Source organism: Balneola sp. EhC07 (assembly GCF_001650905.1).
Lineage (GTDB): Bacteria > Bacteroidota > Rhodothermia > Balneolales > Balneolaceae > Balneola.
In genome coordinates this window covers 57672-173014 of the sequence record NZ_LXYG01000014.1, presented here as the reverse complement: position 1 = coordinate 173014, position 115343 = coordinate 57672, and the positions used below count along the sequence as shown (strand labels likewise).

95 protein-coding genes, 1 tRNA gene and 1 riboswitch (2 of these 97 cut by a window edge) are annotated in these 115343 nt (G+C 38.6%); of the genes, 54 read left to right on the top strand and 42 right to left on the bottom strand.

Features of this window, described 5'->3' with window-relative positions:
• From A8B79_RS06045 to A8B79_RS06030, 4 genes are all read right to left on the bottom strand, one after another.
• Positions 1 to 1018, bottom strand: partial view of a S41 family peptidase gene (locus A8B79_RS06045; protein WP_066219467.1) — the 5' end (the start) only. 2213 nt of this gene lie to the left of the window's left edge; the window shows 1018 of its 3231 coding nt (coding positions 1-1018); the start codon lies at positions 1016 to 1018; the stop codon falls past the left edge of the window.
• Positions 1019 to 1194: 176 nt separating this feature from the next.
• Entirely contained in the window at positions 1195 to 1821 is a 627-nt protein-coding gene (locus tag A8B79_RS06040) for a tetratricopeptide repeat protein (protein ID WP_066219464.1), read from the bottom strand.
• Between the two features lie 361 nt (positions 1822 to 2182).
• Positions 2183 to 3946, bottom strand: a complete 1764-nt coding sequence (locus A8B79_RS06035) for a sodium:solute symporter family protein (protein WP_066219463.1) — start codon at positions 3944 to 3946, stop codon at positions 2183 to 2185.
• Positions 3946 to 4212, bottom strand: coding sequence for a DUF4212 domain-containing protein (locus tag A8B79_RS06030; RefSeq protein ID WP_066219461.1), 267 nt, complete (start codon positions 4210 to 4212; stop codon positions 3946 to 3948). Before A8B79_RS06030 ends, A8B79_RS06035 begins: the two co-directional genes overlap by 1 nt.
• 179 nt (positions 4213 to 4391) lie before the next feature.
• Between A8B79_RS06030 and A8B79_RS06025 the strand changes: the two genes are divergently transcribed.
• Together A8B79_RS06025 and A8B79_RS06020 are read left to right on the top strand one after the other, a co-directional pair.
• Positions 4392 to 4805 (top strand): hypothetical protein, encoded by a 414-nt coding sequence (locus A8B79_RS06025; protein WP_082894080.1) that lies wholly within the window; start codon positions 4392 to 4394, stop codon positions 4803 to 4805.
• Between the two features lie 136 nt (positions 4806 to 4941).
• On the top strand, positions 4942 to 7146 hold the full coding sequence (locus tag A8B79_RS06020; protein ID WP_066219458.1) for a DUF5916 domain-containing protein: 2205 nt from the start codon (positions 4942 to 4944) through the stop codon (positions 7144 to 7146).
• A 104-nt stretch (positions 7147 to 7250) separates the two neighbouring features.
• On the opposite strand, the gene A8B79_RS06015 is transcribed toward A8B79_RS06020, so the two are convergent.
• From A8B79_RS06015 to A8B79_RS06005, 3 genes are all read right to left on the bottom strand, one after another.
• Positions 7251 to 10856, bottom strand: coding sequence for a vitamin B12-dependent ribonucleotide reductase (locus tag A8B79_RS06015; RefSeq protein WP_066219455.1), 3606 nt, complete (start codon positions 10854 to 10856; stop codon positions 7251 to 7253).
• A 495-nt stretch (positions 10857 to 11351) separates the two neighbouring features.
• Positions 11352 to 12398, bottom strand: a complete 1047-nt coding sequence (locus A8B79_RS06010) for a YncE family protein (protein WP_066219452.1) — start codon at positions 12396 to 12398, stop codon at positions 11352 to 11354.
• Positions 12398 to 14296, bottom strand: a complete 1899-nt coding sequence (locus A8B79_RS06005; protein ID WP_066219448.1) for a TonB-dependent receptor — start codon at positions 14294 to 14296, stop codon at positions 12398 to 12400. The genes A8B79_RS06010 and A8B79_RS06005 overlap by 1 nt, the downstream gene beginning before the upstream one ends.
• A 37-nt stretch (positions 14297 to 14333) precedes the next feature.
• Positions 14334 to 14552, bottom strand: a riboswitch (cobalamin riboswitch).
• 239 nt (positions 14553 to 14791) lie between these two features.
• Here A8B79_RS06005 and A8B79_RS06000 point away from each other — a divergent pair.
• The 14 genes from A8B79_RS06000 (at position 14792) to A8B79_RS05940 (ending at position 34153) form a co-directional block, all read left to right on the top strand.
• Entirely contained in the window at positions 14792 to 15526 is a 735-nt protein-coding gene (locus A8B79_RS06000) for a DUF3047 domain-containing protein (protein ID WP_066219443.1), read from the top strand.
• Between the two features lie 463 nt (positions 15527 to 15989).
• Positions 15990 to 17039 carry an efflux RND transporter periplasmic adaptor subunit gene (locus A8B79_RS05995; RefSeq protein WP_066219440.1) on the top strand — a complete coding sequence of 350 codons (1050 nt, stop codon included), beginning with the start codon at positions 15990 to 15992 and terminating at the stop codon, positions 17037 to 17039.
• A gap of 13 nt (positions 17040 to 17052) precedes the next feature.
• Entirely contained in the window at positions 17053 to 20361 is a 3309-nt protein-coding gene (locus tag A8B79_RS05990) for an efflux RND transporter permease subunit (protein WP_066219437.1), read from the top strand.
• A gap of 1 nt (position 20362) precedes the next feature.
• On the top strand, positions 20363 to 23395 hold the full coding sequence (locus tag A8B79_RS05985) for an efflux RND transporter permease subunit (RefSeq protein ID WP_066219432.1): 3033 nt from the start codon (positions 20363 to 20365) through the stop codon (positions 23393 to 23395).
• A gap of 718 nt (positions 23396 to 24113) precedes the next feature.
• Complete coding sequence (locus tag A8B79_RS05980; protein WP_066219429.1) at positions 24114 to 25172, top strand: PD40 domain-containing protein; 1059 nt, start codon at positions 24114 to 24116, stop codon at positions 25170 to 25172.
• 155 nt (positions 25173 to 25327) lie between these two features.
• Positions 25328 to 25612, top strand: a complete 285-nt coding sequence (locus A8B79_RS05975) for a type II toxin-antitoxin system Phd/YefM family antitoxin (protein ID WP_066219428.1) — start codon at positions 25328 to 25330, stop codon at positions 25610 to 25612.
• 92 nt (positions 25613 to 25704) lie between these two features.
• Complete coding sequence (locus A8B79_RS16375; protein ID WP_082894079.1) at positions 25705 to 25893, top strand: type II toxin-antitoxin system RelE/ParE family toxin; 189 nt, start codon at positions 25705 to 25707, stop codon at positions 25891 to 25893.
• Positions 25894 to 26359: 466 nt separating this feature from the next.
• Positions 26360 to 27184, top strand: coding sequence for a hypothetical protein (locus tag A8B79_RS05970; protein ID WP_066219425.1), 825 nt, complete (start codon positions 26360 to 26362; stop codon positions 27182 to 27184).
• A gap of 58 nt (positions 27185 to 27242) precedes the next feature.
• Complete coding sequence (locus tag A8B79_RS05965; RefSeq protein ID WP_066219420.1) at positions 27243 to 27587, top strand: hypothetical protein; 345 nt, start codon at positions 27243 to 27245, stop codon at positions 27585 to 27587.
• A 437-nt stretch (positions 27588 to 28024) separates the two neighbouring features.
• The gene (locus tag A8B79_RS05960; RefSeq protein WP_066219417.1) at positions 28025 to 29758 is read left to right on the top strand and encodes an Rne/Rng family ribonuclease; all 1734 of its coding nucleotides are present in this window, start codon (positions 28025 to 28027) and stop codon (positions 29756 to 29758) included.
• Between the two features lie 63 nt (positions 29759 to 29821).
• A complete protein-coding gene (gene hslV, locus A8B79_RS05955; RefSeq protein ID WP_066219414.1) occupies positions 29822 to 30370 on the top strand; it encodes an ATP-dependent protease subunit HslV in 549 nt (182 codons plus the stop codon).
• 3 nt (positions 30371 to 30373) lie between these two features.
• Positions 30374 to 31780, top strand: coding sequence for an ATP-dependent protease ATPase subunit HslU (gene hslU / locus A8B79_RS05950; RefSeq protein ID WP_082894089.1), 1407 nt, complete (start codon positions 30374 to 30376; stop codon positions 31778 to 31780).
• 91 nt (positions 31781 to 31871) lie between these two features.
• Positions 31872 to 33773 carry a S41 family peptidase gene (locus tag A8B79_RS05945; RefSeq protein ID WP_066219408.1) on the top strand — a complete coding sequence of 634 codons (1902 nt, stop codon included), beginning with the start codon at positions 31872 to 31874 and terminating at the stop codon, positions 33771 to 33773.
• 11 nt (positions 33774 to 33784) lie between these two features.
• Positions 33785 to 34153, top strand: coding sequence for a hypothetical protein (locus A8B79_RS05940; RefSeq protein ID WP_153038367.1), 369 nt, complete (start codon positions 33785 to 33787; stop codon positions 34151 to 34153).
• Positions 34154 to 34661: 508 nt separating this feature from the next.
• Here the strand turns inward: A8B79_RS05940 and A8B79_RS05935 are convergent.
• Together A8B79_RS05935 and dnaG are read right to left on the bottom strand one after the other, a co-directional pair.
• Complete coding sequence (locus tag A8B79_RS05935; protein ID WP_066219403.1) at positions 34662 to 36023, bottom strand: NAD-dependent succinate-semialdehyde dehydrogenase; 1362 nt, start codon at positions 36021 to 36023, stop codon at positions 34662 to 34664.
• Between the two features lie 76 nt (positions 36024 to 36099).
• Complete coding sequence (gene dnaG, locus A8B79_RS05930) at positions 36100 to 38118, bottom strand: DNA primase (RefSeq protein WP_066219401.1); 2019 nt, start codon at positions 38116 to 38118, stop codon at positions 36100 to 36102.
• 252 nt (positions 38119 to 38370) lie between these two features.
• Here dnaG and sucD point away from each other — a divergent pair, with 252 nt between their 5' ends.
• The 5 genes from sucD to A8B79_RS16020 all read left to right on the top strand — a co-directional run bounded on the left by sucD (position 38371) and on the right by A8B79_RS16020 (position 44292).
• Positions 38371 to 39246, top strand: a complete 876-nt coding sequence (gene sucD, locus A8B79_RS05925; RefSeq protein ID WP_066219398.1) for a succinate--CoA ligase subunit alpha — start codon at positions 38371 to 38373, stop codon at positions 39244 to 39246.
• 479 nt (positions 39247 to 39725) lie between these two features.
• Positions 39726 to 41213 carry a glycosyltransferase family 39 protein gene (locus A8B79_RS05920; protein WP_066219395.1) on the top strand — a complete coding sequence of 496 codons (1488 nt, stop codon included), beginning with the start codon at positions 39726 to 39728 and terminating at the stop codon, positions 41211 to 41213.
• Between the two features lie 242 nt (positions 41214 to 41455).
• On the top strand, positions 41456 to 42982 hold the full coding sequence (locus A8B79_RS05915; protein ID WP_066219392.1) for a M20/M25/M40 family metallo-hydrolase: 1527 nt from the start codon (positions 41456 to 41458) through the stop codon (positions 42980 to 42982).
• Positions 42983 to 43077: 95 nt separating this feature from the next.
• Positions 43078 to 43563 (top strand): VOC family protein, encoded by a 486-nt coding sequence (locus A8B79_RS05910; RefSeq protein WP_066219389.1) that lies wholly within the window; start codon positions 43078 to 43080, stop codon positions 43561 to 43563.
• Between the two features lie 465 nt (positions 43564 to 44028).
• Positions 44029 to 44292, top strand: coding sequence for a hypothetical protein (locus tag A8B79_RS16020; RefSeq protein WP_153038366.1), 264 nt, complete (start codon positions 44029 to 44031; stop codon positions 44290 to 44292).
• 223 nt (positions 44293 to 44515) lie between these two features.
• Here A8B79_RS16020 and A8B79_RS05905 read toward each other — a convergent pair whose 3' ends face one another.
• Together A8B79_RS05905 and A8B79_RS05900 are read right to left on the bottom strand one after the other, a co-directional pair.
• Positions 44516 to 44713: a PID-CTERM protein-sorting domain-containing protein gene (locus A8B79_RS05905; RefSeq protein WP_066219387.1), complete on the bottom strand. Its 198-nt coding sequence runs from the start codon at positions 44711 to 44713 to the stop codon at positions 44516 to 44518.
• A 42-nt stretch (positions 44714 to 44755) separates the two neighbouring features.
• Complete coding sequence (locus tag A8B79_RS05900; protein WP_066219384.1) at positions 44756 to 46198, bottom strand: T9SS type A sorting domain-containing protein; 1443 nt, start codon at positions 46196 to 46198, stop codon at positions 44756 to 44758.
• A 336-nt stretch (positions 46199 to 46534) separates the two neighbouring features.
• Here A8B79_RS05900 and A8B79_RS16015 point away from each other — a divergent pair, with 336 nt between their 5' ends.
• Positions 46535 to 46882, top strand: a complete 348-nt coding sequence (locus A8B79_RS16015) for a hypothetical protein (RefSeq protein ID WP_153038365.1) — start codon at positions 46535 to 46537, stop codon at positions 46880 to 46882.
• Between the two features lie 364 nt (positions 46883 to 47246).
• Here the strand turns inward: A8B79_RS16015 and A8B79_RS05895 are convergent, their stop codons facing one another.
• The 3 genes from A8B79_RS05895 to A8B79_RS05885 form a co-directional block, all read right to left on the bottom strand.
• The gene (locus A8B79_RS05895; RefSeq protein WP_066219382.1) at positions 47247 to 47444 is read right to left on the bottom strand and encodes a PID-CTERM protein-sorting domain-containing protein; all 198 of its coding nucleotides are present in this window, start codon (positions 47442 to 47444) and stop codon (positions 47247 to 47249) included.
• Positions 47445 to 47535: 91 nt separating this feature from the next.
• Positions 47536 to 50325, bottom strand: coding sequence for a lamin tail domain-containing protein (locus A8B79_RS05890; protein WP_082894077.1), 2790 nt, complete (start codon positions 50323 to 50325; stop codon positions 47536 to 47538).
• Positions 50326 to 51658: 1333 nt separating this feature from the next.
• The gene (locus tag A8B79_RS05885; protein WP_066219895.1) at positions 51659 to 52513 is read right to left on the bottom strand and encodes a 3-hydroxyacyl-CoA dehydrogenase family protein; all 855 of its coding nucleotides are present in this window, start codon (positions 52511 to 52513) and stop codon (positions 51659 to 51661) included.
• 405 nt (positions 52514 to 52918) lie between these two features.
• Here A8B79_RS05885 and tnpA point away from each other — a divergent pair, with 405 nt between their 5' ends.
• The 9 genes from tnpA to A8B79_RS05840 all read left to right on the top strand — a co-directional run bounded on the left by tnpA (position 52919) and on the right by A8B79_RS05840 (position 60842).
• Positions 52919 to 53299: an IS200/IS605 family transposase gene (gene tnpA / locus A8B79_RS05880; protein ID WP_066219377.1), complete on the top strand. Its 381-nt coding sequence runs from the start codon at positions 52919 to 52921 to the stop codon at positions 53297 to 53299.
• Positions 53300 to 54000: 701 nt separating this feature from the next.
• Entirely contained in the window at positions 54001 to 56478 is a 2478-nt protein-coding gene (locus tag A8B79_RS05875) for a penicillin acylase family protein (RefSeq protein WP_066219375.1), read from the top strand.
• A gap of 34 nt (positions 56479 to 56512) precedes the next feature.
• The gene (locus tag A8B79_RS05870) at positions 56513 to 57217 is read left to right on the top strand and encodes a hypothetical protein (protein ID WP_066219369.1); all 705 of its coding nucleotides are present in this window, start codon (positions 56513 to 56515) and stop codon (positions 57215 to 57217) included.
• A 2-nt stretch (positions 57218 to 57219) separates the two neighbouring features.
• A complete protein-coding gene (locus A8B79_RS05865) occupies positions 57220 to 57864 on the top strand; it encodes a hypothetical protein (protein ID WP_066219366.1) in 645 nt (214 codons plus the stop codon).
• Positions 57865 to 57990: 126 nt separating this feature from the next.
• Positions 57991 to 58167, top strand: coding sequence for a histone H1 (locus A8B79_RS05860; RefSeq protein WP_066219363.1), 177 nt, complete (start codon positions 57991 to 57993; stop codon positions 58165 to 58167).
• 76 nt (positions 58168 to 58243) lie between these two features.
• Positions 58244 to 58873: a hypothetical protein gene (locus tag A8B79_RS05855; RefSeq protein ID WP_066219361.1), complete on the top strand. Its 630-nt coding sequence runs from the start codon at positions 58244 to 58246 to the stop codon at positions 58871 to 58873.
• A 61-nt stretch (positions 58874 to 58934) separates the two neighbouring features.
• The gene (locus A8B79_RS05850) at positions 58935 to 59231 is read left to right on the top strand and encodes a hypothetical protein (RefSeq protein WP_066219358.1); all 297 of its coding nucleotides are present in this window, start codon (positions 58935 to 58937) and stop codon (positions 59229 to 59231) included.
• 98 nt (positions 59232 to 59329) lie between these two features.
• Positions 59330 to 60163: a serine hydrolase gene (locus A8B79_RS05845; RefSeq protein ID WP_235603594.1), complete on the top strand. Its 834-nt coding sequence runs from the start codon at positions 59330 to 59332 to the stop codon at positions 60161 to 60163.
• Positions 60153 to 60842, top strand: coding sequence for a M15 family metallopeptidase (locus tag A8B79_RS05840; protein ID WP_066219351.1), 690 nt, complete (start codon positions 60153 to 60155; stop codon positions 60840 to 60842). The genes A8B79_RS05845 and A8B79_RS05840 overlap by 11 nt, the downstream gene beginning before the upstream one ends.
• A 31-nt stretch (positions 60843 to 60873) precedes the next feature.
• Here the strand turns inward: A8B79_RS05840 and A8B79_RS05835 are convergent, their stop codons facing one another.
• From A8B79_RS05835 to A8B79_RS05825, 3 genes are all read right to left on the bottom strand, one after another.
• Entirely contained in the window at positions 60874 to 61389 is a 516-nt protein-coding gene (locus A8B79_RS05835) for a hypothetical protein (protein WP_066219347.1), read from the bottom strand.
• A gap of 10 nt (positions 61390 to 61399) precedes the next feature.
• Positions 61400 to 61882, bottom strand: a complete 483-nt coding sequence (locus A8B79_RS05830) for a nuclear transport factor 2 family protein (protein WP_066219345.1) — start codon at positions 61880 to 61882, stop codon at positions 61400 to 61402.
• Between the two features lie 80 nt (positions 61883 to 61962).
• Positions 61963 to 65367, bottom strand: a complete 3405-nt coding sequence (locus tag A8B79_RS05825; protein ID WP_066219343.1) for a PAS domain S-box protein — start codon at positions 65365 to 65367, stop codon at positions 61963 to 61965.
• Positions 65368 to 65557: 190 nt separating this feature from the next.
• Between A8B79_RS05825 and A8B79_RS05820 the strand changes: the two genes are divergently transcribed.
• Entirely contained in the window at positions 65558 to 66760 is a 1203-nt protein-coding gene (locus A8B79_RS05820; protein ID WP_066219340.1) for a C40 family peptidase, read from the top strand.
• A gap of 409 nt (positions 66761 to 67169) precedes the next feature.
• Here A8B79_RS05820 and A8B79_RS05815 read toward each other — a convergent pair whose 3' ends face one another.
• On the bottom strand, positions 67170 to 68354 hold the full coding sequence (locus A8B79_RS05815; protein WP_066219338.1) for a CynX/NimT family MFS transporter: 1185 nt from the start codon (positions 68352 to 68354) through the stop codon (positions 67170 to 67172).
• A gap of 239 nt (positions 68355 to 68593) precedes the next feature.
• Here A8B79_RS05815 and A8B79_RS05810 point away from each other — a divergent pair, with 239 nt between their 5' ends.
• A complete protein-coding gene (locus tag A8B79_RS05810; protein ID WP_066219335.1) occupies positions 68594 to 69538 on the top strand; it encodes an NADP-dependent oxidoreductase in 945 nt (314 codons plus the stop codon).
• Positions 69539 to 69608: 70 nt separating this feature from the next.
• Here the strand turns inward: A8B79_RS05810 and A8B79_RS05805 are convergent, their stop codons facing one another.
• Positions 69609 to 71102 carry a hypothetical protein gene (locus A8B79_RS05805; RefSeq protein ID WP_153038363.1) on the bottom strand — a complete coding sequence of 498 codons (1494 nt, stop codon included), beginning with the start codon at positions 71100 to 71102 and terminating at the stop codon, positions 69609 to 69611.
• Between the two features lie 511 nt (positions 71103 to 71613).
• On the opposite strand from A8B79_RS05805, the gene A8B79_RS05800 reads away from it, so the two are divergent.
• Complete coding sequence (locus tag A8B79_RS05800; protein WP_066219326.1) at positions 71614 to 72615, top strand: metal-dependent hydrolase; 1002 nt, start codon at positions 71614 to 71616, stop codon at positions 72613 to 72615.
• Between the two features lie 154 nt (positions 72616 to 72769).
• Here the strand turns inward: A8B79_RS05800 and A8B79_RS05795 are convergent, their stop codons facing one another.
• The 5 genes from A8B79_RS05795 to A8B79_RS05775 form a co-directional block, all read right to left on the bottom strand.
• A complete protein-coding gene (locus tag A8B79_RS05795) occupies positions 72770 to 73027 on the bottom strand; it encodes a GIY-YIG nuclease family protein (protein WP_201118487.1) in 258 nt (85 codons plus the stop codon).
• Positions 73028 to 73295: 268 nt separating this feature from the next.
• Positions 73296 to 74213, bottom strand: a complete 918-nt coding sequence (locus tag A8B79_RS05790; protein WP_066219889.1) for a hypothetical protein — start codon at positions 74211 to 74213, stop codon at positions 73296 to 73298.
• A gap of 188 nt (positions 74214 to 74401) precedes the next feature.
• Entirely contained in the window at positions 74402 to 74815 is a 414-nt protein-coding gene (locus A8B79_RS05785) for a DUF6567 family protein (RefSeq protein WP_066219323.1), read from the bottom strand.
• A 10-nt stretch (positions 74816 to 74825) separates the two neighbouring features.
• A complete protein-coding gene (locus tag A8B79_RS05780) occupies positions 74826 to 75701 on the bottom strand; it encodes an SDR family oxidoreductase (RefSeq protein WP_066219320.1) in 876 nt (291 codons plus the stop codon).
• Between the two features lie 188 nt (positions 75702 to 75889).
• Positions 75890 to 77695, bottom strand: coding sequence for a helix-turn-helix domain-containing protein (locus A8B79_RS05775; RefSeq protein ID WP_201118484.1), 1806 nt, complete (start codon positions 77693 to 77695; stop codon positions 75890 to 75892).
• A gap of 287 nt (positions 77696 to 77982) precedes the next feature.
• Between A8B79_RS05775 and A8B79_RS05770 the strand changes: the two genes are divergently transcribed.
• The 6 genes from A8B79_RS05770 (at position 77983) to A8B79_RS05750 (ending at position 82152) form a co-directional block, all read left to right on the top strand.
• A complete protein-coding gene (locus tag A8B79_RS05770; protein WP_066219318.1) occupies positions 77983 to 78630 on the top strand; it encodes a hypothetical protein in 648 nt (215 codons plus the stop codon).
• Positions 78631 to 78742: 112 nt separating this feature from the next.
• Positions 78743 to 78919, top strand: coding sequence for a hypothetical protein (locus tag A8B79_RS16215; protein ID WP_201118481.1), 177 nt, complete (start codon positions 78743 to 78745; stop codon positions 78917 to 78919).
• Between the two features lie 9 nt (positions 78920 to 78928).
• Positions 78929 to 79774 (top strand): alpha/beta fold hydrolase, encoded by an 846-nt coding sequence (locus tag A8B79_RS05765; RefSeq protein WP_066219316.1) that lies wholly within the window; start codon positions 78929 to 78931, stop codon positions 79772 to 79774.
• 151 nt (positions 79775 to 79925) lie between these two features.
• Positions 79926 to 80519 (top strand): hypothetical protein, encoded by a 594-nt coding sequence (locus A8B79_RS05760; RefSeq protein WP_066219314.1) that lies wholly within the window; start codon positions 79926 to 79928, stop codon positions 80517 to 80519.
• A 113-nt stretch (positions 80520 to 80632) separates the two neighbouring features.
• Positions 80633 to 81364 (top strand): CPBP family intramembrane glutamic endopeptidase, encoded by a 732-nt coding sequence (locus tag A8B79_RS05755; RefSeq protein WP_066219883.1) that lies wholly within the window; start codon positions 80633 to 80635, stop codon positions 81362 to 81364.
• A 113-nt stretch (positions 81365 to 81477) separates the two neighbouring features.
• A complete protein-coding gene (locus A8B79_RS05750; protein ID WP_066219311.1) occupies positions 81478 to 82152 on the top strand; it encodes a DUF4386 domain-containing protein in 675 nt (224 codons plus the stop codon).
• 190 nt (positions 82153 to 82342) lie between these two features.
• On the opposite strand, the gene A8B79_RS16135 is transcribed toward A8B79_RS05750, so the two are convergent.
• Positions 82343 to 82606: a hypothetical protein gene (locus A8B79_RS16135; RefSeq protein ID WP_161485144.1), complete on the bottom strand. Its 264-nt coding sequence runs from the start codon at positions 82604 to 82606 to the stop codon at positions 82343 to 82345.
• Between the two features lie 61 nt (positions 82607 to 82667).
• Between A8B79_RS16135 and A8B79_RS05745 the strand changes: the two genes are divergently transcribed.
• Positions 82668 to 83474: an adenylate/guanylate cyclase domain-containing protein gene (locus A8B79_RS05745; protein ID WP_161485143.1), complete on the top strand. Its 807-nt coding sequence runs from the start codon at positions 82668 to 82670 to the stop codon at positions 83472 to 83474.
• A gap of 705 nt (positions 83475 to 84179) precedes the next feature.
• On the opposite strand, the gene A8B79_RS05735 is transcribed toward A8B79_RS05745, so the two are convergent.
• The 5 genes from A8B79_RS05735 to A8B79_RS05715 all read right to left on the bottom strand — a co-directional run bounded on the left by A8B79_RS05735 (position 84180) and on the right by A8B79_RS05715 (position 89215).
• The gene (locus A8B79_RS05735) at positions 84180 to 84953 is read right to left on the bottom strand and encodes a DUF2268 domain-containing putative Zn-dependent protease (protein ID WP_066219301.1); all 774 of its coding nucleotides are present in this window, start codon (positions 84951 to 84953) and stop codon (positions 84180 to 84182) included.
• A complete protein-coding gene (locus A8B79_RS05730; protein ID WP_082894075.1) occupies positions 84950 to 85630 on the bottom strand; it encodes a DUF4386 domain-containing protein in 681 nt (226 codons plus the stop codon). The genes A8B79_RS05735 and A8B79_RS05730 overlap by 4 nt, the downstream gene beginning before the upstream one ends.
• Positions 85623 to 86597, bottom strand: coding sequence for an NAD(P)-dependent alcohol dehydrogenase (locus A8B79_RS05725; protein WP_066219296.1), 975 nt, complete (start codon positions 86595 to 86597; stop codon positions 85623 to 85625). The genes A8B79_RS05730 and A8B79_RS05725 overlap by 8 nt, the downstream gene beginning before the upstream one ends.
• 37 nt (positions 86598 to 86634) lie before the next feature.
• Positions 86635 to 87267 carry a CatB-related O-acetyltransferase gene (locus tag A8B79_RS05720; protein ID WP_066219291.1) on the bottom strand — a complete coding sequence of 211 codons (633 nt, stop codon included), beginning with the start codon at positions 87265 to 87267 and terminating at the stop codon, positions 86635 to 86637.
• A 193-nt stretch (positions 87268 to 87460) separates the two neighbouring features.
• Positions 87461 to 89215 carry a helix-turn-helix domain-containing protein gene (locus A8B79_RS05715; RefSeq protein ID WP_066219289.1) on the bottom strand — a complete coding sequence of 585 codons (1755 nt, stop codon included), beginning with the start codon at positions 89213 to 89215 and terminating at the stop codon, positions 87461 to 87463.
• A gap of 199 nt (positions 89216 to 89414) precedes the next feature.
• Here A8B79_RS05715 and A8B79_RS05710 point away from each other — a divergent pair, with 199 nt between their 5' ends.
• The 9 genes from A8B79_RS05710 to A8B79_RS05670 all read left to right on the top strand — a co-directional run bounded on the left by A8B79_RS05710 (position 89415) and on the right by A8B79_RS05670 (position 96312).
• Positions 89415 to 90551 (top strand): DJ-1/PfpI family protein, encoded by a 1137-nt coding sequence (locus tag A8B79_RS05710; RefSeq protein WP_161485142.1) that lies wholly within the window; start codon positions 89415 to 89417, stop codon positions 90549 to 90551.
• Positions 90552 to 90600: 49 nt separating this feature from the next.
• Complete coding sequence (locus A8B79_RS05705) at positions 90601 to 91929, top strand: amidohydrolase family protein (protein ID WP_066219281.1); 1329 nt, start codon at positions 90601 to 90603, stop codon at positions 91927 to 91929.
• 54 nt (positions 91930 to 91983) lie between these two features.
• Entirely contained in the window at positions 91984 to 92589 is a 606-nt protein-coding gene (locus A8B79_RS05700) for a hypothetical protein (RefSeq protein ID WP_153038362.1), read from the top strand.
• A 140-nt stretch (positions 92590 to 92729) separates the two neighbouring features.
• Positions 92730 to 93965, top strand: a complete 1236-nt coding sequence (locus A8B79_RS05695; protein WP_066219275.1) for a site-specific integrase — start codon at positions 92730 to 92732, stop codon at positions 93963 to 93965.
• A gap of 13 nt (positions 93966 to 93978) precedes the next feature.
• Positions 93979 to 94416: a hypothetical protein gene (locus A8B79_RS05690; RefSeq protein ID WP_066219272.1), complete on the top strand. Its 438-nt coding sequence runs from the start codon at positions 93979 to 93981 to the stop codon at positions 94414 to 94416.
• A gap of 94 nt (positions 94417 to 94510) precedes the next feature.
• On the top strand, positions 94511 to 94807 hold the full coding sequence (locus tag A8B79_RS05685) for a helix-turn-helix domain-containing protein (RefSeq protein ID WP_066219270.1): 297 nt from the start codon (positions 94511 to 94513) through the stop codon (positions 94805 to 94807).
• A 1-nt stretch (position 94808) separates the two neighbouring features.
• Positions 94809 to 95078, top strand: coding sequence for a hypothetical protein (locus tag A8B79_RS05680; protein WP_066219268.1), 270 nt, complete (start codon positions 94809 to 94811; stop codon positions 95076 to 95078).
• Positions 95078 to 95818, top strand: a complete 741-nt coding sequence (locus A8B79_RS05675; protein WP_066219265.1) for a hypothetical protein — start codon at positions 95078 to 95080, stop codon at positions 95816 to 95818. Before A8B79_RS05680 ends, A8B79_RS05675 begins: the two co-directional genes overlap by 1 nt.
• 5 nt (positions 95819 to 95823) lie before the next feature.
• The gene (locus tag A8B79_RS05670; protein ID WP_066219262.1) at positions 95824 to 96312 is read left to right on the top strand and encodes a hypothetical protein; all 489 of its coding nucleotides are present in this window, start codon (positions 95824 to 95826) and stop codon (positions 96310 to 96312) included.
• A 28-nt stretch (positions 96313 to 96340) separates the two neighbouring features.
• Here A8B79_RS05670 and A8B79_RS05665 read toward each other — a convergent pair whose 3' ends face one another.
• The 7 genes from A8B79_RS05665 to A8B79_RS05635 are packed head-to-tail and all read right to left on the bottom strand — an operon-like array spanning position 96341 to position 108055.
• Complete coding sequence (locus A8B79_RS05665) at positions 96341 to 97048, bottom strand: M48 family metallopeptidase (protein ID WP_066219259.1); 708 nt, start codon at positions 97046 to 97048, stop codon at positions 96341 to 96343.
• The gene (locus tag A8B79_RS05660; RefSeq protein WP_066219256.1) at positions 97038 to 100079 is read right to left on the bottom strand and encodes a type I restriction endonuclease subunit R; all 3042 of its coding nucleotides are present in this window, start codon (positions 100077 to 100079) and stop codon (positions 97038 to 97040) included. Before A8B79_RS05660 ends, A8B79_RS05665 begins: the two co-directional genes overlap by 11 nt.
• A 14-nt stretch (positions 100080 to 100093) precedes the next feature.
• On the bottom strand, positions 100094 to 100990 hold the full coding sequence (locus A8B79_RS05655; protein WP_066219253.1) for a hypothetical protein: 897 nt from the start codon (positions 100988 to 100990) through the stop codon (positions 100094 to 100096).
• A complete protein-coding gene (locus A8B79_RS05650) occupies positions 100987 to 102129 on the bottom strand; it encodes a restriction endonuclease subunit S (RefSeq protein ID WP_076782528.1) in 1143 nt (380 codons plus the stop codon). The genes A8B79_RS05655 and A8B79_RS05650 overlap by 4 nt, the downstream gene beginning before the upstream one ends.
• Before the next feature lie 5 nt (positions 102130 to 102134).
• Positions 102135 to 104549 (bottom strand): type I restriction-modification system subunit M, encoded by a 2415-nt coding sequence (locus tag A8B79_RS05645; RefSeq protein WP_066219251.1) that lies wholly within the window; start codon positions 104547 to 104549, stop codon positions 102135 to 102137.
• Between the two features lie 3 nt (positions 104550 to 104552).
• A complete protein-coding gene (locus A8B79_RS05640) occupies positions 104553 to 105482 on the bottom strand; it encodes a hypothetical protein (RefSeq protein ID WP_066219248.1) in 930 nt (309 codons plus the stop codon).
• On the bottom strand, positions 105479 to 108055 hold the full coding sequence (locus A8B79_RS05635; RefSeq protein WP_066219245.1) for an N-6 DNA methylase: 2577 nt from the start codon (positions 108053 to 108055) through the stop codon (positions 105479 to 105481). Before A8B79_RS05635 ends, A8B79_RS05640 begins: the two co-directional genes overlap by 4 nt.
• A gap of 72 nt (positions 108056 to 108127) precedes the next feature.
• Between A8B79_RS05635 and A8B79_RS05630 the strand changes: the two genes are divergently transcribed.
• Both A8B79_RS05630 and A8B79_RS05625 read left to right on the top strand, forming a co-directional pair.
• Entirely contained in the window at positions 108128 to 109198 is a 1071-nt protein-coding gene (locus A8B79_RS05630; RefSeq protein ID WP_066219242.1) for a helix-turn-helix transcriptional regulator, read from the top strand.
• 71 nt (positions 109199 to 109269) lie between these two features.
• Entirely contained in the window at positions 109270 to 110010 is a 741-nt protein-coding gene (locus A8B79_RS05625) for an SOS response-associated peptidase (protein ID WP_066219239.1), read from the top strand.
• On the opposite strand, the gene A8B79_RS05620 is transcribed toward A8B79_RS05625, so the two are convergent.
• Both A8B79_RS05620 and A8B79_RS05615 read right to left on the bottom strand, forming a co-directional pair.
• A complete protein-coding gene (locus tag A8B79_RS05620) occupies positions 110007 to 110510 on the bottom strand; it encodes a hypothetical protein (protein WP_066219236.1) in 504 nt (167 codons plus the stop codon). The genes A8B79_RS05625 and A8B79_RS05620 overlap by 4 nt on opposite strands.
• Positions 110511 to 110526: 16 nt before the next feature.
• A complete protein-coding gene (locus A8B79_RS05615) occupies positions 110527 to 111132 on the bottom strand; it encodes a hypothetical protein (protein WP_153038361.1) in 606 nt (201 codons plus the stop codon).
• A gap of 68 nt (positions 111133 to 111200) precedes the next feature.
• Here A8B79_RS05615 and A8B79_RS05610 point away from each other — a divergent pair, with 68 nt between their 5' ends.
• Together A8B79_RS05610 and A8B79_RS05600 are read left to right on the top strand one after the other, a co-directional pair.
• A complete protein-coding gene (locus A8B79_RS05610) occupies positions 111201 to 112541 on the top strand; it encodes a Y-family DNA polymerase (protein ID WP_066219229.1) in 1341 nt (446 codons plus the stop codon).
• 452 nt (positions 112542 to 112993) lie between these two features.
• Complete coding sequence (locus A8B79_RS05600; RefSeq protein ID WP_066219220.1) at positions 112994 to 113767, top strand: hypothetical protein; 774 nt, start codon at positions 112994 to 112996, stop codon at positions 113765 to 113767.
• 91 nt (positions 113768 to 113858) lie between these two features.
• Here the strand turns inward: A8B79_RS05600 and A8B79_RS05595 are convergent.
• The 3 genes from A8B79_RS05595 to A8B79_RS05585 form a co-directional block, all read right to left on the bottom strand.
• Positions 113859 to 113930 (bottom strand) — tRNA-Asn (locus A8B79_RS05595).
• A 67-nt stretch (positions 113931 to 113997) separates the two neighbouring features.
• Entirely contained in the window at positions 113998 to 114723 is a 726-nt protein-coding gene (truA, locus tag A8B79_RS05590) for a tRNA pseudouridine(38-40) synthase TruA (RefSeq protein ID WP_235603593.1), read from the bottom strand.
• A gap of 207 nt (positions 114724 to 114930) precedes the next feature.
• Positions 114931 to 115343 carry the 3' portion of a glucose-1-phosphate adenylyltransferase gene (locus A8B79_RS05585; protein ID WP_066219216.1) on the bottom strand. Its footprint extends 859 nt past the window's final position, so only the last 413 of its 1272 coding nucleotides appear in the window; its start codon lies off the right edge, out of view; its stop codon occupies positions 114931 to 114933.

The following is a 115343-nucleotide window of genomic DNA, read 5'->3' as shown; positions in this document are numbered from 1 at the left end:
TCACAAACACTTCTCCTCTGGCTACGAATGCAATTTCTTTTCCATTGGGATGAACTGCCATTTCCTGAACGCCACCGTTAATAGTGATGAATTTGTCAGAATTGCTCTTTTCCTGAGTTCTGATGTTCACTTTCACTTTCTTTGGCTGCTCTCCTTCTTTCATGGTATATAATTCGCCGTCATAACCGAATGAAAGCATTCCATTTCCCATACTTAAGAAACGAACCGGATGAAGATCAAAATTGGTCAACTGAGTATTTTGTAAAGGATTCGCCAACGAAAGTTTGTGAACATTAAAGCTCCCGCTTTCCTCACTAAGGTAATACAGCGACTTTTCATCTGTACTGTAAACCGGCTGACGATCTTCCCCTTCAAAACTGGTGATCATTTTGTGAGCTTTGCTCTTGGTATCGTAGGTCCAGATATCGCGCGTGATGGAAGAAGTGTGATGTTTTCTCCATTCGTTCTCTCCTCCCTTTTTATCATGATAGACCATTTGTGATCCATCTTTGTTTACCTGAACAAATTCAGCAGGAACGGTAAAGATCTGATCTACTCGTCCACCGGTTACAGGAACGGAATACAATTCAGGCTGAGATCCTGTCGGGTACTGACGATGTTCTTTGGTATCCATTCGAAGTGCGCCGAAAAAAATATTCTTTCCATCGGCAGAAAAAGTAAACGGTTTTTCATCATTGGAATGGAATGTCAATCTTTTAGCCGCTCCGCCTTGAGCGCTCATCGTGTAGATATCAAAATTTCCGTAACGATCGGAAGCGAATGCAATGGACTTTCCGTCTTTGCTCCAAACAGGCATATAATCATGAGCTTCATGGAAGGTAAGTTGAGTAGCATCTCCTCCGTTTGCTGCTACTGAATACAAATCACCTTTGTATGTAAAGACGATAGTAGAGCCATCCGGCGAAATAGTTTGGTAGCGAATCCATTGTGAATTGGTTTGTGCAAAAGTGATGCTTGAGAATAGTAATACAAAACAAGCGGACAGTATTGATTTCATTGATCCCGTATTAGTTTATAAAATGAAAATGCCTACGAATGTAGGTAAAAATTTTGAGTGGGGAGTGTAAGTAGTTTTGAAGCTAAATCTAAAAACCATCCCTCGGATCAAGCCGAGAACCGTCGGCTTGATCATCTCTCTTCGAATGGAGATTGACCCTGTTGAACTACAACTACTTATTCCTTTCGTAAAATCTCTTTTAGAAATTGTTCTTTTTCAAATTCGTAGAAAAAATACTCCATGTATAACACACTATTATCATCAGGATATTCTTCTTTCAGCTTTTCAAATTCTAGCAGAGCCTTCTCTTCATTCTCTACAAAAAAATAAATAAATGCTTTATTGACCTTACTATTTATTACATACTTTCCTTCTTCAATCCTTTCATCATAAGCATGTAACGCTTTTTGAAACCATGCCTGAGATTCCTGAACCTTCCCATTATATTCATATATATATCCAATGAATGTATAACCTTCAGCATAAAAAGGAATTAATTGAACTGCTTCTTTCATCAGTTTTAATGCTTCTTCTTCACGATTCAGAGTTAAAAGAATCTCAGTTTTATTTGAGTAGAATGCACTATTTTTTGGATCTATCTGTATAGCTCTACTTAACTCCTTTAATGATAATTCAAGAGAATCTTTATCATTTATCAAACCCAGGTTATAGTTATTAAATCTCTCGATAGCTTTTTCATTTAGTTCTAAAGCAACAGGATCTATAGCAAGTTTTATTTTTGAATCCGAAGCGGATTTCGTACAACTAACTAAAACAATTAATATGAAATAAAGGATTCTCATTTAGTGGTATACGCTCTTTAATAAACTCGTTAAATATAATTCCTATTTCTCATGAATCAATAGAATTACTTAAATCAAAAACCGACCTTAGAATTATTGACGGAAAAGTGAATAGATGTGTGAGCGTATCCGCAGGATGAATAAAACCTTCAGGTGAAGTTTTAGTAAATGTATCTAGCGAAAGAAGACCTTTGGATTTATTCAGCGAACGCAACTTGAACCCGTCAATAATTCTTAGTCTTGACCTTTTGTTACTTTTGGGTCAAGCCAAAAGTAAGTAAAAGACGTTGGTTTAAATTTTAAGATAAAAGTTAAATTAAAATCACCACAAAGATCCCGAAACGAGTTCGGGATGACGTGCTCACCTCGGATACCTAATCCCCTCCACCATTTCCTGTACGTCTTCCGGTGGATCGGGGTAAAATGACTTAACGCTTAGTGCAACGACCAGGTTGATCAACATCCCGAAGGTTCCGATTCCTTCAGGTGAAATTCCAAACCACCAGTTTTCAGGAATATTCAATTCAGGAAACGCGATCTTGAAAAAGATTATATACGCCAGCGTGAATATGAGTCCGGCAATCATTCCGGCAAGAGCTCCTTGCTTGTTCATCTTTTTGTAGAAAATTCCCAGAATAATAGCAGGGAAAAATGAAGCAGCCGCTAAACCGAAGGCAATAGCCACAACCTGGGCTACAAACCCGGGCGGATTAATTCCAAAATATCCGGCAACAACAACCGCTACAGCAGCTGCAATTCTTGCATATCGTAATTCAGCTTTATCAGAAATATCTTTGTTGAATTGCTTTTTGATCAGATCATGAGAAACCGAAGTTGAGATCACCAACAGTAATCCCGCTGCGGTGGAAAGTGCTGCTGCCAATCCACCGGCTGCAACCAGAGCGGCAACCCAAGCCGGTAAACCCGCAATCTCAGGATTTGCCAATACCATAATATCCCGATCTACATATAACTCGTTGTTGTTAGCCGTCACTTCATTAGAGATCATCACCTGATTGTTGGCTCCTCTTCTGATATCCAATCCGTCCCTAATAATATCAGGTGCTCCGACAATAGCAGCTCCGGGTGCATAATTAATAATTCCGTCTTCGTTCTTATCCACCCAATTTAACAGCGCCGTTTCTTCCCAAGTGCTGAACCATGGAGGCATTTCTTCATATGGTTGCTCGCTTACCGTTTCGATCAGATTTGTTCTTGCAAAAACGGCAATTGCAGGAGCGGTTGTGTACAGGATCGCTATAAAGATCAGTGCATATCCTACAGAAATTCTGGCATCTTTAACTTTGGGCACGGTAAAAAATCGAACGATCACATGTGGAAGTCCGGCAGTTCCTACCATCAACGCCACAGTTATAAAAAATACATCCTGCATACTTTTGGTACCGGATGTGTACTCAGCAAAACCTAATTCCGTGTGCAGCTGATCCAACTTGTCCAGTAAATACATTCCTGAACCATCCGTAACCGTAGAACCAAAACCAATCTGTGGTATCGGACTGCCGGTTAGTTGCATCGAAATGAAAAATGCCGGCACCATAAAGGCAAAGATCAACACGCAATACTGAGCGACTTGCGTGTAGGTAATTCCTTTCATTCCACCCAACACGGCGTAAAAGAAAACGATCGCCATTCCGATGATCACTCCCCAGAAAATATCTACTTCCAGGAATTTTGAGAATACAAGTCCAACGCCACGCATTTGTCCTGCTACATACGTGAATGAAACGATCAACGCACAAATTACAGCAACCGTTCTTGCGGTATTTGAGTAGTAACGATCACCAATAAAATCAGGGACTGTAAATTTCCCGAACTTTCTCAGATACGGAGCTAATAGTAAAGCCAGCAACACATAGCCGCCTGTCCATCCCATCAGATAAACGGTTCCATCGTATCCCATGAAAGAGATCAATCCCGCCATAGAAAGAAATGAAGCGGCCGACATCCAATCTGCTGCTGTTGCCATTCCATTTGTTAATGGATTAACAGCTCCTTCAGCTATATAAAATTCACTGGTTGATCCGGCACGGGACCAGATCGCAATTCCGATGTAAAGAGCAAAGGTTATTCCAACAAGAATATACGTCCATACTTGAACATCCATTATGCATCCTCCTCGTTTACACCGAATTTCATATCTAAACGATTCATAAGGTATACATAGATAAATATAAGCACCACAAACACATAGATAGATCCTTGTTGAGCAAACCAGAATCCCAGTTTGAATCCGCCCATTTTAAAATTATTGAGCCATGGTGCGAGTAAAATTCCGAACCCGTACGAAACGGTAAACCAAATACTTAATAATATGCTCAGGTACTGGAGATTCTTTTTCCAGTAGCCTTTCAGATCTTTTTCTTGTGTCATACAACCTTTTTGTTAGTTTCAGAGAGTATGCAGGTTTTAGATAAGCTATGCAATAATTCTTTTTGGTCGGTAAAAACCCATTTTCTGAACAGCAAAGCAAGTAGTTTGTCCTCTTATTGACAATTATATCCTCAAATTTGAATATTATCTGAGCTTACGGTCAATTAAAATTCAGATCTATGAAAAAGCTTTTATTCCTTTTAACAATGTTAAGTGCTGGTTCATTATCAGCTCAGGAAGTATCAATTTTTGATTTCATAAAAACGGTAGATAATAATAAAGAAGAATTGATCTATTATTATGAAAACAATTGGAAAATTCTACGTGATATAGCAAAAGAGAGGGATTTTATTGAATCATATGAACTTTTGATAACAGAAGCCGACTCAGTTGCTGATTTTGATATCATCCTCATCACCAGATATAAAAACGAAAAACAGTATCAACAAGGTGAAGAGCGATTCCAGCAAATCATAAAAGAGCGCAACAAAGAATATGGTGGTGTCAGATTGCTGAACGAATTAAAACCCGGAGAGTTCAGAAAGAACGTATTTCACAAGATAACCCGAACTAAGTTTTCATCATTAAAATAGCCTTACGGCAACTTGAATTGATACAAGTTGTAAACAGGGTTGTGCCAATTGATTTTTTTCTATATTTGCTTGAATAAATATCTCAGTCAGGTTTGGGGTATCAACAATAATATTCAGGACTTCTTAAATCAAAAAAATGATCAGATATAGAATATTCTTTAGCTCACTTTTATGTGTAATTTTGGGAACATCGGTTCTCTTCTCTCAACAAACTGCTAATCCCGAAAATGAGATAAGAGCAGTATTTATAAATGAAGCTCCTAAAATTGATGGAGATATCAATGACCTGGTTTGGAAAAGTATTTCCCCAATCACCAATTTTATACAAGTATGGCCAAGTGATGGCGAACCGGCCACTGAAGATTCTGAAGTTCGCATCGCTTATGACAGGGATAACCTTTATTTCGCTTTCAGATTCTACGACAAGAATCCTGAACTGATCAGAGCAAAAAATCTCGAACGTGGGGGTAGAAATGATCGGGATGATCACGCCTATATTGGCCTGGATACATTTGGAGACGGTAGGAATGCATATTTATTCGAAATGAATGCATTGGGAACTCAGGACGACGCTACAATTACAGACGAACGCCTCACTATCACCAGCTTCTCCTGGGATGCTGTATTTGTTAGTGAAACTATTATTGACGATCAGGGTTGGACATTAGAAGTTTCCATTCCCTTCAGACAACTGAGATTTCCGGATGATGATGAGCTAAATTTTGGAATCATGTTATCCCGAACTATAAACCGAAAGAACGAACGTGTTCTTTGGCCCAGAATTGGTTTGGAATATGGAAATTTCACATCTCTGGCTGCTGTTTCTCAGTATGGCAAACTTACCGGCATTAAAGATATAAACAGAGGTAAAAATTTAGAGATCAAGCCATATGTAATAGGTGGAGCTCAGGAAATTCGTCCCGATCTGGCTAATGAAGATACCAATGTTGAATATACTGAAGATATTGGAGTAGATATTAAATATGGAATTTCGTCGAATCTGACATTAGACCTTACTGTAAATACTGATTTTGCTCAAGTTGAATCAGATAATGTCCAGCTAAACCTCACTCGTTTTAACTTATTCTTCCCTGAAAAAAGAGAGTTCTTTTTAGAAAGATCCGGACTTTTTGAACATGGGAATTTACAGAGCACCCAAACTTACTTTTCAAGAAGAATTGGCTTGACCAATGAAATTCTCGCAGGTGCACGAATGACGGGGCAAATCGGCAAGACCTCAATTGGAGCGTTAAATATTGAGACAGGAAATAGCATGAAGGATTTTCTGGGTTCAAACTCAACGAATAATACTGTGATCCGTTTTAGAAACGACATATTTCCAAGAGCAACTGCCGGTGCTATATTTACAAATACACAGATCGGGAATGAATATAACAGAGCTTTAGGAATAGATACTCAGTACCGGTTTGGCAGTGCCAGTCTTTTCAATGCGTGGTTTACAAATGTTTGGGATGATCAGGAACTCTTTAATGATGCTGCCGGACATGCTTCAATTCGGTTGAGAAATGATCTGTATTCGGGACAATTATCTTACACTAATGTTGGTGTTAACTATAGACCTTCTCTTGGTTTTGTTCGCAGACGGAATATGAGACAATATGATGTAAGAGGAAGTTACAGCCCAACGATACCGAAGGTTGAAACACTGAACAGGATTATTATTAGCGGATTATATGATTATATAGAAGGTCAGGATGGTGTAAAACAATCTACAGAATTTGAATTTGGCGGCACGCTTGAATTTCAAAGAAGAGATCGTTTGTCAATGGAATTCAGTAGTCAATTCGAACGATTATTTGCTCCATTCTCCATTCGACCAAATACTACCATTCAGGCAGGAGATTATACCTTTAATCGTTTTCAAATAAACGGAGAAACAGATTCAAGCAGAAGATTATTTGCTAATGCAGGCATTGAATTCGGTGAATTTTTCAATGGTAACAGAACAGATATAAGTGGTGGATTTGGTTTGAGACAATCACAACACCTTACACTTGAAGGTCGAATCAATCATTCTATTATAGATCTGCCTGTAAATAACGGAGAATTTGAAGCTACAACAGTTTCGATGTCTATTTTGGGAGCGTTCAGCAGAAAACTCTTCACCAAAACATTGATACAGTACGATAACTTTTCACGGAATATTCAAGCTAATCTTCGTGTGGATTGGATCCATACTCCGGGAAGTGATCTGTTCTTTGTTTATAACACTTCTTACCACCTTACCGGTGATAATGAATTTCTATTTGATCCGAACAGAGATCTGATAATGAATAATGAGATCGCAATTGTTAAGCTAACTTATTTGATACTGCTTTAATAATCCCATAAAAAACCCCGACCCACATTCCGCAGGTCAGGGTTTATCCTGTTCTCCATGAAAGAAATTCTTAGTAAAGGGCGGATTGTCATCCGCCCCAACTTTTAACTACAACCTGAAGTTGAACCGCAGGTAATACATTTCATACACGTTCCGTTTCGAACCATCGTCATGCTACCGCATTCCGGACAAGCATCACCGGTATAACCCAATTGCTTAGCCTTTTCGTAATCAGTTTCGTAGCTGGATCCTGCTTTGGCTTTAGCCTGTGGTGCAACTGCATCCACTGTTTGTTTCTGCGGTTCTGCAACCGGAGCTTTTGCAACAGTTTTGGTGGTTTCCACTACTTCTCCGCCGGGCGTTGGACGAAGATCTCTGGTTGAGATCTCATCAGCAGGAACATGAGCTAAGTCTTCACGACCTAAGTAAGCAACCGCTAATTCACGGAAGATATAATCGATCACTGAAGTACTCATTTTCACATGAGGATTTCCGGTAACCATTCCGCTTGGCTCGAACTTGGTGAATACAAAAGCATCCACAAACTCTTCTAACGGCACTCCGTGTTGTAAACCAAGAGAGATCGAAATCGCAAAACAGTTCAGTAAACTTCTGAAAGCGGCTCCTTCACGGTGCATATCAATAAAGATCTCGCCAAGCTGACCATTTTCGTACTCACCGGTTCTCAGATAAACACTTTGTCCACCAATCTTAACCTTCTGAGTATAACCTTCACGACGGAATGGAAGTCTCTGGCGACGAGCTAGATATTTATGAATAATTCGCTCAGCAACTTCAACAACTTTGTCTTGTTCTGCTGTTGTTGATCCATCTACAGTATCCTCTTCTTCCTCTTCCAGTTCTTCAAATACATCAGCCAAACTGTTCAGCGGCTGACTTAATTTTGAACCGTCACGATAAAGCGCATTTGCTTTCAACATCATTTCCCATGAAAGCATATATGCATCTTTCATGTCTTCGATGGTAGCTTCGTTCGGAAGGTTGATGGTTTTTGAAATTGCTCCTGACAAGAACGGCTGAGCTGCTGCCATCATTCTGATGTGACCGCGAGCTGAAATAAATCTTGTTCCTGTTCTACCACATTTGTTTGCGCAATCGAACACAGCCAAGTGCTCATCTTTTAAATAAGGAGCTCCTTCCACTGTCATAGTACCACAAACATAATCATTAGCTTCAGTAATCTGCTCGCGACTGAATCCTAAGTGACGCAGCATATCAAAAGTAACATCACTTAATTGTTCTTCCGTAATTTCAAGAACATCTTTGCAGAAATCTTCACCGAGAGTCCACTGATTGAAAGCAAACTTTATATCAAAACTACTTGGCAGTGCTGCTTCAACAGCTTCCAGTTTTTCATCGGTAAATCCTTTCGCTTTTAGTGTCTCAGGATTCACATGTGGGCAACCATCTAAACTAGCTGCGCCTTTAGCGTAATCGATAATGGCTTTGGACTCTTTTGCAGAATAGCCCAATGTCTTTAAAGCTTTCGGTACACTTTGGTTGATGATCTTAAAATAACCACCACCGGCAAGTTTCTTGAATTTCACCAATGCGAAATCAGGCTCAACTCCGGTAGTATCACAATCCATAACCAGACCAATAGTTCCGGTTGGTGCAAGTACAGTTACCTGAGCATTTCTGTATCCGTTTTTCTCACCAAGTGCCACAGCGCGATCTGAGTTTTCTTTAGCTGCTTTTAGCAGGTAATCAGGACAGATCGTTGCATCGATTCCCATCGGCTTAACCGTTAATCCTTCATACTCTTTAGGATCAGCATTGTAAGCTGCTCGTCGGTGATTTCTCATCACACGAAGCATATGCTCTTTGTTTCTTTCGTAACCTTTAAAGGCACCTAATTCACCAGCCATTTCAGCACTGGTTTCATACGCTTTCATGTGCATTATCGAAGTGATGGCACCGGCTGTCGCTATTCCTTCATCACTGTCATAAGGAATTCCCTGAACCATTAAAGCGGCTCCGATATTTGCATATCCAAGACCTAATGTTCTGAATACGTATGACAGATCTGCAATTTCTTTAGATGGGAACTGAGCCATCAATACTGAGATCTCAAGCACGGTCGTCCAGATTCTTGAAGCATAGCTAATTGACTCAACATCAAATGTAGTGCATTCTTCATCTTTGAAATATTTCATCAGATTCAGAGAAGCCAAATTACACGCTGTGTTATCCAGAAACATGTACTCAGAGCAAGGATTACTTGCCTTTATCTCGCCATCTTCCGGACAAGTGTGCCATTCGTTGATGGTGTCATGATATTGTGTTCCAGGATCTGCAGAAGCCCAGGCTGCGTAAGCGATCTGATCCCAAAGATCATTTGCCTCAATCACTTTCATTGGTTCCGGCTCGCGACCTTCTTTCTTCGCTTTTGCTTTTTCAACTCTCCAGATAAGATTCCACTGTCCGTCGTCTTTAACCGCCTGCATAAATGCATTCGGAACACGAACGGAGTTATTGGAATTTTGTCCTGCTACAGTAGCATAAGCTTCTGAATTCCAGTCAGTGTCGTACGTATCAAACTTAATGTCTGTAACGCCCTGAGCTGCCAACTGAATTACACGTTCAATATAGTTCAGTGGAACCTGATCACGTTTTGCCTGACGAATTACTTTTCCAAGCTCTTTATTCTTCAGTGGATCACGACTCATTGCGCCGTTAAAAGTTCTGCCTTCGATCTCAACAGGAGTATGGCATAACTTGATAATATCTTTTAAATGCTTTTGCGTGATCTTTGAACCGGAAACCAGAGCCGCAACTTTTTGCTCTTCCTGAACTTTCCAGTTGATGTACTCTTCAATATCCGGATGGTCCAAATCAAGGGTAACCATTTTAGCAGCACGACGAGTTGTTCCACCGGACTTGATGGCTCCCGCTGCTCTGTCACCAATTTTCAGGAAGCTCATTAATCCTGAAGACTTTCCACCACCACTTAAAGGCTCATTGGCTCCTCGGATATTGGAGAAATTACTTCCTGTTCCTGATCCATACTTGAAAAGACGAGCTTCACGAACCCAAAGATCCATGATCCCTCCTTCATTTACCAAGTCATCATCTACACTCTGGATGAAACAAGCATGTGGCTGCGGATGCGTGTAGGAATCTTTTGATTTTGTAAGCTTGCCTGTCTTTGCATCCACATAATAATGCCCCTGCGCCGGACCGTTAATTCCATATGCCCAATTCAAACCTGTATTAAACCATTGCGGAGAATTCGGTGCCGCCATTTGGTTAGCAAGCATATAGCATAGCTCTTCATAAAACACTTTCGCGTCTTCCTCAGAGTCAAAATAATCATGCTTCCAACCCCAATAAGTCCAACAACCCGCCAGTCTGCTGAAAACCTGACGACTGTCCACTTCATGAGAAAACCTATCTTTTTCGTCCAGTTCTTTCAACGCTTTTGAATCAGCTTCTGATCTTTGCAACCATTTTGGGACTCCTTTCTCAGAAACTTTTTTAAGCTTGGCCGGTACTCCTGCTTTACGGAAATATTTTTGCGCTATAATATCTGTTGCAACCTGAGACCAACTGTCAGGAACCTGAACGTTAGACATATGGAAAACCTGTGAACCATCCGGGTTCTTGATTTCCGAAGTTCGGGATTCAAATTTCATTGAGTCGTATGGGGTCTTCCAATCCGCTTGAGTATAGAAGCGCGTAAATTTCATTTATTTCTCCGTTTTTTCGTTGCTAAAATCTTCTTCTTGTCTTCGGGCTGATAGAGCAGGTTAAACCTTTAAGCCAGGAGCCTATTCTCCTTTAGAAGTGAGATTTAATATAGATGTGAGGCTTGGAGTGAGCAAGTTAAATCTGAATTACTTTTCCACAAAAAGAAGCACTTATCCACATTAACAATTGCCAGATTAATCCTCTTAAAAAAAGCAGTGCTATTAATGATTTTTATTACCTGAAATTTGAAGATCGAATCTACGGTTAAATAAAAAAAGCTTCCTTTAAATACTATTAAAGAAAGCTTTTTACATAATATAGAAATGAAAGTTATCCACATTTATATTGTAAATAAACTAATTTTATATATTTTATTATTTATGATTAATTCATTTTAAGGAAAATTTTATTAAAAACTATTTATTAGATTTTTTAACCTAATATAGATAACAATTTAATCTTAATTTTTTTTACAATAGCTTAACTTGAATAGCCTATTCCGCTGAAAAATAAAATGCTCCCGGAATAATTCCTGTTGGAAAACTGTCCACCTTTACACCGTTAAGATCGTATTGAATTGCTAACCCGGACTGGGCAAAATTCTTGGCATCAGCACCCCAAATAAATTGACCTTCATCTGATGTGGAAAACCCTAATGCATAAAAATTCTTTTCTATAAATGCTGAATCTATAACTTCAAAATTATTCATATCAATACTCATTACATCACCATTCATTAGGTAAGCAACATCATCCAGATCATTGAGTACTAAATCGCCGGGATGTCCACCAACTTCAAAACTGGTTACTACTTCAGCTGTTGTACCATTGAGCACATAGATCATTCCGGGAGTGTCATCGTCAGGGTCGCTGAAGTCGCCGTAAGCTCCTGCACAAACTACCCATAACTGATCGTTGTCTTGCTTCAAAATACTTACAGGATTGTCACCCACTGTAATAGTTCCGGTAACTTCATCTGTTGCTGTATTTATTATGCTGAGTGTATTGCCATTACCAAATCCGCTATTTGCCACGTAAGCACGCTCGCCAACAACAGCTATTCCCTCAGGGTTTGATCCCACGGCAATGATGGAAGCCTCTTCATTGGTTACCAGATCGATCACGGAAACTGAATTCCCATAAAGATTTGTTACATACGCTTTGGTTTCACTTACCTGAACCAGTTCTCTGGGACTAGCTTCATTCGCGATTCTGATGGTTGCTATCTTTGTCAATGTTTCCTTATCCACCACTTCAATTTTGCTTGAATTATTAACAACCAGATATAAACGATCTCCAATTTCCGTAGCGCTGTAAAGTATATCTCCGATTGGTGAACCATTTTCATTTTCATATTGGTTTTGAGACGCTTCGCCTGTTACAGGATCATAAGCTGTGATACTTGCATTGGCTTGTCCAAAATTTCCTTCATTCAGAACAAATACTCCGTTCAAAGTTGTTCCTGAGCCAGAATCACTTTTATCACAAGCTGTGGTTAGGGATATTAATATTGCAGATGCAATTAGCAGTGGTCTTTTCATTAGTTACCGTTTTTATGTTTTATAGTTAGTGTTATTAAAAAATTTCTAAGGGGTTGCGGATACAGGCGCACTACTTCATACTGCTCATCCAGAATATTATTCACCTGCACACTAAGATCGAATTGTGTTTTCCTGATGGTTTTCGAATAATTAATTGATGCATCCAGCACGAAGTAGGAAGGCTCAGGATCTCGAATGTCGTTTTGTTCTGTGGAGTATCTTTCTGAAACCCAGTTGCCGTATAGTGATGTTCTCAAATCTCCTCTGCTTACTGAAAACGATCCCGAATATTTCCATTTCGGTACATATGGAAGTTGATCACCGACAGCCGCGTCGCCATCAAATCTGGCCTCATCAATTGTAGACCTTGTATAACTTGAAGATTGAGAATAGCTGAGTTTATAAGTTCCCACTTCAAATTCTTTGAAAGCAGTCCATTCTACGCCATAACTTAACAGTGACAGATAATTCTGAGCCCTGAAGAAAGTTCCGCCTCCGGGATTCCATTTAATCCCATTCGAAATATCCATTCTGAAAAAAGCAAGATTGTGATCTCCTACATTTTTCCACTGATCCGTTATTCCGATCCCGGCTTCTGTTAAAATTGCAGTTTCCGGCTTCAGGTCTTCATTACCACCTTCTGGCCAGTACAGATCATTAAAAGTAGGAGCTCTGAAATTTCTTGAAACCAGTGAATGAAAGTATATTTCATCTTCGATGATCTGATAGTTGATCCCAAGCGAAGGACTCACCGCTGCTCCAAAATCAGAATAGTGATCTACTCTAATAGTGGGAAAAATTCCCAGAGCCTTAGTTGGTGATATTTCAGCCATCAACTGCTCACTTAAAAGATTTCTGTATTTCTTCTCAGTGTAGTTATTGGTCTTTACTTCTGTAAAGTGTGCTGACGTTATATTTGTGAGCGACACCGCTGACGAAATGTAGATGGTTGCTGCCCACTCATTATTCCATTCTCTTCCCGTACTTATACTTTCAATATTCCTGTTCGGGTCAAAGTAGTCGAGTTCAGTTTGTGCCAGGTAGGATTTTATTCCGTGTTGCACATTCCCCGTTCTGAAATGAAATGAACTTACCCAACGGGATGCCGAATCATTTTGCCTGGAAGTTCCCGAACCGACAAATACATTTTCGGGAATTTCATGATCTGATTTCAGATACCAGAATTTTGACTGAAATCTCTTTCCTTCTTTGTTCCATCCGGCTTGCAGTTGAAACTGATCGTTATCAAAAGTCGCGTGCCTTCGATTTTCTTCCTGCTCCGTATTTCTGTCGTAATATCTGTAGTCGTTCTCATTTTCCTGAATTGACCCGCCTAAACCCAGCGTCCAGTTCCCGGCTTCAAATCCGATATTCCCGAATGTGATATAATTGGAGTTTGAACCTATTGATTGTCCAGCAGAAAATTCTCCGGAATTTATTGAAGAAGCCAATGATACTGATCCGCTGATACCACTTCCATAGGTTGAACTTCCTGAACCTGAACTGACTTCCACCGACGAAAATGCTCCTGACCTGATCAAGGAAAGATCGAGCACGCCTAGCATAGAATGATTAATCGGCATGCCTTCCCAAAGTACCCGGGTTTGTTCTCCTCCAAAACCTCTGAATGAAGCCAAAGAAACAGCTCCCGGAGCATTTGAACGAACAAAAATAGAAGAATATCGGCTTAGTGCTTCACCTAATGATTGTCCATTTGTATTTGCTAACTGAACGGAATCAATCAATACAGTATGACTTGGTTGCTTAATAACCGGAATTCTATAGCGGGTGGACGTAACCGTGATCTCTTTCATTTTCAGAGTATCAGAGACAACCTGTGCCGGTACATTCGCAGAAAGCCAAAGTGAAACAGCTATAAAAAGGGTTATAAACCTCATGTAATAATTCTTAGATCTTTTTTCCCGAAAGATGCTATGAAAAATTTACGTATTGGCAGGTCTCCTGGCTTTCCTTGTGCAGCGCCTTCCCGATCCTATTGATCAGTGGCAAAGGTGAGGCTGCGGTTCCGGCTATTGCCGAAAAGGATTACAGTTGCGGGAACAGCTTCCGATTTAGCTGAAGATTCAGAATCACGGAATTCCCTTTTAATTCAGAAACGAACTTGTTTCCAAAACCAACACCGTTGACTTTTAAATTACAAACAGATCAAATCACAAACAACCCCTTATATATGGAATATCCAATGTCCAATATCCAACACTCAATTTTGAACTTTGTTATTGGGTGTTGGGTATTGAACGTCTCTTTTTTACACATTTGTGATGTTGGGTGAACATTCCTTGTCTACCTTGGGTTTACGATAACAGAAAACTGATATGATGTTTAGTTCGTATTCAATAACAGATAAGAAACTTTAACCAATTACAGATCTAATGAGATCATTTATAGCAACTTTTTTCCTTGTAGCTTTTTTAAGCTCATTTACTGCCGCTCAGGATTCACTTGTAATTCCGATCACGAGTTTTAATCCTGCTGAATTTGATGAAGATGCAGATGGTAATAAGTGGCAGCGACTTACTCTTCCCAAAAAAGACTGGACCGAATATACCTTAGTAACAGATGGTGACATTCCTCACATTAAAGCAGTAAGTAATAATTCTGCTTCCGGTTGGAAGTATTTAATCGATATTGATCCCAAGGAATATCCAATCATCGAGTGGCAATGGAAAATCGATGGCGTATTAGAAAATGGAGATATGACAGAAAAAGACGGTGATGACTATCCTGCTAGGATCTATATCACTTATGAATACAGTAGAAAAGATCTTCCATTTGGTGAAAGAATCAAATACGGAACCATGAAAACGTTTACCAGCTTTGATATTCCGCTTCGTTCTATGAATTACGTTTGGGCAAATAAAGCAAAGATCGGCAGAGTTCAGGAAAACGTATTCACAAATTGGGTACATATGGTTGCTACTGAATCTGGCAATGATAAAGCAGGCACCTGGATTACTTCCACAGCTAATGTTTATGATTCTTATAAAGAAGCTTTTGAAGAAGAACCTAAAAACATTACCGGCGTTGCTATAATGACGGACTCTGACAACTCAAAAGGTTCGGCTACAGCGTATTACGGGAACATAGTTTTCAAAAAGAAGAAATAGGATTTGCTCTCCTAACTTTAAAACTGAACTTAACAAACGGGCGTGAACGCCCTCCTAGTTTAAATCTCTTCGATTTTGATCAAGACAACTTGAACAAGCAGATCCTTTAGGTTCTGCAATGTATGGTTTTACCGGTCTTCAATCGCTGCGGATTGAAATCCTGGCTGGTGTACCTGACCAAATCGACATCACCATTCAGCATCAAGTTCACCAGAGAGGACTTTAGTCCGAACGGTTATACAGGTTTTTAGCTATTAACATTTACACACCAATACGGGCGTAAACGCCCTCCTGGTTTAAACCTCTTCGACTTAGACCACGGCAATTTAAACAAATAGATCATTCAGCTTCTGCGGATTCCGTTCCAGATCAGCCAGAGACTCCACCCTTTTTTCTTTGCCTTGTAACATCTTTTTTTTTGAGTCGTCTAAGCGTTTGTAATCAATTCAAACGCTTTTTTATTATGAAAATTAAACAACTTGGCTATTTATCCGCAGTACTACTCCTTACACTTTCAGCTTGCGGAAACGAAGGAAACAATAATGATGAAAATGGTGACGACGAAGAAATCGTAGTTATCCCCGTAGAAGCAACTACCGTATCCCGTGGAGATATTTCTGCTTACTACTCAAATACAGCAACTTTAGAAGCCGAACAAGAAGCTTTAGTTGTTGCTAAGGTCAGAGGTATTATAAATCAGGTTTTAGTTGAAGAAGGCGACAGAGTTAAAGCCGGACAAGTAATCGCCAGGATTGAAGACGAACAGTACAGAATTGAAGCTGAACGGGCCAAATCTAATATGGACCGTCTGTACAACGACTTCAAAAGAAGTAAGGAATTGTACGACAAACAAGCCATTTCTGTCGAAGAATATCAAAACAAACAGTTTGAATATGAAGCTCAAAAATCAGCTTATGAACTTGCCAAACTGAATCAGGAACACACTTCCATCAAATCTCCAATTAGCGGTGTTATTTCTGAAAGGTTGATCAAAAAAGGAAATATGATCGGCACTGATCAAAACGTCTACAGAGTAACAGATTTCGATCCTTTACAAGCAATTCTATATGTACCTGAACACGAAATGGCTAAGATCAACAAAAACCAGCCTGCTGAAATTAAAGTAGATGCATTACCCGGACAGTCATTTAAAGCTCATGTTGAGAGAATAAGCCCGATCGTTGATCCAACAACAGGAACTTTCAAAGTGACCGTTATCATTGATGAAAAAAGCGAAAAACTAAAGCCCGGTATGTTTGGCAGAGTCAAAATTGTTTATGACACCAGACTCAGTACAAAAATGATCCCTAAAGTTGCAGTGATGTCAGAGGATGAAACTCAAACGGTATTCGTGGTCAGAGACTCACTCGCTTACAAAAAGATCATCAAAACAGGCTATGTAAACGGAAGCAATATCGAGATCCTGGAAGGACTTGAAGACGGAGAAGTTGTTGTAACTACCGGACAGGGAAGCCTGAAAGACAGCGCAAAAGTTAATGTAGTTCGCAGCTAAGAGGAACTCCGATATGAAACTCATAGATTTCTCCGTAAAGCGAAAAGTAACCATTTCGATGTTTACAGTGGCGATTCTGTTATTCGGGATTGTTTCACTTTCGCGCCTGAATGTAAACCTGCTTCCGGATCTCAGTTACCCAACTCTTACTGTTCGCACCGAGTTTGAAGGAGCCGCTCCCATTGAAGTTGAAAACCTTATCTCCAAACCAATTGAAGAAGCCGTTGGAGTTGTAAAAGGGGTTAAGCTGGTTCGTTCAATTTCCAGAGCGGGACAATCAGATGTTGTTCTCGAGTTCGCCTGGGGAACCAATATGGATATTGCCAATTTGGATGTAATCGCAAAACTGGATGCTATTCAACTTCCCCTGCAAGCCAAAAAGCCGGTAACGCTTCGTTTTGATCCAACTTTAGATCCTATCATCAGATATGCTTTGTATTATGATGACAGTGAAAAAGAAGATCCGGAAAGTACTGATGACAGAAAAGTTGATCTGGCTTCTTTTTTAGAGCCAGATGAAGACCTTAATGATCCGGAAGCGATCGCCAGATTAAAGCAACTCCGAATCATTTCCGATGAAATTCTGAAAAAGAATCTGGAATCCTCAGAAGGTGTAGCATCTGTAAAGATAAGCGGTGGACTTGAAGAACAAATTCAGGTAAACATTGATCAGGAACGACTAGCCTATCTGAACATTCCCATTGAGACGATCACATCTACTTTAAGTGCGGAAAATATAAATCTATCCGGTGGTCGATTAGAAGAAGGAACACAGCAGTATTTAGTAAGAACACTGAACGAATTTAAAGATGTAGATCAGATCAGAAATACAGTGCTTACCGTTTTAAATGGAAATGCAGTATACTTAAAAGATGTGGCTGACATCCGCCAAGGTTATAAAGAAAGAGAAGCGATTATCCGATTAAACGCTAAGGAAGCAGTAGAGATCGCGATCTATAAAGAAGGTGATGCGAACACGGTTGCTGTTGCTGAATCTGCTAAAGAACGAATAAACGAAATTCAGAGAAACCTTCCTTCCGGGATGAAGCTGGAAAAAGTATACGACCAATCTATTTTCATTTCATCAGCAGTAAACGAAGTTAAAACAGCGGGTATTATCGGTGGTATTCTTGCGGTTCTTGTTCTCTACTTCTTTTTAAGAAATTTTTGGAGTACCGTGATCATCTCGGTTTCGATTCCGGTTTCCATTATCGCCACTTTTAATCTGATGTATGGAAATGACATCACCTTAAACATTATGTCGTTGGGCGGTATCGCACTTGGTATCGGTATGTTGGTGGATAATTCCATTGTAGTACTTGAGAATATTGCCAGACATAAAGATATGGGTAAAAATGCTCTGGAAGCAGCCAAAGACGGAGCCAGCGAAGTGGGAACAGCAGTGATCGCTTCAACACTTACGACCGTTGCCGTATTCTTTCCGTTGGTTTTTGTGGATGGAATTGCCGGACAATTATTCAGGGATCAGGCACTCACTGTTACCTTTTCATTGATCGCTTCTCTTGTAGTTGCGGTTACATTGATTCCGATGATGTCATCCTTAAGTGGCAGGGAAAAAGCAATCACCCCACTTGAGCTTAAAGAACCAAGAACATCTGCGGGGAGATTCTTCAGAAAAAGCAGATTGTTCTTTTTCTATACGATACCAACAGCTGTAACTAAAGCCATTCGGGCGATATTCAATTTCTTTGCCAAGGCTTTAAAATTCATCTTCTCCCCTTTTGTGTGGGCTTTCGATAAATTCTACCAAGCTTCTGAAGAAGTATATTTAGGGCTTCTGAAAACATCTTTAAACAACAGACTTATTGTGATTGTTGTAGCTATTTTTTGTTTTGCAGGCTCTTTAACTTTGGTACAGAAGATCGGTATTGAACTTATTCCGCAGTTATCTCAGGGTGAGTTTAAAGTTGAATTCAAACTTCCTCCCGGAACACCGATCGAGCAGACAGATTCCGCTTTAAAAGCAGTTCAGGAAGCCACAAAGAAAGCTCAGAATGTACAGTCTACTTTTGCAGTTGCCGGAACGGGTAACAGAATGGATGCCAATCCTGATCAAGGTGGAGAAAACTGGGGCGAGCTAAATGTTCTGCTGGCATCAGGAGCTTCTTCTGATACTGAAAGTTCGGTAATGAGTTCTATGAGAAGTTATCTTCAAGTAGTGCCGGGATTGCAGTATAAATTTTCCAGACCGTCTCTGTTTTCATTTTCTACTCCTGTTGAAGTTGAAATAAGTGGTTACGATTTAGAACAGCTTAAAGAAGTAAGCGACCAAATTGTTCAAAAGATGGATGCCAATTCCCGTTTTGCTGATGTTAAAAATTCCATGCAGATCGGTAGTCCGGAAATTCAAATTCTGTTTGACCGAGATCGCGCCGCTGCTTTAGGATTACAAGTGCATGAAGTTGCAGATCGAGTGGTGAGTAATGTTCGCGGTGATGTTGCAACAAGATATTCATGGAGAGATCGTAAAATTGATGTGTTGGTAAGAGCTCAGGAAGAAGATCGCTCTTCTATCGACGAGATCAAGAATCTGGTAATCAATCCAAACAGTGAACGTTCTATTCCGTTAAGCGCTATCGCTGAAGTTAAGATTGCAAACGGTCCTGGAGAAATACGCAGGGCTTCTCAGCAAAGAGTTGCTGTTGTAACTGCCAATCTGAATTACGGAGATCTTGGAGACGCTGCTACTGACGTTCAACAGATCATTAATGAAACAACGATGCCAAGTGGTGTGTTTGCCCGAATCGCCGGCCAAAATGAAGAAATGGGAGAATCATTTAAATCTCTGTTATTCGCTCTGGCACTGGCTGTATTTCTGGTTTATTTGGTGATGGCTTCTCAGTTCGAATCTCTGCTTCATCCTTTTATCATCCTCTTTACTATTCCTCTTGCTTTGGTTGGAGCTATTCTGGCTCTCTTTATTACAGGTACAACTATAAGTGTGGTTGTATTCATTGGTTTGATCCTTCTAGCAGGAATTGTAGTTAACAATGCAATTGTATTGATCGATCTGATCAACCAGCTAAGAGAACGTGGTATGGATAAATATGAGGCTATTATTGAAGGCGGAAAATCCAGATTACGCCCTATCTTGATGACTACATTAACCACTACTTTGGGACTTCTCCCTCTCGCTATCGGATTTGGCGACGGTGCAGAATTAAGAGCTCCGATGGGGATCACTGTAATTGGCGGACTTCTGGTTTCAACGCTGCTAACACTTGTCGTTATTCCTGTGATGTATTCCATCATGGACAGAAAAAATTACGATACACAACCTGAAGTTGTAACGGAGAACTGATATGAGTATGACTGAGATCTCCATAAAAAGACCGGTAACAACCATGATGGTTTTTGTGAGCCTTGTGGTTGTCGGTTTTATTGCTACTCGTTTGGTTCCTCTGGAGTATTTCCCGGACATTTCATTTCCAGGGGCATTTGTTCAGATCCCCTATCCTAATTCTTCGCCAAATGAAATTGAAGAACAGGTCGTCCGACCAATTGAAGAAGTTTTAGCAACTATAAGTGGCGTTAAGCAGATCAACTCCAATGCAGGAGAGAACGAAGGCGGTGTAAATATACAATTCACACAAGGCAGTGATATTGATCTTAAAGCTATCGAGATCAAAGAGAAAATAGAAAGTGTTCGTAACCAGCTGCCAGACGACTTTGAATATTACCAGATCTTCAAGTTTGAAGATGGTGGCGGTAATATGCTTCAATTACGTATCTCCAGTGAACGGGATCTTTCGAATGCCTATGATCTTTTAGACCGAAATCTGAAACAACGAATTGAGCGCATTGAAGGTGTTGGTCAGGTTACACTTTATGGTGTGGAAAAGAAAGAGATCAGAATTGAATTACTTGCAAACCGGCTCCAGAATTATAACATCGATCTGAATGATCTGAATCAACGTTTGAGCAGATCCAACTTCTCGATCTCAGCAGGCAAGATTAACGATGCGGGATTGAGATATAATGTCCGTCCGATGGGAGAATTAACGGAGATCGAAGATTTTGAAAACCTTGTGATCGGAGAAAACAATCTTCGTTTAAAAGATATCGCAACCGTCGCATACACCTCTCCTGTTAGAAATTACGCCAGGCATTTAGACCGAAAATATGCAATCGGTTTAGACATCGTTAAAGAATCATCTGCGAATACCGTTGCAACAGCTGATCGGGTTCTGAAAGAAATTGAAGAGATCAATGAACTTCCGGAAATGCAGGGGATTCAGATCTACGAAATGAATAATCAAGCAGAGGGGATCCTGAGTTCTTTAGAAGAATTAATGAATGCCGGTGTTTTAGGTGCCGGACTTTCGGTAGTGATGCTGTTCTTCTTCCTTCGTCAGTTTGGAACAACTATGATTGTAGCAACCGCGGTTCCTTTCTCATTGGTAGTAACGTTAGGTTTTTTCTACTTCTTAAATATTTCTATCAATATTCTATCCATGACCGGTTTGATACTTGCCATTGGTATGTTGGTGGATAATGCCGTTGTGGTCACCGAGAACATACACCGACATCGAAGAAACGGCATGGAACCGTCAAAAGCGGCCGTTCTGGGAGCAAAAGAAGTAGGAATTGCGGTAACAGCAGGTACATTTACTTCCGTGGTTGTTTTCCTTCCTAATATTATGAATGAAAGTTTTATCGCTCCATATATGTTTTACATTGGAATGCCGATCATTATTTCATTGATCGCTTCCCTGCTTATCTCACTTACGGTGATACCACTACTTACTTCAAAATTTAAACCCAGATCCAAACAAGTAAAACGAACGGTTATTGACAAACTTTCAGATAAATATTCTGCATTCCTAGCTTGGTTCATTGAACGCAGATGGGTCTCCACCATCAGTATAGTTTTACTCTTCTTTAGTATAGTAATTCCGATTTTACTTGGTATGAATATCGATATGTTTCCTAATAATCCTGAAAGAGAATTACAGCTCAGATACAATCTGAATGGCTCTTACACTTTAGAACGTGTAAAAGAGACCGTGGATAAAGTGGAAGACTATTTATATGGAAATCAGGAAAAATTTGAGATCGAATCTGTATACACCTATTACCAACCTGAGTATGCTCAGTCCACGATCATTTTGGTGGATGAAGAAGACGCTGAAAAATCTGTCGAGTTCATCAAAGAAGAGATCGAAAAAGACTTGCCGGTGGTAACCATTGGAGAGCCTGCTTTTGAATTCAGAAGCAGAAATAACAGTGAATCTATACGGGTGTATGTGCAGGGTGAGTCCATGGATGTACTTACAGAATTAGCCGATCAGGTTGAATGGAGGATTTCTCAGGTTGAGGGATTTACGGATGTGAAATCGGATGCTGAACGCGGCAGAGATGAAGTTCGGTTAACCATCGATTCCGAAAAAGCCAAAACCTTCGGATTGAGTTCTCAAGCTGTGGCAAGATCGGTTTCAAATGCAGTACGTGGACAAAATCTGCGTAAAGTAAGAAGTGCTAATTCAGAAATTGACGTTATTCTCGCTCTTCAAAATGTAGACAAACAGTCTGTTGCGGATCTTAAAAACCTTCCAATATCTATAGAAGGTGACCGAACAACTTCCCTCTCCACTCTTGCCAGTTTTGAACAAGCTTCCGGTCCTGGAAGGATATTTCGACAGGATCGTAAAACATCCATGGGGATTGCTGTCAATCTTGAAGAAGGTATGACTCCTGATGATGCCAGAGACAAACTCAGATCTATTATGGATCAAATTGTATATCCTGCAGGTTATTCATGGAGTTATGGTCGCAGTTTCAGCAACGACGATGAAGCCATGGGAACAATGTTGTTCAACATCGGAATTGCTTTCTTCCTGATCTATCTGGTAATGGCCTCCTTGTTTGAATCATTGATGTATCCTACCGCCGTTCTTGCTTGTATACTATACGGAATTGTTGGGATTTTCTGGTTTTTCTTTTTTACCGGAACCACTTTTGATCTTATGGCGATGATCGGAATTCTCATTCTGATGGGAATTGTGGTTAACAACGGTATCGTTCTGATCGATCATATCATTCATTTGAGAGAAGAAGGAATGAGTCGCGCAGAAGCTGTTGTTCAAGGCGGAAAAGACCGAATGCGTCCAATTTTAATGACTGCAGGAACAACGGTTCTTGGATTGATTCCACTTTGTATCGGAACTACTCAAATTGGTGGGGACGGACCTCCCTACTTCCCAATGGCAAGAGCTATTGTTGGCGGATTGATCTTCTCTACTGTTGTTACTCTGATCGTTCTTCCATCCATTTATATCATCCTGGACGATTTCAAACTCTGGGCAGGAAGAATTGGTGCTAAGGCAAAAGGATAAGAACACCCAACATCCAACATCCAACATCCAACATCCAACATCCAACATCCAACATCCAAATAGAAGTTAAGTAATTTCTGAAGTTGGACAGACCTTTTTTCTTTGACATTTCTCCAAAAAAAAAACTGAGCTATTGTCGTGAACAAGCCTGATCCGCAACATTATATCTGATCAGTTTTAATGACATCTTTGTTCAAGTATAACCAAGGTGAAGGGTTTTGATTTTATTTCTAGCTCTCATAATCCTCCTTTGAAGGAGGTGCCCGCCGAATGGCGGACGGAGTATGTTGTGCGGTTTACTAGCTCAGAAACTCCACAACATCTCTCTGATCTCATATAAGTGTTCGATCGGTCTCCTTTTGAAGGGAGATTTAAATCTTCGCCAATTCTCTGACCCACCCTTATTCCCTCCCTAACTTTAGGAATGTAAACTCCATAACTCCACTCAGATTTTAATTACAACGTCCCCTTCCCTTGTTTAAGGGAAGGGACAGGGATGGGTTCGTCTTAGTTCTTGTTTTAGTTCACCCTTTTGCTATCTTTGAAAGACAAGCACCGTGATTTTTACAATTTTTTGATTTATTCGAAGTTCTGTACTGACATATTGTGCAAATAATATCAGTTTATACTGTTAAAACTTACTTCTAAGATGATCATTCTCATGATTCATAGTGTATAATTGAGTGAACAAATGTTAAGACACAGGTTTTTAATTCTATTGATACTAACTTCCTTAATAAGTTGTGATGTAACAAATCATGATAGTTCAATTAAAAGTATTGATTATAAAATACATACTGTATTCGAAGGTGACAACTCTCAAACTGTCACTCCTATTGCCTTCTCTCCCAATGGAAATCAAATTTTAATAAGTGTTACAGAACCCAATGGAAGTGTCTACCCAGCAATTATAAAAATTGATGGATCAGGTTTTCGTAGTTTAACAACAGGTCCGGATGGGCTAGTTCGAAAACCTATTAGTTTCTCCCCAGATGGTTTAAAGGTATTGTATACATTGGGTAAGGATATTTTTATTGTTGATATTCAAAATTTGAATTCTGTCAAAGTTTTTGATGCTATAGATGACAATGATTTAGTTGTAGGCGACAACGAGCCCATATCCTTTTCACCCGATGGCAAATCTATTCTTTTCAATACTTTCAAAGGGTACGGGCTTGGTTGGCGCATCAATATGGTTGATGTCGACGGTTCGAATATTCGTCAACTAACAGATTTCTCCACAAATGCGGTTGGATTTTCTCCTGATGGAAAGAAAATCCTTTTTTTTCATTCAGCTGAGGGAGAAGTAGATGTTTGGACTATGGACTCAACCGGCGATAACCAAAAAAATCTTACTGCAGATAATGATCCTGAGAAAGTTGATTCTCATCAGATACCAGTTACTTTCATAGCAAATGGACAACGTATCTTATACTCAGACACCTCTTCGGAAGACGCAATAGTAACTATGAATCGAGATGGAAGTGATACAACAGTTGTCTCCTCAAATATTCCTGATGTCGCAACAAGTGCTACACCTGACGGCAAAATAATCGCATTTTATTTAGCAGCAATGGAAGGTGTTTGTCCATATTGTTCTGTTGCTGAAGTTGGTTTAATTCGTAGTGATGGAACAGACCGTACAATCCTCCCTCGTAATGATAAAATATATACTCAAATTGTAGACTTTTCTCCTAATGGAAGATTTACACTTCTCGGGAGTAGAAGCAGTAATGGGAAGAATTCTAAAATAATAATGGCTGAAATAATAGAGTAAAAACCCTTATCCTCCATCCCAAGCTACTGCTTCCTCTTCATTTAAGTAACAACTCTTGTTAATTCACTTAATTTTAGCCCGACCTACCTTACATTGGTAACTTTCTTTCAATTCGGTATATTTATAGTACTTTAAAAAACTTTATATGTACTTATATGAATATTTCTCTTTCAAAAGATATCGAACCACTATCCGAGTTTCGTAAAAAGTCTGCTGATTTTGTAAAACGCCTGAAGAAAGACAAACAACCTATCGTCTTAACTCAACATGGAAAAAGTGCCGCTGTTTTGATGGATGTATCCGAATACGAGCGCATTGCCGAAAGAATGGAAATGCTGGAAGATTTACTGGAAGCAAAACAACAAGTTGTGCAAGGTAATACCTTTACCATGGATGAAGCTAAAGAAAGGATTGAAAAACATCTTTCTAAATGGAAGTAATTTTTACCGATCGTTTTCTTACTCGAGTTGAGGAGTTTACGGATTACATCGCTTTGGATCACATTCCGACAGCTATAAAGTGAGCGGAAGAGATTTTCCATCATTGTGAACAGCTAAGATCACAACCAGGTAGTGGCAGAATGGTGCCTGAATTCAATCGTGATGAAATCAAAGAGCTTATTCATGGAAATTACAGGCTGGTTTATGAAATAAAACCAGATTGTATTTATATGCTAACGATCTGGCATACCAGTCAAATCTTACCCGAAAAGCCATATTGAAATTTGTATCTAAGAATCTCGGTATTAACCTCGTTCCCAAGCTCAGCTTGGGAACGCCAGTCGGAAGCTCCAGCTTCTAATGACAGATTGAAGAAAACTAGGCAGAGCCTCACTATCACACTCAGAACTGGACGTTCGGGACAAGAAATAGGCGTTGTGCAAGTTCGGAGTTCATAAACTGCACAACATCTCTCTGATCTCATACAAGTGTTCGATCGATCTCCTTTTGAAGGGAGATTTAAATCTTCGCCAATTCTCTGACCCACCCTTGTTCCCTCCCTAACATCAGGGAGGGAGACTCTATAACTCCACTCAGATTTTAATTACAACGTCCCCTTCCCTTTTTTAAGGGAAGGGACAGGGATGGGTTCTCACTTGTACCCAATACAATTATTCAGTTACTTCAAATAAAAACCGAGAACCTGTGCCGCTTAAACGCCGGGTCGTTAAGCACGCGATATTTCTAATGAACCTTATTCTACTTTTTTTACTATTTAATTGTCCGATTGAGTCTTACCAAAATGAACTAGAGAAGATTCCTCTTCACTCATTGGAGTCAGGTCAGGAAGTTATCGCATTAACTAATTCCTTAATGAATACTCAATGTCAATCTTCAGAGCAACAGCTTTCAATTTTCTTGATTTTCGATAAATTCTATAAGAGATATTCTGATGCACAAACCGATCATTTTTATAATCATTACGTCCCAAGTTATTACAGAGATAAATATTCAACTAAGAGCAAAAAATATGCTGATTCGCTCAGAAGCGCAGGATTAGCACTCGTATTATCATCAACTGAAGAAATGTATGTTTCTTATTCTCCGGATATCTATAAAAAGTACTTTGCTAATTCAAATTCAAAACCTTTAAATAGCTACGTTGATCTGCTGTTAACTGAAAAAGATATTGGAGAAGGATATGTTGGTGACTACTCCATTTTAGTTGACAGATTAAAAAAATGGGAGACTTCTTTACTTTCCGCACAACATCCAGATTTAATTCAGAAAAATTTATACCATTTTAAATACTATACACGCTTATTTATGAATGGTTTAGATAATACTCGTATTTATAAGATCAACCCAGATAATTCTAGCAAAGGAGAAATGCTTCCGGAATTTCAACAGATAGTTTTAAATCTGACAAAAGACCAATCCCATCCACTTATCTATCGCTTATTCAATTCATTTCGTGAAGAGTTGAGCAAGCACAACTATGAATATTTTGATGGAATAAGAACATTTTATTCTGAAGTTACAATCAAGGAATATCTTCAAATCATTAAATAATTGCTACGTGCCTAAGAATCGCTTTCTACTCGTCATTTAAAAAATCACTAATCCAAGAATGCTTTCTGTAACAGAAAAATTTAGTTGGCTAATTGAAACCTTAAGAAGCCTTTCTTCAGTTTTAGAAATAGAGTCTGAAAAGGAAATTGGTTTTCGAGTTTATGATGAGCTAGACATAGATATCCATTCCGCTCTTTGTGATAATAACCTGGAAGTATTTGTTAATCAGAACCTAATTACTTCTGAAACTTCAAAAGAATTAGCCGGGCTACGGAATCAGACTCTTAAACTAATCAAACAAAGACTTGAGCCTGATCAGATAAAACTCAACGAAAGCTGGATAGACATTTCTAAAGAGTCAGAACAGATCTATGTTTCCATTAACAATCGGTCAGCACTCTAAAAACTCCTAGCCTCACTCCAAAAAAAATTACATCATTTAATCATTTCAAAGTATTGGAATCAGCCGTATATTTGTATTTATAAAGACGGTTAAATAAAAAGATTTTTACAGAGACTATTTTTTGCACTACGCACTGAATACATATCAATTACAAAATGGACAAGAAGAGAAAAACATGCTTCTTGATGCTATTTCTACCGATCTACTTTTATTCTGCACATCAATTTTTGTACTTATAAAGCAGAAACTTTTCGCTGATATTTCACAACCATCAGCCCCTAAAAAAACAAATTTTCAAGATAATCAGGCCGATGTTACTGCGCTGCCTTTTCAGGTAACATCCTATATACGCTCATTTTACGATCCGGAGTTAGTACTCAGAATTCGACAGTGGATAGCATGTATTGCAGCTAACGGCCGCTCAAAAAAGAAATTCAATGAAGAATCAAATCATAATTCATTCCACCGAGGATCAAGCTCGGATTGCGTTGCTCGAAGACGGAGAGCTCGCTCAATTATTCATCCAATCCGAAGAGAACCAGCGTACAGTTGGTAATATTCATGTAGCTAAAGTCCATAAAGTGATGAGCGGTATCAAAGCTGCTTTCATCGATATGGGAACTCCTAAAGACGCTTTCCTGCACTTCTCTGATGCAGGCGACCATTTAGATGAATACATTGCTATGCTTAATGGCAAAAATGCTATTCCGAGTCATGCAAAGCCGGATCTGAAGAACAAAGAGAAACTTGCTAATCATCAGAAACAAGCACTCGCCGGAAAGATCTTAAGAAATGGTCAAAAACTATTGGTTCAGATCGTTAAAGAACCGATTGGCTCCAAAGGACCAAGAATTTCTACCGATATCACCATTGCAGGACGCTTTTTAGTGTTGATCCCGATGGGTGATTACATCGCTGTTTCTAAGAAAATTTCTAATTACAAAGAGCGTCGTCGTTTAAAAAATGTTCTTGGTGATATGGTGCCGGATGGTTTCGGCGTTATCGTAAGAACAGTTGCTCAGGGCCAGGACGAAAAAGCTATTGAAGATGATCTTCGTGATGTTTTAAGGAAATGGGAAAAGATCTTAGACAAGCTTGAAACTGCTAAACCACCTTCTCTCCTGCACAGAGATCTGGACATGACAGAAAGCCTGATCCGCGATCTTTTTGCTAAGAACTACGAGCGCGTATTGGTTGACGACCCAAAAATGTATCGTCAGCTTAAATCTTATGTTGGTCAGATTGCTCCTGAGATGGCTCAAAACGTACATCAGTATAAAGGCAAAAAGCATATTTTCGACCAAATGGGAATTGCTGAGGACATCAACTCTATCTTCAACCCAAGAGTGAGAATGAAGTCGGGCGGTTACCTGATCTTTGAGCAGACAGAAGCGATGTATGTAGTGGATGTGAACTCAGGACCGTATGCGGCTAAAGCAAGACAAGAAGACAATTCTCTTAAAACCAATCTTGACGCTGCCAGAGAAATCGCTAAACAACTTCGACTCAGAGACATCGGTGGAATTATCGTGGTAGATTTCATTGATCTGAGAGACGACAAAAATCGTAAGAAGATCTACGACGAGCTAAAGAAAGAATTCCGAAAAGATCCTGCAAAAACCAATATGCTGGGAATGAGTGATTTCGGATTGGTGCAGATCACAAGACAGAGAATTCGTCCAAGTGTGATCAACTCCGTGTCTAAAGTCTGCCCGATGTGTGGCGGAAGTGGTGATGTGATCAGCGATGACACGATCCTTACTGATATTGAAAGCTGGTTAAGTAAATTTAAGCATGCTTCTGAGTATCGTGCAGTCGATCTGTATGTAAATCCGTACATGAAGACACTCATCAACAAGGGAATGTTCAGCAAGCGCTGGAAATGGATGTCAAAATTGCACATCAAAATTACCTTAGTAGCTGATGAAAGCATTCCATTGAGCAGATTCAAGGTAACACTATCCGGTTCTGACGTAGATATTACGGATGTGGTTATGCGTGGAGCTTCGATTGATGAAGCACTCCAACAGGTTGAATATGTTGAGGAAATAGATCGAGGTAAAGAAGACCTGGAGATCACAAAGAAAAGCAATCATCGAAACAGCGGAAACAGAACGTCAGGAAGTTCTGCCAATTCGAATGGAAGAAAGAACCATACCCATCAAAATTAGTACTGATATTTTGATGGCTTGGTTTTTGCCGATCTTAGCCTAAACTGAATTTAATTTTATACAATGAGTGCATTCAAATTACATGCAACAACGGTTGTGGGTGTTATCCACAATGGAAAAGCTGCATTGGGTAGCGACGGACAAGCTACCATGGACAAAACGGTGATGAAATCTACCGTAAAGAAAGTTAGAAAATTATACGGAGGGAAAGTTCTTGCCGGTTTTGCCGGATCTACAGCAGATGCCTTTACCCTTTTTGAGAAGTACGAAGAAAAACTAAACGAATATAACGGCAATATGCAGCGTGCTGCTGTTGAACTGGCTAAGGAATGGAGAAAAGATAAATTCCTTCAAAAGCTGGAAGCATTACTTATCGTTATGAATAATGAGAATGCTTTGGTTATCTCAGGTCAGGGTGATGTAATTGAGCCTGATGACAATATTGCCACCATCGGAAGTGGCGGTTCATACGCTCTTTCAGCAGCCCGAGCAATGAGTAAACATGCTAAGAAATTAACTGCTAAGCAGATCGTTGAAGAATCACTGAATATTGCTGCAGACATCGACATCTATACAAATCATAATTTGTCGATCATAGAAATTGAGGACTAAATGATGTTAGAAGAAAAGAATTTAACGCCACAACAAATTGTAAAAGAGCTTGATAAGTATATCGTCGGGCAAAAAGCTGCAAAGCGTTCTGTGGCAATTGCGCTAAGAAACCGCTGGAGAAGATTAAACTCCAGAGAAGAAATCAGAGAAGAGATAGTTCCGAATAATATTTTATTGATCGGACCTACCGGTGTCGGTAAAACTGAGATCGCCCGCAGACTGGCAAAACTTGCGATGGCTCCCTTTGTTAAAGTGGAAGCTTCCAAGTTTACCGAAGTTGGTTATGTAGGACGTGATGTTGAATCTATGATCCGCGACCTCACCGATATTGCCGTTAGTATGGTAAAAGCTGAAATGCAGGAACGCGTTAAAGAAAAAGCAGCTCAAGCTGTTGAGAACAGAATCCTGGATAACCTCATCCCTCCTGTTACCAAAAAAGGCGTTGGTTTTAATTCAGGATCAGGAAGTTCTGATTCAGATTTTGATCCCGCTAAAGCCGGCGACGAAGAACTGAATATGAGAACCCGTGAGCGCTTCAGAGAAAAACTTCGCAACGGAGAACTGGAAGATCGTGAGATAGAGATCGAAGTAAAAAATACCAAAACTCCAATGATGCAGGTATTCGGTCCGGGCGGAATGGAAGAGATGGGAATGAATCTTCAGGATATGCTGGGGAATATGGGCGGTAAAGGCAAAAAAGCTAAGAGAAAACTTCCTATATCCGAAGCAAGAGAAGCCCTTTTGGAAGAAGAAGCTGAAAAACTGATCGATCATGAATCAGCGGTTCAGGAAGCACTGGAAAGAGTTCAAAAGCAAGGGATTGTATTTATTGACGAGATCGACAAAATTGCTGAGCCATCCACCGGAGCAGGAAAAAGCGGACCTGATGTAAGTCGTCAGGGTGTTCAGCGTGATCTTCTGCCGATCGTTGAAGGAAGTACCGTTAACACTAAGCATGGAATTGTGAAAACTGATCATATTCTGTTTGTGGGTTCAGGTGCATTTCATGTATCAAAACCATCTGATATGATTCCCGAACTTCAGGGTCGTTTCCCAATTCGCGTGGAACTGAATTCTCTAACTGAAGAAGATTTTGTAAAGATCCTTTCTCAACCAAAGAACGCACTTACCAAACAGTATGAAGCTATGCTGGAAACAGAGGGCGTAAAAATAGAATTTACCGATGATGCCATTCTCGAACTAGCCAGAATTGCAGCTGTGGTGAACTCTCAGGTAGAAAATATCGGAGCCAGACGTTTGCATACCATAATGTCTTCATTATTTGATGAATTACTGTTTGCAGTTCCGGATGACATCAATTCCGGGGAGATCACAATTGATCCAACTTATGTAAGCAAACAACTCGAAGATCTTGTAAAAGACAAAGATCTGAGCCATTACATACTTTAATGGGCATTAGAACGGTTTATTTATTACAATCCATCAGAATGAAACATTTTGTTATGCTGTTTAGTTAGTGTAATGAACAATTGAACTGAATATGACCTTGAAAAAATTTATCGCCCCACAATTAGTTATCGTACTGATCTTAGCTCTGGTAAAATTCACCGGTGCTGATTCTGTTGTTAAATCAACTGCAAACGATGATGAAACAAATATTATCAAATATGCACAAGCAACCCGAAGTATTGTAGCTAATTACTTCAGCGAAGCTGATCTCGACAAAATGTATAAGGTCAGCATTAAAGAATTTGTTACTCATGTAAAAGATTCCACGCTGAAAATTTCGGCGACTCCTGTAGACACTACATTTCCCGGTGTAAAGATAAAATCCATTACGGATGCATTTACCAGTTTTGAAAAAGCTTATTTCTACGTTTCCAATAATACGGAAGGCGAGAATATGACCAAATTAACTGAATATGCTATTCGCGGTCTTTTTTCAACTTTAGATCCTCATTCCGTGTACATAGAACCGGATGACAGTGAAAGAGTTCAGGAAGAATTTGCAGGAAAATTTCAAGGCATTGGCGTTCAATTCAACATCATTCAGGATACTATTACAGTTGTTACTGCGATTTCCGGTGGACCAAGTGATCAACTCGGAATCAGATCAGGTGACAGAATTGTAGCTATTGAAGACAGCAATGCAGTTGGTTTTACTAATGAGCAAGTGCTGAAAAATCTTCGTGGTGAAAAAGGCTCTAAAGTGAAAGTTACTATTGTAAGACCAGGTGTTTCTTCTCCATTGTATTTTACGATCGAAAGAGATGATATCCCACTATACACTGTTGACACTTCCTACATGCTGGATGATCAAACCGGTTACATCAAGATCAATAGATTTGCTGCTACCACGCATCAGGAATTCATGGAAGCTTCAAAAGAATTGAGATCGCAAGGCATGCAGCGACTTTTGTTGGACCTGCGTGGAAATCCGGGTGGCTATTTAGGACAAGCCATTGCTATTGCAGAGGAATTTTTTCCAAGAGGAACTTCACTGGTTTCAACGAAAAGTAAGCATAGCCGATTTGATGGTGATTATTTCTCCAGAAAAGATGGCGAATATCAGGGAAAGCCGGTTATTATTTTAGTGGATGAAGGGGCCGCTTCTGCCAGTGAGATCGTTTCAGGAGCTATCCAGGATCATGATCGCGGATTAATAGTAGGTAAACGAACGTTCGGAAAAGGATTGGTTCAGCAACAATATGAATTGATCGATAACAGCAATGTTCGTGTGACTATTTCAAGATATTACACTCCTTCGGGTCGTCTGATCCAAAAGCCTTTTGTAGAGGGCGGTGGTGAAGAATACGCTTATGAAATTTATCGCAGACAAAATGCAATGAATGATGCCATTGAGTTTTCAGAAGAAATTCCGGACTCGTTGAAATTCAAAACCGATGCCGGTAGAACCGTATACGGTGGTGGTGGAATTGTTCCTGATTATATTATCCCGGATGACACTACCCGTTCCGGATATGTGATCAACTTTGCTATTCGTAAAAGAGCAGCTTTTGATTACGTCCGATCATATTTAGATGAAAATGGAGATGAGTTCCGTGCACAATGGGAAGGTGATTTTGAAAAATTCCGTACCGACTTTACCTGGGATGAAAAAAATATTGCTGATTTCAAAGCCTCATTAATTGATCAGGGACTTGTTATTACTGATACAGTTGATACTCCAAAATTCAGAAAAGATTCTCTATTCGTTCCTATGGGACATTTTGAAGAGGTAGCGTGGATGAGTGAAGGCAGGATGAAAGCTGAACTTGCCCGACAAGTTTGGGGAATGAAGTCCTTCTACCCTATCGTAAATGATGTGTTCGATGAAACCCTGAAAGAAGCTATGACACTTTGGGATGCAGTTGATCGATTAAGCGCCTTAGCAAAAGGAGAAGCATCAGCCGGTGTTGGTAATCACAATGATGGTGACTGATGGAAAGGTCTTTGTTGAGATTAATAATTGACGAAAGAAAGTCGAACAAAGGATTTTCCAGAATCAGAAGAGAATTAATTGAAAGTAAGAGATTTAATGAAGATGAAGTAAAGCAAGCGATTGGCGTAATTCATGATCATGAAGCTGAACTGACTAAGTTTGAAATTTCAAAGAAGAAAAATCTTTCACTTTTCATTGGCTGTACAATAATCTTTCTGGGAAGTTCCGTTTATACGCTTTCAACTTACTTCAATCCCGAACTTTCATACTATGTATTTCTCTATGGACCAATTTTTGCTGGTTTGGTTTTTGGTTTTATGGCTTTAGATAAATACAGAAGTGCGAAATATAGAATTGATCTGCTCAACAAGAAATTTTGATAGCATAAGACCTATAGCCCGTTTTAATCTGATATGTTGTGGTTAGGTTAGTAGGAATAATTGAATAGCTATTCCTAATTCAACAAAGCATGCCATCCTTCTAGATGTTAGGTAACTCGATGACAAAATTCCTTAATACTACCCTCAATATTGAAAGCAGGTCATCCCGAATTTATTTCGGGATCTTACGTAAAGGCTTTTAATATGCGCTTGTTTACCATCCTCTTAAGGTATCATACCGATCCTCTAACTTTGGATTGTTTTACTTACCAGATTCCGTCTCCAAACTCTTGGAGTAATATTATTGATAACTTCGATATAAATCGTAGTTCTTCTATAGTTAGTAAGAAACTACACGTAGCCTTTGTTCATAGTAAATATGACTGTTTCAAGAGCAATTCCTTACAAAGATCCCGAAATTAATTCGGGATGACTCTATATGTTTTACTATTCAAAACTGTCATAGAATTACATTACAATAAATCCTGAAGCTATTCCTAATTCTACTTCACTTCACATACACTGTCTTCGTATTCACAAACTCCCGAATTCCATACAAGCCCAGTTCTCTTCCGTATCCTGATTGTTTGATGCCACCGAAAGGTAACCTTGGATCAGATTTAACGAAGTCATTCACAAAACAACATCCTGCTTCCAATTGCTCAGCGGCTATTTTCTCTGCTTTTTCAACATCGGAAGAATAAATAGAAGCGCCCAATCCATAAATAGAATCGTTCGCCACTTTTATAGCCTCTGCTTCATCCTGAACTTTGATGATCGAGGCAACAGGCCCGAATAACTCCTCATCGTAAGCCGGCATTCCTTTGATCACATTTTCAAGAATGGTAACCGGATAATACGAGCCTGCAGCTCCGGGTTTTTCTCCGCCAAGTGTACACTCTGCTCCGGCTTCAATACTTTTCTGAACCTGATCGTGTAAACCATCTCTCAGATCTTCTCTAGCCATTGGGCCGATATCAGTAGCTTCATCAAAAGGATCGCCAACTTTCTTAGTTTCCATCAGTTTTTTGAATTCCAAAACAAACTCGTCATATACTTCTTCAACTACCACGAACCTTTTAGCAGCGATACAACTTTGTCCGCTGTTTAATAGTCTTGAATTCACACAACTTTCAGCCGCTTGTTTGATATCAGCATCGGCTAAAATTATGGAAGGATCGCTTCCTCCAAGTTCCAAAACGGTTTTCTTTAAAGCTTCCCCGGCTTGCGAAGCGACAATTTTCCCTGCTCTGGTACTTCCTGTTAAAGTAACCGCAGCAATTCCATCATGCTGAACTATCGGTTTCATATTTTCACTTTGGACCAGAATTGTACGAAACAGATCAGAAGATATACCTGATTCGGTGATGATCTTTTCGATTTCCAATGCACAACCTGTTACGTTTTCGGAATGGCTTAGAATTACTGCATTGCCCGCCATCAACGCCGGAGCTGCAAACCTGAACAACTGCCAGAAAGGAAAATTCCACGGCATAATAGAAAGCACTGTTCCCAGAGGATTGAAAGTCACATAACTTTTGGATGCATCCGTTTCAACAGTATCATCAGCAAGGAACCCTTCTGCATTCTCTGCATAATATTCGCAAACCCAGGCGCATTTTTCTATCTCACCAACTGACTCAGAAAAAGGCTTCCCCATCTCTTTAGACATCAATTTTCCCAGCCTGTCCTTATTCTCTTTCAGTAATTCACTGATCTTATTCAGGTTAACAGAACGATTTGTAAAACTCTTTTCTTTCCACTGTTTTTGGGCAATATTAGCTCTGTAAATGATTCCGGAAACTTCCTCAAAACTCATTTCCGAATATTCTTTAATTACTTTTCCGGTCGCAGGATTGATGGTCTTCATTTTAACAGTGCTCAGTTTTTAGTGTTAAGTGTTTAGTTTCTGTTCAAACTAAACACTTAACACTTGTCACTAATAACTAATTCCTGTCGCTTTTCATCTTGTACTCGAATTTCTTTTCGTTCACAACATTCTCAGATTCGGTTGAAGGATCCGGGTAATAATCATCAGAATATGTGGTAGTCAATTTGGTGACTTTCTCCTGAATGAGCGTTTGAGAAGACATTATTTTCTTTTTCTCTTCCTGAGATTCCGATCTTCCGAATCGCTCAGACAGCTCTGCTATTTTCCTCTTGTAAAAAGCCAATTCCATAGCTTTGATCGCACTTTTTGCTGTCCTGTACGGATTCTTATCTTTTTCATATTTCAGTCCAACTTTCTCCTCATGCCTCTCGCTTGGAGAATATTGCTCCAATAGAACATCGCCTACCAATCGTGGAAATGGATCTTGTTTTCCGGAGTACACCTGAATGGAAATCTCTTTTTCTTCTTTATAGCGGTTGAGGATATCCAGATAAAAAGTCTTTAATTCTTCATCTTCAAAAAGCTTTTCGTTAGTAAATGAGCAAATATATTCGACCATATCTCGGCCGTAAGTGATCATTAACCGGATAAGTTCTTTCTCGAATTGAGGTTTTTTGGATGACGGCGCATGACGACCACCCAAAGCCTTCGGAGTTTGTACTTCGTCTGAAGCAATGCTACCACCCGTCATTCCTTCTTCATCAACAGTCCTTTGTTCCCTGAACGCTTCCCTCCTTCGATCCCTGAAATCTTCCTGCTGCTTTTGAGCCATCACTCTTTCCAGCTCAGTAAAAAGTTCCCGGTCGCTCCCTTTCCGGTATTGCTGAGTTTTCTGATGAAGATGCTGAACATAGATCTGTCGCTGAATAGACTCTTTGATACTGGCGATGGCATGCAGAATTTCAGAAATAACCTTACCAACCTGAACGGGGTTTTTCAATCGCCCTTCTTCATCTGCTTTCAAAAGAAGAAAATCCACAAAATCTAATGCTTCTTTATTCTTTAACTCATCGAAAGATTCTTTTCCAAATTGCTTCACAAATGAGTCAGGATCTTCCCCATCCGGGAGTTCCAGTAACTGAACTTCCATCCCTTGGGCCAAAGCAATATCAATTCCTCTCTTCATTGCTGCCTGACCTGCATTATCCGCATCGTAGATCATAATGATCTTTTCACCATAACGATTCAGGATCTTCATTTGCCCGGGCGTGAGCGCTGTTCCCGAACTTGCCACCACATTTTTAATACCGTGCTCATTCAATGTGATCACATCCGTATATCCTTCAACCAGAATCACTTCTTTATTTTTACGGATCTCATTCTTTGCAAAGTTAACCCCGTATACAACTTCACTTTTATTGTACACTTTGGTCTGTGCAGAGTTTATGTACTTCGCTGTTTTTTCGTTTCCAAGTACTCTTCCGGCAAAGGCGATCACTTTTCCTGTGGTTCCAAAGATGGGAAACATCAATCGCCCACGAAAAGTATCGTAAAAACCTTCTACCCTTTGACTGGGTTTGATCAGATCTGCTTCAACTAAATATTCTTCTGAAATTCCTGCATTCATAGCAGCTTTGTAAAGATCGCTTCCGCCCGTAGGAGCGTAACCCAATCCATACTTTTTGAACACTTCCCGGTTATAACCACGGTTATCCAGATACTTTAATGCCTTCTCTGCATCCGGGTTTTCGATCAGATTTCTGTAGAAATATATTCCGGCAAACTTCAGCGCATGATAAATTCCTTCTTTCTGCTGAAGACTCTCCGACGGTTCAGAACTTTCTTCTTCGGGGATAAAAACACCGTAACGATCTGCAAGCTGACGAACGGCTTCCGTGAAACCTATCCCATCCTGATCCATCACAAACTTGAAAACATCACCCGATTCTCCACATCCAAAACATTTGAAAATGCCTAATCTCGGCGTCACATTAAAAGATGGGGTCTTTTCATCATGATAAGGACACAAACCCGTGAAACCACTACCTGAGCGCTTCAGCTTCACATAGTCGCCCACAACCTCCACTATATCAGCGGCGTCTCGAACTTCCTCTTTTTTGTCGTCGGTTATCATGATTCAATTATACGGATTTTGAATGATAGTGATAAGTATTAAAGTGAATAAGTGAATAAGTGAATAAGTGAAACTGTATCACTAGTTAGTACATTCAAAATAGTTTTATTGTTTTTGATATTATATCAATCCAAACTCATTATTCGATATTCCTTGTTCAATATTGAATATTCAATATCCTTTAGCGCTTTCCATTGCCATGCAATGATGGTATATTCAAGCGCACAAAAATTTGAACGTTAAAGAACAAAAATGAGCGTATTAGTAGGAAATGATACCCGACTGATTGTACAGGGTTTTACCGGAAGTGAAGGAAGTTTTCATGCAGGTCAAATGATCGAGTACGGAACAAATGTTGTAGGCGGAGTTACTCCGGGAAAAGGCGGACAAACTCACTTAGATCGTCCGGTTTTTAATACAGTTGCTGAAGCTGTTGAAGAAGTTCAGGCAAATACATCTATCATTTTTGTTCCTCCTGCATTTGCAGGCGATGCTATTACCGAAGCAGCTTTTGCCGGCATCAAAGTGATCATTTGTATTACGGAAGGAATTCCTGTTAAAGACATGATCGTAGCTAAGCAAGTTGTTAAAAATCACGGAGCGGTACTGGTTGGACCAAATTGTCCGGGATTAATAACTCCGGGAGAAGCAAAAGTGGGAATTATGCCCGGAAGTATTTTCTCAAAAGGAACCGTTGGTTTGATTTCCAGATCAGGAACCTTGACTTACGAAGCTGTTGATCAGTTGACAAAAGAAGGATTGGGGCAAAGCACAGCAATCGGAATCGGTGGTGATCCGGTTATCGGAACTACTCACCTTGACGCTGTTAAAATGCTCCAGGAAGATCCTGATACCGACGCTATCGTTTTGATCGGTGAGATTGGTGGTTCTGCTGAAGAAGAAGCTGCTGAATATATTGCAAAGCATGTTGACAAACCTGTTGTGGCGTTTATTGCGGGATCAACAGCGCCTCCGGGCCGACGTATGGGACATGCAGGTGCAATCATTTCCGGTGGTAAAGGAACTGCTCAGGAAAAGAAAAAAGCACTTGCTGCTGCGGGTATTACTGTTGTTGACAGTCCTGCAGAAATTGGCATTACGCTAAAGAAAATGCTGGAAACAGCTTAAGATTGGATTATAATGAATAATTCAATGGGTCATCTCACGGCGAATGCCTGAGATCTGGATAGCTTTTAAAGTTTAGTAGTTTTAAAAGAAACCCAGATTCCTGCCTTCGCAGGAATGACATTACTAAGAGTTTCTAAGGAAGAATTTAAAACCTCCGCTCGAAAGAGTTGGAGGTTTTTTTATGTTGTTAAATTTATGCACCAAATTTTCCTAACCCACCCTTGTTCCCTCCCTATTATCAGGGAGGGAAACTTTTTTATTTGATCCTTAGCCATTACCTAGATTTTAGCACTATAAGAATTTTTATTCCGGAGTCCCCTACCCTAGACGAAGGGAAGGGACAGGTATGGATTCGCTGTAATTAAATAACATATAAAATTTCGATCCTAGAATATTCAGCTTCGTTTAATTTCAAACTTTCTCAATAATTTACCGTAATCTTTGCCTGACTTTAAAACCTGTGTATCTGTTTAGTTTTTATGAAAAAATATCTTCCTATTATCGGAGTTTTGGCTTTTTTCAAGTTCATAATTCATTGGTTTGGTAATCAAAATTATGGTTTTCATAGAGATGAACTTCTCCATCTTTCGGTAAGCGAACATTTAGCTTGGGGGTTTATGGAATTTCCTCCCTTCATCGCACTGATTGGTAAAATCTCTTATTTATTGTTCGACTATTCATTACTCGGTGTGCGCCTTTTTCCAACTCTGGCCGGACTGGCAATTCTATATCTTTGTTGTGCGATGGCTAAAGAACTTGGCGGTAAATCGAAAGCAGTACTAATAGCAGGAGTCTGTGTGTTAGCTTTCCTCCCATTTTATCGTAATCACACCCTTTTTCAACCGGTAGCTTTTGATCAACTCTTCTGGACTTTAGGATTCTTCTTTCTCATCAAATACATCAAAACTGAAAACCATAAGTTTTTAATTCTGATGGGAGCAACTGCCGGATTAGGCTTGATGAATAAATACACTATGTTGATCTGGGGGTTTGGAATTGCTATCGGACTTCTTTTCCATAAAAAAGCTGAATTGTATAAATCTAAGTGGCTGTATCTGTCGGGAGGTTTAGCGCTTCTTATCTTTCTCCCTAACATTCTTTGGCAACTTTCACATGACATTCCTTTTCTCCTTCATCTTGAAGTTTTAAAATCAAAACAACTGGATGCCATCGATCCCTTTGACTTTGGGGTTTCTCAACTTGAATTCATCTTCACTTTTATAGTTAGTCTGATCGGTTTGTCAGCAGTATTTTTTGATGCTCAATTGAAGAAATACAAAAGTGTGGGAATTGCCTTTCTTGTGATCTTTTTCACCATGTGGATACTTCAATCGAAAGCATATTATTTTTTTGCGGCATATCCTGTTGTATTTGCTGTGGGAGCAGTAAAAATCGAAAAACTATTATCCGCTAAGCCTAAATGGAATTATGCGGTTGTAGCTGTACTGATCCTTCCTGCGATTCCTTTTATCCCACAACTCACTCCGATATTGCCAATCGAGTCTTATGTTGAATACACGGATAAGCAATCAATTGATGGAAGAATAGAACTCACCGGAGATTACGCCGATATGTTTGGGTGGGAAGAGCAAGTTGCATTGGTAGATAGTTTATATCAGGAATACTGTACAGATGGAATAACAAATTGTGTGATTTGGGCTGAAAATTATGGAGAAGCAGGAGCTATTAAAATTTTAGGAGACAAATACGGATTACCGAATCCGATCAGCAGACACGGAAGTTTTTGGCTATGGGGATATCAAAATAAAGACGCAGATATTTGGATCAGCATTGGGAATGAAACAAGCTCTGTAAATTCCGTTTTTGAAGAAGTTGAATTGGTGAAACGAATCTATCATAAATATGCTATCGGCGAGGAAAATGGTATTCCCGTTTACATTTGCAGAAAACCAAAAGTAGATATCGAACAATGGTGGAAAGATTATGAAAATCATATTTTTGACTAATTCTCCCATATGAAGCTTTAGCCACTAAATCACAAAAACACTAAATAGTAACTTTCGTGATTCAGTGATTTTGTGGCACAAAAAATATAAACCTCCGCTCGAAAGAGTTGGAATCTTTTTTATTGAAGTAAACTGTTAAAAAAAGTTACCATCCTCTTCCCTTACTCTTTTCTTGGATATATTCTCGCCAACTAATTATTAATCTAATGAGGGTGAAAGTGAAAAGAACACTTAAACTATTTATGGCTGTTTTTGTGCTAACAAGTACAATGGCAGTTGCACAAACTACTGAAGAAGTAGTTGATATGATCGTAAAAGAAGCTAATGAAAATTCTCACTTGGAGAAGCTGGCTCATGAACTGCTGGATGTTATCGGGCCACGTTTGGTTGGTACTCCGCAACAATTAAAAGCTCACAACTGGGCGGTAGATACATTCAAAGAGTGGGGAATTGAAGCTGAAAAGAAGCAATTTGGAGAATGGCGCGGATGGGAACGCGGAATTACTCATGTAGATCTTACACATCCACGTACTGTAACTATGGAAGGAATGATCTTAGCCTGGAGTCCTGGAACCAAGAAGAACGGCGTTGAAGCTGAAACGGTAATTATTCCTGAAGTTGAAAATAAGGAAGAATTTGAAGCCTGGTTGAAGAATGCTAAAGGTAAATATGTATTGGTTTCAATGCATCAGCCAACAGGACGTCCTGATTATAACTGGGAAGAATTCGCTACTGAAGAATCGTTCGAAAAAATGAAAGAAGAGCGCAATGCTGAATCCAGAGCATGGAGAGAGCGTATCAACAACACGGGATACAACTCAAGAACCATTATTGCAGCTCTTGAAGAAGCCGGAGCGGTTGGAATCATTCAATCCAGATGGTCATCAGGATTTGGTGTAAATAAAATATTCAGTTCTAGCACTCAGAAAATTCCTACAGTTGATCTTTCTCTTGAAGATTATGGATTGCTTTACCGCTTAACTGAATATGGTGATAAGCCAAAAATTCATGTAAAAGCCACTTCTAAAGATCTTGGAAAAGTTGAGACTTTCAATACCATCGCAACTATTCCCGGAACTGAAAAACCGGATGAGTACATTGTTCTTTCTGCTCATTTCGATTCATGGGATGGCGGAACCGGAGCTACGGATAACGGTACAGGTTCTATCACCATGATGGAAGCCGCTCGTATTTTGAAAAAAGTATATCCTAATCCTAAGAGAACCATTATTGTGGGACTCTGGGGAAGTGAAGAGCAAGGTTTGAATGGCTCAAGAGCTTTTGTTGAAGACAATCCTGAAGTTGTTGATAACTTACAGGCACTTTTCAATCAGGATAATGGAACAGGCCGTGTTGTAAGACTTTCAGGTCAGGGATTCCTTCATTCTTATGAATTCTTAGGTCGTTGGTTGGAAGCAGTACCAAATGACATCAGCAGACATATTGAGACAACTTTTCCGGGAACTCCCGGTGGTGGTGGCTCTGACTACGCTTCTTTTGTAGCGGCAGGTGCTCCCGGATTTTCTCTTAGCTCATTAAGCTGGAGTTACTGGAACTACACTTGGCACACAAACCGTGATACTTATGATAAGATCGTTTTTGATGATGTTCGTAACAATGCCATTTTAACTGCTGTTCTTACATACATGGCTAGCGAAGATCCTGAAACTTTCCCAAGAGACAGAGCAGTTCTTCCTATCAACCGAAGAACAGGCGAGCAAATGACCTGGCCAACTCCAAGATCAGCAAACAGAAACGGTGGTAACTGATCTCTGATCGTCTGATTTAATTTCGTTTTATTTAAAAAGCCTTCTTTTTGAGAAGGCTTTTTTTATTTTGGAAACTCTTCATTAAACCATTTGCTATGTCGTATAAAATTCCTCCTAAAACTTCCATTGGACATGTTCATTTGAAAGTTTCTGATCTTGACCGTTCTCTTGAGTTTTATTGCGGGTTGTTAGGTTTTGAACTCATGACCACCTACAGAGATCAGGCCGCTTTTATTTCAGCCGGTGGATATCACCATCATATCGGTTTGAATACCTGGTTCAGTAAAAACGAAGAAGCTGCTCCTAAAAATAGCCCGGGATTATTTCATACTGCAATTCTATATCCTTCTAAAAAAGATCTGGCAGAAATTTTTCAACGACTGCAGGATAAGAAATATCCGCTTTCAGGTGCTTCTGATCATGGTGTTTCGGAAGCTCTTTACCTCGACGATCCTGATGGTAATGGTGTTGAGTTATATTGGGACAGACCTAAAGAAGAATGGCCTAAAAAAGAAGATGGTTCAGTTGATATGTTCACAAAACCATTGGATATCAGAAGCTTACTTGCGGAACTGGATTAGGCAGGGCTGAAGCAATTGCTAGCTTATGTACGAGGTTTTATTCTATTCTCTTAAAGCTTCATCTGACGGATTACCCGTCTGATGGAACTTTAACCTTATGCTTAGTCAATCCTTTTTTGACCCCATCTGTCTTCCCCTTGGATAAGGGGAAGGACGTTTTAAATAAATTTTTATCAATTGAAAAACTCCAAGGTCATCCTGTCCGCCAGCTGGCGGATCAGGATCTTTGTGGGGGCTGGTAGTTTTTTCTGGGCTTCCGGTTCAATTTCTTGACCCACCGCCGGGCGTGAACGCCCTACTAGCATACATTTCATTGCATGAATTTAAACCAGCAGATCCTTCAGGTTCTCCAGTTTATGTAATTACCTGCCTTCATTCGCTGCGGGATAAATCCCTGGCTGGTGTACCTGAATAAATCTGATTCATCACCAACATTCCCAATCAAGTTCACCAGAGAGGACTCTCTTGAAATCAATTAACCCAATATCCAACGTTGAACAAGGAACACCCAACATCCAGTTACGAACGTCACATGAGCGACAATGGACATTGGATGTTCAGTATTGGATGTTGATTTATTGCCTACCGCCAGGCGTGAACGCCCTTCTAGCATACATTTCATTGCGTGATTTTAAACCAGCAGATCCTTCAGGTTCTGCGGTTTATGTAATTACCCGCCTTCAACCACAGCGGGATAAATCCCTAGCTGGTGTACCTGAGCAAATCTAAATCATCACCAACATTCCCAGTCAAGTTCACCAGAGAGGACTTCAGTCCGAACGGATGTAAGGATTCTTAATCCGGATTGTGCAGATTCCCAAACAAAAAAAAGGTTCCGACGCAAAGCATCGGAACCAGATATAATTATACATCAGTGAATATCTGCCCTGCTAAAAAGTGGGCAGTGATTCGGAGATCACTTCGCTACGCTCGTGAATGAGCATGATCTTGTTTATACGTCTTCGCTTTCGTTGTTACGGCCTTTAAGCTTTTTGTAAGCATACGCTCCGCCTGCAGCTGCAAGCAAGCCTAGCCCGCCGTCAATCGGAGCCTGAGCAGGATCGCCCGGTAAGCCCGGTTGCGCCATAGCTAGTGACGTTAATATTAAAGCGATAGTGAGTGTGAGTAGTATTAGAAGAAAATTTTTCATAGTGGTATAATTTCGGGCTATCAGCTGTTAGCTATTAGCTTGTTATTTAATTAATGTCATTTGTCTGGTTAGAACTTGGCCCGGAGCCGTTAAGCGGTAGTAATAAATTCCACTTGCTACGCCCGTTGCGTTCCAGGTTATCTGATAGCTTCCAGCATTCTTCGTCGTATTTAGCAGTTCAGCTACTTTCTGTCCCATGGTGTTGTATACAGTAATGTTCACAGGACCGGCTTCACCCACGGAATAATTGATATTCGTAGTTGGGTTAAACGGATTCGGATAGTTCTGACCTAACTCAAACTCTGTTGGTGCAGCAATTTCATCATCAATACTTACGGACGTGCTTGGTGTAAGCGTGATTCCGAAACGAGGGTTTGAATTGTTTACAGATTTCTGTTTTACAGCTCCAACCATTAGTGAAGTCACATTCGGTCTTTTTTGCTTTGCTTCAACATTGAAGCTGTAGCTGGTTTCAGATTGCATATCAATATAGATATCTTCTTCACGGTCAATAAGAGTAATTGCCCAATCAGATGGAATCTGCTTCATAGTTTCCCAACTCAAAGTATATTCTCCGCTTATTCCTGCGTCATTAACTTCCAAGTCATAGGATTGTGTACTTTCCGGATCAAGTGATCTGGCATCCTGACTTAATAATACTTTTCCTTCACCGAAATCCTGAACAAAGGCAATAGTCGGTGATCCGTTTAATGAGCTTAATTTAGACCCGTCAAATTGATCTTCTTCCTCAGAAGAATAAGGTGTAAAATAAAACTTTGTAGAAAGATCATTAAAGCCTTCACCTGTCATATGCAGGTCAATGCTTCTTGTGTCAAATGCTTTGGCTTTACTGTAATTTGAGATGCCCGCTGCACTGCCAGTTTTAGATGATATAGGTATAGTAACTTCTGTTAAGTCTGTTAAAAGACCGGCAGCTTTCTCAATAAAAACCCCTTGCCATTCCGACAATACAAGGTTGCTTCCTAAATTGTAGCTTGAATACGAGCCTACTGAGTTATTCCAAACTTTTACGGAGCTTTTAATTCCTCCAAATAATAGTATTCCAGTCCCGGTTGCATTACCATCAATATCATCTATGTCAATATTTGATTGAAAAGGATTTCCAATCAATGTGAAATTGTCAGTGATAGTAACTTTAACGTCAGAACCCGGTTCAGATCCACTTACATCCAGATCTAAGGGAAGTTCACTGCTTCCTCCAGTAGTATTGTTATAAAAGTATACAACTACACCAAGACCATCGCCCCATGCGGTACTCATATTGGTTGGTACCGTCCAACCTCCGGATCCACCTGATCCTGGATTGTAATAAATATTTGCGGCATCTCCTGCATTTGATCCGCCTGTTACTCCCTGAATGGCTGTGTCATCAGAAATATCTGTAACAGTAGCGCCTGCTTTCGGAATGGAAATCATTCTCCAGCCCGCCGTTCCTGAAATTGTTCTTGTTTGCCCGTAAGCCATACCCGTAAGTAAGAAGCAAAAAAGTAAAGTTAGTAGCTTGTTTATCAAGTTGTTACCTCTTTTAGTTTATTAAAACTTAGTTAATCATAATTAACAGTGTTAAGTAGATATTAGTTAACGCCGTTAACTAATACAAATTAAATTTATCTGTATCTCATTAAATTTTATTAATTAATAAAAATTATAGAACTCAAAATGATTATCGGCTCTTTTACAAGTTTTGTTAAATGAAAGAATATTATTTTTTGTTTTGACTTTAACTCTCTACCGCCGAATAACTTATAAGCTTCCAATATTTCTCTCAACTATAGCTTCTTTTATCAGATCCGGCAGGATGTGTATAAAAAACTAAGCTTTATTTTTTATGAGAATGATCTGTTTTTAATGTTTAAAATTTCCCATTCCCACAAACGCAGGGCTGAAGCCTTTGGTAGTTTATGTGCGAGGCTTTATTCTATTCTCTTAAAGCTTCATCTGACGGATTACCCGTCTGATGGAGCTTTAGCCTTATGCTTAGTCAATCCTTTTTTGACCCCATCTGTCTTCCCCTTGGATAAGGGGAAGGACGTTTTAAATAAATTCTTATCAATTGAAAAACTCCAAGGTCATCCTGTCCGCCAGCTGGCGGATCAGGATCTTTGTGAGGGCTGGTATTTTTTTCTGGGCTTCCGGTTCTGTTTCTAACCCACCGCCGGGCGTGAACGCCCTACTAGCATACATTTCATTGCATGAATTTGAACCATCAGATCCTTCAGGTTCTGCGGTTTATGTAATTACCTGACTTCAACCGCTGCGGGATAAATCCCTGGCTGGTGTACATGAGTAAATCTAAATCACCATCAACATTCCCAGTCAAGTTCACCAGAGAGGACTTCAGTCCGAACGGATGTAAGGATTCTTAATCCGGATTGTGCAGATTCCCAAACAAAAAAAAGGTTCCAACGCAGAACATCGGAACCAGATATAATTATACATCAGTCAGTATCTGCCACATCCGTGTGATCTGCGTTCAATAACAGAACACAGAGATCAGACCGGCGAATCTTGTTTATACGTCTTCGCTTTCGCTGTTACGGCCTTTAAGCTTTTTGTAAGCATATGCTCCGCCTGCAGCAGCAAGTAAGCCTAGACCGCCGTCAATCGGAGCCTGAGCAGGATTGCCCGGTAAGCCCGGTTGTGCCATAGCTAGTGACGTTAATATTAAAGCGATAGTGAGTGTAAGTAAAACGAGTAATAAATTTTTCATAGTGATATAGCTTTGAGGCTATCAGCTGTCAGCCATTAGCTTTTAGTATTCTAACAACACTAAAAGCTAACCGCTGTGCGCTAACAGCTAATTACTTAATTAATGTCATTTGTCTGGTTAGAACTTGGCCCGGAGCCGTTAAGCGGTAGTAGTAAATTCCACTGGCTACGCCCGTTGCATTCCAGGTTATCTGATAGTTTCCTGCATTCTTCGTCGTATTTAGAAGTTCAGCTACCTTCTGTCCCATTACGTTATACACGGTAATGTTTACAGGACCGGCTTCGCCCACGGAATAATTGATATTCGTATTTGGGTTAAACGGATTCGGATAGTTCTGACCTAACACAAATTCTGTTGGAGCATCAATTTCATCATCAATACTTACTGATGTACCCGGAGCGATCGTGATTCCGAAACGAGACGTCTCATTTGTTGACTTTGATTTAACCGCTGATACCGGTGAAAGCACAGAGAACATCGTTTTAGGCTTCACTTTTCCTTTAGCTTCTTCCGCTATAAACGTGTATGAACTTTCTGTAAGTATATTTGTCGTGGTTCCGGTTTTGTAATCTGTTAGCGTAATCTCCCAATGCTCCGGCAGATTCTTCAATTCCGGCCAGGTTAGTGTGATCTCACCGCCTTTTGGAATCCAGCCTTCTTCGGCTGTTGTAAATGCTTCCACATCCATAGGAATAGTAACTTCCTCATTCAGATCAGCCGGTAAATTGTTAATGCTTAATTGCTCATCACCAACCAATGTACTGATAGATAAAAACTCTTTGAAATCTAATGGATCTAAACGTAATCCGTCGAAGTTGTCTTTTCCTAACTCGCCTGTGCTCGTAAATGAGAAATGCGCATTTGCAGACAACTCTTCCATTTCTGTAGTCAACTTGATAGTTGAAGGATTAACATCCTTACGGAAGGTTCCTCCTGTACTCTTATCTGCTTCTTGAATGGTTAATGATGGCGTTGGAGAGCCTGACGTATTTTGCACCCAAAATCCCTGATAAGTTGCGATCAAACCATCGGTAAGATCACCCGTTGTTCCATTCCAGGTGTCATAGCCGGAATCTGCATTATCGTACACATACACCGTTCCGGTAACATCGCTGCGAGTTAATAAATCCCAATCTATAGTAGAAGCATATGGGTTACCCACTAAGGTAAACGCATCGCCTTCTGTATTTAACGTTGGGGAAACATCTCCGCTGTTTTCATTACCAAATAAAAATAAATTTTTCGGGAAACCGGCATCTGCTCCGGAATTCGTGAAATCATCATCGCTGTACACAAAGGTGATAAACCCGGTTCCGGCAGTCATTGTTGCACCAAGATCGGTAGCAGCAGCGAAATTATCTGTACTGGTGTTATACAATTGAACATTGGCTGTTCCTGTGGTTACGTCTGCGCCGGTTCCAATACCTTGCGTCCAGATATCTCCTAACAGATCATCGTATGTATTATCTGAAGTTGGAGTAGATAACATTCTCCAGCCTTCGGTACCTGAAATTGTTAATGCATCACCAAATGAACTACCATCAATTTTTGTTCCTGGTGAGAAACTTGATGCATCATCAGTATCAGCAGTTTCATGCTTTGCAAATGCTCCAGTTAAATCCGGACTTCTTGTGATTGATTGATTATCACCACCTTCAGATCCATATGTATAACTTGCAATGGTTGATCCTCCATTATTTTTTAGAATAACATCATCGCCACTATTATTTAAACCTAAGCCTCCTGAAGACGCTGTGACTACCAATGAACCACCAAATTCTCCATCGGGTGTTCCTCCACCAAATACTACGATAGCCTGACCGGGTTGCAATGTGGTGGAAGCCGCAAACGTATGTCTGTTGCCAACACCATCTTCAATTGACCAACTGGATATATCCAATTCTGTAGTTCCTGTATTCACTATCTCTACAAATTCGTCATTGGTTGAACTAGTTCCACCATCTCCATTTGCATCAGTTCCTGTTCCCGGGTCTGCATGAATTTCATTAATCACGATATCCGGAGCATCTTCTGTAGTAGCATTTGCAGTTGGTCCAACAGGTGATGTTTTAAAATCAATATCTGAGCCGCTATTTGTATAAGACCAAATTTGGAAAAAGTATTGAGTATTCTCAGACAATCCTGAAAAAGATGCTGATTCACTTCCATGAGCAACAAAAATTATACCTGATCCATCTGATAAATCTGTATCAGAAGTTGGAGATGTTTCGTCAACTGGTGTTGGTAACGAACCACTGTCAGTATTACCATATATCACATAACCATCGGGAGCTTGAGAACCAGTAACAGCATCAGTCCAAGTCAGATTAATTGCATTGCTACCACTTTCAGTAGCTGTAAAAGAAGTTGCATGATTTGTTGGTTCGTCTTTTATAGAACCCGAATAAGCGGTCCAAATTAAATCATCAAGTACAGGCCTATCAGAAGCACTATTTCTAGCATCAATAACTACTACAACGTCACCAGTAACATTTATTCCATTTATTGATGAAGTCATTTCTGTACCATCATAAGCTATTGTGCCAACGGTATCTCCATTAACAGTTACGGTTAAATTTCCTGACCCTCCACTGAAAGCTCTTTGAGTAGTTAATGTTAAACTTCCAATACCACCAGATATACTTGGTGATGTTAATGTTCCATTTCTAAGAAGTATAGCAGGACCGTCAATAGTTTGATCTGTTCTAGCATCAGTTGCAACCCAAGTACCACCATCTACACCAGTAAAAGATTTGGTGGTATATGAACCTGCACTACCTCCTGTAGCAGAAGTTACTCCAGAAAAATTTTCGTTGACCTGCCCCACTGCTACACCAAGTGTGCACAAGCAAAGCCCTATTGTTAGTAAAAAATGTTTCATAAAAATGTCCTATGAATAAATAGTTTTAAAGTTGAGAAAGGTTAACAAAACCTTCGTAGTACTTCAAGTTTGTAGTGTTAACAAACTATTAGGATTTCCTAAATAAAAAAAACGATGCCGTTTTACAAGTACCTATTGTATGAAATCTGAAGCGGTTTAGTTTATTTTGAATTACTCAGGGAAATTATAATACATGTAATGTATTGGGTGCTTTGATCTTAGGGATCAGACGCTCCTCACAGAAGCCGGACTGTTCACAAAAAACAAATTTTAGGGAGGGGTGCTCCTTAGGAACACCTCAATAGTTTATAAAACTAGGGCAAACGCCGCGAGAGGACTCTCTTGAAATTAATTAACCCAATATCCAACGTTGAACAAGGAATACCCAACATCCAGTTACGAACGTTACATGAGCGACAATGGACATTGGATGTTGATTTATTGCCTGCCGCCGGGCGTGAACGCCCTACTAGCATAAATTTCGTTGCGTGATTTTAAACCAGCAGATCTTCAGGTTTTGCGGTTTATGTAATTACCTGCCTTCAACCGCTGCGGGATAGATCCCTGGCTGGTGTACCTGAGTAAATCTAAATCACATTCAATGTTCAGAATCAAGTTTATCAGTGAGGACTTTAGTCCGATCAATAACAGAGCTCCGTGTGCTGACCCACCCCGTCCCCTCCCTAATTTTAGGGAGGGGCGCTCACTCCGAAATGTGGTGATGAACTAGGGAGATTTGTTTCTTTTATGTTATTTAGAGCGATGTGAGAAATCTAAAAATCTACTTTAAATCGATCTTTAGATTTCTCAGTCGACAAGCTCCTTCGAAATGACAAAGCATTTATTGATAGTTGAAAAAAATTCCTCATTCACACAACCGCAAAGCTGAAGCCCTTCTAGCTTAATTTTCGTTGAGTGATTTTAAACAAGCAGATCCTTCAGGTTCTGCGGTTTATGTAATTACCTGCCTAATTCGCGGCGGGATAAATCCCTCGCTAGTGTACCTGAGTAAATCTAAATCATCACCAACATTCCCAATCAAGTTCACCAGTGAGGACTTCAGTCCGAACGGCTACAAAGCTCCGTACAGAAAATGTGGTAATGAACCGGGGAGGTCCGAACGACTACAACCGGAGATTCTAAACAAAAAAAAGGTTCCGACGCAGAGCATCGGAACCAGATAAATATATCAGTGAGTATCTGCCTCACCCGCTTAATCTGCGTCCAACATTAATCTGTAGTTCAGCAATGGAACGTGGATCATACAGAGGGATCTTAAATCAGAACCACCATTCATCAGACGGGGCATCCATCAGATGAATTTTCTTTAAATTTATTTGTAGTTGTAAAAGCCTTCACCGGTTTTATTACCGAGTTTTCCGGCATCTACCATTTTTACGAGCAGTGGTGCCGGACGGTATTTCGGATCTTTGAATCCTTCATACAACACATTCAGAATATCCAGGCATACATCAAGCCCGATGAAATCTGCCAAACGTAAAGGTCCCATTGGATGTGCCATTCCTAGTTTCATTACTTCATCTACGTTTTCCGGAGTGGCTACACCTTCATGTACACAAAATATTGCTTCGTTGATCATCGGCATCAACACACGGTTGCTCACAAATCCGGGGAAGTCGTTTACCGGAACGGGAACTTTGGCCAATAACTTGGAAGTCTTTTCAACAACGTTGTAGGTTTCGTCATCTGTTTCTAAACCACGAACGATCTCAACCAACTTCATTACCGGAACCGGATTAAAGAAGTGCATTCCAATGAATTTTTCTGGTCGGCCGGTGAGCGCTGCTAATTTCGTAATGGAGATCGAAGAGGTGTTGCTTGCAAAAATAGCGTGATCCTGAGCGTTGGCTTCAACCGCTTCCCATACACTTTTCTTGATGTCAAAATTTTCAGGCACTGCTTCCACGATCAGATCAACATCTTTAACTCCTTCTGCAATACTAAGTGTGGCATTAATACTATCCAGCGTTGTAACCTTGTCTTCAGCACTGATCTTTTCCTTGCTGACCATTCTTTCGAGGTTTTTGTCGATGGTTGCCATGGCTTTGTCGGCAAATTCCTGCTTGGTCTCGATTAGGTTTACAGGTATTCTGTTCATTGCAAAAACGTGTGCAATTCCATTACCCATGGTACCACCGCCTATTACTGCTACTTTCTTAATATCCATTTCTGAAGTTTTTGTTCTGTTTCTGATTTCTGTTTGTTTAAGGTACAAAGTTTTGAAAGCGCTTTTCAAACTTTTTGAAGGGGTAATATTCTCAATCGATATTCATAGCACGGCGGATTAAAATCCTCGCTAGTGTACCTAATCAAATCTGCGCCACCATCAACATTCATCATCAAGTTTACCAGAGAGGACTTTAGTCCGAACAACCCCAAACCTTAAAAACTTCCTCTATCATTATTCATATCGCTGCGGGATCAATCCCTCGCTAGTGTACCTAACCAATTCTGCGTCATCACCAACATTCAGAATCAAGTTTACCAGAGAGGACTTTAGTCCGACCTTAAGTGAGAAAAAAATATTTTTGTAAGGGATAAGCTTTCAAAATGTCTTACCTGATAAAAAATTATGGCATTCTCAATAAGCTCACTTTGGATACATATTATATTCAGCACTAAAAACAGGATTCCCTATTTGTCATGGAATGTTCGACATGACGTCTGTTCATGGTTAAAAGAAGAAGCATTCAAAAATGAAATCCTTATTGATATAGTAAATGGAGTGGATAATCATTTACATGTATTGGTAAAGCTGAAAACCAAACAATCCGTCTCAGAAGTTGTAAAGTGGATCAAAGGATCATCGTCTTATTACCTGAATAAGAAATACAATTGGGAACCAAAATTTTCCTGGCAAAACGGTTATGCAGTTTACTCTATAAGTGAGAATCAGGTCAATGAAACACGTCAGTATATTTTCAATCAGGAAAAACGTCATTCCCGAAATTAACCTTTATTACGCTGCGGGATAAATCCCTAGCTAATGTACCTGACCAAATCTACATCACCACCAACATTCCCAATCAAGTTCACCAGTGAGGACTTTAGTCCGAATGACCCCAAACCTTAAAAATATTCTCTATCGATACTCAAAGCGCAGCGGATTAAAATCCTCGCTGGTGTACCTAACCAAATCTGCATCACCACCAACATTCATCATCAAGTTCACCAGAGAGGACTTTAGTCCGAACAACCCCAAACCTTAAAAGCATTCTCAATCGACTTTCATATCGCTGCGGGATAAATCCCACGCTAGTGTACCTAACCAAATCTGCATCATCACCAACATTCCCAATCAAGTTCACCAGAGAGGACTTTAGTCCGAACAACCCCAAAGCTTAAAAATATTCTCGTTCGACTTTCATATCGCTGCGGGATAAATCCCACGCTAGTGTACCTAACCAAATCTGCGTCACCACCAACATTCAGAATCAAGTTTACAAGTGAGGACTTTAGTCCGAACGGCTTTAAGGTTCCTGAAATCAATAATCCCTCTAAATAGTAGTCAGAATACAGGAGTTCAGAATGTGAGAATTCTGAACTCCTGTATTCTCACATTCTGTATTCTATATTCTGTAACTCTTCACCCATCTCTATTCTTCTTCCGATAAATTCAGTAGTTTCTCGTTCAATCATTTAACAGATTTTTCCATGAACACGTTTCTGAAACTTCTCATCTTCTTTCTTATTCTGATCTTAGGTTTTGCAGGATTAGCTTTCTATTGGACGTTCTATAAACCTTTGCCTGATTATGAAGCTACCGTTGAATTGAACAGCCTTCAAAGTGAAGTTGATATCCACTGGGATGAGTTTGGAGTACCGCATATCTATTCTAATAATGAGTTAGACTTGTATAAAGCAATAGGATATGCGCATGCTCAGGATCGTCTGTGGCAAATGACGCTCTCTCAAATTGCGGCAGAAGGACGTTTTGCTGAATTTTTTGGTACCGACCTTGTTGATCTTGACAAACATCAAAGAACATTGGGAATCTGGAAGATCTCGAAGCAGATCGAACAGAATGAATTAAGTGAAGCCGAACGGGAAATTCTTCAGGCTTATTCGGATGGAGTGAACGAATACATCGAAAACAATCTCAATAAACTACCGGTGGAATTTGCACTAACCGGAATTCAGCCTATCAGATGGAGCCCCGCTCGTTCTGTTGCCTTGACCCGATTAATGGCATGGGAACTCAACATGAGTTGGTGGACCGAAGTGATGTATGGATATCTTAAATCAGGATTACCTGCTGATCAATTTGAGCAACTTCGTCTTAGTTTTCCGGCTGATGCTCCTACGACTTTGAATGACGAGCAATCCGGAAAGTTTACAGCTTCTTTAATGCCTATGCTTCAGCAGGAAATTAAAAAGCGGGAATTGCTGGAAATGGAAGGAACTCATGTTGGAAGCAATGCCTGGGTTGTGGACGGTTCCAAAACAAATACCGGTTATCCATTGTTGGGCGGAGATCCTCATCTGGGTTTGGGAATGCCCGGAAAGTGGTATGAGATGCACCTGAATCTAAATGGCAAAAATGTATCCGGAGCAACACTTGCGGGAGTTCCCGGTATCATTATCGGTCAAAATAATGAAATGGCTTGGTCGCTTACCAATATTATGGCTGATGATACGGATTTCTTTCTCGAACAAGTTGACCCGAACGACAGAGGTAGATATGTAGCAGATTCGTTATCTGACAGTACAGCGTCTTACTTGTCTTTTGAGAAGATCAGAGAAGTTATTAAAGTAAAAGATGCTGATGACGTTTCGTTGGAGATCAGGTATACCAAGCACGGTCCTGTTATTTCCGATGTCTATCCTGAAAAAGGGTTAACGGATGGAAAAGTGATAGCTATGCGTTGGACCGGACACGATCTCAGCAACGAATTTAGAGCTTTGTATGAAATTAACTGGGCATCCACTTTTCAGGATTTCAAAGATGCACTTCCACATTTTGGCGTGCCCGGGCAGAATTTTATGTATGGTGACAGAGAAGGAAACATTGCTATGTTTTCAACGGCAAGGCTTCCTATCAGAACCGGAGATAAGATCTCGCTAAGAAAAGGCTGGGATCCTTCCCAAGACTGGCTCGGTTATATTCCCCATGATGAAATGCCATCTGTTATAAATCCGGAAAACGGATGGATCGCCAATGCCAATAATAAGATCACGACGGACAGTTATGATCACTATCTGGCAACATTCTGGGAACCGCCTTCGAGAATTGAGCGCATCGTTGAAGTACTTGAAGCAAACGAGATATTAACTCCTGAACTCTTCATCAGCCTTCAGAACGACAGTTACTCAAAACATGCCGCCAAATTAACTCCGGTAATACTGGATATTATCAAAAACCAGAATGTGTATAATTTTGATAATGCTGTTTCATATCTGGAGAATTGGGATTATAAATATACCAAGAATGCTACTGCTGCTTCTATTTTTGATGTTTTCTTAGTTCATCTTACTAAAAACACTTTGCATGACGATTTTGGCGATGAAGTATATCAGAACTTTCTCCATCATGAAAATGTACCGGTCAGAACCATGGATGAATTGCTGATGCAAACACCCGCGACTGTAGATACAAATACGTTTTCATTCTTTGATAATATCAATACCACTGAGATCGAGACTAAATCTGATATTGTTCTTAAAAGTATGCAGGATGCTATATTGTTTTTGAGTGATTCTCTGGGTTCGCAATCTGAAGACTGGCGTTGGGAACAACTTCATACATTAACGCTGCGACCTCCTCTATTTTCCCAAGCAGCTGATGACCCCGATGCTTCCGGAGCACTAAAATTAATTGTAAATAATTTACTCAGTAAAGGTCCTTACGAACTGGATGGTCATGGAATGAGCGTTGATAACGCACAGTACAGTTGGCTGAAACCTTATAATATGGTATTGGGTCCGTCTATTCGCAGAATAGTTGACCTTTCGAATTTGAGTAATGTGAGATCCATTACGCCAACCGGTCAATCAGAAAGTCCTTTTTCTGAGCATTTCGGAGACCAAACCGAGATGTGGTTAAACGGACAATACAGAATACTTTATCAGGACAGTACTCTATTTAACAGTTCAGATATCAGATCTATGAAACTAATTCCGGCTAAGAATTGATTTGAATAGCTGAAAAACTCTGTTATCATTACCTATGAATTGGAAAATATTAGAACAAAGAAGTTATACCCCCTATTCAAATACACCTAAAGCCTGTATTGTTGTAGGGAAGTCCGGTAATTATTATCCCGGAGTTCGGGTTGAAAATATTTCATTCCCGCTTACCATCCCTGCCATACAAGCTGCTTGTTGTTTTTGTCTGGCTGATGGAGATACGCCCGAATCTGTACTTCTGAAAGACGAAACTTATCCGGAACAGCTCGACTTCTGGGTTAAAGAATTTGATCTGAAAAAGGAAGTGGTTTCAAACATCGAAAATGTACAATTTGGCGATGCAGCCATCAGCATTGAACCTTCTCTGGTTAAGAACAAGCTGATCGACCTTTTGAAGGATGCAATAACTATTCACTCTGACTTTCCTGTTTCCGCTCTGCTTATGACTCCGGCGGGATATGTTTCCGGCGTAAATGTAGAAGTGAGTGACTGGACGTTCGGGCTTTGTGCTGAACGATTGGCTATCGCAAAAACAATTTCATATGGAGTCGAAAATTTGGAATCAATGAGCCTTCATACTCTTAAAGGTGAATTCAGCAGTCCATGCGGGGCTTGTCGTCAAGTGATCCATGAACATTTACCTGACAATGAGATCAACTTTTTCCATGCTGACGGCACACTTTCAGTTCATTATACGAGCGACCTTCTCCCTCTTAGTTTTTCTTCAACTTCATTAACCAAATAATTTTGTCTTATTACGTAGCACTTATAGATTTTGACCATCTGGATCATCCTGTATTTCTAAAATCTCTGGCACAGTCGTTATCTGCTCATAAAACCAGAAAAGGAATTCTCGTTCATGGAGACAGCGAGTATACCAACAGATTGATGCAAACCGGAATGATGAGAGAAGACGCCAGAGAAAGAGCGATCATGGATCTGAACCACCGGTTGGTAGCACTTTTTGCAGATCACGGAGTTTCGACAATTGGGTTACAGGGATTTCAAAAAGAACTTATTCAAAAAACCGATTCCGGATTACAGCTAAACAAAAAAGTATTTGATGGACTTCCGGATTCCCCTATGCTTTTGATCTCCAGCCTGATCAATGATGGAGACGAAAGAACTTATATTCCTCCGGTGGAATTGGCTGAATTTTTAGCAGAAGAATTGGAAGATCATGAGTTAGTTCTCTTTTCTCAGGATCATGATTCGGATATTTTTACTCAAAGCACCAATGAAAAAGAAGTAAAATGGAGTGAATTATCAGAAGAGTTTAGAGGAAAAAATCTCTCGGAGGAACAACTTCAAATTACTATTCCAACCATTTTAACCACCGGAATTTCATTTTCGGGATGGCCGGAACCTGAAAAAGCCACGAAAATCAGGTGAAACTCAAAAAAAAACGCACTATTTAGCAAAAAAAGCACATTTTAATTTGACTGAATAGCCCTTATTATATAGCTTCAACGAGTTCCAAAATGGAAAATAATTTTAACAAACAAACGGAGATACATAATGAGTAGAGTATCAGAACTACAAAGCTTGGTTGACGACACAAAAATGGAAATGGAAAAATTCTATGAGAAGGGCAACAAAGCTGCAGGAACAAGAGCTCGTAAGGGATTACAAGATCTTAAAAAACTATCGCAAGAAATTCGTTTAGAAATTCAAGCTAAGAAAAACGCTGAGTAAGTTTCTACTGTTTTTCTAAAAAAGCCTTTCAATATTTGAAAGGCTTTTTTTTTACCTGTATTTTAAATTTAGTCTTATGAGAAAATTATACCTGTTAGTAATTTTTATATTCAGTGGCATTACTTTGAATGCCCAGAATAGTTTTGAAGGCATCATTGAGTACGAAATAGTTTATTCAAATTATGATGCACAGTATGAATCAGCGATCGCAATGCAACCCACTTATACTCTAATTGAGTATAAAAATGGGATTTCAAGAACCACTATGCCTAATATGGCAGGTAAAACCATAATTCTGACTCAGAATAGTACCGGTAAAGTAATTACCCTTTTAGATCTGATGGGAATGAAATATGGAGTAAGATCTAACTTTGATATTGAAAATACTGAGACGCCAAAAATACAATACACAGAAGGAAAGAAGGATATACTTGGGTATATATGTAAAAAAGCAATTTTAGAAGAAGATGACATTTCTTACGAAGTGTACTATACAGAAGAAATAAAGACATTTTCTGATGCTAATTTTGGATTTCAAATTCCGGGAACTCCTCTCGAGGTAAAGGCTACAAATGAGCTCTATACAGTGATCCATAAAGCAACGAATATCGAACAAAAGAATTTAGAACCTATTAAAATGATCATCCCTTCTGACTACGAAGAGAAAACTGAAGAGGAACTAAGAAAAGAATTGGGTGGTATGTAAATTTACTCCACCTGTAAATGTTGAACTATTTTAATCACATTTAAAACCTAAACCAATCGATATGTATAAAGATATGGCTGATGCAGTAGAATCTATGAAAGAGAAAGGTTTTACTCATACTTACAAAATTTCTGAAAACGCTATAACATGCCAAGAACTGGAAAGAGAATTCGATATTGAAAATCTTTCAATTGTTGACTCTTATTCTCATGACAGTGGCACAGATCCGGGGAGCGAATCTACGGTTTATAGTATCGAATCGAAAGATGGAGTAAAAGGTACTTTAGTTCTGGGCTTCGGAATGTATTCTGATCCCAATAAAGCAAAGCTTATTGACCGCTTGCTCAAGAAAGGCTAAACATCCATCATTTTAAAACCGGAATCATGAAATTTCAATATTTCACGTTAGTACTGTGTCTGTTCTTGGCGTGCTCGGATACAAATAGATCATTGCAGTTGAATGAATTAAAGGAAAAAATAGACCTTGAGCTCTCCACACTGGAAGGAGATTTTGCAATAGCTTACCGGGATATTAATCATCCGGAACAGCAGATACTCATCAATGTGGATGAACGATTCCACGCCGCCAGTACCATGAAAACTCCTGTTCTTATAGAGCTATATAAAAGAGCAGAGAATACCGATCTGGATCTTCAGGATTCTATTCTGATCAAAACTGAATTCAAAAGTATTGTTGACGGTTCTCCTTTTTCCATGGAAGTAAATGAAGACAGCGAAAAAGACCTGTATCGTAATCTTAATAAGAATACTACTTTCTATAAGCTCGCTTATGAGATGATCACAAGAAGTAGTAATCTGGCAACCAATATTCTGATCGATTATTTAGATGCTGAAAAAGTCACTTCTACGATGCGAGACCTTGGAGCTGACAGCATCAATGTATTACGCGGAGTGGAAGACCTGAAAGCTTATCGGCAGGGTTTAAGTAACACGACTACAGCCAGAGATCTGTTGGTCATTTTTGAGCATTTGAGTTCAGATACTTTGATCAGTGAAGAAGCAAATAAAGAAATGCTGGGTATTCTAAAGGATCAGGTTTATAATGATATGATCTCAGCAAAGCTTCCTGAAGGAACCGAAGTGGCTCACAAAACCGGCTGGATCACAAATGTTCATCATGATTCAGGAATAGTATTTACGGGCAAAGATGAAGGATATATTTTGATCTTTCTCTCTAAAAACGCGCCGGATCGTGCAGCAGTTTTGGAAGCAGCTGCAAATATCTCGTCAATGATCTATAACTACACTGTTTCCGGATATGAAAACTAAAATCTTCTACTCAGTTCTGATCGGTTTTTCTCTGTTATTGCTCGTTAACTGTTCTGAATCAAAAAAAGAACCGGTATGGCATGAAGTCTACACCAAGCAGGGTCTGAAGGTTGTAGAAGCTGATAGCGCAAATATAAAGGTTCACTTAAGATACTCGACCTCAAATAATTTTTTGGGTAAAGATGTGTACGGAAATCTTGAAGAAGCTTATTTACAGCCTGAAGCACTTTCTAAACTTTATAAAGCTTCTGAGTTGTTGAGTAAATCACACCCGGAGTTGAAGTTACTGATCTGGGACGCCGCCAGACCTCGTAGAATTCAACAAGTGCTGTGGGATAAGGCAGATATTCCATTGCCCGAACGATCTCAGTATGTTGCTAATCCGGAGTCAGGCTCCATTCATAATTATGGATGCGCTATTGATCTCACACTTGCTGACAGCGCCGGAAATCCTTTGGATATGGGTACCGATTATGATGATTTTTCGGTAACAGCAAACATTGATAATGAAACCGAATTAATTGAGAAAGGAATCTTAACCGAACTTCAGGTTCAAAACCGGGCCATTCTGAGATCGGCCATGACCCAAGCGGGATTTATTCCTGTCAGAAGTGAATGGTGGCATTTCGACGCCTTCTCAAGAGAAGAAACCAAATCCAGATTCAAGATCGTAGAGTAATTCTAAGCTCTAAATCAGAAGTTAATGGTGCTTATTTCTCCTGATCATATTTTGCAGGAATAGGATTTTCCTCATTTTCAGATGCCCAGAATACAGAAACTACCCACCACCTGTTGCCGTCATCATATAGTTGAATGCTGTTAATGCCTCTGGCAATAATTTCTCCTTCCTTAGTATTCTTTGATTGATAGGTACTGAATACGTGAACTACGTTTCTAAAACGCTGTACTTCTTTTGTGACTTCAGTTTCTATAAACCCGTTTTCTAAAAAAAATGGTTTTACTCTGGGTATGTATTCCTCAACTCCCCAGGCTGAGTATCCTGCAACGCCTTGGTTGTTTACTCCTGTGGGAATCAGTTTCGCTTCAGGAATAAAGAGATTTCTGAACCTGTCCCAATCTCTTTCCTCTCCTTTTTCGCCCGAAATAGAGGCATATAAAGCTTCGATAATTGAGTCTATAGATTCTACATCTTTATCATATTCTGATTGTGAAAAAGAAGGTGATGAACATAGTAAAATTAGTAAAACGGTAAGTAATGATTTCATAAATTTGTTATTAAAGTTCTTCTATACATTCGGTTCTTCGTCTGGTATCCACTATAGAAATAGCCATCCATCCTTCACTGGTTTTTGCAAACTGGAAGGAGTTAACTCCACAATGTGAGAAATTATCTCCTACATAAAATGAATAAGGAACCCAGGCTGTTGCTAAATTATCGTCTATATTGATCTGAATTTTACCTACTCGTTCATCTAGAATATCATTACGAGGGGTAGCAACTGCATTTTTAAATCCTGACAGAGAACCTTGACTAATTCTTGTGTTTCCTTCCCTGTCTTTTGATATCGACTGCATGGTGGCATCTGAGCTAAAAACTTTGGAAACAGCTGAACTATCTCCTGCTCTCATTCCATCAAATAGGGTTTCGATCTGTGATAAGATCATTTCTCTGTCATTCTTTTGAGCATTTACTGTATAACTGAGCAGCAATGACATAATAAAAATGCCTGCTGTAAATTTAATAAATCTGTTCTTCATAGATATATAATTTAGTTGCAGGTATTTACATAAATAATAGAATTACTGTTGTTCAAAGATGTAAATCACAAAAAGGGGTATTAAGCAATTATAAGCTCAATAGATTCGCTCTCAAAAGTAAATTCCAGTTTAAACTTATCTTGGGTATCAACTGTATAGATTGCATCCAGCTGCTGAAGCTGTGTATGAATTAAATTCAGTCCCAGATTCTTGGGTTTGTCAAAGTTGCTGTTATCCCCAAACCCTGATCCATTATCTTCATATAATACAGTTACTTTTTCTCCGTCTGCATCCAACTTAATTTTGATCATCCCTTCCTCTTGATCCTGAAAGGCATATTTAAACGAATTTGTAATTAATTCATTCAACAGAAGTCCAATTGGAATAGCCTGATTGATATTCAGTTTATACTCATCAATCTCGATATCAAATTCTATGTTTCTGTTATGGTCATTCATCGCTGCAGAAATTGCAGGTACTAACATATCCAGATAGGTCTGAATATTGATCGAGGAGAGTTCAGGAGATTTATACATCAATTCATGAACCATCGCAATAGAAATAATCCTGTTGATGCTTTGTTCAAACGCTGCAGTTACTTTCTCGTCTTTAACTTCGTTCTTCTGTAATTGCAGAAGACCTGATACAATGGCCAGATTATTCTTTACTCTGTGATGGATCTCTGAAAGTAATGTTGTTTTCTCTTTGAGTGAGTTTTCAATGATCTCTTCCGACTTTTTTCTTTCAGTGATATCCTGAGTGATCCCCATTACTTTCTGTACCTCGCTTTTTCCGCCGGTGATTGGAATAAATGACGATAAAAAGTGCTTTTCATCTTTAGTAAACTCAAACTGAATGGACTCCCCTTTTAAGGATTTTGAAAATAACTCAAGTATCCTTTTGCTCTGCGTTGGATCCACGAGTTTGTCATAGGTTATTCCTAAGAAATCCTCCTCGTTTTCCACACCCATCATTTCCAATCCCGATCTATTGATGGAAAGAAGCACTCCATTTTTATCTAATTCATGAATGCAATACGGGGAGTTCTCAATTAATGCCCGGTATCTCTTTTCATTTTCTTTAATTTTTTGTTCGGCTTTTTTCTTCTCAGTTATATCCTCCACCAGAGACATAACAGTTTTTATTTCTCCTGAAGAATTTTTAACAACGGTATTGTACCAAACACAATCGATAATTTTGCCGGACCGGGTGTGATTTCTATTGTGCGAAATATTGGAATCAACACTACCCCTCTTCAACTCATTAGCAATCACCTCTGTTTTGGGTTTATCCTGCTCATAAATAAGATCAAATGCATTTTTTTGTAACATTTCTTGTTCGGTCCATCCAAATATATCCTCACATCTTTTAGACCAGCTTATAATATTCAGATCACTGTCATACTCCACTACACCCAATGGAGAGTTATATAAATGATTCTGAAGCTGCTGAAGAACTTCTGCATGTTTTTGCTCTGCTTTCTTCTGTTCACTGATATCAATTCCAACACCAAGTAAACAATCTTCACCTTTATAATTCATGGAAACTCCCGTAAAAAAATACGGGATTCTGTCTCCTTCTTTAGTCAGCAGATCTGCTTCAACATTATCTTCTCCCGTTACAAAAACATTTCCAATTCTTTCAGAGACCAGTTCTTTTTCATCTTCATGGAAAAAGTTTAACGGATGGGCATTTTTTATTTCATCTGATGTATAATTGGCAATCTCTTCAAGATTTTTATTCCATCGTAAATATTCTCCTTCTTTATTAAACAGATAGAAGACTCCCGGCAAGCTGTTTATGATCGAATCCGATAGTTGTTTCTCAAAAATTATCTCTTTTTCAATTTTCTTCTGTTCACTGATGTCAATTCCTACACCTAGTAAACATTCTTCCCCTTTAAAATTTATTGCAGCACCTGTAAAATAGTAAGGTGTCTTGGATCCGTCTTTACTAACAAAGTTAGCTTCTACACTATCTTCCCCGGTTACAAAAACATTTCCAATTCTTTCAGAGACCAGTTCTTTTTCATCATCACTAAAGAAATGTAACGGATGAGCTTCTTCCATTTCTAGTGCAGTATAACCCGTAACCTCCTCAAAATTCTTATTCCACCTGTAAAATTTACCCTCTTTGTTATACAAATAGAAAACACCCGGCAAACTATTTATAATTGAATCCGAAATCTGCTTTTCCAAAGTGATTTCCTTTTCAACTTCAACCCTTCTTGTTATATTGGTAACATATGCCGTTAAACCAGCTACAGAATTGTCTTTGTTAATGATCGGAGCAAACCTGTTTTCCCAGTATTGATCCGGTAAATTTTCATTTCCGTATTTTCTTATATATTCAAAATGATCGCCTCTCAAAGCTTTATCAAAATCATCTTTAAGTTGTTTTTTTATTTCCGGATCGGGAACATAATCTAATACATTCTTACCCACCTCTATATCTTGTCCCCAAAGCTTTTTCATCGTTTTTTTGTGGGATGTTGTGAAAGCCAAATAGTTATAATCGGTATCCAAAGAAAAAATTATCATATCCTGAGGGCTTTCAAGGATAGATTGCAAAAGCTCCGAATTCTTTTTGAATTTCTCTCTACTCGTGAGTAATTGCTCTGACTTTTGATGTAATAATTCTTGTAATTCTTCCGGCCTTCTCAAAAACTTGGTAGCCAGAAAGCCGCCTAAAAAACCACCGAAAATTGAAAAAGCGAAAATCAACCAAAAACTAGATTCCGCAACTTGGGTATCTAATCGTTTTGCATAAAGCCTCCAATCTCCTTCCGGAAATTTTACTGATGAGAATGAATCGAGCTCAACTTTTTCATTTATGGGAAGAAAGAATTCTTCCTCTCCGGTATTCGGATTCACCTTAGAAAGTTGAAAGTAATATCTGTCTTTTGAAAAACCATCAATTCCCGAATTTTCAATTAAAGTTTCCATATACACAAGAATAGCCGAAAAGCCCCATAACTCTCCCTCAATTGTTATAGGCAATCTTCCTATTACCGCCTGGCCTCCTTGCTTCAGCTCAATTGGCCCCGCAAAGTACATAGTTCCTAACTCTGCAGCTTTAACTACTTCAGCACCAACTTCCGGATGGTTTTTAATATCATATCCAAGAACTGACTCATTCCCTTCTAATGGATATACATATTCTATTACGCCACCGGGAACCAGTTCCAGAACATCAACTACACTACTATTTTTCAATATTTGTTCAGCAACTTTTTCGAAATTCTTAACTTCTCCGTCGTCACTTACCGTAAGTGCCAGAGTCAATGCCGCACTGTAGGATTCCTGAATAGTGCGTTCAATGTTCTGTTCGATCAGCTCAAGAACTTCCTGCGATTCTCTTTCCTGATGCTGTACTAAAACCTGATACCGTAAGGACGCAATAAGGCACCCTACTGAAATAATCAGTGCCCCAACTATCAACCCCGAAACCGCCGGAGAAAAATACTTTTTAGAGATCTTATTCAAGCTTACACCTACCCTGGAAAACTATTTTTTAATAATCTACAGTTAAATGTTAATGTATGAAAATGCAAATAATAAAGTAGTTGTTCATACTATGAGTTTTCATATGTTTAAGTAGCCATGTAAAATTTTCCCGGCTATCAGTCAATCATTTAATTCATAAAAAAATTTGAACTAATTATAACTATCTGCAATGCAATCATTTAGATATTCTCTCCTCATTATTTTATTGCCTTTGATCTTATTCACAGGATGTAACAATTCTAAACATTCTGATACTGTAAATACACTCATATCGAATGTAAAAAATGATTTTGTTCCCGATTCAAGGGTGGCAATTTTTGATATTTCAGCTGAGGCAAACTCTAATTCTGTTGTTTTAAAAGGAGAAACCACTCTACCGGAAGCTAAGCAGGCTTTACTCGATTCTTTAAGAAGTAAAGAGATCATTTTTGCGGACAGTATCGATGTACTTCCTGATGTGTCTGTAGGAGAAAACTACTTTGCTCTGGTTAATAATTCTGCAGCGAACTTACGTTCAGAACCAAAGCATTCTGCTCAATTAGCTACTCAGGCAATAATGGGAATGCCTTTAAAAGTTCTGAAAAAGCAAGGTGGTTGGTATCTTGTGCAAACACCGGAAGATTACCTTTCATGGGTAGATGGCGGCGGAATTGAACGTATGACTGAAGAATCATATTCCGGTTGGGCTGCATCTGAAAAAATTATTTACCTCGAGACCTATGGTTTCTCTTACAGTAATGCGAACCGGAATTCTGAAAAAGTTTCGGATTTAGTTGCCGGAAGTATTCTAAAGCTTAGATCCGGTAATGGCTCATATTACAATGTAGAATATCCGGATGGACGAAGTGGCTTCGTCCATAAATCTGAAGCTCGATTACTTAACGATTGGGAAAGTAGTATTTCAGCTACTCATGAATCACTTATTGAAACTGCAAAAACTATGATCGGAGCTCCTTATTTATGGGGAGGAACTTCCACTAAAGGCATGGATTGCAGTGGTTTCACAAAAACTATCTATTTCATGAATGGACAGATCATTCCTCGTGATGCAAGTCAACAGGTTAAAGCAGGTAAACTGATCGACAGCAACAAAGATTGGGATAAACTGGAAGTGGGTGATCTACTATTTTTTGGACGTGAAGCTACAGATTCCCGTTCCAGAGCTGTAACACATGTGGGCATGTGGATTGGTGATAACAAGTTTATTCATTCCGCCAGTAATGTACATATCAGCAGCGTTGATCCGGACTCTGATATTTATGACGGTTTTAATACAGGCAGGTATCTTGAAGCAAGGCGCTATATTGATAACTGGGATGGTAATATCATTCCAACAAATAAAATGTACACCACTTTGGTAGAAGTTAGATAATTCGATGACAAAATTTCTTTATACCAATCTCAATATTGCAAGCAGGTCATCCCGTCCGCCAGCTGGCGGACGGGATGACCCTTATATGTTTTACTGTTCATAAACTGTCATCTATTTACCTAACGTCTACAGAAATAACGGATAGCTACTTCAACGTCTGTCGGGCTTTGCACGGCTGACGGACTTTACTTGCTGAAATAGAAACAACCTCGGAGTTCGCACCAATATTTCGTGTCGGGAGCTTTTGGTACTGGAGCCTGTGCTGAGGAAGCTCAGTAGCGGTACAAAAGTACATGAATAAGGGTATTGATATGTAACTTTGAAAATAAAATGTGAGCCCTTTCTCCTAGCCTGAAGGCTCTACTTGTTTAAGGTTTTTAATCAGAATGATTGTAAACAAATAGGTTATTTAGATTGCCCGAGCTTTCCCTGCCTTTAAACCGGTATAAAGCTTAAAAAATAAGATCATAAATAAGATATAAAGAGCTGTATCCCAGTCTCCGGTTAAATCAAAAACAGCTCCGATCAATATTGGCCCCGTTGCTGCTAACAAATATCCGATAGACTGTGACATCCCGGAAAGTTCTGTTGCCGTTTCTGAATCCGAGGATCTTAATACGATAAATAACAAAGCCAGCCCGAAACTTCCGCCTAGTGAAAATCCTATTCCGGAAACCCATAAAAATACGGTGGCATTAGTCCCCAACCATAAACCTATTAAACTAATGGCTTCCAGAAGAATTAAAGCTGATATATACTTTCTTTGATCATCCTTTTTGGCAGCAATTACCGGAACAAGCACAGAGCCAAGCACACCCGTTACTTGTGACAGCGATAAATACCAACCCGCTTCGGAACTGCTGAATCCTTTCGAGATCAGGATATCAGGTAACCATGCAAGTATTACGTAAAAAGCTATCGACTGCAATCCCAGAAACAGGGCCACATTCCACGCCAATGAATTTGATCCTAGATCCTTCATGGCCTTTTTAAAACTTCTTTTCGAATTGGTAGGAACGCTGAATTTATTTTGACTTATCCAGACCAGAAATGCCACAAATGAAAACACCCCCCAAACTCCCAGTGAAGTTTTCCAAGAACCCGGAAAAGATTCAGCTATTGGTACACTAAGTCCGGCTGCCAGAGCAGCTCCTACTCCCATCATTCCGGAATACAAGCTCGTCATAAATCCGGATCTTTTATCGAAATCCCGTTTAACAAGTGCGGGTAAAAGCACATTTCCAAAAGCGATGGCTATTCCCAAAAGTATGGTTCCCAGAAACAATAAAGGAATATATCCAAAAGCTCTGAGTGCAATACCTAATGTCAACAAGAGCAAAGCTCCTGATAGTGTCTTTTCGATGCCAAATCGTCTGGTAAAAAGTGGCGTTAAAGTAGACAATATTCCGAATGCAACCAGAGGAAGTGTGGTCAACAAACCCAACATCGAATTAGACAGACCTGTTGACACACGTATCATTGCAATCAACGGTCCTACTCCTGATAAAGCCGGTCTCAGATTGAAGCCGATAAGTATAATTCCTGCAATTAATAAAACCTGATCTCTTCTGGGGCGATCTGAATAGGAAGTCAATTCAATCTTATATCTGATGAAAATTCATCTGCATAAAGTACGGCAAACTGAGTTGCAATGTGTGGATATTAGCGTGATTGTTATACACCACATTTCTCAAGGATAAACCTGTAATCAATTCCGGGAATGCCACTTATAGCTTTTATCGATAGCTGTTTCGATTATCATACGAACGTCAGTCAATTCTCACCTGTTGATCTACTGAAACACAAATAATTTCAATCCTAATAGAATACTTTATGAAAGCAGCTTATTATAACAAGTTCGGAGAATTAGATAACATAGAAACAGGAGAACTGGACACTCCTGAACCGGGCGAAGGTGAAGTTTTAGTTCGCATTAAGGCAGCAGGTGTAAATCCTGTCGATGCTTTTGCTACTCAGGGTATGTTAAAAGATGCCATTCCTTCTGAATTTCCATCAGTTCCGGGATGGGACGTAGCCGGGGTTGTAGAAAAAAGAGGACATTCAGCCAGAAGATTTAGTGAAGGCGATGAAGTATATGCTTATGCACGCCGACCTGTTATCCAACACGGAACTTTCGCAGAGTATATCTCTCTTCCGGAAAGTTATTTAGCTAAGCGACCTCAAAAAGTCTCCATGGATGAAGCCGGAGGAATTCCTTTGGTTGGACTGACTGCTTATCAAGCTCTTTTTGATGCTGCGCAAATGAAAGAAGGACAAACATTATTGATTCTGGGAGCTTCAGGTGGTGTTGGCACATTGGCTATTCAATTAGCTAAGGCTCATGGCATTAAAGTAATTGGGGTGGCCAGTGAGAAGAACCACAATTATATGAAAGAACTTGGAGCGGATGCCACTGTTGATTATAAAGACAATCATGTTGGAGAAATGGTAGCTGCTATTGAACCCGACGGCGTTGATGTGATCTTCCATTGTTCTCGTGGAGACGCTCTTGATCAGGTGATGGAAACCGGAGTACTGAAAGACAATGGACATCTGATCTCCATTACCAACAGAAATCCGGACATCAGCGATGATATTAACTTTCAATATGTGTTTGTGGAACCCAACTCCACACAATTACAACATATTCAGGAATTAACCGATAAAGGAAAGATCAAAGTTCACGTTTCTAAAACATATGATTTAGAAGAAGCTGAACAAGCACTCAAGGATGTTCAAACCCTGCATACACGCGGAAAATTAGTAATTACTCCGTAAGTGTTTAAAATGTTCGAGTCTGAGTGAAAAGAGAAAATTCCACAGAATTTTCAGAATTAAACAGAGGCAACTAATTAGGACTTAAAATATATTTAGCAAACCAAGCGGCATCCGATTCCCCATATTCATCTAAACTTCCGGTTAGAGCAATGGAATCGTCATCATAAATAGCAATTTTTGGTTCTAAAAGGTTTTCTACTTTTGTCTTCCATACATAGTGCCCATACTCTCCAATTTTCATCACTTCAGTGTGATAAACATTTCCAAAGGGCATAACGGTTTGTACTAAAATAAAGCTACCGTCACTTAATTCTACAATATCATGAACCTCAACTGTACCATCTGCTGAATATCTATTATCAAACACTATATGTTCATAGTCATGGTCAATACGAGCAACCCAAGAAAGTGAACTATGTTTCATTTCTTCCTTAAATGACTTACCACCAACTACAAGGTCATTATCAGAAGTAACAATAAGAAAATTTGCCATTACATTGTTAAACAATCTATGCAATTTCGCTTTTCCGTCTTGTCCCACTTTATATATTTCTGTCTTCCAAAATTCATCTTTACTATTGATACTGAAATAAAGTACACCTTTTTGATCAATAGCAATTGCTGAAGGGCTGGAAGGTGCATTTTCTAAAATTACCCGATTGTTGATTTGATTGGTTTCGACATCATAAGTGAAATAATTAATTGTTCCCCATGATTCATAAACAAACCCAACTTTACCATCTGTTTGTTTTACAACGTCACCGGTAAAACTGACAGGTGGCTCTTTTTGTTTGACATTTTTGCCGGTTTTCAGATTTATGGTTTCTATTTTTGCTCCACCATGTATCGTATTTGCAGCAACCGCTGTGTTATCATCTAATTGTATAATGCCATCATTCTTATTTTGTTGAGTGTTATTATTTGCTGATGAAGGAATCATATATCGCTGATTACCATAAGCATCGTATTTCACTGCAAACAGGTGTAGGTTATAATTTTCAGTACTTGGGCTTCCGAATGCAAAAGCAAAGATCCCCCCATCCATCATAGCAATAGGTTTTCCGGCAGTGTCACCGTTACCGATTTCTACCGAACGTTCCCAAACAGGGTAGTATTTGACACCTTCAACTCTATAAAGTATATCCTCTGCCTTTTCGTAGGCTTCGTTTGCATATTTAGTGCCCCTAAGGTAATCTGTAAAATACCGATATGCCGAGCTTGAGTTCTTATTTTTGATAAAAGGCCAAACGACATCTGCAAGTGAATCGATTAATTGAGAATATCTGTTAATTTGTTCCTCAAGCTTTTCAGTTGCTGCTGTATAGTTTCCATTATTTGCTAAGTTCAAAGCCTCATCCATTAACTTTCTCCCAAAAGTAGCTTCTGCTTGCGATGGCTCTACTTCTACAAATTGCGGAAAGTGAGTCGCCGCATTTTTATAAAAATTGGCAATAAACTCCGCATTTTTCAACGCTTTTTTATAATTGTCTTGAGTAGAGGTTTGAGCAATAAGATGATTTGTAATACATACTGTCAGCATAAAACTAATGATAAAAAAGCGCATAACTGTTATCTAAGCATTTTTATTGAAGTGATTCCAAATTATATAATATTATGCTTCATTATGCAACCGATTTTGATTTATCTACATTTAATTCAAATACTTATAATAGATATTTTTTTCCATGTTAATGGTTTTGTTAGTTGCGTTTCAATACCATGATTAAAATAGGCGGTTAATTTAAATCAAATTAGCTCATATTATAACTTGGAAAGATCAAATCTTCGGCTTTTCGAAGATCTTATTTTGAACGAATTGTTATTTCAAGATAACCAGTTCCTAAATGTCCGATGTGTCTTACATCTCTTGGGAAACCTTTTTCAAGCTGAATATCATCAGGGGAATTTAAACTTTCTGATAGATTAAAAATCTGGTTACGTAGCTCCGGTTGCGTAACCATCTCTCTTCGACTTTGCTATCTATTCTCTACTTGCGGTAATTGGAGTTGCATCACGAATACTTCAAATTCGAAATAGTGTAATCACTATCTTTTGGTGAATCAAAAATAGTATGTATGGATCCGGTAACGCATGGATTAGTGGGAGCCACCAGTGCTCAATTGTTTTCAGATAAAGATACGTTTAGAACAGCTTCTTTTATTGGTTTCATTGCAGCCTTAGCTCCTGATCTGGATGTATTCTTAGGTTCGGAATCAAATCCCCTGCTTACACTTGAGCTACATCGCCAGTTTACCCATGCATTTATATTTATTCCTTTTGGTGCACTAGTTATCTCATTGATTCTCTGGTTCTTTGTTAAAAAGAGAATCAGCTTCAAGCACACTTACTTTTTTAGTCTGATGGGTTACTCAACGGCTGGTTTAATGGATTATATCACCAGTTATGGTGTATATCTCTTTTGGCCGTTTGATAATGAACGCTTCGCATTGAATATCGTCTCTGTTTTTGACCCTTTGCTTACAGGAGGTTTACTGATTGCTGCATCCATTGCTTTTTACAATATAAAGAAAGCTTATAGTTACGGTCTTGTAGCATGGCTGTTTCTGTATCTTTGTTTTGCGGGGATTCAAAAATCCAGAGTTGAAAATATTGCTACTGACGTACTACTTGCTGAAAATGATTCCAATACCGAACTTATCATCAAACCTACTATTGGAAACCAAATTCTATGGAGCGTTCGCTTTGTGGATGACGGAGAAATATGTAGCTTGGGAATTCGGGCGGGACTTTTCTCAACACCCATTATTTATGAAGGTGAATGTGCAGTCTTAATTGATTGGAACTCAACATATAAACCATTCAAGGGTACTGTGATGTATAATAATATAGAACGGTTTTCCGAATTATCAGATGGTTTATTAGTTCGACATCCCAATCACCCAAATGTACTTGGTGATGCTCGGTATTCTATGCTTCCAACTACCACTTCACCATTATGGGGTATCACTATCGACACTACAAAAACAGGTCAACATGTGAAATTTGATTCCTATCGTGATGCCAGTCCGGAAATCAGAACGAAGTTTTTAGATATGATCTTGGGTCGGGTGGATTAGCTGCTCAAGTTCAGATTTATTATTCGATAACAGTTTTGATATAAAAATATACCCGTCATCCCGATCCGCCAGCTGGCGGACGGGATGACCCTATAAATTTTACTGTGTTTCTCTCCCTAGTTCAAGCGCCTCGCTGGGACTAGCCTTACCCTTCCTAAGCATTGTTGAATCTGATCAAAGCTTCTTTCTTCTTCTTAGAAAACTGTTTGATCTCATACTCCCTTTTACAAGCAAATGATCGGCTGTCACAATGTTCAACATAAACCATTTCTTTCGGCATATTCGCTTTTAAATATTTCGCACCCTCCCCTCGCTTGTGCTGATTCCAGCGACGTATCACATTATTTGTTGAACCGGTATACAAGCTGTTATCGTAGCAGCGAATTATATATACGAACCAGTTTTCAATCATGATCAGTTTTTAACCTTGTTCAAGCATCAGTTTCGAGATTTAGGATATTTTAGATATTAAGTAATTCGTTGACAGTTTTCAATTGAGTTAGCCTTTTACACAATTAATTGACAATTATTGCATAATTAATCGCAAATTATTGGAATAAGGAAAGTGAAGAATAAGTATGCTATTGCCAGGAATGAAAATCTATATTCAATAACACCCAAACCAGTTTCAGAAATAGTAAAGTTTCAAATGAACCAGATAAATGCAGCACCATCTATAGTTATACCCCACAATCACTTCGAATTTCTTGGTAGTCAGATATTCTAACCGTTAATATTTCCTGCCCCTCTTCTATGTTAATGCAGCTAAGACTCGGGTTCCTGTCAACCCTTAAATCCACAAGTTTCTGATTTTGGCTTACATCTAAATTTGTAAAAGCATTGGTTGAGGCATATAGATATTTCAACTCAGGATTTTGACTTAGTTCGATTTGTTTCAAATTGTTATTTGAGATTACCAGTGTTTCCAATTGAGTGTTAGAGCTAACAGAAAGGTCCGTTAGATTATTGGTTGTGAGATTAAGCGCCTTTAGGTTTTCAGCCTCACTGACATCCAAAGTTTGTAATTCATTCAGATTTAAAAATAAGATTTCTAAAGATGCATTTGAGATCGAAAACGTCTCCATAAAATTCCAGGAAAGGTCCAGTTCTTTAAGCTTATTAAGCTCAGTAAGTCCATCGATAGTGTAAATCTCATTGGTACTAAGGTTTACATTAACTAAGTTTGTATTTAGACTCAGATCTATTTCTTGCAAAAGATTTCCCTGTAAGTACAAGGAATCTAACATAGTATTTGATCGTAAATCGATAAACTCAATTTCATGTTGAATTGCTTTAAGAGTTGACAGGTTTACAAACCCTTCAATACCAGTCATGTCCTGAATTTCAAAATTGCCATCAGGAATATTTAAATCTAAGACTCTCACTTTTTCCACATCAGCACGCAACACTTGTCCATCTAGAGATCCTTCCGTGTCGATATCCAATGCTATAAGTATTTTTTCAAAGTTTGGATCCGGGATATTTAAATAGGAATCATTTTCATTGGTACTCGTTAGTGAACAGGAAACTAATAACAGGGATAATGTCACAAGAAAAAGTGAGCGGATAGTATTTTTTAAAAAATGGATAATTTTCATGAAGCTCTTAGTTTTGGTTTCTGGGATTCTTTTTGTAACTCTACTGACAAGACTGGCAGGTATAAAAGTGATTGAATAGCGCGGATAAACCAAGCATTTTATTGATTCAAAAATGACTTTATGTAAATGAAAAGGTTCCATTCGTAATTGAACGGAACCCTTTATTCATAGCACTATATCTACTTAGTTTATTCAAACTCGATGATATCAGCGGTAATAGAAACCGATGCTTTTGTAAAAACCAAAAAGTTCGTCGTGTTGGAGTCATATTGAATGTTAATAAGCGCTAGTGTTCTCCCTTCTATCGATTCCCCTTTTTTCTCGAAGTTATCCCAAAGCGATTCACGAGCTTCTTTATATAACATTTTTTTTCCTTCAAGAGGAATTATGCCTACAGAATTAGTGGCAACGCCCCATGAATAACTAGCTCCAAATAAATACGATATTTCTGAGGTGCCTGTCACATTTTTAGCTACAATAGTATAGTTCCCTTCTTTTAGCTGAACCTCGGTACTATTAGACGCCATAAACATACCTGCATTTCCACAGCCGGTAAGCAGAAATGCCACGGTCATAAGAATGATAAATGTATAAGATTTCATATTGATAAGATTATTTTTGGTTTGATTGTTGTTTTATTTGTTGTACTTCTTGATTAAAAAAATCCTGTAAGCGATGAGTGCCGTAGCGGGTTGCAATGCTTTCGCGCGCCAAAAGTGTGAGGAAGAACTCAGGTGGTCCAAACCTTTGCCTGGAAAGAAAAATCTTTGCTATAGTTAGTATTAATGACCTGATCCATTCCGGAAGGTGAACAATATCAGCCGGTTTATTCCAAGCGCATAAAGCCATTTCTGCTATCTCATTTTGAGTGAGGATATCTGGTCCGCCTACCGATATCTCTTTATCTTTCTGAGCAATTGCTCGTACACATACTTCCGCAAGGTCAGCACCGTGGATAGGGTTTAGCTTTAACTCTCCATTCCCAAATAACACAACACTTCTTTTTTCGGCCCTAAGAAGTACTTCCCGTAGATCTGAAAAAAATCCATTGGGTCGAATGACGGTATATTCTAATCCTGAAGCTTTGAGGGCATCCACAAATCGTTCTTTAGCTTCGGTGATCTTAGGATGATGTAGCTTGTCTCCGTCTATGACAGACACATATATAAATTTTCTAACCCTGGCTCGTTCTGCTTCTTTCAGTAGGTTTAAATTCGCATGGTAATCGACATCCATATAGCTGAGTCCATCTTTTGGACGGGTGATACCAACGGTTGATATCACAGTCTCGACATCTTTACAAACACCACTCAGTGTTTTTGGCCGGGTTACTTCGGCTTGCACTGTCTTGATATTTCGGTTTTTCAAATTTTCCAACTTTTCCGGATCATTTACCAGAGCTACAGCTGGTATCTTCCATTTATACAGTTCTTCAAGTATATATTTACCGAGATAACCACTGGCTCCGGCAACTAAGATCTTTGTCATGGTGCATTCCTTTTTTGATTCCAGAGCCAAGATCAGCAGGAAGCATCTAATAATCGTGCGGAATGACATTTTCGGCGGTTTTTATGAAATCTCGGACTTTTTAGAAAAGAGAAAGGGCTGGTAGCACAGAATGAGAAGAACAAGGAATTGTAAATGAAGATACTGTTGCAGGCTTAGAATCAAGTCTCCTACTGATGCTTCTTCAGCCACTTGCGTGGGGTAATACTTGTTTTCTTTTTAAAGTAATCATTGAAAGTGGATTTAGAATTAAACCCACTTTCAAAAGCTAAACCAAGTAAGGTGAAATTCTTATTAGCGGGATCCAGTGCCTTCTGCTTAAAACACTCCAGCCGGAAATTATTAACATAATCGTTGAAGCTTACCCCAACCTGATCGTTCAGCATCCATGATAGTTTATTTGGGTGAAGTCCGACTTCAGCAGCCAAGGTCCTCAAAGTTAATTCCGTATCAAGATAGCGCTCATTTTGTTGCATTAACTGATCGAGTTTTTTTTGAGCCATTTCGATCTCTTCAGGCTGCATCAATAATCTGGCATCAACCTCATTTTTCCTATGAGCACTTCCGTTACTCAGCTCCTGCCTTGATCGTTTGTTGGGTAATCGGGATGGTTCAAATGTCTTTTTGACCAACTCTTTAAAACCATCTGTTTCTCGAATTTTGTCAAGAAATGGACGGCTCAGGAAGTTTGCAAACTGACCTCTTTTATCTGCAACAGCTTCCTCAAGAAGTTTAAGCGCTTTATCCTTTGTTCCATACTGAGCATATAAAAAAGCGGGCCAAGGAGTCAGTGTAAAAACCTCCTCTTGTACAAGCTGATCAATCTCTTCAAGTTTGATACCGTGATCGACAGGTTGATTAGTCAATGTATACAGCATGCTACATGATTTCGGAGATTGAGCCAATGGCGTATTTCCTAAATAGGCCTCCAAGGCTTCCTTATACTTTAACTTGATCAGGCTAAGTTGCTTCATAGTGATGGCATGCGTGAAATTCGGATCGATTCGGAGAGCGGCTTCTGTACTTACAAGGGCTGATTCATAATCTTCCTGCAAATAATGAATGTTTGCTTTGGTAAAATGATGGTTGGGCGAAAGTGGATCTAATTGAAGGATATGTCTGGTATGATCCATAGCTTCATCGAACCAACCAATAGCTGTATATAATTCAGCTAACCCTTCCTCGGCTTCCGTATAAGATGGATTTAATGCCATCGACCTTAGATACAGCTTTTCTGCTTCCCTGTAATTCCAATGCCCCCAAAACTCAAGCGTTGCTTTGCTATAGTATCCCAGAAATGACTGGTCGTCAACCTCAAATCCCCGATTAATATAATCCGCTGCAATATCAAGGGAAGCAAAATTCGGGGTCCACGATCCAAACATTGAATGACAGTAACCCGCTCCAAAATATGGCCAGGAAAAATCTGGATCCATCTCTATACATTGTTGATAAAACTTCATCGCATTTTCGATCCCTTCACTATCCCAGCGCAAGTGATTATATCGTGCCTTTAAATAGAGATTATATGCCTGAATATTCTGAGTGGGTACATCCACTAGGCGTTCACCGATCTCCAAGTGACCAAAATTTTCTCTGATCTGTTCAGCGATAGCTAAGCTAATCTCATCCTGTAGCTCAAAAATATCCTCGATTTCACGATCAAAACGCCCCGACCAAATTTGAAATCCATCGGTCGTTTGTATCAGCTGAGTTGAGATCCGGACTCTCTTCTTTGACTTACGTACGCTCCCCTCCAATACCGTAGATACACCCAACTGATTACCAATATGACGCACATCCATTTGCCGCTCTTTGAACGAGAACGAAGAAGTTCTCGCAGTCACCTTTAAACCCTGAATCCGGGTCAAAGCATTTATGATATCTTCGGTAATTCCATCACTGAAATATTCATTTTCAGGATCTGAACTGAGGTTCAGAAATGGCAGAATAGCTATAGATTTATTATCGATCAAAAATAAAGTAGGTGTTTCAGTACTACCCGTTATTCATTTATACAGAAAGAAGATATAAAATCATGGGAATAAAGGAACAGAAATAAAATAAAGTCTCTGATCAGATCTTTTCTCCATAAGCACTTTAAAGTCCAAAATCTCACAAATACGTCCGCATTTTCATTTCAGGACGTTTGACCCACTATTTCTCACGATCATTGATCTGTCGATTCGATAAAGTTGATTTTTAAGACTGAATCTATCGACAAACATCAAACCATTCATTTAACCATTTAAAATTCAGAACAATGAAAAACCTACTTATTATTGTCTTTACACTTTTCTCAATTAGTGCTTTTGCTCAAATTAAATCACCAGAAGGTAAAGAAACTGAAGTCACCCAAAAATGGCGAGTAAGTATGCCTTATATAGTTCCAGATGAGATTATCTATGGTTATGACAAGCGTACAAGTATTCAAATGGTAGAATTGCATGTAAAACGTAACCTTGATGATAAGAACATCATTGGAGTGAAGTTTGCCACCTGGCGATTATTTCAACCCATGGGAATCACCTGGTGGGATGGCGTAGTCGATAAGATAGAGTCCGGGAGTGACTATTACGATGGATATTTAAGAGAAACAGGTATTGGTATTTCTTATCAACGTATGTTATGGAAAGGGCTTTTTGCATCCATTGAAGTGCTGCCGCAAATTCAAACCTATACCGATCTGGACGGTAAAAAAATCAAAAATGGATTTAAGCTTTATAACTCCGTTCATTTGGGCTACCATTTCACAGTTGGGAAGAAAAAACGATTTTTCATAGAACCTCAGGTTCATATCAACCAGTGGATGTTTGATAACAACTCGCCTGCAGGATTTAAAGAGTTCGATGATAAATATGGAAACGTCTTTTGGTTTGAGCCAAATATTTATTTAGGGTGGAAATTTTAAAGTAAAGTTGCCTCGCTGCAATTGACAGAAGCCCATAAATACACAGATACTGGTCTTAATAAAGGAATGCAGTTTTAAAACCCATTATATAATCAAGATAAATTCAACAAAAATGAAGAATAAGAAGCAAACTAATTATATAGCCGTAGGAATTGCAATTGGAACCTCAATTGGCGCAGCAATAGGTATTGCCATGGACAATCTTGGATTATGGATAAGCCTTGGAACGGCCATTGGTGCAGCGATGGGTTACGCCCAAAAAAATAATCCTACTAAGAAAGACTCTTGATCTGATACTATGTTTAAATCAAAAAAAGGAAAAAGCGAAATACTCCGGCTCTACGACAAAAAATTGGAAAGTCTCAATCTCGATTTTGAGTACTTAACAGTACAAACCAGTTTTGGAAAGACCAACATCATAGCTACGGGAGATCCAGCGAACCCGCCGATAATAATTGTTCATGGTTCAAATGGATGTGCCCCTATTGCTCTTGAGACCTATGCCAATCTGCATAAAACCTTTCGAGTTTTTGCGGTGGATGTACTGGCTCAACCCAATAAAAGTGCCGATACGCGCTTAAGTATGAAAGATAATTCCTATGGAAAATGGATGAATGAAATCATCGCTGACCTAAAGATTGAATCAGTAACGATGGCAGGATTCTCTTTTGGCGGATTAATCATTCTGAAAACACTGGAATATAATGAGAGCAGAATCAAAGAAGTATATTTATCAGCGCCGGCTTATATCGTAAATGGAAATCCATTGAAAGCCATTTTCAAAGTTTTCATCCCAATGAAGAGGTATATGAAGACTAAAAAAATAAAGTATGTCGAGAAGTTTCTGTCCCACTTGTTCACCGATCGGGATGAGTTTGCTATCAAATTTCTTTCCAAAGTCTTTTTAGAATTTGAAATGGACTTTACCCCGGTTCCCTTCATAGATGCTAAGGCAGCCAATGAAATCACAACACCCATTACCATTTTCGCAGCTCAAAACGACATTCTGTTTCCCGGAAATAAAATGATAAAACGGGCAGCAAAGATATTTCCATCGCTTAAAAAAAGCACACTTCTTGAACATTCGAAACATGTTCAAAACAAAGAACAAAATGAACAGATTGAACAAGAGATCATGAGATAAGGCGTGCTAAGTCCATAGTCTTCAAAACGGTGTAACCTTTATATACAATGACCGTTATGGTCACTGTCCATGATACTTAAAAGAAGACGTATTGGCTCTCTGACTTGATTAAAAAAACTAAAACCCTGACAGCTTTAACCATTAAAAAAATATGAAATTTCAATTCACAATACTTTTATCTGTAATCATATTTAGTGCTTGTGATAGCCCAAAAAAATCTAACCTTACTCAACAACCGATTCTTGAGGATTATCAACTTGGCGAACAATGGGTTTGGAAGTATAAAGGGGTAACTACGGAAGGAGAAGTACGCTCAGACGATACAGATACAAGAACGATAGTGCGCATGGATGAGGGTTTGGGCATGACCATAGGCAATGACACCATTCCGCTCGCCGAAATTGTTAAGCTGGATGAAAGCGAAACACCTAAATATGACTGGCCATTAGAAGTAGGTAAAAAGTGGAAATACGAAAATAATTGGACCAGTCAGGATGGTACTACGGGGGCTCAAAATCAAGATGCGGAAGTTTTGTCTTATCAGGAGGAAACAGTAGAAGCCGGCACATTCATGGCTTATACCATCAAATATACCGGTAAAACTACTAACTCCAGAGGATACAATGCGGATGAAGAGGAAATTTGGTTATATGCTCCGGAAGTAAAAACCTTTATTAAACTGACTCAGTCTCAAGGTGATTTTTTGTATGTGGAGGAGCTGATCGAATATTCGAAACCAAAATAAGGAACAAATGCCAATACCCATGTAAGTGACTATACCGCTATGGTTCACACAGCGCATAAATAGTTATTAGCGCTAATTAAAAAGATGAAAATATTTAAAATTGAATGATAGAAATGGAAACTAAACACAAGTCATTAACAATAAAGAGGGGTATTCTGGCCATTGTGATCATGTATGCATGTCAACTCCTAGCTGGAATTGCTATCTCTTATGGTTTCAAATTCTTTTCACCTACTGATAAAGTTCCTCTCGAGATCTTGGGGCTCACTTCTGCTTTGCTCGGTGGAATTATGATATTGACTTTCTTCTGGTGGGATATCCATAGATCAGGCCAACCTTTTTATCCTGAGATAGGACTTCAACCAAGTAAGATTAAAAAGAGCAAAGGTCTTTTATTGGTTATAGGTGCATTAGCATCAACACACTTTTTAGCGTGGATATATAGATCGGTGATGTTACCTGCCTTAGGTCACGAAGGAATCATTGGGGGCGGCTCCAAAATGTTTAGCTTCATACAAACAAATGGAGAAGCATTAGAAATGTCTGGTTTTTTACTGCTGGCACTCCTCGTCGGACCTATTATGGAAGAGGTTGTATTTAGAGGGTATTTGCAGTCTTCATTAGCAAAGAAAATACCTGCATGGGCTGCTATATTGATAACTTCGATTGTTTTCACCATTGGCCATAGTCCCATGATATTATGGCCCATGTATTTTTTGTATAGTGTTACCTGGGGTTGGATCTTATTACGTACTGGTTCTTTAAAAATGGCAGTCCTTATTCATATTCTTAGCAACTTGTTTTACGCTATTGTAGGTTTTGCAGGATGGAATATTCTTGCTTAAATCAAATGGTTTACACTCCTTCTGTAAGAAATTTCATAAAACTCACTCAAAATCAAGGTTTTTTTCTATACGTAGAAGAATTAATCAAATATTCAAAACCATAATAATTAATAATGACTTCATCACATCAGTCACTTAAAAAAGATGCCAGAATTACGGGTATCTGGTATTTGTCATTGGCAGTTTTCGGAGTACTAGGATTTCTTGTTTTTCATCCCAAAGTGTTTATCACCGGCGACCCTGCTGCGACCCTTCAAAATATCATTGAAAATGAATCGATTATCCGAACCCGTCTGTTGCTGGAATTAGCGATAGTTTTATCACAAGTTCTGGCTGCTGTTTGGTTTTATAAATTATTTAGGAACATAAATGAATGGGCAGCCTGGTCTTTGGCTATCTGGGGTACCGTTAATGCAGTAGCTATTATGATCAGTGCTATAGCTATGGGGTCGATGATTAATGTTGCTTCTTCTTCTCTGGTGACTGATGAACAGATCCTGTTAATTTCAGTTTTTCACAACGTAATAAGTAATGCCTGGGCTGTTGGAAGTCTGTTTTTTGGACTATGGCTTATTCCAATGGGATATATCGTTACCCATTCACGCAGAATGCCTGTTTGGTTAGGATATACCCTTATCATCGGTGGCTTTGGTTATATGCTGAGTACTTTTTTCAATTATTCGGGAATAGAGTCTTCTTTCACTGAATACCTAACCATTCCTGCTACTGTCGGCGAATTCTGGATGATCGGGTATTTGCTCATTTTTGGAATACGGCCCAAAGAATAAAGTATTCAAACCTTTGATAGTTTCTAAATTCAGACAATTTACAACAAGCATTTATTCAATATGTACATCTGGAATTCAACAACTAATCAAACACCCTCATGCCACGCCTCAAAAATTGATATTAATCTTTACCAAATCCGGCCATACTTTATAAGATCAGACTATAATTGGGGTCGAATAATTCTTCTATTCAATCAAGAAATATGATCTTATCTAAACTCTCACCAAAAACTAGGCGTAATATATCCCGCATCATTCCATTTGGTTTGATCTGGTTATTTCTTGGCTGGATTTTTTTAATAAACGATTTATCATTGATCGGTAACCAAGATGTGAATTCAGATTCTGCGATAACTATCTCGGTACCCATATTTATTTTTGCGAGTCTCGCAGTTTTTTTGGTGGGTTTAATAATCGGCACAATGGAGATGATCGTATTTGAAAAACGTTTCACTAACTATAGTTTACCATCAAAAATTGCAGCTAAATTCCTGATTTACTCTACCATTTTATTAATGATAATTCTTATCACCTTTCCTATTGCCGGAAGCATTGAACAAGGGTTACCTCCTTTCCATCCAATAGTATTAAGTAAGATGGGGCGCTTTTTAAGTAGTCTTGTTTTTTTGAATACGGCATTACAGCTTTCCTTTGAATTATTTTTGAGCTTAATCTATGCCGCTATTAGTGAAAATCTAGGACACAACATTCTTAAAAACTTTTTTACCGGTCGGTATCACACCCCAAAAGTAGAAAAAAGAATTTTCATGTTTTTAGATATGAAAAACTCAACTGCTATTGCCGAGAAACTTGGGCATGTAACTTATTTTCAGTTTCTAAGGAAATATTATGAATCACATTCAGATTCAATTATTAACCATTTGGGGGAAGTGTATCAGTATGTAGGAGACGAAATTGTGCTTACCTGGGAACTTAAAAAAGGAGTACAGAACAACCATTGGTTGAGATGCTATTTTGAACTGAAAAAAAACCTAAACGCGCTTAGATCTTCTTTTGAAAAAGAGTTCGGGGTTACACCTGATTTTAGAGCAGGTGTTCATGTGGGAGAAGTTACTACTGGAGAAATTGGTGCCTTAAAAAAAGAAATAGTTTACACCGGAGATGTGCTAAACACTGCTGCACGATTACAAAACCTGTGCAAAGAATATTCCGCTGATTTAATATTTTCGGAAGATATTAATGGGCTAATTTATAAGCAAAATGAAAACCCCATTAAACCATTAGGCAAGATATTGTTACAGGGAAAATCCAACACAACTACTATTTATACTATCGAAAATAGTTTAGACTCTAACAGATAAACTTGATAGATTTTTTAGTAAAAGCATCATTTGTTTCACAACTGTTTTACTCGAATAAATAAAAAAAGCTCTAACACTTTATTTATCAAAGTATTAGAGCTTTTTAAGTGCTCCCCGGCAGTAGCAAACTTGCGAATTTATTTCGAGATAAAATGGCCTATTAATGCGTTAAATAAGGGTTCTCATGGATACTCTCTCGAAATTGACTGGCTAAAATTCAAAGAAATCCACCCTTTTTTAGCTAATGTGAACTTTTGTAAACCGGTTAATTCTGTTAACTCAAAACCGCCTAAAAAGAAGAAGCTCTCCCCTGCTGAGCAGGCTAAGTTGTATAGAAAATTACTGGCTTCTGGGAAAGTGAAAAGTCGTGCCGAGCTAGCTCGAAAGTTTGGAGTGAGCCGGGCATGGGTTACTATGGTTTTGAATGCATAATAATCTGAGCAGCATAATCCAAGGCTTCTTCATCGGGTAGATGATGATAATAATGATTCCTCAAGCCGCTGACAAATGCTCTTAAAGGTCCCCAGCAGTTGCAAACTTGCTAATTCATTTTGAGATAAAATAGCCTATTAAAGATATATTCAGAGGTCGCTTTGGTTTTTTACTCGAAATTGATTGGCTAAAATTGCTCGAAATCTACCCTTTTTGAATCATGCGATCCGCCGGCTGGCGAAAAACCACGCTTTTCTGATAACCAGAAACCTCCTAACTGTATCCAGCCATTTCAAAGATCTCAGACGGACTCAGTTCACTTAATTCCAATACACTTTTGCCCGATCTCTTCATGGCTTTTCGGATCACGTAATTACCAGTACGGTAACCTATAAATTTCCTTCCGTCCGGGTGCTCCCCGGAAACCCAATGACTATAATTCGCATCTTTGGGTAGTTCCAGAATTTCCTCTACCCATTCCTGTGCTTCTTCAGGATAAGCATTTACTTCATGATGGATTCCTGTGTATTCTTCTGCAAAAACCACGGCCAATCCTTCGTTTATGAGCGCATTGTCAATCCCCTGGGCATACTCGTTTTGTTTAATGCTCCATCCTCTTGTAAGATGATGAAATTCATGAAAGATCAGGGTTTTCATTCCATCTTTAGCAGCTTGTAATGGTCCACCTGGATAAACCTTCGAAATTAAAACGACTATTCTCCCAATAGGATCATGTTCATTGGTCCAGCCTGTAACTCCATCTACTGTCTGTAGGTCACGGTCAATAATTTGCACTCTAATTATCACACTAGCCGGTAATTTCTCAAGGATTGCAGCAGCCTCTTTTGCCTGAGAGCTAATAACTTGTTGAATGACCGTTTTTTCTGCATATGTGAGGTCATCCCCACTTTCATCAAAATGAACCTTGATTTCTAAGTTTGGCTGCTTCGACTGACTTAAAACCGGGCAGGTTGTAAAAGTCATGATCGCTAAGATGATTATTACAAACCAGGATGTATGATGTAAACTATTCACTGGAATGCTCATACTTTTCTCCCTTTGATCATCAACCAAATACAAAGTGTCACTTCGCCCAGCGCTGCCGATAACCCAACGACCCACCCAAAAATAACCTTGTGTTCAGGATATAAAATAAATCCAAAGCTTTCGATTAGGTAACCGAATGAGGCGCCGATCATGAGTATGCCCAGAACTGTTGGGAAGTGAACTGATTTCATCAGTAAATAGCCGACCAGGAAACAGTGAATTCCGAACGCTACTCCCGCCAGAATATATCCCAAATGATGGGCTTCCATAAAAAACAGGGATAATTCACTTAGCTGAATCTGAGAAAATTGACTGGCAAGTCCATCACTTTCCAAAACGTTAAGAGCCGCCGCATGATTAAGTAAATTTGCAGTTGCTACTCCCGGATGCGCTATCAACCTGAAACATGCCATGATCAATGCGAGCGGTTTATTCACCGACTTCAACAACATGTATAGCAATACTGAGATTGCAATATCTGTAGAAAAAGCGATCAGGTCAGTAACCAATCCCCATTTGAACAATGCTGAATTAGCCAGAATATTATTGGCAGTGGCGATCGCATCGTCGGCAATAAATACGGTTTCTCTTGCCACACCCTGAGCGAATCCCGCACAACATATTACGATCAGATAGAGCACTCCGGTAATTCGGCCGATTTTCTTTTCATTATACATGAGTGGTTCCTCCTTGAATTGCCAGTATGATATTTCCCTGTTTATGACCTGATTCTGCATGTATATGAGCCTCCTTTATTTCTTCCATGCTGTATGTTCTTTCAATGACCGCCTTGAGCTTTTTTGATTTGAGCAGGTTCTTGATCTCATCCAAAAGTTCCCGGGATTCTTTTGTGACACCTGTATACACTTTATGACCTTTCCGAAAAGTGTTCATCATCATTGCCTGCATCAATCCAAGATTAAATGCAGTTGATATGAAGTGCCCATCGGAGCTTAGTAACGGCTTAACACTTTTATAACTTAGATTACCTACGGTATCAAAAACGATATCATAACTATGGGGATGGTTGTCGAGCCTCTCTTTTTTGTAATCAATAACCTGATCTGCACCGATCTCGCGCACTAATTTCACATTCCGGGTGCTGCAAACTCCGGTAACAGAAGCACCATATGCTTTGGCTATCTGGACAGCATAACTACCCACGCTTCCTGATGCCCCGTTTATTAATACCCGATCCCCCTTTTTCAGTCCCCCCTGTTTCAGAAAGAACAATGATGTCATCCCCCCGATCGGAATAGCTGCCAGTGATTCATTTTCAATATTTCCGTCAGCCTTGGAGATCACACTATCCTCACTCATTACTATATATTCGGAGTGAGCTCCGGTCTTCAGTCCGGTACTTCCAAAAATTTTATCTCCCGGCTTAAATCGGGTTACACTCCTTCCTGTTTCAACGATCTCCCCATAAAATTCCTGACCCAAAACCTTCTTTTTTGGAGTCAATAGACCATTCATAAATCGAACCATAATGGGATCAGCTTTTCTCAAGTGCCAATCAGCTGCAGTAACTGAACTACTTATAACCTTTATTAACAGTTCATTTCGGTCGGGTTTAGGGATGCTAGTCTTGATCAGCTTCAAAACATCCGGACTACCGTAGGTGTCATATATTATAGATTTCATAGTGTTTCTTATTATCGGATTAGTATATAATGATGGCTTATTCGGATATCGATGAGATCTTTGTAAAGTCATTACCGGTCAAATAGGTCAGATTCTGTGTGATCTTAGATATTTCCCAATCCCACCATCTTATCTTGAGTAACTCAGCGATTTTTTCTTCCGGGAATCGATATCTGATTAGACGAGCGGGATTACCACCCACTATGCTATAGGGTTCCACATCGCTAACTACAGTAGCATTCGTAGCTATGATCGCTCCATCCCCAATTTCTACCCCGGCCATTATTGTAGCATTATGTCCAATCCAAACATCATTACCGATCACCGTATCGCCTTTATTTGGATAGGCCTTGTTCTCCATAGCATCTTCCCATCCATTACCGAAAATGGCAAAGGGATACGTTGATATAGCATCGGTGAGATGATTGGCTCCATTCATAATGAATGAGACTCCTGAAGCGATCATGCAAAACTTGCCGATCTTTAATGTATCTCCAGTGAAATCGAAATGATATTTCACGTTTTTCATGAAGTTCTGAACATCTTCCAGATCATCATAGTACGTGTAATCGCCTACTTCAATACCGGGAGTATTAATAAGGTTCTTCAGAAAACACAGCTTTTTATGATGTGCTAAAGGAAATAAAGTGTCATTATCAGGACCATACATACCGAGAGAGTTAATTTCAGTTTATCTACGGTGATAAGATGGAGTCTTTACTTCCACCAATCGTTCGGATGTACCTAGTCGGACTTTATTTGTGCAACCGAACTTGTGGATCAGGTGTTAAATACAGTCACCATTGCTTTAATGAGGGAAGAATAATTGGGCTAGTAAAATCCAGGTTCCTTAGATCAGGCAGTTACTTCTGTTCTTTCAACCAACGAAAGGGAGTAAGGCCGGTGCTTTTTTTGAAATAATCGTTAAACGTGCTTTTTGAATTGAACCCACATTCGTAGGCAATGCCCAGTAAGGTCAGATTTTGATTTTCCGGCAGCACAGCCATCTTCTTAAAATGCTCCAATCGGTAAGAGTTGATGTAGTGATAGAAGTTTGATTTTTTATCCTGATTGATTAGCCAGGATAGCTTATTGGAACTCGTATTTATATGATCCGCCAGATTGGTGAGCGAAAGTTTTGGATCAAGATAAAGTTGTTCTTCCACCATGCTTTTATCAAGAGCTTCAATCAGTTCCTTATGTTCTTCCTCATCCGTAATGAGTGGTTTGGAATCACTCGTATCTTCGTAGATATCGCTAAGTAAAGGGAATTTTTTGGGAAGAAATTCTTGAAGGTTATTATACTCTTCACAAGTCTTTAATTTTACTAAAAAAGGATCGTAGTTAAAGCAGATATATTTTCCATGCTTTTGATTCAGTCCCTCTTCTAACATTTTAAAAGCCTGATCATAATTTTCTTCCAGTGTAAGAAAATATAACCGCCAGGGATGGATATTCTCATCAGCCAGGAAAGGCTGCTCATATTCTGAAATTGGTTGATCATGGTACAAGTGATTAAGAGTAGTATAGTACCCCATAAATGGTAACTCGCTAAACTCTTCCAATATCTCTTCAAGCTCTGCCTTGTTATCTGTCAAAATCAAAGCAGCAGCTTTCAATTGTACAGCAAATATCCATTTAGGATCTTGTTTCAACACCTTATTCATCTGTTGAATGGCTTTCTCATACTCCCCGGAGAAGTATAAGATGTTCCCCTTCATAAAGGTATGATTAAGGGATAGAGGATTGATCTCCAACGCGTGCTCAATGTGAATCATGGCTTCATCAAATTGCCCTACCATGATATACATCCCGGCAATGGCCTCAATAGCTTCGGCATTATTTGGGTTAAGCTCCAGCGAATGTTTAAAATGATCAATGGCACTGCTGTGGTCCCACTCAATCATCATTTCTGTTGATGCCTTTGCTAAATGATAATCTAAGGAGTCTCTGTTCACTTCCATAGCTTTTTCCAGATACTCATAGACTTCAGATCTGGCTTCTTCTCCTGAACTCCAGAAAAGCATATAAGTATAGCAGAGAACAATCCCATAGTAGGCCCTGAATAATTCAGGATCTAACTGAATGGCCTTTTGATAGTGCTCTATGGCTTTTACTAAGGCATCATTTGTCCATTTAAGTTGCTCATACCGACCTTTCAGATAGTAGTCATAGGCATCAAAGTTACTGGAGTCTACAGAAACTAAGGATGACTGAAATTCAATGTGACCAAAATTTTCTCTGATTTTATCTGCCACCAGTAAACTAATCTCATCCTGAAGCTTAAAGATATCATCAAGCTGGCGATCGAATTTCGTGCTCCAAATCTGAAATCCATCAATCGTTCGAACCAATCGAACTGATATCCTCACATTCATCCCTGATTTCCGGACACTTCCCTCCAGAATGGTGGCTACTCCAAGTTGCTTCCCTATCGCCCGAACATCTGTATGCTTGTCTTTAAACATAAAGCTTGATGTTCGTGCTATCACCTTCAGTCCTTTTGTTTTTGACAAAGCCAGAATGATTTCCTCGGTAATTCCATCACTGAAATATTCATTATCCTTATCCGGACTTAAATTGATAAAGGGTAATATGGCAACGGATTTGTCGGTCATCAGAACTTTAGACACAATTTGAGATTACAAGAGAAATGATAATAGGTAATCAGGTATTAACTATCCAATGACAGAAATTGATTGAGTCAGGATTTAAGATGGGATGAATGGGCATGAGTCCGAATCTATACATTCGGACGATGTAAGCATTTTCAGTTCACATATTTCAAATGAAATCTTAAATCAAACAGAAAATCTCATGAAACAGTACGTTTTTCCATTCATCTTATTTATCACTTCACTTCTATACAGTTCTCCGGTTGCAGCTCAGGAACAGATCTTAATCGTAGTAACCAATAACACAGTGGTTCAGGCTACTATCGACGGCAAAGATTCTACGATTGCCGGTGGATACACCCTTTCAGAAGTAACTCAAGCCTTTGATGTGTTCATTAAAAGTGGATTTACTGTGGACTTCATGAGCCCACATGGTGGAATGACTCAATATGAACCTGAAGAAAAGCTTAGTGACCTTGACAAAGCATTCATTAATAATCCTGAAATCATGGCTCAGCTAAAGAATACTCTGTCTCCTAAGCAGATTAATGCCAGTGAGTACAATGCTATTTATTTCGCCGGAGGAAAAACACTCTGGGATTTTCCTAATAATAACGAGCTCGCTTCACTCACTGCTTCTATTTATGAACAAGGTGGAGTGGTTGGTGCCATTTGTCATGGACCAGGTGCGCTTTTAAACGTTACACTATCCAATGGGGATCGCTTAATCGAAGGTAAAAATATAAGCTCATTTACGAATTTGGAAGAGCAGTTATTTTCGAAGGCCGCAGAGTTTTATCCATTTATGTTGCAGGATGAATTGACACGGTTAGGAGCAACGTATCAGGAAGCACCGCCTCTATTTGACCAGTCTGTTGTTGATGGACGTTTGGTTACCGGTCAAAACCCTCTTTCCACCTATTCAGTAGCAGAAGATATGATAGTATTAATGGGAAAAACACCACCTCAACGACCTTGGGATCAACTAAGCTTTACTGTCAGTGTTGTGCAAAATGCCGTTCAGCACGGCAAAACAAAGACGTATCAATTCATTGATTCTCATGACTCTGATTCGCTGTTAGATGAGCGATTACTCGCGGAACTAAGTATTTATGGTAGCCGTGGCTACATGGGTAAGGAAGTCCAAAACAAGGGAATTCCATTGCTTGAAATCGCTTCAGAATTGATACCGAACAATCCTCAAATCTTAGAGGAATTGGCAAGAATTCATTATAAGAATGGTGATATAAAACAAGCCGAACAGTACCTGTCAGAAAGTTTACAGATCGACCCGGATTCAGAAACTGCGAATGAACTTAAAAATGAAATGGAGCAATAAATCTCTCCGGTGATAATCGTGGTACAACTTCAAACAATAGACGTAGAAAATGATGAAAACTACTGACCAAATTACTAAGAATTTCATACTCACAAACATTCGACTGATAAGCATGGATCAGGATGTTGGCTATCTTGTTAAAGCATCTTTTTCAGTACATGAGGGGGTTATTTCAAAGGTATACTCCGAAAATGAAATCCCGGATCAGCTTGATTCAGATCTCCCACAAATAGACGGCAAAGGCTATATTGCCATGCCTGGTTTTGTAGATACACATACCCACATGTGGAATTCACCATGGAAATCTTTCCTTGGAACGGCTACAGGATTGAGTTATGAAGCACTTTGCAGAAAAATGGGACCACTTTTCACCCCTGAAGATTCTTATGCCGCGGTGTATGCAGCTAGTCTTGAGGCGTTGTCAGCGGGTGTAACAACTATGAATAACTGGGCGCATAACCTGCCAAGCCCCGAACACGCAGATGCTGAACTACAGGCTATGGAAGATGCCGGGCTCAGGGGGCAATTCACTTACGGCTACCATTACGAGTTGTCACCTGAGGAACCTATGAATGTTGCGGATGCTATTCGGTTAAGAGATTCTTCTGCCAGCAAACGAATGACGTTTAGGCTTGGATTAAGAAACGATGTAACTCCTGATCCCAATTTCCCATTCTTTAAATTTCTTAATGTAGCGCCTGCGTTACTTAAAAAAGAAATTGCAATGGCACGTGAGGCCAGGCTTCCGATCAGTATGCACGTACTCAATGAAGGTAATGCAGAATATTATGCAAAAGCCGGTTACCTAAATTCAGACAATTTGATCATCCATGGCTATCACTGGGATGATGCAGACTGGAAAGTGCTGGCTGACCATCAAACGCCAGTCAGTTTTTCTCCTTCTACAGCAAATGGAATGCGAAAAATAATACCTTTGACTTCTGCCCAAAAAAACGGGGTTCAATGCGGTCTTTCATTTGATAACTATGCCGGATCAGGAGGACCTAATATGTTTAAGATGATGGCTGCGGCTCGTATCAACCAGCAATTAGGAAAGAAAAAAATATCAGATTCAAAGCTGCTTTCATTAGTTACAAAAAACGGAGCAGGAGTACTTGGAATTTCTGATGATGTAGGTACTATTACGCCTGGAAAACAAGCCGACTTTATGTTAGTTAAAACTGATTCTCTTGCAATGGCTCCAGCAAAAGATTCTGTCAGGGCACTAACCAATACGGCAAATCCCAGTGACATCGATTCCGTATATGTGGATGGTACACCTGTAAAAAGAAATGGCAAAATGCTTGGAATTCATACTGCTGACATTGCAAATGATCTCAATTCTCGATTTGAACGCCTTATTCGACTCATGAACTAAAGTCATTCAATCACTATCTAATGTTTCCGAGTCAAGGACGCTCCAGCTTCCAATATGAAAATGGAGCTACATAATGAATACCAAACAATTCAGTACTATGAATCTGTAATATTACATTTAACCAAGAGCCATCGAATAAAACAAACTAAAGAGCTATTAAAACAGATTAGAAATAATAGACTTCAATTAATAAGAAGTAAGGATGCTATTAGTCAAGATTTAATAAAAAATAGGAATCCAGCTCTCAAAAAACATTGGGAAGAGGAATTAGAAACCCTATTGAATCAGATTACTGAAATAGACGAAGTAATTAAAGAAAAACTGGAAGAGTTAGTCTCCTTAGAAAATTCAAAACAACTAAATGGTGACCAGTATCATAAAATCCTTACTGAATTCAATCAGATTCTTGAAGACAAGCCAAAAAATGTCCAACAGGACCTAATCCGAACACTTATACGGGAAGCTGAGTCGAAAATTTCATCCTTTAATAATGGAAGTGGTGAATTTAGGATCGACTATATATGTGATCACTACCTTATTTCAGAATGGGAAGACATAAAGCAGGGGCTTAAAAAAAAGGCGAACTCTGAAAAAAGATTCAAAGTTCGCACTTCGCTTGCGCTTGGCTCCCCGGGTAGGATTACAACAACATTCATATGATTGCTCATTAAGTGTGATACAATATCAATATATGCTCTATTTGATCAATAATGTATATATTAGATTATCAAATTTAAGTGACTATATCTGAAATTTGTTTTACATTTGTTACACAGTAAAAATAAATTCGATCTTTTCATTTGTCTACCTCCTTTCATTTATACCTTAGAAGCGACTCGCCTAGAAAGAATGGTGAGTATCCAATTTACCTTAGAATTACTTCTAACAGGAAACATAAATATTTAAGTACAGGTATTTCAGTTTTTCAAAAACATTGGAACTCAGATAAAGAAGTAATACGAAAAACTCATCCTAGCTATAAAGCTCTTAATAAAACATTAAGTATAAAATTATCCGAAGCTAAGAATGCCCAAGCCGAATTAATTACCTATGGAAAGGATAATGCTAAATCAATAAAAGCCCGTTTGAAGGTTATTGATGAAACTGACTTCTTTTCATTTGCTGAAGATTACCTCAAATTAAAACAGAGAAATGGTAAGCACTCTCAGTACGTACAAGGTGTAGTAGCATTTAACAAAATTGAAGAGTTTGAGGGAGAAAGACTACTAAGATTTAATCAGATTGATTCTGAATACCTTAAAAGTTTCCAAGATTTTTTAATCAATGATCATAAGAATAAAGCATCTACAGTAAAGAAAACTTTTCAACCTATTAAAAAAGTTATAAAAAGAGCTATTAGTGAACACCTCCTTCACATAGACCCCTTTCTCAATTTTGAAATGGTAACTAATAGTAACCCTCCTTCAAAAATAAAACTATCTATTGAACAAATTGAGGGTATTAAAGCATTAGAACTAGAAAAAAATACATGGCTTTGGAACACAAAAAATGCATTTCTATTTAGCTTTTACTCAGCCGGAATTAGATTTGGTGATATTTGCTGCCTTAAATGGGAAAACGTTAAAGATGGTCGTCTAAACTATCAAATGAACAAGAATGAAAAAGCATTTAGTACAGAATTGAATGATTATCAGAAAGAAGTATTAGGCAAGTACTCTGGACAAGACGATTCATTCATCTTTCCCTTTTTGAATAATCATAAAGACTATTCAGATCCCATCAAACTTCGGAAAGATATCAGCTCCAAAAATATGATGGTTAATAAAAGCCTAAAAAAGATAGTTATAAAATTAAATGATGAAATTGATAAGGGTAATATTAGCGCACCTAAAATAAATGCTAATGTTTCATTTCACGTATCAAGACATTCTTTTGCACAACATGCTGTTCAATCCGGACTAAGTATTTACGAGCTAATGCAAACATTAAGACATAGTAAACTTGAAACAACTCAAAAATATCTTAAAAGCCTAAATGAAGAACTTGCGGATAAAGCAATGAAGAAAATTTTTTAATCAATTAGTTGATATGAATATTAAAAACAATTCCCTATTTAACTTTGATTTACATAGAGATGAAGTCAAAAAAATAGATTCTGTCGAAAATAAGATCAATTATTGGCTAAAAAAGAAATCTGAATTTCTTTCTCAGCATTTAAAATATTTAAATGATACACCAAATTTTGATGAATGTGTTGATGCTGAAGTTGAATATTTAAGATCATTATTAAGTTCAGAACAAAACGCGTTGATAAATGAGATTCAGAGTTTTAATAACAAAAATTACTGGAATACTTGTCAATCTTTATACAACTCAGACAAGGTGTCTTATAATACTTGGGAAAAGGTATACAACTTCGTTACAACAAGAATGAATGAATTAGGCTTGGATAAGAAATATTCCTCTTTTCAATCTTTTAAAAATGCAAAAAACGCTACCGATCATATGAATAATACAAAAAAGTAACATTGTATTACTGATTTTGTAATACTTATTGTCTGTTTTTGATGCATTCAATTTATGAATTTGTATTCGATAACTCGAAACAAATATATAAGCAATGAATGCCTACATACCCACAAAAGAAGATCTTGAACAGATCATAGAAAAAGCTGTTAAACATACTGTAACCAAATCTCTACCAGAAGCTATACGAAAAGCTACACGTAAAAAATGGCTTAACACGGAAGAAGTAATGGAATTACTTCAGTGCTCAAGACGCCATATTCAATACCTAAGAGATGAAGAGCTTATTACTTTTTCTCAGTCAGGAAGGACTATTAGATATGATATTGAGGAAGTAGAAAATTTTCTCAACTCCCATAAAGTTAAATCAAAAAATAAAATGGGAGAATAAAATGGAGCCAATAAAAAAAGAGGTTGCGCCCGCAAAAGTACAACCTCTTAGTAATCGAAAAAAATCATTTAATAAAGCTTTAAAAATAGCTAATTCTAACTCACTCTTCAATCTATATAATCTAGGCAAAAGTATAGCTGAATTAGAGAATAAATTAATGATTAGTGATGAAATTATTCGACTAATTGTTACTGGTTTACCTCCAAATCTCACTTATATCGACATCTATTGCTTTTATGAAGCCTATTTTAAATTTAGAGAGGTCGAGTAATGGATACCAAACGAAGAATGATTGAGATCAAAGTATGGGATTACAGATATTTTAATGAACTAGATGCTTCAGAAAAGCTATTCTATTGGTTTATTAATTGCCATTGTGACAACGCTGGAGTATATGAGCATAGTCCAAAACTGTCTGAATTTCATTGTAATTCAGTTATCGATATTAATAACTTTTTAGATAAAATTAATTGTGATAAAGAAAGAATAAGGAGTCTGAATAACAATAGTATCTGGATAAAGGATTTTATTAAAGTCACTTGGACAACAATAGCTGGTAATAACAATCTAGGTCTCTCATGTTATAAATTGCTCGTATATCATAATTTACTCGAAGAGTTTATAGAAACGTATCCTAATCATATCAATATTCCTTCCTTTTATAAAGCTATCAAAGAAGAAAAGAAAGGTTACTCGGGTCTTCCTCTGCCCCAGACCAGGCCCAGGTCAGGGGGCATTAACAATAACATTTCCAATAACACTAACAATACCGATAACAATAGCATTAGCTCAGCTATGGAAAAGGTATTAAAAGGAATACCAAAACATATTGCAAAATATCCTGAGCATGTATTGATTGCCGAATTAGAAAAGATTAGGAAAAAAAATAGAATACAGATTGATCAATTTGTAACAGTAGGATGTGAATTAGTTTTAAATATTGATTGGGAAACACACGATTGGAATAAGTTCATAAAAATACTTGATGAAAACTTTAACAACCAACCCTAACTAAAATGAATTCATGGAATAAATACCCTAGTGAGTCATCCTTAGCTTATAAATTCTTTGTTACTTATTTAGAACTAGGTCCTTCTAGAAGTATGCTGAAAGTATGCCAAATGTATACCAAACCTGAGAGTTATGTATCACAATTAAAGAGATGGAGCTCTAAATACAACTGGATTACTAGAGCTTCTGATTATGACGAAAGTATAGGAGTAAGAATCCTAGAAAACAGACGAGAAAGAATAGAGCTTGCCCAAGCTAAACTACTACGTCATCTAGATTCTGCTGTCGAGGAACTTTTGGAGATTGCATTGATGCCAAATGTAACTTCTCTAGATAATGGTGAGAAGTCATTAATTAGTGAAAAAATAAAAGCTATTAAGATCATCCTAGATAAAGCGGGGTTAACAGATCTTAAACATGAAGAAGTTCAAAAACCCAGCATGCATACTAATAATTACATAAAATCAATATATGATCATATAAAGAGTGTTTAACCCATGTTAAGATAAGGTGAGTTAAAAGCTAATACACAACCTCATTTAATAGCTCTCTTTTACCTTTCCATGATGGCATATGATTATCCAGTACTGCTTTAAATCGGTCATTGTGTGTTCTCTCAATCAAGTGAGCCATTTCATGGAGTACTACATAGTCCAGCAGTTCATACTCCTTTTTAGCTAATTCAAGGTTAATCCAGATTCTTTTGTTTTCAACCGTGCAAGAACCCCACTTTGTTTTCATCAGTTTTATACCCCAATCACTAATTTCAACTTTTAAGCGATTTTCCCACTTTGCAATTAGCTCAGGTATTTTGCGTTTAAGTCTTTCCCGGTACCATTCCTGGATTATCTCTTCCCGCTTATCTCGTTCTGTTCCCGGGCGAATCTGCAAATCCAGATATTGCTTATTTCGAATATGGACGCAGGGCTTTTCATCCTTTTCAATGATATTCAGCAGGTATCGCTTTCCTTCTACCCAGTGACTTTCTCCTTGAATAAATTCTCTTCTCGGCTCCCGAACCTGATTTTTCATAGCGCGGATATGCTTCTTGATCCAAGTCAATTTCGATACTACAAATAAGCGTATGTTTTCTTTGCTATAAGTCAATGGAGAAGACACTCGCACTCTGCCCGTTGGTGGATAAACCGCCAGATGCATATTCCCAATATCTTTTTGAACTACATCTACAAGAATATCGGATACTGTGAACTGATAGTTTCTAGTATTCATCTTGATTCCGTATTACATCCATCACCATATCTAACTCAATATTTTCAGGAAGCACCTTATAAAGCGCTCCTTGAAGTTGACGCTCTTTAATTGAATTACTTCTCCAGCCGTCTTTACTATTATATTTAACGGTTTCATCTACCGTAACAGAAAGTTCCAGATCACCATCAAGAGTGTCATAAATAGCTTTTTTTCCATCTGTATTAATTGAAGTCGGGTACGCTTCCTGGCCATCCACTCTTTTAACTTTTCGGGCTAGTTCAGCAAGTTTTTCAAGATACTTGGCATAAGCTATTGCTTCCTGCTTTCTCTGTTCAATCAGATCTTGAAGCAAAGCCGACATTCGGTCATAGTATTTCGGATTTCCCGGTCGCTCCTGAATAATTACTTTCCTCATATTATTCTCAATCTTCTCTGATACACCTTCCGGATTTTTTTTACTTTCTCCTCCGGTAGCCTCATCTACTCCTTCCAAACCTTCATTCACAATAAGGTCTACCAAGGTGAAATCATCCAGTTTACTCACTTTCTTGCTATGATCTGCATCAATATACATGTCAATGAGATTACGCATACCGGGTTCATACATCTTCAAGTCAATGTAATCTCCGCTGGCTAGTTTTATTTCTTCTTTCAGGTCTGAGAAAAACTTCACTCTTTGTTTGATGCGAGCAGCTTGCCGATCGGTGTATCCTGCCCGGCTCATTTCATTGGCGATATCAGCATACGCTCTTACTAAACTGGAAACTATCTTGTAGAGTTTAATTCTTTTTTCTTCGTCCTCTTTAATCTCTTCATCCGTTTTACCCTCAAAATCACACCCAAAGAATTCATAAAAAGTTTTCTGAGTTTGTGGATGAACAGGCTCACACAACGCCTCAACCTGATCCAGTGTATCGTCAAGATGTTCTTTTGCTTGTTTATAGCGGTCTTTTAATAATCCTTCTACATCATCTTTGTCATAGCCTTCAAAAGCACCGCTTGTATAAGCTTCGATGGATTCTTCCAGACTTTTGAACAAATCTTTGTAGTCAATGATGTATCCGTATTCCTTGCTGTCATCGTCTAATCGGTTTACACGACAAATTGCCTGAAACAAACCATGATCCTGCATGGATTTATCGATATACAGATAGGAAGCCGGTGGAGCATCAAAACCCGTTAGCAGTTTCTCCACCACTATTAGTAGCTTCATTCGCGCCGGCTCTTCGATAAATTGTTTTTTGACAGCCTCTTCAAACTCTTCGGTTTTCATTCCGCCCAGCATATCCATGTAAATCCGATACTTTAGTTGCTCCTCGGTTTCACCTTCGCCGGTTTCTTCTCCTTTGATGTCATTGATATTCGGCTCAAAGGAAGTAACAACCGCACAATGATCTTTCAAGTCGGTTTGTTGGAACAGCTCATAATACTTACACGCTTCTAACACTGATGATGCCACTAACATAGCGTTCCCTTCGCCGGATTTTAACCTTGGTCGTACTCTGAAATCCTTAAAAATATCTTGTGTTACTTTCGCCAGTCGTTCTTTTGAGCTCAATACTTGCCTGAGCGTACCCCAGCGTTTTTTGAGCTGCATTTTTGCGTAATCGTTGAGTCCGCGCGTCTCGGCATCAAACCACTCGTCAATACTGTCCTGATCGGTTATTCTTTGATCGATATCTCTGGCTTCGTATCTCAAATCTAGCACTACTTTATCTTCCACCGCTTCATCAAACTTGTACGTGTGGATATATGGACCAAAGACTTCCAGACTTGTTTTCTTATCTCGCTTTAACAAAGGCGTTCCGGTAAAACCAATGAACATAGCATCGGGAAGAATGGCTTTCATTGCCCGGTGGAGTTTCCCGGATTGTGTACGATGACATTCATCCACAAATACATAGATATCTCCCTTCGCTTTAAAATTTGCCGGAAGATGTTTTTGAATATCGTTTAGAAACTGATCCACATCTCCGTCTTCTCCTCCACCAAACTTATGTACTAATGATGATATAAGCGGATACTCATGGCTGTTCAGTTTATCCAGCAAATCGGAACCACTTTTTGCTCTGATCATGGGCTCTTCCGCATCATTAAATACCCGAGTAATTTGCTTGTCCAATTCGGTACGATCCGTGATTACCACCACTCTTGAATCTTCCACCTGCTCACGAATCCATTGCGCCAACCAAACCATGGTTAAGCTTTTACCACTTCCCTGAGTGTGCCAGATAATTCCATCTTCCCGCTTTCGAATATTTTCCCGACTGGCTTTTACTCCGAAATATTGATGGGGACGAGAAATAATTTTAGTACCACCATCAAACAGGATAAAATCATGGATCAGTTCCAGCAAGCGTTCTTTGTTGCACAGCTGAAGGATATGCTTGTCGAGCACATAATCTGCTTCACCGTCAAAAGGCTCTTTCCATTTCAGATAGTATTTCTCCGGTGTTTTGGTAGTACCGTAACGGAGACCCTCGGAATCGTTGCCTGCCATTATCAACTGCATGGTGTTGAAGAAAGGCTTGATAAAATTCTCTGATTGATTGTCCAGATTTTGCCGAATTCCTTCTGCAATAGATACTTTTGAACGCTTTAATTCAATCACGCCAACGGCAATTCCATTGATATAAAGTACAATATCCGGTCTTTTGGTGTTTTTGCCCTCTACCGTTACTTCCTCGGCAATGGCAAAATGATTGTTCTCCTGATGTTCCCAATCTATCAGTTTTACCGTTTCTTTATGCTCTCCTTGTTGTTCTCGTACATCTACTCCATACCGAAGTAAGTTATAGACCTCTTTATTACTGTCGTATAAATCTTCGGTTTGTATAACCGTAGCTTTATTTAGCTCAAAGCATGCTTTATCAATTTTAGCTTGGGAATGACCTTGTTGCTTTAAAAACGGTCTCAGATATTCTTCCTCAACATTGGCGTTCCCTGAGCGATCCTGAAAGTCACCGAGATATTCGTAACCTAATTGGTCTCTGAATAGTTGTACGATTCGATTCTGGGAGCTGCGTTCTATTTGGCCAATGTCGGTCATTTATATTTCGTGTTTTAATTCAATGATTCTCTAATATTTATCCAAGTTTGGACTTTATCAGGTAAAACTTTCCAGTTACTCCGAATAAACCTTTCTACTTTTTCAATATCGATTATAAATACATTCGATAAAGACTTGCCTATATATCGCCCTTTAGTTGTAAATAAATATACCTTACAGTCAAGATTTTTATAATTCTCAATAATTAAATCTTCTTTCCCCTTTTTAACTTGAGCAACTGCTTTATGCCCATCTTTTTTATGCTTCAAAACAAATTCATAGTTCACTGTGCTTTTCTTGCACGAACTTGGAATAAGTTGGTATCCCATATCTTGAAGAAGTAATCCTATAATATCTTCACAATCATCTGAATGTATTAAGGAAAAGAAATCCGCTTCTATATGTTTGAATTCGTAAAATTCATCATCAGTAAGCTGATTATATAAAAACTTAGAAAATTCACAAGTAGTTGCACCATTCACCTTTTCTAGCGTACCGCCTCTTATGAATCTATTTACGATAGTACCTGGTACTGAATCATTTTCCCCTACTCTTACCCATTCAATAGGTCTAACATTTACTATATCTGCCTTTCGGTTTATTTCCTCATTAATATATTGCCATTCTCCTGTGATCCTTCCTAGATAGTAAATTCCATTTAAATCCCTAGACCAGCACAAATCATTAATTTTAACCCGATTTTTAATGGCATTTAAAGCTCGCCACCAGCCTTTATCATTCCTTTCTTCTTTATAATTCTTATGTGCCTTTTCATAATATTCATCCCATTCTAAATGCTTGGATTTTGATTCCACTGACCAACCTAACCCCATAATGCTTTGATTAAAACAAAACTGTCTTGGATTAATATCAACCGAGTCTGTTTTAATGTTAAGTCGCCAAATGTTCATACCAACCTCGTCTTTCCGGTTAGCAATTCCTGCATCATTCCCTGTTTAACCTGCTTGTACTTTTCCCGCTTTTGGCGGAGAGTTTGGAGTTCCAGGTCCATGTCGGACAAGATTTCTACTATTGCATCTTGCTCTCCCTTTGGAGGTAGCTCAATTTCAATGTGCTGGTATTCTGAAATATAATATCGCTTATGATCACCTGTAGAAAACTTCAAAATCTGTATCAATTCATATATAAACCTCAAGTTAACTGCAGATGACTTTGGTTTTAATAGTTTAATAGCAGAAGACTTTATCTTGAAATTAAAATCGACATATTTTGATAGGGTTGTAAAATCATCAAAGACTACAACAGGTGTATCAGTATAAACCCCGAAAGTTTCAGTTGTATAACCCAAAATAAAGGATTTATTAGCCGTAAGAACAGGCACACCAACCTCTTGATCTTCAATATCAGCTTTCACAATATACTTTGGAGGTTGCTCATAATTTAGAACATCCTCTAACGTCTTCACCTCCCACTCCCCATCAAACCCGGGCAGGCGTGTTTTGCCGGTAAGGAGCAGCTGCATGGAGCCTTTTTTGATGGCTTCTTTCTTTTGTATGAGCAGGTCTAAGGAGCGGATCAGGTCGTCCACATCGCTGAGGGCATTGGTTATGGCTTCCTGTTCGGTAAGTGGCGGAACAGCACAAGGCAACTCTATTAAAGTACTCTTATTTAATTTATAACGTCCTGCTCCTTGCCTCTTCAGATGAGATGTAAGATCTCGATGACCAAAGAAGTAATAAAACCACTCGGTTAAATTTTTTACACCCTTAACGATATGAGCATGGTTATTAACATTAAACTTCCCCTCCACCAAAAGTGTCATTGACATACTATCCCATTTGAGAAAGTGGTCACCATCTTCACCTATTAAAGCATGTTTACCTTCAACCCTATATTCATCAATGTAATCTTGGATTCCTGTTGGCCCATAGTAAGGATATTTTCCCTGCATTGACTTTCGGACATTTCTACTAATGGGTAATCTTAAATTGTTTTTTATTTCAAATGCTTCACCCACTGTTTCAACTTCCCAATCCTCTGGAATCAACCCAATCTCGGTTTGTCTATAATCCTTCTTCTCTTCGGTCATCAATTCTATACAACCCCCATCGCTTCCAGGTGAGACTGAACACGGGTTTCCAGCTCATCCGCTTCTTTATCAATTTCCACAACGGCTTTGTCGTACCGCCCGGCCAACTCGTTCACCCGCTGGGTAAGGCTTCGAGAAATGGCATCTACTTCGCCATCGATGTGGAATTTAATGGTGGGCAGCCACTTGTCATCTACTACCAAAGTTTGCACTTCATCTTCGGTGAGTTCTTTGTATTTGTCTATTACCTGCTTGTCTAATTCTTTCTCCGCCTTTTTAACTGAACTCTTGGCTTTGCGTTCGTTATCGTAGGCGGTTTTGTAGCTTTTCATCACCTCAAATTCATCTGAAAAATCTTCATCGCCTTTAATTTCCTTCATGCGTTTGGTGAGTTCTCCTTTCGTCACGTTGCCGGCGTCGCTGAGCGCTTCTTCCAGCAATCCACCTTCTACCGCATGTTCCTGCTCTAACTCTTCCTGAACCTGAGCCGCCTCTTCCTGCTGCTGCTTTAGTTGTTCAATCTCTTGGTGTTCTTTTGGAAAGTAGCGGTTAATCACCAATTCTTTAGGAATTAGCTCGCAGGTAAATTCTCCCTTTTTGATATTCCCCTTACTGTTGCGAACAGGCTCCAGCGTGGCAGTCCATCCATCTTCAACAATTATATACACGTCATCGCGCATGGTTTCAGACCAGTAATTCATCAGGTGCTGGTAAATATCGTATGGATCGATCAATGCTTTATCCCGGTAGCGTTTTAGCAGGTCTTCAGCAATTTCTGCTATAAGCGCTTTAGGGCGAACGTCTTCATCAATGGACTTCATAGAATCGTAATGTGCCTGCTTCCATTCAGTAAAGAGTTTAGCCAATTCCTTGCTGTAGCTCACAAATGCCGGATAGCTGAAAATCACTTCGTTGATGACATCCTTTTCTGTTTTCAATTTCAGGTAACCTTCCCGAAGTGGGGAAAACAATTCGTCTTTCAATCCAGGATATACGTCCCAAAATTGGTTCATACCTTCCACATCCCGCATCGGAATCCCGCCTTTCAAATGTCCTTCAATATCCTGAATATCTTCTTCGGTGCTGTTATCAATATAGCGTGGGATATTCAGGTTGAACTCGTTCTTTTGGATTTCATCATTGGGCACAAAGCGTGAAAACCCACCCTCGGCTTTCTGCTCCCGGAACACATCCACTATTTTGTGAATATCCCGTTCCCGAAGTCGGTTTTTATTTCCGTCCTTGATATAGCCTTCACTTCCATCAATCATAAAAATTCCATCACGAGAGCCGGATTGTTCTTTATCCAGCACCAAAATACAAGCGGGAATACCCGTTCCATAAAACAGGTTGGCAGGTAAGCCAATAATCCCTTTTATATATCCTCTTTCAATCAAGTTCTGTCTGATCTTTCCTTCAGCATTTCCTCTGAACAAAACTCCATGGGGAAGAATAACAGCCGCTGTTCCGGTATTTTTCAACGACTTTACAATATGGAGCAAAAAAGCATAATCGCCGTTCTTAGTTGGCGGAATTCCAAAGCCTTCAAATCGATTGTATAGATCGTTTTTAGGATCGAGTCCGTTGGTCCATGATTTATAAGAAAAAGGCGGATTGGCTACTACATAGTCAAAGCGTTTCAACTCACCATTCTCTGAGAATTTCGGATCGGCTAAAGTATTGCCTCTCATAATGTCATGAACGGCCTCAGGACGATTATGCAGTACCATATTCATCTTTGCAAGTGCGGTCGTGGCTACATCCATTTCTTGCCCGTAAATAGTAATATCAACAGGTGCTTCATCGGCAACTTTAAGAATCAGCGAACCTGATCCCGCCGTAGGATCATAAGCGGTTAAAGACGGATTGTCTGCTTTTTCCACTCCAATAACATTCGCTAATATCCGGGATACCTCTGCCGGTGTATAAAACTGTCCTTTGCTCTTACCAGACTCGGTAGCAAAATTGCGCATCAGATATTCGTAAGCGTCACCAAGCAGGTCATCGTCCCCGGCGTTGTTTCCACCAAAATCCAGATTTGCATCCTGAAAAATTCCAATCAGATTACTGAGGCGGTTTACTTTTTCTTTGCCGGAGCCCAGCTTTTCATCATCATTGAAATCCGTTTGGTCAATCACCCCACGCAAGTCATTCGCTTCTGCCAAAGGAGCTATGATCTTTTTATTGATTTGATCTCCAATATCCACTTGTCCCTTCAACTTTATCATATCTTGAAAAGAGGAACCATCCGGGATTACAATAGGAGCATATTCTCCGGCATCAGCATACTTATCAGACACATATTTTATAAAGAGAATAGAGAGCACATAATCCTTGTACTGCGAAGCATCCATTCCTCCACGAAGTTCGTCACAGGATTTCCAAATGGAGGCGTAAAGATCTGATTTTTTTATGGGCATGGGTTATGAATAGTTTTGCATGAATTCTTTATACCAAAGTAATAATTCTAGCAGAGCAAATACTGTACTTTTATATGCATAGTGATGGACATCTTCTGGATAATCATGCGAACCTTCTTGTGTAATCTCAATCATCATTTTCGACAAGTTTGCAATATGAGATGGCCAAACTGCTTCACTACGAGCATTTATAACAACCTCGTTTCCTTGCTTTACATCGTAACCTGACAAATAAAACCAAGACCAACTGATGCTCAATTTATCTGCTCTATCATATAGCCCTGCCGGTACTATATCTTGATTTTTATTTCTGTTGTAAGCTTGATCATGCATTTCATTGACCATTGCTTCATACATTTTTCGGATTGGTGTGAAAGCAGCATCGTCATTATACTTTGCCTTACTATTTACTTTTTTCAGAATTTCAACTAGGTCTTCTTCTTTGTCATCAGGTAATAATCCCTTATCAAAAAGCTCAAAAATTTCATTGTACTCACTTTTTATCTGATAATCTTCGTTGTTGGCTACCTGCTTTTTTAGGTAATCGAACATCTCTTTAAATGAACCACCCTTTTTAAAGACTTTAATATTAGATAGTAATGAATCTTTACTAAGATCTTCCAAGTATCCGGTAAGAACACAAAAGGGAATTCTAATTTTTTCCCTATAAAGAAGCTTAGTTAATTCGTCTACAGTTTCCTTTAAAGCTCTTATATCTTTTTTATCCGATGAATCCTGTTTTACGTGAAAAAAGCCATCTAAAATTATTGCATCAATGTCTTTGTAATGTTTTCTTATATATTTATTCCCTTCTTCAAAGTTACTGATCGCTTTTTTTATAATGACACGGTTTTGCTTAGCTACTAAGGTTATATCTGGTAGTAAATCATCAACTTCGTCATCTAGAAAGAGTATTTTTATAGGTCTATTCATTCTATTTCTACTGCTTTAAATTTAATTTCAAATTGAACTGGAAAAGTCTTTTTATCTAATATACTTGAACTACAATCGATAGAAGCCCCCATTTTATTTAGTTTTCTTTTAATACTATTTCCTCCTTTTCCTTGGCCTGAACTTTGAGGTCCTTTGTGATTCAACTTAAAGAAATCTTCACAGGTAAAATCCGAAGGGAAAGGGAGTCCATTATTACCTACATGAACTTTAAGGATTCCTCTTTCTCTATTAGTAATACCATCTAATATTATAATAAATTGATTATCGGATGATCCTTTTTTAAATCCATGTTCTATGGCGTTATCAAGAAAATTATTTAATACTGATAGTAGATACTCTTTATTACCTTCTATTTTATATAATGGTAATCTTCCACTATGCTCGATAAAGTTTAGCCCTAAGGCATCATGAAAAAATATTTTATAATTTTTTTGAACCTGTCTACTACTCCAATCTAAAATAATCGGAATCAATTCTATTTCTTCAACTTGGTCAACTTTACTTGAGGTAAAGAATTTAACTTCTTCCTGTAGGGACTCCTGGATACGATCATGGTTCTGAATCATGATTTTTAATAAATCAATAACTCGTTCCCCATCGGTTGGTTTTTCATCAAAAAAGATAGAATCCTGCATAGAAATGATGTTTCTTTTTGCTAATTCTTGAATATATCCCTCAATTACTTCTATGGATGCTCGGGCATTAGCTAATATTTTTCCAAAATCATGAGCAAAAGATGAAAACACATCTTTCTCAATATATTCCAGATCTTTATTAAGACTTTTTATCTCTTCTAACTTTTCTTGAGCAAACTCTTGGTACGACTCACGTACAATCTCTTTTTGTGTTTCAAGAGGCGGCAGTCTCAAATAGATATTTTTTAGTTCTGATGTTCTAATACTCGGTATAGTTGTACCACTTTGAATTTTTAGAAACTGTTTAGAAACAAATTCAGACCTCAACTCCAACATTAGATAGTCCACATCAAATAGTTCAGGTATTTCATACACTTTGACATTTGATTTTGTATAAACAGTTTGCCCTGTGTATTTAAATATTGAAGGTTTAATACTTCCAATAATTGTTCCAAGTAATACGGCTGACCGATTTAATGGTCTAAGTTTTTCTTTACCTGAATATTTAGGTAGCTGGCTATCAGAGAGTTTGTAATCCGTGCTATTAGTACCTAACTGAGACATTCCGATAAATGGCTCATTAACTACATTAACTAAGTCTGTTTTTATCTCATCAAGTACATCAGTCAAAGAAACAAGTTCTTCATCCCTGTTTCTTGTATTTATTACCTCATTTTTAGAAGCATTAATATAGTAGGAAAATGCTAATGAGTAATTATTATGCTTTATTTCATTTATTGAAGCATTTGTTACGTAGGGATAGAATCCAAATTTATCGATCCAATTTGATCCTATTTCATTAAAGAAGTTTTGATACTTATCAGTTTGACTTGGGGTGATATATGGCTCTATCTCTGGTCCATTTATAAATACTATATTTTGGTTCTCTTTGTTTGTATCTAACTCTAATAGGCAATAGCTAATAGAAGACCCTGGACTAAAAGTACCTTGAGGAAACAAAATAACAGTCTTCAAATACTTATTATCAATGACCTTTTTCCTGAATGCCTTAAAATCTTTTGTATTGCTATATAATGTATGTATTGGCATTAACAGCAATATCCTACTTTTGCTTTTAGAAGTATCGATTGCTTGGTTTGCATAAAATAGTTCAAAATCTACCATTCTCCCTGAATTTGGTTTATCCCTACCAATCAATTTAGTAAGATCAATTTTACCAATAGGTGGGTAAACAAATTTGAAGTCAGCTTCTTCATTCAAAAGTGCAGAAAACTCTGAAATTTTGAATTCAAGACTTACATTTCCGGAAAGAATAACCCTCAAATAATACCATAGAATTGTATCATCATCACCTGATATTATTTTCTTGCTGTTATCCTCTTTCCCATCAAATGCTATTTGCCCAGTATGGTCACCAACATAAAGCTCAACCTTTGTGTCAGCTATTGTTTTGTTTATAATTTTAGAGAGTTCTTTAGGGATAGATCTTTCCCAATACGAATGTCGATCTCTTGATTTTGTTAATTCTATAACAGAAATGAAAAATTCATCAAACTCTTCTACTGAAAATGATTTTATAGAAAAATCATTGACCTCAAACTCTTTAAGTTTATTTTCAAACTGAATTACTTCACTTTCTGCTAACTGATACAAATCCTTTTTTATATAAGCTTGTAAATCAATTGACTTTAAAGTCTTAGGATTCTTTTCTTTTAGAAACGAGAAAAAAGGCTCAAATAAATCATTATAAGGATCTAGATCATTCGAATTTACTGATAAATATTTTTCGACTTTAAAACCAAAGTCAACTAAAGTAAATTCATTCATCAAAGCTTTGTAGCGTCTCAAGAACAAATATACAATTCGCCATTCTAATTCGGAGTCAAATAAGCTGTCTAGTCCACTCGACTTTACTTCTCTTAAATAGTTATAAATCTTGGTTAATTCTCTTTTCATATCTGAAATTTTTAATTCGATTCAAAAATATAACTATACTATGCACTCAATCTGCACAGTTAAATTCTTCTTATGTCTATTAACAAAAATGCCTTACTTCGTTATCAAGTTTTGGATCGTTGCTTTAGTAATACCGGGCGAAATTTTTACTGGCAAGATTTACTAAATGAAATCAACAAAGCGCTCGAAGAGTATAATGGTAAAGAGTCAGAAATAAAACGTCGTCAGCTATATGATGATATTAAGTTTATGGAAAGTGATCAGGGCTGGTCAATTCCATTAGAAAGGCACAAAGACGGAAGAAAGGTGTATTACCGATACGCTGAAAAAGACTTCTCTATTTCAAATCAACCGCTAAATGAAGATGAAAAAAGTCAGATAGATTCTGCCATTTCTGTACTGTCTAGGTTTTCCGGAGCACCACAATTTGAATGGGTTCAAGAATTAATACCTGTAATTCAAGATAGATTGGGACTCAAACAACAATCTAAAGAAGTCATTGGTCTTGAGTCTAATATCGATCTAATTGGCCTAGAACATTTAAGAAATTTATACGATGCTATTGTGAATGAATTAGTTTTAAAAGTAGAATACAAAGATTTTAAATCTGAAGAGAGTTTCGAACTCACCTTTCACCCACATTTCCTGAAGCAATATAATAACCGTTGGTTTGTATTTGGATTGAATAAAGAGTTAGAAATACCAACTTGGAACTTAGCTTTAGATCGTATACAAAAAATTGAACAAATTCAGGGAGACTATCGCCTATCTAAAATTGATTGGAATGAACACTTTTTCGATATCATTGGAGTAACCCGACCTTCTGAGGGAAAAGTTGAAAAGATAGTTTTGGAATTCACTAAGGAACAGGCTCCTTATATTATTACAAAACCCCTTCATCCAACCCAAAAAACCCAATGGGTAGAGGAATACCTGATCGTTGAGATTCAAGTTATACCAAATTATGAATTAGAAACTTTAATATTATCTTTTGGGGAGAAGGTAAAGGTTATAAAACCTGAAAATCTAAGTGAGAAAATTTACAATAGAATTTCCGGCGCTACATCTAGTTATATATCTTTTCAAGAAAAAAGTTTGGACCATGGAGTAGTTATTGAAGACCGACCTCGTTATAAAAGTTGACTTTCGCGTCAAAACCTGTTGAGATTTTTATAAATTTTATACCTTTCTATAACCTAAAAACATTTGTAATTATGTGCGGACGATATCATCTTTCATATAAAAAGCGGTTAGAAATAGATGAATTTTTAGCCATTGTGGATAGAGGGGATTACCGAGCTCCCGGAAAGCAAGGTGAGCTTGAATTTGCTAACTACAATGTAGCACCTACATCTGTGATGCCTGTTTGTAGAGTAAATGATGAAGGCAAAAGAGTACTGGATTCTATGTACTGGTGGTACATGAAATGGTTGCCTAAGGATGGTAAGCCGAACTACAAGTATTCTACCTTTAATACAAGAGACGACCGTATTTTAGACAGTAAAATGTGGGGGAAAGACTTTAAAGAGAAACAGATCCGATGCATTGTTCCTATGAATGGATTCTATGAATTTACCGGGGCGAAGGGAAGTAAATCTGCCCATTACTTCTATCCAAAGAGTACAAACTTTTGGGGTGCAGCAGGTATTTATTCTAAGGTGAGCCCAAATGATGGAATGAGTTCTTTTTCAATTATAACTACTGATCCTAATTCAATGGTAGAAAAAGCACATGATCGAATGCCTGCTTTTTTACATCCAAGTGAATTTGAAGATTGGCTAAACCCTGAGCATTCTGCTGAATATTTGTTAGATATGTTGAAGCCCTATCCGGTAGATGACATGGAAACCTATATAGCATCTGATAAAGTCAGTAATTCAAGGAATAATGGTCCTGAACTATTAGAGCCTTCTACTCTATTTGGTGCAAGTTCGATGAATAAGAATGTTGGTTAAAGATCATCTAAGCTGAAGTCTTCATCAACAAACACTACAATCGAATGGGTGTTTTCCTCAATCGTATGTTTTACCATTTTTACCTGAAAATACCCTCCATTCCCATACTCATTGCGAATAAAGGGTACACTGATGTGATCACCTTCGGAAGGAATATGCTTTATTTCGTCCGGGGCAACTTGGAAAAAGTCTCCGTTTCTTTGTTTTCCGGCAATATGCACATCCGTCTTTTTTATAGGATACCAATGTGATATTTCTGTTCTGAATTCATCATATAGGTCTTGCATCAAACCCATGAGTTTTGATCTATTCAAATCCAAAATTTCAAGTAATTCCTTTTGTGAAGGGAGCGGACTCCTTTCATGAATATTGTATTGAGATAACCTATGTATGAGGGCTTTATATTTTTCCTGTTGATAGAAAAGCCTTTTAATCGTTTCAATTTCTGAGACCAATACTAAAAGCAAGTCTCGAAAGGTAAGATTTTGCTCTTTACTCATTATTCTGTTTGTTAGTTCATCGTACAAATAAAAATTCTCGATCCACTTCTTGCATGAATCTCCAGTCTAACTGATCTAAGGTATAGACTAAATGATAGAAACGTTGCTCGGTATCTTCCACTAAATAATTAAGGTGCTTGGTGATCATAGTATTCTCCAAATGATTCGTCTCAATCTGACTTACCTGAATAGAACCATGTTTACTTCTTTTAAAGCGGTAAGGACGTAATCTTTCAATTAGTGCAAACTCTATGGGAGTAGTTCTTTCTATCAGTTCTTTTGGAAACACTTCAAAACGGATAGGGGTCATTCTATGAGCATCAGAAGGTTGGTGCTTGTGTCTTTTCATATGTACTAATACCCGGTCAATGACCACGTTATTTTGGGTATCATTTTGTACTAAAGACCACAACAGTTCTTCTTGATCGAATTCTAAATCAAAGATCTTTCCGTTCTTTGTTTCAATGCTGTAGTAGGACTTTTTAATGCCACCGATAACTTTACTGTGGCAAGATCTCACTCTCTTTAATTGGTACGTATACTCTTTTCTCCAGGAGGGCTTATCAAGCCTGCTATGCCTGCAAAAAAAGACTAATATTTCTATGAGTGGATATTTATTCATGACCAATTCTATTTGGTCGTTTTAAACTATACACATATTTTATACATATCAATATGTAAGTAAAATTTATGTCCACCAAAAAGACCTTTTCTTACCAACCAGAGAATGATGTACACAGAATCACGCTGTACAACACGGTTTATCCTGAGCATCAACACCGGGGAAAGAAGGAACGGTTATATCTCCACTTTGACTTTGCTTGTTTCTATGCTCAGGTAGAACAACTCAGAAACAGAATGTATGGCTTACCTCTAATTATTGGTGGATGGAGAAAGGACAATGGGCAAGTAAAAGGAATTGTAGCTACTTCTTCCTATGAAGCTCGTTCTTTTGGAATCAAAACAGGGATGAGCGCTTTTGAAGCGTATAATTTGTGCCCTTATGTTTGTATGCTTCAGGTAGATTACGATACCTATAAAGCGATATCTACTCAGGTTCATTATGTATTCCAACAGTTCTCAGATACCGTGGAGCGTTACTCTATGGACGAGTACTTCATGGATATCTCTTTCTTGGTTGGCAAGCCGGAGTCCAAGATCAGAGCGTTTGCACAAAGTATACAGGGCAAGATCTTTGAAGCCACTAATCTGTATGGCTCAATAGGAGTTGCACGTTCTAAAACCTACGCTAAACTATCCAGCAGCTTAGATAAACCCAAAGGAATTACTTCTATCATTACCGGAGAAGATGAACGAGCCTTTATCTATCCTTTAGATGTGGATGAAGTGTGGGGAGTAGGTGGAAGAAGATACGAACACATTTTAGCTGAAGGTTTCCGAACGATTGGAGATGTAGTTGATAGAGGAACTGATAAAACTTTTATGAGACTCTTTGGAGCTAACTTTGGGAAGATGTTATATCAAACCATTACCGGACAAGATCAAGCAAGGGTATTGGATGAAAATGACAACTATGTACCTAAATGGGGTGTCAGTTATGGTCACACGTTTTCTGAAGGTTCTTGTGATGTAGAACGTATAAAAGGAGAGTTTGCGATTGCAGTAGAACATGTGTGCTACAGGCTGCGGGCTTATGGAATTAAAGCGAATTCTTTTACCGGAATGTTTGGCTTCAACAGTACTGATCAGCCGGGAGTGGGATTCAAGTTTGGAATAGACGGATACACCAATATTGATAAGTTTGTGTTTGAATCTTGTATGAGTAGAATACTTCCTGCAATTGAGGGAGCATGCAGAGCAAACATGGAGATCCGGAATATTATCATTGGCACTAAAGAGATTGACAAAACAGATCAGCTCAATCTGTTCTTTTCAGAAGAAGCCCGCGAACTGGAGAGATTCAAAGCCATTGATCAGATCAACAACCGGTACGGAAAAGGCACACTTACAAAAGCTCATACCCTACTCAGAGTTCAAGGGAATACTCACTTCTTGGAAAGGAATTCATAGCCTTGCAGTATAAATTGTGTTTATAAGTAAAATTTTGTTTTTTCTTCATTAAAAATAACTTCTTTGTCAATACATAGAATTATAACAATTTTCTTTCCGTCACTCATTGTAATGATTGGTATCGGTTTCAGATTTTTATTCGGAGCCGATACTGTACACTTTATCGGACCAACTCTTTCTACAAGCGCACTTGGATTATTATTCCCATTGCTAGAACCAAAACAGATTGAACTTGATAAAAAATCAATACCAAGGAATACAATTGTTACAAATAAAAGAGATTCGAATTTTATTTCATTCGCTTACGTGGTACTGATAATCGCAACTATAACCTGGTATACATGTAATCACCTTAGTTTTAGTCTTGAAAGTGAAAAATTAGTTTATTCAGCATGGTTAGGATTGTCAACATATTTTATTTCAATCATACTAACTTTTATTAAGGAAAGAATATGAGATTTGAAATAATCATAGCATTAGTATCATTCCTGATAAGTTTATTTGTATTTTTTTTTCAGAGATTTAAAAGTAGCTATTCTAAAGAATTTATTCAGATTAGGCTGAAAGACTATGAAAAAACAATACAAGTACCAAAGGATAGATCCAGAGAAGAAAATATAATTCTCAAAGAAACGATTTTAGATAATTTTCAAAAAGCTATCCAAAATATTGAATCACATACCGAAGCAATACTCGGTACCAGTGGAACTTTTCATCTTAAATTAAATGATTGTAATGGCTCAGCTGCTGAGGTAAGCTCGATTCATAACTTTTCAGTTTTAAAAAATTATTCTGGTATAATTTCAGATACCATCAAGGCAAGCGGAGAAATTCATGATTTTAATATAAGCTCTTCAAATTCTAGCAAAATATACAACCAAAAAGATGGTAGTATGTCATACATCAAATATGATGTTTATATGAATAATTTGATTAAAGGACAGGAATTCAAAATTCAAACCAACTATAAATTAAAGAATACTTTCTTAGACGCTGAAGAATATTGGCATTTTAAATTCAATAATAATTTTAAACAGTTTCAGATACAAATTGAATTCCCCTCTAAATGCAAACCTAAGAATATAAAATTGAAAAAATTTTCAGGCTTTGAAGTAAAAGATGCTTTCATTTTTTCCGAAAAAGAAACAAATCACAAATCAGTTCTATATACTTTTAACATTTCTGATGCGAAAATAGATGATGATTATTTGTTAGAATGGAATTAATAAAACAAGAAAAGTTTCACTATTGTTACACAGCACTAAATAAAAAAAGCTCTAACACTTTATTTATCAAAGTATTAGAGCTTTTTAAGTGCTCCCCGGGTAGGATTTGAACCTACGACCCAGCGATTAACAGTCGCTTGCTCTGCCCCTGAGCTACCGAGGAATGTTCCCTTGAAGGGGCGACAAATATAAAGAGATTATGGGGTGACTATCAATACTAATTTCGGTTTTTAGTAAAAAACTTTTTCGAGCACCAATGCTTTTGCAGGAGCCGTGAATGATTTCACATCCGCATCCGGGTTTTCCAACAGTTCAGAAAACTCTGAAACCGTTAATTTCCCTTTGGCAACCTCTACTATAGTGCCCGTAATACGCCTTACCATATTACGCAAAAAACGGTTGGCACTGATTCGATATACCCATTTATCATCAAACTCTTCGAATGTTGATTTCTGAATTGTACAAAGCGTAGTAAAATTTTCTTCGTTGAATTTCGAGAATCCGGAGAAATCGAACTCCCCGTTTAGCAAAGCTGCGCATTCATGTAATTTTGTGCTGTCTAAATCTCCGTTCTGCGACCATCCCAAATGCTCCTGTAATGGAGAGGAATCTTTAAGAATAGTGTATGCGTATTCTCTGGAAGTTGCATCAAAACGGGCATGGAAATCACTGTGAACTTCCTCTATAGTTTTGATATAGATTTCTTTCCCTGCCAAACCATTCACTCCAAAAATCAGTTTTTGAACATCAGCTACATTTTCTATATCAACATGTGCAACCTGACCTCTGGCATGAACACCGGCGTCAGTTCTTCCCTGCCCGATCAAATCTATATCCCGTTGCAGGATCTTTGAAAATGCTTTCTCCAGTTCTCCTTCCACCGTTCGGGCATCCGGTTGAATTTGCCATCCGGAAAAACCGGCTCCATTATATTCTATCGTCAGTTTATATCTCAAGATCTGTTGATGTAAATCTTAGTATTTAAAGTATCTATATTTCGGGCTTTCGGCTCGAGATGACTTTATTTCATTTTAATCAGAACAACCGTTTTTGTCATGTCGAATGAATATGAGACATCTAAAAATTTTATATGCACTTCTGATTGATATAGATTTCTCCCTATGGTCGAAATGACAAAATGTTCCTTGTTGGATATTCTTGTTTTAAATAACTGTTCTGTCGGCAATGAATTCCCCTTTTCTGATAATCACAACTCCGTCTTTAACGCTGTAATTTTCATGGTCTCCTTCTTCCAAATGATCTCCGCCAACAATTCGCACGTCATTTCCGATACACGCATTTTTATCCACTATACAGTTACTGAGATAGCAACGTTGTCCTATTCCAAAGACAGGTCGATCAGCTGAAGCAGCTTCGATAGTTGCCTTATCCTGAAAATAATCGTTACCCATAATAATGGAATTTTCGATGGTGGTTCCTTTCCCTATTCTGGAACGAATACCGATCACAGATCGAACGATACGGCTCGCTTCAATGATACAACCCTCAGCCATGAGTGCATGTTCCAAAGTTGTTCCCATCAGTTTTGATGCGGGAAGTAAACGAGCACGGGTAT

Coding starts and splice junctions, on each gene's coding strand:
- A8B79_RS05920 (WP_066219395.1), top strand. CDS start 39,726: ATGAAAAAATATCTTCCTATTATCGGAGTTTTGGCTTTTTTCAAGTTC.
- A8B79_RS05965 (WP_066219420.1), top strand. CDS start 27,243: ATGCTTTCTGTAACAGAAAAATTTAGTTGGCTAATTGAAACCTTAAGA.
- A8B79_RS05810 (WP_066219335.1), top strand. CDS start 68,594: ATGAAAGCAGCTTATTATAACAAGTTCGGAGAATTAGATAACATAGAA.
- A8B79_RS05745 (WP_161485143.1), top strand. CDS start 82,668: ATGATAATTCTTATCACCTTTCCTATTGCCGGAAGCATTGAACAAGGG.
- A8B79_RS05685 (WP_066219270.1), top strand. CDS start 94,511: ATGAATGCCTACATACCCACAAAAGAAGATCTTGAACAGATCATAGAA.
- A8B79_RS05770 (WP_066219318.1), top strand. CDS start 77,983: ATGAAAAACCTACTTATTATTGTCTTTACACTTTTCTCAATTAGTGCT.
- A8B79_RS05690 (WP_066219272.1), top strand. CDS start 93,979: ATGAATATTAAAAACAATTCCCTATTTAACTTTGATTTACATAGAGAT.
- A8B79_RS05945 (WP_066219408.1), top strand. CDS start 31,872: ATGACCTTGAAAAAATTTATCGCCCCACAATTAGTTATCGTACTGATC.
- A8B79_RS05600 (WP_066219220.1), top strand. CDS start 112,994: ATGAGATTTGAAATAATCATAGCATTAGTATCATTCCTGATAAGTTTA.
- A8B79_RS05875 (WP_066219375.1), top strand. CDS start 54,001: ATGAACACGTTTCTGAAACTTCTCATCTTCTTTCTTATTCTGATCTTA.
- A8B79_RS05630 (WP_066219242.1), top strand. CDS start 108,128: ATGTCTATTAACAAAAATGCCTTACTTCGTTATCAAGTTTTGGATCGT.
- A8B79_RS05710 (WP_161485142.1), top strand. CDS start 89,415: ATGAAACAGTACGTTTTTCCATTCATCTTATTTATCACTTCACTTCTA.
- A8B79_RS05800 (WP_066219326.1), top strand. CDS start 71,614: ATGGATCCGGTAACGCATGGATTAGTGGGAGCCACCAGTGCTCAATTG.
- A8B79_RS05890 (WP_082894077.1), bottom strand. CDS start 50,325: ATGAAACATTTTTTACTAACAATAGGGCTTTGCTTGTGCACACTTGGT.
- A8B79_RS05660 (WP_066219256.1), bottom strand. CDS start 100,079: ATGACCGACATTGGCCAAATAGAACGCAGCTCCCAGAATCGAATCGTA.
- A8B79_RS05640 (WP_066219248.1), bottom strand. CDS start 105,482: ATGAATAGACCTATAAAAATACTCTTTCTAGATGACGAAGTTGATGAT.
- A8B79_RS05735 (WP_066219301.1), bottom strand. CDS start 84,953: ATGAGCATTCCAGTGAATAGTTTACATCATACATCCTGGTTTGTAATA.
- A8B79_RS05715 (WP_066219289.1), bottom strand. CDS start 89,215: ATGACCGACAAATCCGTTGCCATATTACCCTTTATCAATTTAAGTCCG.
- A8B79_RS05725 (WP_066219296.1), bottom strand. CDS start 86,597: ATGAAATCTATAATATATGACACCTACGGTAGTCCGGATGTTTTGAAG.
- A8B79_RS05785 (WP_066219323.1), bottom strand. CDS start 74,815: ATGAAATCTTATACATTTATCATTCTTATGACCGTGGCATTTCTGCTT.
- A8B79_RS05915 (WP_066219392.1), top strand. CDS start 41,456: ATGGCTGTTTTTGTGCTAACAAGTACAATGGCAGTTGCACAAACTACT.
- A8B79_RS05670 (WP_066219262.1), top strand. CDS start 95,824: ATGAATTCATGGAATAAATACCCTAGTGAGTCATCCTTAGCTTATAAA.
- A8B79_RS05860 (WP_066219363.1), top strand. CDS start 57,991: ATGAGTAGAGTATCAGAACTACAAAGCTTGGTTGACGACACAAAAATG.
- A8B79_RS05830 (WP_066219345.1), bottom strand. CDS start 61,882: ATGAAGAACAGATTTATTAAATTTACAGCAGGCATTTTTATTATGTCA.
- A8B79_RS05625 (WP_066219239.1), top strand. CDS start 109,270: ATGTGCGGACGATATCATCTTTCATATAAAAAGCGGTTAGAAATAGAT.
- A8B79_RS05765 (WP_066219316.1), top strand. CDS start 78,929: ATGTTTAAATCAAAAAAAGGAAAAAGCGAAATACTCCGGCTCTACGAC.
- A8B79_RS05795 (WP_201118487.1), bottom strand. CDS start 73,027: ATGATTGAAAACTGGTTCGTATATATAATTCGCTGCTACGATAACAGC.
- A8B79_RS05820 (WP_066219340.1), top strand. CDS start 65,558: ATGCAATCATTTAGATATTCTCTCCTCATTATTTTATTGCCTTTGATC.
- A8B79_RS06010 (WP_066219452.1), bottom strand. CDS start 12,398: ATGAAAAGACCACTGCTAATTGCATCTGCAATATTAATATCCCTAACC.
- A8B79_RS05635 (WP_066219245.1), bottom strand. CDS start 108,055: ATGAAAAGAGAATTAACCAAGATTTATAACTATTTAAGAGAAGTAAAG.
- A8B79_RS05700 (WP_153038362.1), top strand. CDS start 91,984: ATGAAAATGGAGCTACATAATGAATACCAAACAATTCAGTACTATGAA.
- A8B79_RS05675 (WP_066219265.1), top strand. CDS start 95,078: ATGGATACCAAACGAAGAATGATTGAGATCAAAGTATGGGATTACAGA.
- hslU (WP_082894089.1), top strand. CDS start 30,374: ATGTTAGAAGAAAAGAATTTAACGCCACAACAAATTGTAAAAGAGCTT.
- A8B79_RS05835 (WP_066219347.1), bottom strand. CDS start 61,389: ATGAAATCATTACTTACCGTTTTACTAATTTTACTATGTTCATCACCT.
- A8B79_RS05870 (WP_066219369.1), top strand. CDS start 56,513: ATGAATTGGAAAATATTAGAACAAAGAAGTTATACCCCCTATTCAAAT.
- A8B79_RS05805 (WP_153038363.1), bottom strand. CDS start 71,102: ATGCGCTTTTTTATCATTAGTTTTATGCTGACAGTATGTATTACAAAT.
- A8B79_RS05720 (WP_066219291.1), bottom strand. CDS start 87,267: ATGTATGGTCCTGATAATGACACTTTATTTCCTTTAGCACATCATAAA.
- A8B79_RS05750 (WP_066219311.1), top strand. CDS start 81,478: ATGACTTCATCACATCAGTCACTTAAAAAAGATGCCAGAATTACGGGT.
- A8B79_RS05895 (WP_066219382.1), bottom strand. CDS start 47,444: ATGAAAAATTTATTACTCGTTTTACTTACACTCACTATCGCTTTAATA.
- A8B79_RS05760 (WP_066219314.1), top strand. CDS start 79,926: ATGAAATTTCAATTCACAATACTTTTATCTGTAATCATATTTAGTGCT.
- A8B79_RS06005 (WP_066219448.1), bottom strand. CDS start 14,296: ATGAGGTTTATAACCCTTTTTATAGCTGTTTCACTTTGGCTTTCTGCG.
- A8B79_RS05645 (WP_066219251.1), bottom strand. CDS start 104,549: ATGCCCATAAAAAAATCAGATCTTTACGCCTCCATTTGGAAATCCTGT.
- A8B79_RS05855 (WP_066219361.1), top strand. CDS start 58,244: ATGAGAAAATTATACCTGTTAGTAATTTTTATATTCAGTGGCATTACT.
- A8B79_RS05650 (WP_076782528.1), bottom strand. CDS start 102,129: ATGACCGAAGAGAAGAAGGATTATAGACAAACCGAGATTGGGTTGATT.
- dnaG (WP_066219401.1), bottom strand. CDS start 38,118: ATGATAACCGACGACAAAAAAGAGGAAGTTCGAGACGCCGCTGATATA.
- A8B79_RS05665 (WP_066219259.1), bottom strand. CDS start 97,048: ATGAATACTAGAAACTATCAGTTCACAGTATCCGATATTCTTGTAGAT.
- A8B79_RS05975 (WP_066219428.1), top strand. CDS start 25,328: ATGAATATTTCTCTTTCAAAAGATATCGAACCACTATCCGAGTTTCGT.
- A8B79_RS05655 (WP_066219253.1), bottom strand. CDS start 100,990: ATGAACATTTGGCGACTTAACATTAAAACAGACTCGGTTGATATTAAT.
- A8B79_RS05995 (WP_066219440.1), top strand. CDS start 15,990: ATGAAAATTAAACAACTTGGCTATTTATCCGCAGTACTACTCCTTACA.
- A8B79_RS05610 (WP_066219229.1), top strand. CDS start 111,201: ATGTCCACCAAAAAGACCTTTTCTTACCAACCAGAGAATGATGTACAC.
- A8B79_RS16215 (WP_201118481.1), top strand. CDS start 78,743: ATGAAGAATAAGAAGCAAACTAATTATATAGCCGTAGGAATTGCAATT.
- hslV (WP_066219414.1), top strand. CDS start 29,822: ATGAGTGCATTCAAATTACATGCAACAACGGTTGTGGGTGTTATCCAC.
- A8B79_RS06000 (WP_066219443.1), top strand. CDS start 14,792: ATGAGATCATTTATAGCAACTTTTTTCCTTGTAGCTTTTTTAAGCTCA.
- A8B79_RS06015 (WP_066219455.1), bottom strand. CDS start 10,856: ATGAAATTTACGCGCTTCTATACTCAAGCGGATTGGAAGACCCCATAC.
- A8B79_RS05905 (WP_066219387.1), bottom strand. CDS start 44,713: ATGAAAAATTTTCTTCTAATACTACTCACACTCACTATCGCTTTAATA.
- A8B79_RS06040 (WP_066219464.1), bottom strand. CDS start 1,821: ATGAGAATCCTTTATTTCATATTAATTGTTTTAGTTAGTTGTACGAAA.
- A8B79_RS05790 (WP_066219889.1), bottom strand. CDS start 74,213: ATGAAAATTATCCATTTTTTAAAAAATACTATCCGCTCACTTTTTCTT.
- A8B79_RS05935 (WP_066219403.1), bottom strand. CDS start 36,023: ATGAAGACCATCAATCCTGCGACCGGAAAAGTAATTAAAGAATATTCG.
- A8B79_RS05885 (WP_066219895.1), bottom strand. CDS start 52,513: ATGGATATTAAGAAAGTAGCAGTAATAGGCGGTGGTACCATGGGTAAT.
- A8B79_RS05840 (WP_066219351.1), top strand. CDS start 60,153: ATGAAAACTAAAATCTTCTACTCAGTTCTGATCGGTTTTTCTCTGTTA.
- A8B79_RS05970 (WP_066219425.1), top strand. CDS start 26,360: ATGAACCTTATTCTACTTTTTTTACTATTTAATTGTCCGATTGAGTCT.
- A8B79_RS05705 (WP_066219281.1), top strand. CDS start 90,601: ATGATGAAAACTACTGACCAAATTACTAAGAATTTCATACTCACAAAC.
- A8B79_RS06030 (WP_066219461.1), bottom strand. CDS start 4,212: ATGACACAAGAAAAAGATCTGAAAGGCTACTGGAAAAAGAATCTCCAG.
- sucD (WP_066219398.1), top strand. CDS start 38,371: ATGAGCGTATTAGTAGGAAATGATACCCGACTGATTGTACAGGGTTTT.
- A8B79_RS06020 (WP_066219458.1), top strand. CDS start 4,942: ATGATCAGATATAGAATATTCTTTAGCTCACTTTTATGTGTAATTTTG.
- A8B79_RS05910 (WP_066219389.1), top strand. CDS start 43,078: ATGTCGTATAAAATTCCTCCTAAAACTTCCATTGGACATGTTCATTTG.
- A8B79_RS05615 (WP_153038361.1), bottom strand. CDS start 111,132: ATGAATAAATATCCACTCATAGAAATATTAGTCTTTTTTTGCAGGCAT.
- A8B79_RS05755 (WP_066219883.1), top strand. CDS start 80,633: ATGGAAACTAAACACAAGTCATTAACAATAAAGAGGGGTATTCTGGCC.
- A8B79_RS05680 (WP_066219268.1), top strand. CDS start 94,809: ATGGAGCCAATAAAAAAAGAGGTTGCGCCCGCAAAAGTACAACCTCTT.
- A8B79_RS06025 (WP_082894080.1), top strand. CDS start 4,392: ATGAAAAAGCTTTTATTCCTTTTAACAATGTTAAGTGCTGGTTCATTA.
- A8B79_RS05730 (WP_082894075.1), bottom strand. CDS start 85,630: ATGTATAATGAAAAGAAAATCGGCCGAATTACCGGAGTGCTCTATCTG.
- A8B79_RS05985 (WP_066219432.1), top strand. CDS start 20,363: ATGAGTATGACTGAGATCTCCATAAAAAGACCGGTAACAACCATGATG.
- A8B79_RS06035 (WP_066219463.1), bottom strand. CDS start 3,946: ATGGATGTTCAAGTATGGACGTATATTCTTGTTGGAATAACCTTTGCT.
- A8B79_RS05960 (WP_066219417.1), top strand. CDS start 28,025: ATGAAGAATCAAATCATAATTCATTCCACCGAGGATCAAGCTCGGATT.
- A8B79_RS05900 (WP_066219384.1), bottom strand. CDS start 46,198: ATGGCTTACGGGCAAACAAGAACAATTTCAGGAACGGCGGGCTGGAGA.
- A8B79_RS05850 (WP_066219358.1), top strand. CDS start 58,935: ATGTATAAAGATATGGCTGATGCAGTAGAATCTATGAAAGAGAAAGGT.
- A8B79_RS05620 (WP_066219236.1), bottom strand. CDS start 110,510: ATGAGTAAAGAGCAAAATCTTACCTTTCGAGACTTGCTTTTAGTATTG.
- A8B79_RS05780 (WP_066219320.1), bottom strand. CDS start 75,701: ATGACAAAGATCTTAGTTGCCGGAGCCAGTGGTTATCTCGGTAAATAT.
- tnpA (WP_066219377.1), top strand. CDS start 52,919: ATGGCATTCTCAATAAGCTCACTTTGGATACATATTATATTCAGCACT.
- A8B79_RS05990 (WP_066219437.1), top strand. CDS start 17,053: ATGAAACTCATAGATTTCTCCGTAAAGCGAAAAGTAACCATTTCGATG.